The sequence below is a fragment of the Pseudorhizobium flavum genome (genome assembly GCF_044142885.1).
Lineage (GTDB): Bacteria > Pseudomonadota > Alphaproteobacteria > Rhizobiales > Rhizobiaceae > Neorhizobium > Neorhizobium flavum.
Genome location: NZ_JBIOKZ010000002.1, coordinates 54,151 through 164,015, shown reverse-complemented (window position 1 = coordinate 164,015; position 109,865 = coordinate 54,151). Strand labels below are relative to the sequence as shown.

The window sequence follows — 109,865 nt, the reverse complement described above, 5'->3', positions numbered from 1 at the left end:
CAAGTGGATAGGAGCCAGTTTGTCGCGGCCTTTCCGCAAGCTTTTCCGGGGCTGTGACATGAGCGATGCATGCCCTCTTTCCCGGCCTTCCTCTCCCGCTTCGCACGTTAACCTCCGCGCTGGCTTCGCGTTGCGGTGCAGCAACCCGCATGCTAGGCCCGAACGCGCCGGCGCATCAATGGGAACAGGGCGGAATGAGGTATTTTCTGTCGGTCGCAATATGCGTCATCGTGTCGCTCGTGATCCTCATCGCGGCTGCACGCTACGTGGTCGGCATCTGGATCTTCACGGCCATCAGCAGCCTGCAGCTTCACCTTGCCGTCACCTGCACGCTGTCGGCTGTCGCTGCCTTCGTCCTTCACCGTAGCCTGCTTCCCGCGCTGCTGGTTGCAGCCTCGCTGGCGCTTGGGCTGCACGCGCTCTGGATGACCCGGGAGATGGTCCAGCAACCGCTTGCTGGCAACAATGTCGATGCTCCTGCGCTCAGGCTGATGTCCTTCAACATCCTGTCGAAGAACAGGGAGAATGCCGGCGCGATCCGCGACCTGATCCTTGCCTCCGGCGCCGACGTTGTGAACGTCCTTGAGGCGATGCCGCTGCGGGGGGAGCTCGGCGCCCTCTCACAGATCTATCCCTACCGCATCGGTTGTGGCGAGATGACGAAGACCTGCGACCTCATGGTGCTGTCCAAGACACCCTTGACCTCGCCCTCCGTTCACTCGCTCAGCACGATCTTCGAAAACCGGATGATCCTTTCGGATCTGTCATGGCAGGGACGCATGGTTCATCTGGCGGCCATCCATACGACCAAGCCCTATTTCGACGACTTCCAGACCTTGGAGCTCACCAACGCCGCCCGCATGCTGGATCGGCTCGAGGGTCCCCTGCTCGTTGCCGGAGACTTCAACGCCTCCAGCCTGGCGCCGAACATCCGCATGTTCCTGCGCTGGACCGGCCTTCGCACCGCATCCTGGGAGCCTCCCACATGGCCGGACTGGGGAGGATGGTTCGGCGTGCCGATCGATCACGTCTATGTCCGCGAACCGCTGCATATAAGATCGCTGCAGCGGTTGCCGTCATCACTGGGCTCCAACCACTACGGGCTGGTCGCAGACATCGTCCTCGCGCCGTGACCGCCTATTGTGCCGCGTCGGCCGCCAAGAAGCCTCCCGACTGGCGCGCCCACAGATCGGCATAGATGCCGTTCGCGGCAACCAATCGGGCGTGCGTCCCCTGCTCCACGATGCGTCCTTCATCCATCACGATCAGACGGTCGAGTGCCGCGATGGTGGAGAGCCGGTGGGCAATCGCGAGTACGGTCTTGCCCTGCATCAGGCGCTCGAGGTTCGACTGGATGGCAGCCTCCACTTCAGAATCGAGCGCTGACGTCGCCTCGTCGAGCACCAGGATCGGCGCGTTCTTCAACATGACGCGGGCGATGGCGATGCGCTGCCGCTGGCCGCCGGATAGCTTGACGCCCCGCTCACCGACATGGGCATCATAGCCACGGCGGCCGCGCTGGTCCTCCAGCTCGGCGATGAAACCGTCGGCCTCCGCGCGCCGGGCCGCCTCCCGCAACTGCTCCTCGCTCGCATCCGGCCTCCCGAACAGTATGTTGTCGCGGATCGACCGGTGCAGCAGCGATGTGTCCTGCGTCACCATGCCGATCTGCGCCCGCAGCGATTCCTGCGTCACCCGCGAGATATCCTGGCCGTCGATCAGGATGCGGCCCTTCTCGATCTCGTAGAAGCGAAGCAGAAGGTTGACCAGCGTCGACTTCCCAGCGCCTGAGCGCCCGACGATGCCGAGCTTTTCGCCTGGCCGGATGGTGAGGCACAGGTCGTCGAGCACGCTCCTGCCCTTGCCGTAGTGGAAGCTGACGTTCTCGAAGCGGATCTCCGGCGCCCGCACGGTCAGCCTCTCGGCATCCGGCTTATCGAGAAGGCCTATCGGCTGCGAGATGAGTTCGGCCGAGTTCTGGACGGTGCCGAGATTGCGCATCAACCCGTTCAGCTGCGTCATCAACCGGCCGAGCAGGAAGTTCAGCCGCAGCATCAGCGCCATGGTGAAGGCAACCGCACCGGAGCTGATCAGTCCCGCAAGCCACAGGTGGATGCTGAGCGCTCCCATCATCACGATCATCGTGCTGGACAGGAGCGCCATGGAGGCGCGCACACCGGTCAGCAGGCGTGTGAAGCGGATGATGGTGGACTGGAAGCTCTCGAACCCGGAGCGCATGTAGCGGTCGTTCGCTTCGTCGCTGCCGAACAGCCGGAGCGTCTGGATATTGGAGTAGGAATCGACCATTCGCCCGCTGATCATCGACCCGGCCTCCGCCGAAAGCTTGGCGTGCTCGCGGATCCTCGGCACGAAGTACTTCGCCAGGAAGGCGAAGATGGTCAGCCAGACGAGAACCACGGCCGCCATGCGCAGATCCAGCTGCGCTACCAGCACCAGCGTCGACACCGAGTAGATCACCACGAACCACAGGCTCTCCATCAGCGTCGTCAAGACGTCGCCGGTCGCCTGGCCCGCCGACCAGACCTTTGTGACGATCCGGCCGGAAAAGTCGTTCTGGAAGAAGGACAGCGATTGCCGCGACACATGTACATAGGATTGCCAGCGCACCAGGTTGTAGAAGCCGGGCGTGATGATCTGCTGGTCGACGAGTGCCGTCAGCGAGGCGATTGCAAAGCGCCCGAAGCCGATAACCAAGGCCATCAGTAGCAGCTCGTTGCCGTGCGCTTCCATCAAGCCCGCCCATCCGGCACCTCGATCCACGGTGGCCAGGATGTCGACGACGCGACCGACGAACCAGAACATCGCTGCCTCGACACCGGCGGCAGCCCCGCCGAGCACCAGCATCGCCAGGAACGGCAGCTTTGCCTGACGCACATAGAACCAGATGAAGGCCGCGAGACCGGCAGGTGGATTGAGGTCGTCCCGCTGCTCGAAGGGCCTAATCCAGTTCTCGAAATAGCGGACGACGGATCTGATCATTGGCAGGATATAGGCGCTTCCGGTTACGGGGCAAAACCCTCACTGCAAGAATTGAACCACCACAGGTGAGCCGCGCCCATGCGCGGCTCACAGGTATCTGACGGTGTGGAAGACGGACCGGCTCTATTCCGCCGCCGCCTCCTCCAGGTCATGGTTGCCGAGGAAGCCGCCGGACTGGCGGCTCCAGAGATCGGCATAGATGCCGTCCGAGGCAGCGAGCTCCTGGTGCGTCCCGGTCTCCACGATCCGCCCCTTGTCGAGCACAATCAGCCGGTCCATCTCCGTCAGCGTCGATAGCCGGTGGGCGATCGCGATCACCGTCTTTCCCTGCATGAGCGCGAAGAGGTTCTCCTGGATCGCTGCTTCGACTTCAGAGTCCAGGGCCGATGTCGCCTCGTCGAGCACCAGGATCGGCGCATCCTTGAGGAAGACGCGGGCGATTGCGATCCGCTGACGCTGGCCGCCGGAGAGCTTCACGCCGCGCTCGCCCACATGGGCATCGAGGCCAGTCCGGCGCTGCATGTCCGAGAGGCCCTGGATGAACTCCCAAGCATTGGCTCGCCTCGCCGCCTCGATAATCTCCGCATCGCTGGCCTCCGGCTTGCCGTAGGCGATGTTGTCTCGGATGGAGCGGTGCAGCAGCGAAGTGTCCTGCGTCACAACGCCGATCAGCGAGCGCAGGCTCTCCTGCGAGACCTGCGCGATGTCCTGCCCATCTATCGTGATCCGGCCCGCCTCCAGGTCGTAGAAGCGCAGCAGCAGGTTCATCAGCGTCGTCTTGCCGGCACCCGAACGTCCGACCAGTCCGACCTTCTCGCCCGCTGCGATATCGAGCGTCAGGTCCTCAATCACGCCCTTCTTCTTGCCGTAGTGGAAGCGGACGTTCTCGTAGCGGATATGGCCCTTCTTCGCCTGCAGCTGCGGTGCGCCCTTCTTGTCCGTTACCTCGTGCGGCTTCGTCATCATCGACATGCCGTCATAGACCGTGCCGATCGCTTCGAAGAGGGCCGAGACCTCCCACATGATCCACTGCGACATGCCATTGATGCGCATGGCAAGGCCGATGGCCACCGCGACGGAGCCCACGGACACCTCGCCCGTCAGCCAAAAGGCGATGCTCGCAGCGGCCACGGCGAAGATCGTCACCGCATTGTTGACGTCGACACAGATGTTGAGGAGCGAGATCTGACGCATCTGCCGGTGAACGGTGCCGAGGAACTCGTCCATCCCCTCCCGTGCATAGGTCTCCTCGCGGCCCGCATGCGAGAACAGCTTGACCGTACCGATATTGGTATAGCTGTCGACGATACGGCCCGTCATCATCGAGCGCGCATCGGCCTGCTCGCTCGAGAGCTTCCGAAGCTTCGGGATGAAGTGCCAGAGGATCAGGCTGTAGAACACGAACCACAGGACGAGAGGCACCACCAGCCGCCAGTCCACCACGATCACCAGCGCCAGCATGGAGACGAAGAAGCTGATCGCGTAGACGAAGACGTCGATGATCTTCATCACCGTCTCGCGGATGGCGAGCGAGGTCTGCATGACCTTGGTCGAGACGCGGCCCGCGAACTCGTTGGCGAAGAAGGTCATCGAGTGGCGCAGGAGGAAGCGATGCATCTGCCAGCGGGCAATCATTGGGAAGTTGCCCGCCAGAACCTGGTGCATCGTCATCGTGTGGATGGCGCCGGCAAGCGGCAGAACGACAAGCAGCACCACGCCCATCCAGAACAGACGGCCACTCTCCTGCTCAAGGAAGGTCGCGCGGTCGGCGTTCGACAGCCAGTCGATGATGTTGCCGAGGAACTGGTAAAGGAAGACCTCGGCGATGGCGATGACCATCGAGCAGATGCCGAGCAGCAGGAGCCAGGGCGCGGTGGGTTTCGTGTAGTGCCAGCAGAAGGGAAGCAGTCCCTTTGGCGGAAGACCCGGCGGATCCTGGGGATAGGGGTCGACGCGACGCTCGAACCACGAAAACATCGTCATTCTCCAGAAACGATAGGCCCGGACCGAGCTTCGCCCGTTCTGAGACGGGTAGCCGGATGGGCAGAAAATAAAAGACGAGGCCACAACCGGCCGCGAGACAAATCAGGAAAGAAATGGAATGCGGAAGACCGCGATACGCCTATGCCAGAAGGCAGGCCGCCCGTGGCAGAAGGCGGGAATTCACGGCAATATCCATGGGGGCCTCCTGGGGCTGGCGTTGAAGACGAAGGTCTTGTAGCTCCGTTCACCGGAATTTGGAAGGGCCAATCGTCGCATCCCTCGGCGCACACGCTGCCGATGCTTGTCTGTTGAGGCCCGGGCACAACGCCTGAGCCCACCTCACCGGCTTTGACTGCCAAGGCCGGATCGCCTAAGGGCAGATCATGCCGGATCTTCACATCGCCCTCTACCAGCCTGATATTCCGGGCAATACCGGAACCATACTGCGCCTTGCCGCCTGCCTCGGACTGAAGGTCCACATCATCGAGCCGGCCGGCTTTGATATCTCCGACCGCAATCTCAAGCGGGCCGGCATGGACTATCTGGCCAGCGCCTCCTTGACCCGCCACGTCACCTGGCAGGCGTTCCAGGACTGGCGGCAATCCTCCGGTCGCAGGCTGGTCCTGGCTTCCACAAAGGCCGCCCTGCCCTATGTTAGCTTCGAGTTTCGTCCGAGCGACGTGCTGCTCTTCGGCCGTGAGAGCGCTGGGGTCCCGGACAATGTCCATGGGGCCGCGGATGCGCGCATCCTGATCCCGATGGTCGAGGGGCAGAGGTCGATCAATGTCGCCCTGTCGGCGGCCATGATCGCCGGAGAGGCGCTTAGTCAGACCGTCTGGGCCTGAGGACGGAACTGCACGGAAAACTGTCGCAAGGGACATCTTCCTTAACCACTCTTCCGGCATATTTTCTTTAGCCGGCAAGAGAACTACCTTGTCCTGCAGGGGCATTTCGGAATTCGGCATGGAATCGACGATCGTCATCATCAATCTCTTCGGCGCAGTGGCCCTGCTGCTCTTTGGCCTTGCCCAGGTGAAGGATGGCGTCACCCGTGCCTTCGGCACGCGGCTCCGCACAGGTCTCGCCACCGGAACGCAGAGTGGCCTCCGCTCTTTCGTGTCGGGTTTTGTCGCAACCGTGGCTCTGCAAAGTTCGACCGCCACGGCATTGACCGTTGCCTCCTTTGTCGAACGTGACCTGATCCGCGCGCGAATGGCGCAGATCGTCCTGCTCGGCGCCAATGTCGGAACGGCCGTCACGGCCTGGATCGTCGCTACCGGTATCGAGTGGCTGTCGCCGTTGCTGATCCTTGTCGGCCTCGTCGTCCACCGCGGCGGCTCAACCGCCCGCAAGGGCGGCGGCACGGCGCTGATCGGCATCGGCCTCATGCTCCTGTCGCTCCACCTCCTGTCCATGGCGACCGAACCGATGCGGGAATCGCCCGCACTCTCGGCCTTCATCCGGCTCCTCGATGGCGCATGGCCCGTCGCGCTGGCCCTGACGGCGTTGCTCGCCGTCGTCTCCTCCTCCAGCCTCGCGGTCGTCGTCCTCGTCCTGTCGCTCGCTTCCACCGGGACCCTGTCCACGGAACTCATCATCGTATTGATCCTCGGCGCCAATCTCGGCGGCGCCATTCCGCCGGTGCTTGCAACATTTTCGGGACCGGCCTCCGCCCGCCGCATCACCACCGGCAATCTCGTGGTCCGGGCCATCGGCTGCCTGATCACCCTCCCGCTGGTCGCCTTTGCCGCCGAACTGCTTGAAACGCTGCCGCTCAATCCGGCAAAGCTGCCGGTCGACGCCCATCTCGCCTTCAACATCGCACTGGCACTTCTTGCATGGCCCTTCTCAGGCCTTCTCTCTGACTTGATGAAGCGCCTCATTCCGACCGCCGAAGACCCGGATACCGGACCGAAGTTCCTCGACGCGCAGGCACTGTCCACTCCCGTCGTCGCTCTCGCGAACGCCACCCGCGAGGTCCTTCGCGTCGGCGATCTCATCGAACGCATGCTGGTCCGCGTGGAAAATGCGTTCCGGCACAACGACCTCGCGCCGCTTGCCGAGATCGAGGCGATGGAGAAGCGGGTCGACAACCTCCAGCAGGAGGTCAAGATCTACCTCTCGAAGCTCGGCCGCGAGGGCCTCGAAGGCGAGAACCTGCGCCGGTCTCTCGCGGTGATGGACTATGCCATCAATCTGGAACATACGGGCGACATCATCGAGAAGGGCCTGGGCGAGCAGGTCCGCAAGAAGATATCGGGCAGCCTCAAGTTCTCCGAGGACGGCTACCAGGAGCTGAAGAACCTCTTCGACCTCACGATCGAGAACCTGCGCATCGCCCAGACCATCTTCGTGACCGGAGACTTCAACCTCGCCCTGCGCCTGATGGAGATGAAGGTCGACGTGCGAAAGGCTGAGAAGCTGTCGGCGGAGCGGCACCTCGAGAGGCTTCGCGATGGCCGACTGGAAAGCCTGCAGACGAGTTCCCTGCATCTGGACATCCTCCGCGACCTTAAGCGTATCAACGCCCATATCGTATCGGTCGCCCATCCGATCCTCGACGACAGCGGGCTCCTTCGCGAGAGCCGCCTGCGCCAGGCAGAACCCGGCGCCTGATCGTCTTCCGCCTCTCGTCATGACTGGTCTCCCGGTCGCACATGCGCCAGGACCGGCATACCAACCCGCACGGCGAGCGACCCGAAGGCGACGGCGAGAGCCGCAAGTCCCGCCAGTCCCCATGCCGCGGAGAATCCCGCCGCCCCGATCACCGGCTGCGAGATGAGCGGCGACACGAACTGGCCTAGGAAGATGCTGGAGACCAGCAGGCCCGAGATCCGCCCCCTGATCTGTGGCGGCGCAAGCAGCATCACTGCGCCGGCGAAGTTCGGCATCACGGTTCCCATGCCGATGCCCGAGATCGCCAGCGCCATCAGCACCCCAGGATAGCTATCTGCGAACGAAAGCAGCACGAACGCAGATCCGATTGATCCGAAGGCCAGTGCAAACACACCCATCACTCCCAGTCGCTGCCGCACCCTTGCGAACAGAAGGGCGCTGACGACGCCGACCCCCTGCCCGAGACCAATCGCTCCGCCGGCCAGGCTCGGCGATGAGATTCCCATGGACTTCAGGAAGAACGGCAGCTGCGTCGGGATCATGTAGAAGACGACCATGTTGAAGATCGCGCCGACCAGCAGCAATCCGAGAAGGATCGTCGTTCGCCGGTCGAGCGGCCGCGCCTCCAGCGTCCTCTGTGCCGCCGAAGCGCGTGCTGGCTCGGTGAGGAAGAACAGCGCGGCCGGAAGAAGCAGGAAGGCCAGCGCATAGACCAGGAACGGCATGCGCCAGTGGATTTCGGCGAGCAACCCGCCGCCCGTCAGGAATAGAGTCCCGCCCAGGCCCACGAACGCCTGCTGCAGGCCCATGTAGCGATCGCGGGCGGCACCCGTGAAATAATCGCCGACAAGCGCCGTTACCGAGGTCATGATGCCGCCGACGGCAATGCCCAGCACCGCACGCCCGATCAACAGGCCGGGCAATGTCTCCGCAAACAGTCCCGACGACCCCGCAAGCCCGAAGGTTGCCAGCGCGAGGATCAGCAGAGGCTTGCGCCCGAACTGGTCGATCAGGAAGCCGGCGACGGGCGAAAACCCGGCGATGAAGATCGCCGACAGCGTCAGGACGAAACGGCTCAGCAGTTCGACATTCGGCGTGTCCTGGAAATTGGCCTCGATGCTTGGCAGCGACGCGGCAATCGCCGCGCCGGACATGATCGTCAGCGAACTGACGGCCAACATGGTTGCGTTTCGGGCGCGGTGCGTCTCCCGGGCCAGGACAGGTCCGGCAGACGGAAGGGAGCGGAAGGCCATCACGCCACCTCCCTGAAGACGACCGTATCGCGGCCGTGTTTCAAGGTCGTCATCCACCAGTCCAATTGCACGACGAGCGCGCGAAGACGTCGCAGCACATCCTCGGGCGCACGGGGATTTCCCTCGGCATCGAACTGCTCCCAGGCATTGGCGAAGCTGACCGTCTCGCGGGTTGTTGCAGCACCAACCTCGGCGAACACTTGTCTCAACTGCTCGACCGCCCGCAAGCCGCCCGACACACCGCCATAGCTCACGAAGGCCACGGGCTTCGCCGACCAGGGCTTCTGGTAGCAATCGATGAGCTCCTTCAGCGCTGCGGGATAGCCGTGATTGTATTCCGGCGTCACGACGAGGAAACCGTCCGCGCGGGCAAGATCACGACCGATCCGCCGCTCCACCTCGGTCCGCGCCATTGAAGATCCGGCATTCAGATGCGCAGGATCCACAGTCAGGATATCGGCTTCAATCATATCCGGCAGGTGCCGAAGCAGCCAGTCTGCGACGGTCTCGCAGAAGCGGCCGTCGCGCGCGCTGCCATAGATGAGGGCGAGCGTAAGTCTTGGCTTCATGGGGTTGCTCCCTGGTTTGCGTTCAAGAGAGCACCTGCTATAAAACCTCAACCATAGTTGAGGTCAACAGCGGCAATTGAGAAAAATGAGCGAGACGATTCACGAAGGTATCCGGCGGGAGCTGTCGGTCGGAGAAATTGCCCGGCGCAGCGGCGTTGCGGTCTCGACGCTGCACTTCTACGAGACAAAGGGGCTGATCGAGAGCTATCGGAACAGGGGCAACCAGCGTCGCTACCGGCGCTCCGTGTTAAGGCGTGTCGCCGTCATCAAGGTCGCACAGAAGACCGGCATTCCATTGGCGGAGATCCGCGACGCCCTCTCCGTCCTGCCGCACGACCGCCCGGTCACGGCCGAGGACTGGCGCAGACTGTCGGAGACCTGGAAGCAGAAACTGGATGAACGGATTTCCAGCCTGACGGCGCTACGCGACCATCTCACCGGCTGCATCGGCTGCGGCTGCCTTTCGATGACCGACTGTCCCCTGCGCAATCCGTACGACGTGATGGGTGACAAGGGGCCAGGGCCGGTCATTCTAGAAGAAGAAGCCGGAAGGGAGTTTGCCGGATAATCAGTCCGCGCTTGGCAGCCGGCGCATGGTGAACTCGATCCGGTCACCGTCGAGTTGGCGCCAGCTCTCGACCTCGGTCCAGTAGGCCGCCTTCGGAAACTCGTCGAACCACTCCCGCGCCTTCTGTCGGGCTTCGTCGCGAGAAAGGCAGAAGGTTTCCCGCACGAACATCGACGAACGCCCGGCCTTTTCCTGGCGGTGCCGGTCGATCCTTCTCTTCAGGCCGTCGAGCGGCGGTGGCGTGAACTTCGCCATGCGGTCTACCTCTCTGGGCTGAAGATAATGCGGCATTGCGCGCTTTGCGAGTCGGAAAACATCGGCCAGACGCCATCGGATTGGCTGCATTGAGCCGTTGCTGCTAAGGGAATTGCCAGACAAAGAATCGCCGAGCGGGAAGAAGCACATGGAACGTCCAGTTTTGCCGAAAGGTCTGCCGGAGGACATCGAAGAGAAGAAGGCGACGGCGCGCGCATGGTTCGAAAGCCTGCGTGACACGATCTGTGCCTCCTTCGAGGCGCTGGAGGACAAGCTGGAAGGTCCCCTGTCCGACCAGCCGGCGGGACGCTTCGTTGCGAAGGACTGGCAGCGGGAGGAGGGCCTCGGCGGCGGCGGCCGCATGTCGATGATGGAGGGTCGTGTCTTCGAGAAGGTGGGCGTCCATACCTCCACCGTGCACGGCGAATTCTCTCCCGACTTTCGCGCGCAGATGCCCGGTGCGGATGAAGACCCCCGCTTCTGGGCGTCGGGCATCTCCCTGATCGCGCACCCGGTCAATCCCAATGTCCCCGCGGTCCACATGAACACCCGCATGGTGGTGACCACCAGCCAGTGGTTCGGGGGCGGTGCCGATCTCACACCCGTCCTCGACCGGCGGCGGGTGCAGACCGATCCGGACGCGGCCCTCTTTCACCGCGCCATGGAGATCACCTGCCGGCGCCACGAGGCGGTCGCCGACTACGAGCGCTACAAGCAGTGGTGTGACGAGTACTTTTTCCTGAAGCACCGCAACGAGCCGCGCGGGATCGGCGGCATCTTCTTCGACTGGCTGCATTCCGGCAAGGAAAAGGGCGGTTGGGAGGCTGACTTCTCCTTTGTCCAGGATGTCGGCCGGGCCTTCGCCCTCGTTTATCCGAAGATCGTCGAAGCAAATTTCAACCAGGCCTGGACGGAGGCGGACCGGGACGAACAGTTGGTCCGTCGCGGTCGCTATGTCGAGTTCAACCTCCTCTATGACCGCGGCACGATCTTCGGTCTGAAGACCGGCGGCAACGTGGAGTCGATCCTCTCGTCCCTGCCCCCGGTCGTGCGCTGGCCCTGAGGGGACGGATGACCGAAGGCTTCGCATCGTGCGGCCGTCGGTACGCTCACGCAATATGTCGCATTGCTAACATTTGACATGTTCAGGCAATATCTTTGATGCTAGTCTTCTCCTTGGTTGCACCGGAGGAGGAACGCGATGATTGCGTCGAATAGCATGCCTGTGCCGCAGAGGACCCCGACCGAAAGGACTTCGGAAAGGGCACGTCTCCTGGATACCCCCGACATGATCGAGCATCTCGCTGACGAACTTCGTTCGCGCAGCGACCCGTGCCTGCCCAAGGAGTATTATCTCGAGCAGGTAAGGCGGCAGTTGGCCGGCCGTACAGGCCTCACCAACGCGGCGGCCAGGGAGCAGATCTTCGGGCGGCGGCACATGCCGTTGCAGTCGGCTTCCGTTTTCCATGCCTGGGCGCTACGCGATTAGGTGAAAGGGAACGCCTGCCGATCTCTCTAGTTACGCTAGGGCGACGAGGTATCCTCGGATAGTTTTCGTCGCCCATCACAAGGAGGACGCAATGAGACTTTTCGAATGCGGAACCCTCGTTCCCGGATGCTCCTGGCACACCCGCGCCAATGAAGATGCGGAAATCGTCCGACGCGCAGTCGAGCACCTGCGCATCGCCCATGGCGAAGAGATCATCCGCGAGAACATGGTCGAGAACATCAAGGCACGGATCCGCGACGAAGCGGCCGCAGCCTGACGTCGGCCTCAGCCCGTATCCTTGACCATCTGCTCCAGCCGGGCAGTCAGTTCTGCCCGGCCAAGCGTGAAGTTGCGCTCCAGCCAGAGCGTCTCGAGCGCCGCCAGAACCTCGCCGACACGCTTGCCGGCGGGAACGCCGGCGGCAAGCACGTCACTCCCTGACAACGGAAAGCTGGGCCGTTCGTACGCGTCGCAGCGAGCAGAGAGGGCGCTCAGTCTTGCAGTCTTGCGCATGGCCATCGGGTCGCCTCGGCCGGATGCGCGTGAGCTGGCGAGCGCAAGCCTCAGCCGCATGCGCACCCCTTCCCGACCATAGCGGTAGAGCAGACGATCAAAACCCACATCCGTCACCTCGTCAGGAAGAACAGGCGTTGTTGACCATGCCTGCAGTCTTGCAGCCTCCGCATTCGACATGCGCAGCCGCTTCGCCATCGCTTCCATGCGCTCGGGATCGTCGGGCACGATTGCAGCGAGACGCAGCACGGGATCGGGCTCCCACCTCATCGCCTGCTCGGTGGCCACGAGCCCGTGCACCGCATCGATGCCCCATTTCTCGGTTTCCGGCAGGATCTCGGTGAGGACCCCCGTCTGGCGCATCCAGAGGAGGGCGCGCGACGGATCGGGAGCGGCAAGCAGCTTCTTCGTCTCGCTCCAGATGCGCTCGGCCGACAGGGTGCCCAATTTGTCCTTCGCTCTCGCGGAGGCCCTCAGCCCGTCTGCATCGGGGCGCCCATCGCCATAATAGGCAAAGAACCGGAAGAAGCGCAGGACACGCAGATAGTCCTCGGCAATCCGTGCCGCCGCATTGCCTATGAAGCGGACATTGCGCGCTTCGATGTCCGCAAGGCCGCCGACGAGGTCGATCACCTCACCCGTTGCATCCGCGTAGAGAGCATTGATCGTCAGGTCCCGCCGTTCGGCATCCACGGTCCAGTCGGTACCATAGGCCACCTGCGCGCGGCGCCCGTCCGTTTCCACGTCGCGGCGGAGCGTCGTCACCTCGAAGCCCTGCCCGTCCAGCACGAGCGTCACCGTCCCGTGGTCGATCCCGGTCGGAACGGCCTTGATGCCCGCCGTCTTGGCACGCTCGACGACCTCCTCGGGCCGAAGCGTCGTCGCAACGTCGATATCCCCTACCGGCATGCCCATCAGCGCATTTCGGACAGCACCGCCCACCACACGCGCTTCGCCGCCTTCGGCGTTCAGCACGTCCATGATGCGTCGCAATGCGGGGTCACGGAACCAGGCCTCTCCGGCAACCGATGTCATGCGTAAAGCCTTTCGTAGAGCGTGCGGACAATGCTCGCGGTAATGCCCCAGATATTGCGGTCTCCATAGGGCAGTTCGTAGAAATGCCGCTCCCGACCATCCCAGATGCGGCTGCCGCGGCGATAGTTGTCAGGGTCCATCAGGAAGGACAGCGGCACCTCGAAGACCTCGTCCACCTCGTGCGGGTTGAGCTTCAGATGGAAGCCTCGGCGCACCACTGAAAGCACTGGCGTGATCCGGAACCCGCTCGGCGCAAGATAGATCGGCAGTCGCCCGACCGGTTCGACGAACATAGGCGACAGCCCGATCTCCTCTTCCGCCTCCCGTACCGCCGCTGTTTCCGGCGAAGCATCCTCGGGATCGATTGCCCCGCCCGGAAAGGCAATCTGGCCGGAATGCTTGCGAAGGGTGGCGGTCCGCTGCGTGAAAATCACCTTGGCCTCCTCGCCATCGTCGACGACCGGCACGAGAACGGCGGCATCCTTCAGATGCAGGCCTTCGATCACCGGCAGGAGGTCGGGATTGAGCAGATGGTCGCCATGATCGCGCCAGGCATGCTCAATCGGGCCGCCGTTCTGGTTCAAGGCCCGCGCCTTGAAACCAGCCGCCGAATAAAGCGGAGCATCAGTCATGCGACAGGGTTTCCAGTTCGGAGGCGGGCATGACCGGGAAGACTTCTCCCGCCGACCGGATCGCGAACATCGGCACGCCGTCGATGTCGACGGTCTCACCGAGTTCGACTAGATCATACATGACCGGCCGCGACACCAGCGCCTCCAGCCGTCCCCGTACGAGAAGATAGGGCTTCAACTCGCTGTTCTCGCCCTCGATGACGAAGCGGATGGGGTGCTCGGCGCTGGCTTCCACCACATCGCCGACATTCGTCCGGAACGTCAGCACCTGTTTGCCGTCCCGGATCGACCGGCTCATCTCCACGGCGAGGAATGGCGCGTCCTCGACGCGGATTCCCACCTTCTCCACCGGTGTAACCAGATAGGTCTTGCCGTCCTCGTCCTTGCGGAGCACCGTCGAGAACAGCCGGACCAGCGGCTGGCGACCGATCGGTGTGCCCATGTAGAACCAGGTGCCGTCGGCGCGGATCTCCATGTCGAGGTCGCCGCAGAAGGGCGGATTCCACTTGTCGACCGGGGGGAGACTTGGCTTTCCGCCTGCCTTCTGGTCAGCAGCCCGGGAGATCAGGGCGGCCAGTCCGGCGGCGTCAGTCGCTGTCTGAATGGTTTCGCCTGCCATCTTTCAGTCCCGGTTCCACTCTAAGCAAACTCTGTCACGAGATAGTCATTCGAGGCGTTCTTGTCAGCCGCTTATGCGGTAATAAGTTGTTCGATAGGAAGTGGTTGCCCCAGCGCAACGATTCGTCCGCCGCCACGGATTATCCGGTAGGGCCTCAAGGAGAGCGACATGGGTCTGATGAATTCCACCGAGACTGTTGCGGACGAAAAGGCCGTGATCGCGGCCGCCGAACAGGCACTGGCCGACATAGCAGCGGTTCGCAGCGAGGTCGCCAAGGTCATCTTCGGCCAGGAACGCGTGGTGGAGAATACCCTGCTTGCGCTCCTCTCCGGCGGCCATGCCCTGCTTGTCGGCGTCCCCGGCCTCGCCAAGACCAAGCTGGTCACGACGCTCGGCTCCGTTCTCGGGCTCGACTCCAGCCGCATCCAGTTCACGCCCGACCTGATGCCCTCCGACATTCTCGGATCGGAAGTGATGGATCAGGATGATACCGGCCGCCGCTCCTTCCGCTTCGTGAAAGGTCCGGTTTTTGCGCAGTTGCTGATGGCGGACGAGATCAACCGCGCCTCGCCCCGCACCCAGTCCGCCCTGCTGCAATCCATGCAGGAATACCACATCACCGTCGCCGGCCAGCGCTATGACCTTCCCTCGCCCTTCCACGTGCTCGCGACGCAGAATCCGCTGGAGCAGGAAGGCACCTATCCCCTGCCGGAAGCCCAGCTCGACCGCTTTCTCCTGCAGGTCGACGTGCTCTACCCGGAACTCGCCGCCGAACGCCAGATCCTGCTCGAAACCACCAGCTCCGCGGAAGCAAAGGCGCGAGGCGTCATCGACGCTGCACGTCTCCAGGAGATCCAGTCGCTGATCCGCCAGATGCCGGTCAGCGACAAGGTGGTGGACGCCATCCTGCAACTCGTCCGCTCCGCGCGTCCTGGCCATGGCAACGCCACGACCGACAAGAACGTCGCCTGGGGACCCGGCCCTCGCGCCGGTCAGTCGCTGATGCTCACCGCCCGCGCCCGCGCCCTCTACCAGGGGCGGCTCGCCCCATCGCTGGATGACGTCTATGCGCTGGCCGAACCTGTCCTCCAGCACCGGATGGCGCTGACCTTTGCGGCACGCGCCGAAGGCATGTCCGTCCGCGACGTGATCGCCGGCCTCGTCAGGCAGGCGCGCGGCTGAACCTGCGTCCATAGAAGGGATCGCGCGTGGCACCCATCGGCGAGATCGTCCAGCAGACTTCCGGCAGCCAGGTCCTGTCGCGCGCACAGGCGCGTGCGGCCCTCGTTCCCGACTGCATGGTCGAGGCGAAGCGCATCGCCAACACCGTGATCGCCGGCTGGCACGGCCGCCGCAAGCGGGGTGTCGGGGAGAACTTCTGGCAGTTCCGGCCCTATTCGGAAGGCGAAAGCCTGTCACGCATCGACTGGCGCCGTTCCGCCCGGGACGACCATACCTATGTCCGTGACCGCGAGTGGGAAGCCGCCCATACGGTGTGGCTCTGGTGCGACCTGTCGCCGTCGATGATGTACAAGTCGACCTTCGGAACGGTCTCCAAGGAAAGCCGCGCGCTCGTGCTGATGCTGGCGCTTGCCGAAATCCTCGCCCGCTCCGGCGAACGTATCGGCTGCCCCGGCATCATGGAACCCGTTTCGGCCCGCAATGCCGCCGAGCGGCTGGCCTCCGCCATCATGCATTCGCCGCCGGCCAGTGGCCTGCCGGAGACCGCGATGATCCGTGGCCACAGCGACCTCGTGCTGATCGGCGATTTCCTCGATGAGGCGGACCTGATCATGTCCCGCCTCTCGCCGCTCGCACGGCGCGGCCTGCGGGGCCACGTTGTCGAGATCGCCGACCCGGCGGAGGAAAGTTTCCCCTATTCCGGCCGCACCGAATTTACCGATCCGGAAACCGGCGAGAAGCTTGTGTCCGGCCGGGCCGAAACGATCCGCGACGACTACCGCCGCGCCTATCTTCTTCGCCGGGAGATGCTGGGCGATGCGCTGCGACGACTGGGCTGGAGCTTTGTCTTCCACCGTACGGATCACCTGGCGTCAGAGGCGCTTGTCGCGGTGCACGGCTATCTTTCAGGCATGCCGGCCGGCGGCATGGTCGGAGGACGCCTATGAGTGCCTTCGCCTTCGCCAATCCGGCAATTCTCCTCGGCCTTCTGGCGCTGCCGCTCATCTGGTGGCTGCTGAGGCTGACGCCGCCGCGGCCGACGACGGAAGTCTTCCCGCCGCTGCGCATCCTGGCAGGCGTGCTCAAGCGCGAGGAGACGCCGGCGCAAAGCCCGTGGTGGCTGACGCTGCTGCGCATGCTGCTAGCGGCTGCCCTCATCCTGGCGATCGCCAATCCGGTCCTCAATCCGCGCGCCGGCTCGCTGGATTCCGGTGGCCCACTGGTCCTCGTCGTCGACAATGGCTGGGCAACGTCGACGGACTGGGAGCGACGGATCGAGACTGCGGAGGCGCTGATCGCAGATGCCGAGACTGCGGACATTCCCGTCTCCATTGCGTTCACCGCCGATGCCACACATGATGCCGTGCCGGGCAACGCGGTAACGGCACGCGAGAAGCTCGCTGCCGCCCGGCCCCGGCCACTCGTGCCGGACCGGGAGAGAGCGGCCTCCGCCATTGGCGAGGCGCTGAACGGCACCACGCCCGGGACGCTCGCCTACATCTCCGACGGGATCGTCACCGACGCCGACGAGGCGGCACTCGGCGCCTTCGGCGCCCTTTCCCCCGCCGAACTGCGGCTGATCGAGGGCGAGGGTGAAGGTGCCGTCGCGCTCACCTCCGCCAGCAACAGCGCCGAAGCCATGTCGGTGACGGCGACGCGCCTGCCGACACCTGCCCCGCGAAGCATCTCTGTCAATGCGCTGGATATCCAGGGCCGTCCCCTCGCGTCCGGCACCCTGCAGTTCGCGGCCGGCGCGGCAGCGGCCACGGCCGAGATCGAAGCCCCTTTCGAACTGCGAAATGATTTCGCCCGTCTCGGCATCGAAGGCCTTGCGACGGCCGGCGCAGCGCATCTTCTCGATGACGGCTTCAAGCGTCGCCGGGTCGCACTGCTCGCGGGCGAAAGCGGCAGCGATTTCCAGCCGTTGCTTCAACCGCTCTACTACATCAGCCGGGCATTGCAGCCCTATGCCGACCTGATCGAGCCGACCACGGCAGATCTTTCGGTCTCCATCCCCCAGATCCTCGAACGCAACCCCTCGGCCATCATCCTCGCCGATGTCGGACGCCTTCCAGCCGAAACCTACGAACCACTGCAGGAGTGGATCTCACGCGGCGGCATGCTGATCCGCTTTGCCGGTCCGCGTCTCGCCGCGGCTCCGGCCGATGATCCGCTGGTGCCGGTGATCCTGCGCCGGGGGGAACGCGCCCTTGGCGGGGCGCTTTCCTGGTCTGAACCCCAGCCGCTCGCCGACTTTCCCGACTTCGGGCCCTTCACCGGAATGCCGCGGGCCACCGACATCACCATCAACCGGCAGGTGCTTGCGGAACCCACACCGGATCTTGCGGAGCGCACCTGGGCCAGCCTCGGCGACGGAACGCCGCTGGTAACCACCCGGGAACAGGAAGCAGGCCGCATCGTTCTCTTCCATACCAGCGCCGAAGCCACGTGGTCGAACATGCCGCTGTCCGGTAACTTCGTGGAGATGCTGAGACGCCTCGTGCAGATGGCACGCGCGGGCGGTGCGACCAGCACGACCAGCGGAACTGAGGCTGCTGCCGCCCTTCCACCCTACCGCCTGCTGGACGCCGAGGGGATCCTGTCGACCGAGACGGGCACGGCAAAGCCGATCGCGATCACGGCCGGCCAGACGCCGGTCGCGAGCTTCGACCATCCCCCCGGTCTCTATGGCAGCGAGGACGGCTTTACCGCGGTGAACTTGCTGGCCGCCGGCACCGAGCTTTCTCCCTTCAATCCCGAGCTTGCGGGTCAGCAGGTCATTCGCGAGACACTGATCGGGGAAGAGGCGACCTCTCTTCGGCCGCTCCTCTTCGCGATCGCTTTCGGACTGATCCTGCTCGACAGCCTCGTTGTTCTCTTCATGAACGGGGCCTTCTCCCGGATACCGCGACGCCCCGGCAGGGCAACCGCTGCCGTCGTGGCTCTGGCCGCCCTCTGGTTCGCCGCCCCCGACTCCGGACTGGCGCAGGATGCAAGGCCGGGCGACGATCTCCTCATGCAGCGCCTCGACACGACGCATCTCGCCTATGTCGTGACCGGAGAAGCAGAGGTCGACCGCCTGTCCGAGCAGGGGCTTGCGGGACTGACGGAGTTCCTGACCTACCGCACAACACTTGAACCGGGAGAGCCGGTCGGGCTGGACATCGCCACAGATGAGCTCTCCTTCTATCCGATCATCTACTGGCCGATTTCCGCCAATGCCCCCATGCCGTCCGCGGCGGCGATATCGCGAATCGATGCCTATATGCGAAACGGCGGAACCGTCCTCTTCGACACGCGCGACCAGGTTTCCAGCCTCGACAGCTTCGGCGCCACCACCGCCAATGGCGAGCGGCTGCAGGTCATCCTTGCCAATATCGACATCCCGCCGCTGGAACCGACCCCGGAGGATCACGTTCTGGCGCGCGCCTTCTACCTGTTGAAGGACTTTCCCGGCCGCTATGCTGGCAGCCCCCTCTGGGTGGAGGCCAGGCAGGAGGCCGCGGAGACCAACAGTGAACTCTCATCCTCCGGCGACGGCGTGACGCCCTTGCTGATCACCGCCAACGATTTCGCGGGCGCCTGGGCGATCGACCCCCAGGGGAATTCGGTGCTTCCGACGGTACCTCCGGACGGCATGCAGCGCGAATACGCCTACCGAGCCGGCGTGAACATCATGATGTACATGCTCACCGGCAACTACAAGTCCGACCAGGTCCACGTCCCGGATCTTCTCGAACGGCTCGGCCAGTAGGAGCAGCGTCGTGAGCATCGAATTCGCCCCATTCCTGCCCTGGACGATACTGGCGGCCCTCGCCATCGCGGCCGCCCTCCTTTCGGCGCTCAGCCTCTGGCGCGGCATACGGGGTGCCGGCCTCCGCACCGTGGCGCTCGCGGCACTGCTGATGGCCCTCGCAAATCCGCTGCTGATGCAGGAAGACCGCGAGCAACTCTCAACGGTCGTCCCCATCGTCGTCGACCGGTCGCAGAGCCAGGTCATGGCCGGGCGACAGGAGCAGACCGATTCAGCGCTTGCCGGGTTGCAGGACCGCTTCGCCCGCTTTCCGCGGATCGAGACGCGCATAGTCGAAGTCTCGGACGTCCCGGACACGGAGACACCGTCCACGCGGCTGTTTTCCGCCCTCGCCTCGGCCACTTCCGACGTGCCTCCGGGCCGACTCGGCGGCGCCGTATTCCTGACGGACGGGCAGATCCACGACCTGCCCGGCGTCAATCAGGAACTCACGATCGACGCCCCGATGCACGGCCTGATCACCGGTCAGCCGGAGGAATTCGACCGGCGCGTGCAGGTTGTTCGCGCACCCCGTTTCGGCATTGTCGGCGAAGAACAGCAAATGACCCTGCGTGTCTTCGACGACGGCCGCAGCACCGGCGAGGTGGCGGATGTCACCGTCCGCATGAATGGCGAGGAGATTGCGACACTTCAGGCGGCTCCCGGCGCTGACACGCCGTTTTCCTTCACCGTCCCGCGCGGCGGCGGCAATGTCATGGAGTTCTCCGTCGCCGAAGTCCCCGGCGAAGTGACCGCCGTCAACAACCGCGCCGTCCATGTCATCGACGGCATCCGGCAGAACCTGCGCGTGCTCCTGGTCTCGGGTGAGCCCCATGCCGGCGAACGCGCCTGGCGCAACCTCTTGAAATCCGACGCATCGGTCGATCTCGTCCACTTCACCATCCTGCGCCCGCCGGAGAAGCAGGATGGTACGCCGATCAATGAGTTGTCGCTGATTGCTTTCCCGACGCGTGAACTTTTTGTGGAGAAGATCGAGGACTTCGATCTCATCATCTTCGACCGCTACACGCACCGCAACGTGCTGCCGATCCTCTACTATGACTACATCGCCCAATATGTGCAGAACGGTGGGGCCCTGCTGATTGCGGCCGGCCCCGAGCATGCCGGCGACAACTCCATTGCCGCGACGCCGCTTTCGCAGATCCTGCCGGCAGAGCCGACCGGCGACGTCCACAATGCCGGCTTTTATCCGCGCCTGTCGGAGGATGGCCAGAAGCATCCCGTAACGCGCGGGCTTGACGGCGCAGGACAGGAGCCGCCTGCCTGGGGTCGCTGGTTCCGCTCCATCGACGTTGCCGCACCGCAGGGCGAGACTGTCATGCTTGGAGACCAGGGGCGGCCGCTTCTCGTCCTTAACCGCGAGGCCGAGGGCCGCGTCGCCATGCTGCTTTCCGACCATGGCTGGCTCTGGGCCCGCGGCTTTGAAGGCGGAGGCCCGCATGTCTCGCTCTACCGGCGGATCGCGCACTGGCTGATGAAGGAGCCAGACCTCGAAGAGGAGGCGCTTACGGCCCGCGCCATCGGCCGTACGCTCGAGGCGACACGCCAGACAATCGGCGAAGATCCGGGTCCAGCGACGATCACCTATCCATCCGGCCGAAGCGAGACCGTTCCCCTTGTCGAAGCCGGTCCCGGGCTCTACCGCTTCGAGCGGCGCATGGAGGAAACGGGTCTGTTCGAAGTCACCAACGGCGAGTTTTCAACCCTCGTCCATGTCGGGACGGTCGATGCGCCGGAGTTCAAGGCTATGATCTCGACAGAGGAGACACTTGCTCCCTATGCCGAGAAAACCAAAGGCCTGGTGGCGCGGGTCTCGGACGGCGAAAACCTCTCGCTGCCGGATATCCTGCCGGTGCGCGGCGAGGTGCGGGTGCAGGATCGCAACCGCATGGTAATCCGTCTGACCGACGAGACCGTGCTGCGGGGCATCAACACGATCCCGCTGTTTGCGGGGTTTGGCGGGCTCTCCATCCTGCTCCTCGCCGTGGCGGCGATGTGGTGGCGCGAAGGTCGTTAGGGATAAGCTGGTTTTGGGGTTCCGCCACGCCTTCGTGGCTGCTATTGCGCACGCCGCTGAAACCGACCGGCTGTCCCATGTTGCCCGAATTGACCATTACCGACCACTTCACTCCCGAGGAAGAACAGGCGATCCTCGACCGCCTGCAGGCCTACAATATCGAGAACTTTGGTCCGATGGATCGCAAGGATCTCGCCATTATCCTGCGGGACGGCGCTGGCGAACCGGAGGGCGGGCTTCTCGGCCGCACCGGACGCGGCTGGCTTTACGTGCAGATGCTGTTTGTCCCCGAACACCTTCGCGGCCAGGGTATTGCGAAACGCCTGCTCGCCATGGCGGAAGAGGAGGCACGCAGCCGTGGCTGCGTCGGTGCCTATCTCGACACGATGAACGCCTTGGCGCTCCCCTTCTACCTGAAGCAGGGGTATGAACCCATCGGTAGGCTGGAAGGCCTCACCGGAGGCCATTCCGTCACCTGGCTGAAGAAGCGCCTCTGACCTGCCCTAGGCCAGCGAGGCCTCGCGGGTTTCCGCGTCGATCAGGTAGGCCGCCAGCCCAGCGAGGACCAGCAGGCCTGCAAAGACCGCAATCGCCAGCCCGAAGCTCTGCGCCACCACGAAGGCCATCGCCGAAGGTGCGATCAGCCCGCCGAAACGGGCCATGGCGCCTGCCGCGCCCATGCCCGTTGCCCGCGACGCCGTCGGGTAGAGTTCCGGCGTGAAGGCGTAGAGGGCGCCCCATGTGCCGAGCAGGGCAAAGCTCATGATCAGCAGCGAGGCCCCGATCAGGATGCTTCCGCTCGCCACGACGAAGAGGAAGCATCCCGCCGCCGAGAGCAGGCAGAAGCCGACCAGCGTCGGCCGTCGACCCCACTTCTCGACGCCATAGGCCGCCAGCGCATAGCCCGGAAGCTGGGCGAGCGCGATCAGCACGAGGAAGCCATAGCCGCGAACAAATCCGAAGCCCTCACCGGCAAGCTTCGGCGGCATCCAGACGAAGACACCGTAATAGGAAATCGAGACGAGGAACCACACCGCCAGGATCAGGATGCTGCGGCGGCGAAGCGGGCCGGAGAATATCTTCACCTCCGGCACCGGCGCCGGCTGCGCAAGTTGCTGGCTGGCAGCCAGCATGTGCTTGCCATTGGTCACCAGGATCTGGTCGATGATCGACTTCGCCTCGTCGCTCCTTCCGGTCCGCATCAGATAGAGCGGCGATTCAGGCACCAGGAAGCGCAGGCCGAAACCGATGAGTGCCGGAAGCGCGGTCACGGCGAAGATGTAGCGCCAGGCGTCCTCGACCTCCAGGAGGCTCAACACCCAGGCGGCAAGGGCGACGATCAGCGTGCCGATCGCCCAGAAGCCTTCGAGCATGACGAGCCAGCGCCCCCTGTTCCGCGCCGGCAGGAACTCCGCCATCATCGCATAGTCCACGGGAAGCGTACCGCCCACGGCCGCGCCTGTCAGGAAGCGGAGCAGAAGCAGGATGGTAAAGTCCGGCGCGAAGATGGAAAGCGTACCGAAGATCGCATCGGCGAGCACGGTCACGATCAGCACGTTGCGGCGGCCGATCCGGTCGGCCAGCCGGCCGAAGCCGATCGCGCCGACCAGCATGCCGAGAAAGAAGAGCGTCCCGGTCTGGAGCGCCTGCGGCACTGTCAGGCCGAAGGTTGCAGCGATCGAGGCTGCGGTGAAACCGACCGCCAGCACCTGCATGGCATCGGCCGTCCACACGAGCCCGAAGATGCCGATCAGTCGTTTCTGGTATGTCCCTGCCCCGGCGCGATCCAGCGCCTCGTCTATGGTAAGCGTCGTCATTCCACCGTCCCCTGTGCTGACGAAGGCCCCGGAACTCCCGCGGCTCAAGCCCCCATAGAGGATGTGTCCCAGTCGTGCCAGCAAATTGTGCCCTTGAGCCGGTCATGGACATCGGCAGCCATGGGAACGACGAGCACCCGCGACGGGTCGACCGGACCTGGGAAAGCGAGCGCGCCATAGGCGACCTTCTCGAAGCCCAGCGGCATGTAATAGGGCGGATCGCCCACCAGGATGACCGCTTCCGAACCCCTCCGCCGTGCTGCCTCGACGGCGATCCTGACCAGTTCCCGCCCAATTCCCCGGTTCTTGTGCGACGGGCGGACGGCAAGCGGCCCGAGCAGATGCCCCTTCACCGATCCTGCCATCACCGGTGTCATCCGGACCGAGGCGATGGTCTCGCCGTCGTCGGCGCAGACGAAGGATAGCGACCGGTCATGGGGGCCCTGCTCGCGAATGCGGGCAGCCGCACGCGTATGCCGTCCAGGCCCGAAGGCCTCGGCATTGATCAGTTCGATGACGTCGTCATGCGACGCGTCCTCGGTGAGGTAGACAAGATCGTGCTTGGGCGAGAGTTGCGGAGCCATGGTGAACCGAAGCCTTGGAGAATACGGATGGGACAAGTGATCGTGGCGGCGCTCGTGGAGCGTCACGTCGGAGGATCAGCGTCGTCGCAGTGCCCGTACTTCGGTCATCGAGGGTTCCTAAATGATGGCAAGCCCAATAGCAGCAAATATTTTCGCCGCCAAGTTCAAAACGCACCGTTCATCGAACCTGCCCTCGCAATTTCGGTCCCGTGACGCAATTATGCCTGCAGCAAGAGGAGATCATGATGGGCAGGCTGGTCGACGGTGAATGGCAGGACGTCTGGTACGACACGGAGGCGACGAAGGGACGCTTCAAGCGTTCCGAGTCCCGGTTCCGCAACTGGATCACCGCCGATGGCTCTGCCGGACCGAGCTGCACCGGCGGGTTCAAGGCCGAGCCCGGACGCTATCACCTCTACGTCTCCTATGCCTGTCCGTGGGCCCACCGGACGCTGATCTTCCGCACGCTGAAGCAGCTCGAAGATCTGATATCGGTCTCGGTCGTCGACTATGTCATGCTGGAGAACGGCTGGGAATTCAAGCGTGGCAGCGGCTCGAACGGCGATGCGCTGTTCGCGTCCGATTTCCTCTACGAAGTCTACCTCAAGGCGGATCCGAACTATTCAGGTCGGGTCACCGTCCCGGTCCTCTGGGACATGCAACAGCAGACGATCGTCTCGAACGAGAGCGCCGAAATCATCCGTATGTTCAACACCGCCTTCGACGATCTCACGGGCTCGACCGACGATTATTACCCGCCGGACCTGCGCCAGGAGATCGATGAGATGAACGCACTGGTCTACGACACCGTCAACAACGGCGTCTACAAGGCGGGCTTCGCCACGACGCAGGAGGCCTACGAGGAGAACGTGGTCCCGCTGTTCCAGACACTCGACATGCTGGAGAAGCGCCTCGCCACCAGCCGCTATCTCTTCGGCGACCGCATCACGGAGGCCGACTGGCGTCTCTTCACGACGCTCGTCCGCTTCGACGCGGTCTATGTCGGCCATTTCAAGTGCAATATCCGCCGGATCGCCGACTACCCCAACCTGAACGGCTATCTTCGCGATCTCTATCAGGTGCCGGGCGTGGCCGAGACCGTCCACTTCGATCATATCAAGGGCCACTACTACCGCAGCCACAAGACCATCAATCCGACGGGTGTAGTCCCGCTCGGTCCAGCCTTGGATTTGGATGCGCCCCACGAGCGGGGCGGCATCGGCACCTGACCTACCACATATCCGATGGCGGCTCCTGCCCCGTCACTTCGCGGATTCGTCTGAGGGTGGCGGAGGTGACATCCTTGGGCAGGCTTGCGAGGTCAAAGAAGCCGCTTTCGGCAATCTCCCGGTCGGGCTTCCTGGGTTCCGTCTGCTCCACCTCGACCCGATAGAAGAGGACGTGGTCGCGCTTGCTGGCCCCGCGGTTGTAATAGACGTGGAATAATTCCGGCGGCCCCGTCATCACCAGGTTGCCTTCCTCGCGCAGTTCCTTTTCCAGCGCGCCGAGCGCCGTTTCGTGCCGCTCGACCCCGCCGCCCGGAAGATACCATCCCGGCACATAGGTATGTCGCACCATGAAGATGCGCCCATCCCGGTCGAAGCAGGCGGCGCGGACGCCGAGCGTCATGCCTCGCCTGAGGAAGAAGAAGTGGTGGAACAGCCAGACCACCAGGCGGCTTCGCAGCCCGCTCACCTCTGGAATGCCCGGCCCTGACATCTCACGTCCTCGTATCTGGAGAAAAGGGATAACGAATTGCCCGCTCATGCGTTATGTCTGCGACATGTTCAAGTTTGCCCATATCTCCGACATCCATCTGGGGCCGCTGCCAAAACTCACGCTCCGTGAGCTGTTTTCGAAGCGGATCACCGGCTTTGTGAACTGGCACCGGAACCGGCGCAAGCACCTCTTCGTCAATACGCTCGATCTGCTGTTGAGCGATCTGCGCACCCGCGAACCCGATCACCTCGTCATTACCGGCGATCTTGTCAACCTCGCGACCGGCATCGAAACGCGGCTGGCCGCCGAATGGCTCGAGACGATAGGCGATCCGGCCGATACGACCGTCGTGCCAGGGAACCACGACGCCTACGTCCGGGGCGCCCACGACCGGTCCGTGAAGGCCTGGTATCCCTTCATCATCGGCGACGAGGGGACGCGCGACTGGGATGATGAGACAAAGGTCTTTCCCACTATTCGTCGCCGCGGTCCTGTTGCCATCATCGGCTGCTCGACATCCGTCGCCACGCCGCCCTTCTCGGCGTCCGGGTATTTCAGCCCGCGCCAGGCGCGCGAGACGGTCAACCTGCTGAAGAAGGCCGGCGATGAAGGCCTGTTTCGGGTCGTGCTCATCCATCACCCGCCGATCCATGGCGCTGCCTCCTCGCACAAGCGGATGATCGGCATCCGCCGTTTTGCTGCCGCCATTTCCACGGGCGGCGCCGAACTCGTGCTGCATGGCCATACCCATCTGAACACGGTCTATTGGCTGAAGAGCCAGAATGGCCAGGTGCCGGTGGTCGGCATCGCCTCCGCCTCGCAGGGACCGGGCGGCCACAAGCCCCGAGCGGCATACAACCTTTTCACCCTGAGCGGCGAGCCTGGAGCCTGGAACCTCGTTTGCGACCGTTACGGACTGACGGAACCGGGCGACGCGGTGGCCCTTGACCACAGTCACCGCTTCTATGGCGAAGCGGTGCGGCCGATGGCCGTGCCCGAAGCGGCAAGGATGATTTGAGGCACGAAGTTGTCGAATCGCCACATTCGATTCATAAATTCGGGCTAACCCGCCTCGAACATGAACCAAGGCTTTCCTCCTAGCATGGCGCAACCCGCTGCATCCATTGATCCGAGACGCGACCTGGTCTCCCTGCTTCCGCGCCTCCGGCGGTTCGCGCTGACCTTGGCCTCGGACGTTTCCGAGGCCGAGGATCTGGTACTCGGCGCCTGTTCGGCCGTGCTGGCAGATGGGCTGCCGGGCGATGCGCCGAGGCTGGACCTCCACCTCTTCGCCGCCATTCGAACGCTCGCCAACGCCCATGCCGGCACGTCACCCAAACGCGGAGCGTCGGCGCCCTCGAAGTGTCAGTCGCTTGTCCTGGCTGCTCCGAAAAACCTTGCCGCAAGCTTCCTGCTCGTCGAAGTGGAGGGCCTGTCATATGCCGAGGCTGCCGATGTCCTCGACATTTCGAGCGATGCAGTCGCGTCGCAGCTCTGCGAGGCTCGCCTCTATTTCTCCACCCTCCCCTCGGACGTGACGGAGAGACGAGCGTGAAGCAGTCCAGAGACACCCACGCATACAGACTGGCCGCCAGTCGACAGCTCGATGGTGAACTCGCGGACGCAGATCTCGACCTCGCCGAACAGAAGGCCCACCTGCACCAAGCGCAGGAGGCTCTGAAGCTCGGAAACCTCCGTGGCCGTGAGATCTTCGAGGACCTTCTCAAGGAGCCGGTGCCCCTCGATCTTGTTCGCCGGATCAGGACGAGCCCGCACGCCCGGAAGGCGGTCCGGCTCCCCTCGCCGCGTCGGCAGGCGAAGCTGACGCTTCCGCGCGTGGCGGCCGCCTGTCTCCTGACCTTCGTGCTCGGCGGCGGCCTCGGTTACATGCTCGCGTTGAAGCCTGCTTCAGCCGTCTCGCCCCTGATCGCCGATGCCGGAGACGCATGGCTGGACGACGTCGTCGCCCACTATCGGACGTTCTCGCGGATGGACGGCCGACTTGCGGAACTGCCTGCGTCCGAGCCGGCGGCTATCATCGAATGGCTGCTGCGCAATACCGGCGTGAACTTCCGCATCCCAGACCTGTCGGACAACGGGCTGGCCTTCGAAGGCGCCCGCATGCTGGTGGCAGGCGGAATGCCCGTCGGCCAGTTGGTCTATACATCGGACGACGGAGAGGTCATCAGTCTGCTCTTCCGCAAGAATCGACCCGATGAAGACGGAATCTCCGAACTGATCCGCGACAACATCGCGCTGGTCTCGTGGAGAAGTGCGACCGCGACCTATGTCGTGGTCGGCCCCTCCTCCGCGGCGTCCCTCGACGAGATTGCCGCCAAGGCTGCCGGGCTGATCTGACCGTGCGTCAGCCGGCCCGAGCGATCGTCTCGCAGATAGCGCTCAAAACGTCCCGCGGGCGCTCTTCGACCAGCATGTGACCTGTTTCGGAAAGCTTCCGGACCTGAACATTCGCGGGCAGGCCATCGGCCTGCGCGACCGGGAGGATGGGGTCGGCATCGCCCCAAAGAACGGTTATCGGCAGGGCAAGCGCTCCCAGCGCGTCAACCCGCAAGACACCCTGCGTCCGTCCCGCGGCATCGACCAGGATGACATCCAGGATGGCAGCGAGCGCAGCACGTGCTTCGGCAGGCGCCCGGGCTTCCAGCAAGGCGGCAACGCCGCCACGATCCACCGAATGATCCGGTCCGCACATCGCCTGCAGAACAGCGGCCATGGTCTCATGGTCATCTGCCGAAGCATAGCGGCGCAACAGAGCTCCATTGATAGCCGGTGCAAACCCGCCCGGCGCCAGAAGCGTCAGGCTTGCCACGCTCTCTGGCTGCCGCAGGGTGAGCAGTGCGGCCACCGCCCCACCCATGGAATGTCCTACCAGATGAAATCGCGGAATGTCCCGCTCCTGCAGGGCCTGACCTACGGCCTTCGCCATGGAGCCTGCACCACCGGCCCGCACACTCAGCGAGCCGCCATGTCCGGGCAGGTCGAAGGCTAGGACCTGGCGTTCTGTCGCCAATTTCGGTGCCAGCGCGTGCCAGATGGCGGCGCTGCCGCCGAAGCCGTGGAGCAGGACCAGCGGAAGCGCCTCGGCATCCGTCCTGCCCCAGGTCTCGCAATGCAGTACACCGCTCAGCGCTTTGCCGCCCGCTCTTCCAGCACGCGATTGGCCGCAGACACGATCGCCTCGAGCGACGCGGCCACGATGTTCTTGTTGATGCCTGCCCCGAACAGCTTCCCGCCCGGATGCTCGACCTCGACATATGCGATCGCCGACGCGTTCGAGCCGTGCTGCAGCGAGTGCTCGGAGTAGTCGTTCACGGTGAGCTCGATCCCCAGGTAGGAGGAAAGCGCGTTGATGAAACCGTCGATCGGCCCCGTACCCGTCCCCTCGATCCGCTTCGTCTCGCCGCCATCGGTGATCTCCGCCGCCACGATCCGCACACCCTTGTGATCGGTGCCGGCAGGATAGGTGTGATGATCCACGAACTTCAGCCGCCCGCCGGGCTGCTCCACGTAGCGCTCGATGAACCGGTCATAGATGCGCTTGGCAGGAAGCTCCACGCCCTCTTCGTCGGTAATGCGCTGGATATCCTCGCGGAACTCCACCTGCAGGTTGCGCGGCAGGTTCAGCCCGTAGTCCTCCTGGAGGATATAGGCGATGCCGCCCTTGCCCGACTGCGAGTTGATGCGGATGATCGCCTCGTAGGAGCGGCCGACGTCCTGCGGGTCGATCGGCAGGTACGGCACTTCCCAGACCGGCGAATTGGCCTTGCGGATTGCCTTCATGCCCTTGTTGATGGCGTCCTGGTGCGAGCCGGAGAAGGCCGTGTAGACCAGCTCGCCCACATAGGGGTGGCGCTCCGGAATCGTCATCTCGTTGGAATACTCGTAGACGGCCTTGATCCGCTCAATGTCGGTGCAGTCCAGTTCCGGATCGACGCCCTGCGTGTACATGTTGAGCGCCAGTGTCACGATGTCGACATTGCCGGTCCGCTCGCCATTGCCGAACAGGGTGCCCTCGACGCGGTCCGCGCCAGCCATCAGCCCCAGTTCGGTGGCCGCGATGCCGGTGCCCCGGTCATTGTGCGGATGCAGCGAGACGATGATGTTCTCGCGGTTGTCGATGTTGCGGCACATCCACTCGATCTGGTCGGCATAGATGTTCGGCGTTGCCATCTCGACCGTGGACGGCAGGTTGAGGATCAGCTTGTTGTCGGCCGTCGGCTTCACCTCGGCGATGACCGCGTTGCAGATTTCCAGCGCCACTTCCAGTTCGGTCCCGGTGAAGCTTTCCGGAGAATATTCGAAGCGATAGCCGCCGCCGGCCTTGGCCGCCATGTCGGTGATCATCTTCGCCGCATCCACCGCGATCTGCTTGATCCCGGCCACGTCCTTGCCGAACACGACGCGCCGCTGCAGCTCCGAGGTCGAGTTGTAGAAATGGATGATCGGCCTATGCGCGCCTTCCAGCGCCTCGAAGGTACGGGTGATCAGCTCCGGCCGGCACTGGACCAGGACCTGCAGCGATACGTCCTGCGGCACCCCGCCCTCTTCCACGCACCAGCGCGCAAAGTCGAAATCCGTCTGCGAGGCCGAGGGGAAGCCGATCTCGATTTCCTTGAAGCCCATGTCGAGCAGCAGCTTGAACATCCGCGCCTTGCGGTCGTGACCCATCGGGTTGACCAGCGACTGGTTGCCGTCGCGCAGGTCGACGGAGCACCAGATCGGCGCCTTGTCGATTATCTTCGACGGCCAGGTACGGTCAGGAATATTGATCTGCGGATAGGGCCGGTACTTCACTGCCGCGTCCGGCATGCCCTTGGCTGAAATGGGGGTTTTCGCATCCATTGTCGTCGTCTCTTCTCGCTCACGCACCGCCGGTCATATGCCGTTGCAGGTGCGGACCCTCGCGGGTCTTCATTTGGTCCGTCTTGAATGATTGTAAGAGGAGCTCTTGCGCCGGCATTGGCTTTTCGGCCGCCGGGCGCTCCTCAACGGACCCGGCAACCGCGCGTAAGGTCGAGGCTAAGAAGCGAGAGAGGCGCGAGAACCGTCGCCCCGGCTGCGATGCAGCGGGCGGCAAAACGGTCGGACATGATCGCGCCTGTCATGGTCATGGGCGAAGTGATAGCCTCTGAAGCAGCAACGCGCAAGCTGTTACTCGGCAGCAGCGGAGGCTTTCTCCAGCCGCTCACGAATCCACGTTGATATAAGGTGACTGCGCGTCGTTCCTCTACGCGCCACTTCGGCATCCAGCTCCGCAAGCTGCGCCTTTGGCAGCTCAAGCTCGACCAGTTCATGCTCCCAGTCGACGCGGCGCGCTTTGGACCAGTCGAGATACTCGCTGATATCCTCACCGTCGTCGAACTTCTTATCCAATTCAGCTGCGGATATGGTCTTCATAACGCCGTTTCTCTTCATCTCGTGCTCTGCGAACGGAAATGATCCGGATTATTCCACCGCGTAGGGTGAAAAAGCCAACCCACAGCTTCTCACCAAGCACGCCGATCACCGCATATCGTTCTTCATCGGCGGATCTCGCCGGGACCATCAGGCCTGCACCCGGTGCCCACAGAGCCTGGGCTTCCACGAAATCGATCCCGTGCTTCCGCTTGTTGATGGCGCTCTTTGCGGGGTCGAACTCGAACTCCATGTCCGAAGATAGCGCGAAGAAGGCTTCTTTGCGAGTCCATCAGCCGCTGCGCATCACCCGCTGCAGCCCCATCATCAGCCCGCCCGCGACCAGTCCCCAGAACGCGCCGGAAATTCCGGCAAACGAGACGCCGGATGCGGTGATCAGGAAGGTAACCGCCGCCGCCTCGCGCGTCTCCGGCTCCTTGAAGGCAGCCACGGCCGACCCTGAGAATGCAGCGATCAAGGCCAATCCCGCCACAGCCTGGATGAGGATCGGCGGCGCGAGCGATACGAAGGCTGTCACTGCCCCCGCCAGCAGGCCGAGCACGACATAGCCGAGGCCGCCAATGATCGCCGCCCAGTAACGCCTGGCAGGATCCGGATGCGCATCCTCGCCGGCGCACATCGCAGCGGTGATCGCCGCAAGGTTCACGGCGTGCCCGCCGAACGGGGCCGACAGCAGCGAGAAGGCCCCGGTCGTAGCGAACAGCGGACCCGGGTTTGGCTCGTAGTGGTTGACCTTCAGCACAGCGATACCCGGAATGTTCTGCGACGCCATGGTGACGATGAAGAGCGGCAGCGCGATCGAAATCAGCGCCGGCAGTGTGAAGAGAGGCGCTACGAATTCCACCGGCGGCGCCAGCGACTGCGACCACTCGGCCATCGCCCCCTCGGGCAGTTCGACACCGAGCACCATCACGCCGACGAAAGCCGCAAGCGCTGCAGGCACGGCATAGAGCCGCTTCACCATCAGGACCACGGCCCAGGCGACGAGGATCGGCAGGCCGAGTAAGGGATCGAAGGCAATCGCCTTGAACGGGGCAAAGCAGAGGCCGAGGATGACGCCGGAAAGCATCGCATTGGCGAGAGGCGCCGGGATGGCAGCAACGGCCCGGCCCAGCGGCCGAAATAGCCCGGCAAAAACGATAAGCACGCCACAGACGAGGAAGGCTCCGACTGCGGCCGGGAAACCGCCGTCCACCGCACCGGCTGTCGCGAGCAGTGCCGCGCCCGGCGTCGACCAGGCGATAGAGACCGGCAGCCGCGTCCAGACGCTGAGCACGATCGCGCAGACACCCATGGACACCGAGAGCGCCATCAGCCCCGAGGCCGCTTGATAATCGGTCGCCCCGACGCCCTTCAGCCCCTGAAGAACGACGGCAAACGAACTGGCGAAACCGACAAAGGCGGTCAGGCAGCCCATGAAGAAGCTCTGTGGAGAAAGATCTTTGAGCACGGAAGACTCGGCAATGGCAGCTTTGAAAGTCGCTACCGAGACCAGAGAAACGCGCTATTGGCAAGTCGCAGCAGGCATCGAACAGTTCGCCCTGCCCGTTCCGCTGGAGGGTCGCTGCCAAACAAAAACCCCGCCGGCAGGGGCCGACGGGGTTCAATCTCTATCTTTCGGTAGTGGTTCAGCCGATCTCGGACTGGTTCACGACGACCCGGGAAGCGAGCCCGTAGGCCACGCCCTCTTCCGCCGAAAGCCAGTAGTCGCGGTCGATGTCCTTGGCGATCTTCTCTTCGCTCTGGCCGGTGGCCTTGGCGAAGATCTTGATCAACCGCTCGTTCATCTTGATGATCTCGCGCGCCTGGATCTCGATGTCGGAGGCCATGCCGCGCGTGCCGCCGGACGGTTGGTGCAGGAGGAAGCGCGTGTTCGGAAGCGCAATGCGGCGCTCCTTCGGAGCAGCGACGTAGATCAGCGCGCCGGCGGAGGCGACCCAGCCCGTGCCGATCATCCAGACCTTCGGCTTGATGAACTTGATCATGTCGTGGATCGAGTCACCCGATTCCACGTGACCGCCGGGGGAATTGACATAGATGCGGATGTCTTCGTCGCTGGCAGCGGCGAGCGCCACGAGCTGCGTGTTGACCTTCTGCGCCAGTTCCTGGGTGATCGGACCATAGATGAAGATCGAACGCGACTTGAAGAGGTTCGCTTCCGTTTCCTTGCCGAGCGGCAATTCCTTGACCTTGTCGTCGTCGTTTTCGTCGTTCATCAGCATCTCCAGTATGGGATTTGTCTTCACGGACATAATGCCTTCGTGCCGGTAAAACAATGCGCGAAACCGACTAAGGTGAATGACGTAGGTGCAGCGCCTCACCGGGTCTGTACCGGCATGGACACGCGCCCTCGGCCTGTCTTATCGTGTCCGCCGATATTGCTGCCTCGCGCCCGACAGCGTCCGAGGCGTCTTCCAGAGGGGTCAGAGAAATGTTGAAACGCCTTTTCATCGCCGCAACTATGTCCGTTACTTTCGCCGCACCGGCCTTTGCGCATCTCGACCCCACAGAACACGGCTCTTTCATGGCTGGCGTTTCGCACCCGCTCTTCGGCGCCGACCATATTCTTGCGATGGTGGCTGTCGGGCTCTGGGCCAGCCAGATTGCTGTGAACTCCGGGAATCGCCGCCCGCTCTGGATCGTCCCGGCAGCCTTCGTCGGCACCATGGCACTCGGCTTCTTGGCTGCGGTGGCCGGCATCGGTCTTCCCTTCGTCGAGCCTGCCATCCTCGCTTCGGTGGTGGCGCTCGGCCTCCTCGTCGCGATGGCGGCTCGCCTGCCGGTCGCAGCCTCGGCCGCCGTCGTCGCCGTCTTCGCCCTCTTTCATGGCCATGCGCATGGCGGCGAACTCGGCACGGCCGGCGCCCTGCAATTCGGCATTGGGTTCATGGCTGCCACGGCCTTGCTGCATGCCGCCGGTATCGGACTTGGCCTCGGTATCGGCCGCCTCGCCCCCTGGGCAACGCGCCTCGCCGGCGGTCTGACCGCCCTTGCCGGTCTTACCCTCGCCTTCGGCTGAACCTCACATCAAAAAGGGCACCCGACGAGGTGCCCTTCCTATCTTCAGTTCAACCGCCGCAGATCAGCCGCGACCGCGATAGGTCGCCACGCCCTGCTCCGGCAGCCACACGCCCTTCGGCGCCTCGCCCGTCTGCCAGAAGACGTCGATCGGAATGCCGCCGCGCGGATACCAGTAGGCGCCGATCCGCAGCCACTTCGGCTCCAGAAGCTCCACCAGCCGCTTGGCAATGTAGATCGAGCAGTCCTCATGGAAGGCGCCGTGATTGCGGAACGAGTGCAGGAAGAGCTTCAGCGACTTCGATTCCACGAGATGCGCATCGGGAATGTAGTCGATGACGATATGGGCGAAGTCCGGCTGACCTGTCATCGGGCAGAGCGAGGTGAATTCCGGTGTCGTGAAGCGCACGACGTAATCCATCCCCTGATTGCCGTTCGGCACCTTTTCCAGCACCGCCTCCTCCGGGCTTGCAGGCGCATCCACCTGCCGGCCGAGCTGGGAGAGGCTCGAAGTGTCAGTCATGCTCAATTGGGCGTTCCTTCTACCTTGACCTTGATGCCATGCGCACGCTCCCCTTCGGGTTCCACATGGATGGCGAGACTGGCGCCCGGTATGACCTCCTTGATGGCGTCTTCAAGGCGATCGCAGATCTCGTGCGCCTCCGCCACCGGCATGTCGGCTGGAACGACAAGATGGAAATCGATGAAGGCGGCCGCACCCGCCCGCCTGGTTCTCAGATCGTGCACGCCGAGCGAACCCGCGGAATTGGCCTTGATCGCCGCGCGGATGGCAGCTTCTTCCTCGGGCGTCACGGCCCGGTCCATCAGACCACCGAGCGAGTGGCTGATGACCTTGTAGCCCTGGTAGAGGATGTTGACCGCAACGGCCAAGGCAAGCAGCGGGTCGAGGATCGCGTAACCGGTCGAAACGGCGAGCACCAGTCCGATGAAGACGCCCGCCGAGGTGACGACGTCCGACATGATGTGGTGGCCGTCCGCAGCAAGAGCGGGCGACATATGCCGCCGTCCCACCCGGATCAGAACACGCGCCCACACAAGGTTGATCACGCCGGCGGCAGCATTGATTCCGAGCCCCAGAACCGGCGCTTCGAGAAGCTTCGGCGCGAAGAGCTCGCCCCATGCCTCTTGGACGATCAGCAGTGCCGCGACGATGATCAACGCGCCCTCCAGCACCGCCGACATGTACTCGGCCTTGTGGTGACCGAACTGATGGTCGTCGTCGGCCGGGCGCGCCGCGTAGCGGATCAGGAAGTAGGCGATGAAGGCGGCGACCACGTTGACGATGGATTCCAGACCATCGGAAAGCAGCGCCACCGACCCCGTCACCCACCAGGCGACGAGCTTCAGCCCCATCACTCCGAAGGCCAGCGGAATGCCCCAGAAGGCCAGTCTCTCAACGATCGAACCGGTTCTCGCTGTCACGCCAAGTCCCTCTGCGCATGCAAACCACTTGCAGGAGCCCCGCCCCTGAACGGCGAAACCGCCCGGGCGGGACCCGGGCGGTTTCGAATGCTGGGCGTATGGCGCACGACAGCTTGTTTGTCAAAGCGTAAGACGCGTTGGCCGGCGTCCTACGCTAATTTTGCGCCGGTGCCGCCGGATTCTGCTGCTGGTCTCCGACTGCCGGCGGTGGTGCGGTGTTGTCGCCGGATTCCGGCATCATCGTCAGCGCCATCACCACGATCACGAGGACGGCGACTAGTCCGATCAATACGTTTCTGCTCATCTGTCTTTCCCGGTTTGAGGTCGATCGACCTCTTAACCCGGAAGTGACGGCGAAAGTTGCGCTCCCCGCTTCAGGCCGCCTGCACCTTCCGCTTTCTCGACAGATGCGCCACGACGTTCTCGATCATGCGCATGCCGGCATCCTGGCCGAGCGTCATGATCGATTCCGGATGGAACTGTACCGCGGCGATGGGCTCCTTCACGTGCTCGATGCCCATGATCGTGCCGTCCTCGCTCTCCGCCGTGATGGTGAAGTCGCTCGGCAGCGTCTTTGGGTCGGCGAAGATCGAGTGGTAGCGACCAACCGTCACCTCGTTGGAGAGCCCTGAGAAGACGATCCCCGGCTCCAGCACCCGGATGCGCGACGGCTTGCCATGCATTGGCACGGCGAGTTGCCGCAGTTCCCCGCCGTAGGCTTCCGCCAGCGCCTGCAGACCAAGGCACACGCCGAAGATCGGCAGCCCCTTCGCCCGCGCCGTCCTGATCGTCGCCTTGCAGTCGAAATCCTTCGGATTGCCCGGCCCCGGCGACAGGACGACGAGATCCGGGTCGACCCGGTCGAAAATCTCCTCCGGAACAGGGGTGCGGACGGTCGAGACCTCCGCACCGGTCTGACGGAAGTAGTTGGCAAGCGTGTGGACGAACGAGTCCTCGTGGTCGACGAGCAGGATCTTCACCCCCTGCCCGACCCGCGCCACGTCGCGCGCCACCTTGCCCGAATTGCCTGCACGTGCGTCACGGATTGCCGAAATCATTGCCGATGCCTTCAGTTCGGTTTCTGCCTCTTCCTCATGCGGGTCGCTGTCGTTCAGGAGCGTCGCACCGGCGCGCACCTCGGCGATCCCGTCCTTGATGCGGATGGTCCGCAGCGTCAGCCCGGTATTCATGTCGCCGTTGAAACCGACCATGCCGATCGCCCCGCCATACCAGGCGCGTGGGCTCTTCTCGTGGTTCTCGATGAAGCGCATCGCCCAGAGTTTCGGCGCGCCGGTCACGGTCACGGCCCAGGCGTGGCTGAGGAAGCCGTCGAAGGCGTCCATGTCCTCGCGGAGCCGCCCCTCGATATGGTCGACGGTGTGGATGAGCCGCGAATACATCTCGATCTGCCGCCGGCCGATGACCTTCACCGAGCCCGGCTCGCAGACGCGCGACTTGTCGTTGCGGTCGACATCGGAGCACATCGTCAGCTCTGACTCGTCCTTCTTGGAGTTGAGGAGCTTGAGGATCTGCTCCGAGTCGGCGATCGCATCCTCGCCGCGCCGGATCGTGCCGGAGATCGGGCAGGTCTCGATGCGACGGCCCGATACCCGCACGAACATTTCCGGCGAGGCGCCCACCAGATATTCCTGGTGCCCGAGGTTGATGAAGAAGGAATAGGGCGACGGATTGATCGCCTTCAGCCGGTTGGAGATCTCCGAAGGCTTCGAGTCGCAGCGCTCCATGAACTTCTGTCCGGGCACCACTTCGAACAGGTCGCCGCGGCGGAAGCTCTCCTTCGCCTTCACCACCAGCTCCGCATATTCGCCGGGCTTGTGGTCGCCCTTCGGCGGCGTCACGGTCGTGCGCTGGAACGGCTCCGGCGCAATCTCGCCTGACTTGCCGGCAGTGGTCACGCCGTCCTTGGCGAAGTCATAACGGTCAATCCAGGCCTTGGCCGCATGGTGGTCGACGACGAGGATCTCGTCCGGCAGGAATAGCACCATGTCGCGCTGGTCTTCCGGCCGCTGCATGGAAAGCTTGATTGCGTCGAACTGGAAGGCAAGATCGTAGCCGAAGGCGCCGAACAGCCCGATCGCCGAATCCGCGTCGGAGTAGAACAGGTCCACCACCGCGCGCAGCACGGTGAACACTGTCGGCATCTTGGAGCGTTCTTCTTCCGTAAATGCGCGGGACGGCTCGTTGACCGTCAGGTCCAGCCGGCGCGCGGTCCGCGCACCGAGTGTCAGGTCTGCCACCGTTGCGAGCCTCTCCGCCACGAACGAGAGCAGCACCTCGCCGCGTTCGTTATAGGCCTCGATCCAGACTTTGCGGCCGTGCGAGGAAATGGCAAGCGGCGGATCGACGATCGCCGTATCCCAGCGGGTATAGCGGCCGGGATATTCATAGTTGGAGGAGAAGACGGCGCCCCGCCGCTCGTCGAGCTTGTCCACATAGCCGGAGACCGCATCCGCATAGGGCGTAGGCCGGCGCATCCGGCTGACGGCGATGCCGCCCTTGGTCTCGTAGGTTTCCGAACCGTCGTCCCGGATGATCGTCACCATTTCCTGCTCTCCGTTTCCCTCACCCGAAACTGCGGACAACAAAAAAGCCGCCTCGGTTCTCGGGCGGCTTTGGGGTCTTGTCAATGGACATGACTGGTCAAGGCCGCGTCAGCGTGCCCACCACCAGTTACCGATGTTCATCGAATTGATCATGCGCGAAGAAATACAGCGGGTCTCGTTTCTCCGCAAGCGGATTTCTAGCGGGTGAGACCAAATCCGGTTTCGAGCGTTGGCTATGGCCGATCCACGGAGCCTGCCCCATGCTGCGTCCCGCCCTCGTCCTCCTCCTGGCCCTGCCCCTTCTGGCCGCCGCCGCCTTGCCGCGTAACGGCCCCATGCCCGTACCGAAACCTGCGGTCGAGGTGGATAGGCAGGATAAGGCGGCGGAACCGGAAACACCGGCCGAGGCACCTCCGCCGGGTGCCGCGGCTGTTCCGACGCCCGAACCGAAGCCGGAGACGCAAGCGCCTGCCGCACCGTCCCCGGCTCCGGAAGAACCCTCGGAAGCCCGATCCGCTGGGTCGCCACCCGAAGAAGCCCCAGGCGGAAGGAGCCCGCCCGCGACCGCCGACCGGAAGGAGGCCGAGGCCGAACCAGCCACGGAAAAGCCAGAGATCGAAACGGAGCAGAAGGGAGAGGAGTCCAAAGAGCCGGCAAAGGAGCCAAGGGAGCCGCCACCCGCTCCTCCACCGCCGATCGACACGGAAGACCCTAAGGCCCTGAAGGCCTGCCTCGCCGATCTCGCAGCCTTGGGGACGAAGTTTGAAACGCGCACCCGCATCGACGGCGGCGAAGGCTGCGGCATAGACCAGCCGCTCGAGGTGGCGGAGGTCCTGCCCGGTATCGACACTGGCGGCGCGCAGATGCGCTGCGAAACCGCCCGCGCCCTCGCCCACTGGCTGAAGGATACCGTCAATCCGGCGCTGAACGTCGCACTGCCGGGACGGAAAATCGCCGGCCTCACCACCGGTTCCACCTATGCCTGCCGGCTGCGAAACGGCGCCGCGGAGGGCAAGATCTCAGAGCACGCCCGCGGAAACGCCATCGACATCGCCGCCTTCCGGCTGGACGACGGCACGGAGATCACCATGAAGCCACGCGCCGAGGACGGCACGATGGAAGGCGCCTTCCAGCGCACCGCCTCAGCCGGCGCCTGCCTGCATTTCTCGACCGTCCTCTCCCCCGGCAGCGACGCCGCCCACCAGGACCACCTGCATCTCGACGTGCTGGAGCGGGAGAACGGTTACCGGTACTGCAGGTGATGAGACGAGATTGCGAGGTCCGTTCTGCATCAAAGACGGACAGCAGCCGCGAATGGCGCCGCGACGACTTTGAGTAGATATAAATGGCGACCAACCCAGCAGGCGATCTACACAGCGCGGCTAGAGATGAAGATCGCCCGACGATTCCGGCTGGTAGACCACCTTCTCGATCCGGATGCGGCGCGTTCGGTCCGTCACCATCCAGTCGATGGCGTCACCTTCCTGATAGCCCAGGATGGCGGTACCGATATCGGAGAGGATCGACAGTTTTCGGGCGCGGCTGTCGGCATCTTGCGGATAGACGAGAGTGACGTCCTCCTGCTCGTCGTCAAGATGCAGGAGGACTCTCGAATTCATGGTCACGACATCACGGGCAACGCGCTGAGGCTCGACGACGATGGCGCGCTCGATCTCGTGCTCGAGGTCGGCCCTCGGCATCTCTTCCTCAAACGCCATCAGGCTTTGGAGGCGCGCCTTGTCGATCTCAGTCACATAGATCTCGGGAGAACCTGCCATGGCGCCGTCGCGCAGAAGCTGGCGATAGCGGCCAGCGCTCATCGCCAAGGAATTGAGCGTAGGCGTTTCGCGTTGAAGATGAAAGCCGCAGCGCTCGAAGCCCCTCAGCGAGCGCGTGTTGTTCGGGTGGATCTTGGCGACGACATTTTCGGCGCGCATGTCGAGGAAGGCGAGCTTCAGGCCCTCCCGGATGGTGCTCCCGCCCAGCCCTTGCCCCCAGTTGTCGTGCTCGCCGACGACCAGGACGATTTCACAATCGGCGCCGCTCTTGACGAGCCGCACGAAGCCGACCGGGCGATCGCTTCGGTCGTAGGCCATGAAGAAGCGACCACCCTGATTGAACAGATGCGTCAGGATCGGCATCTGAGCCCGATCGACAGCCTGTTCGATGAACCGGGAAACGCTGCTGGAATCGCTCAGGTAGCGCGTGACCCGTTCGTCTTCCATCCAGTTCATCAGGGTGAATGCGTGCGCCCGGGTGATTTCCGGACGCAGCGAAATAAAAGGCTTGTTCATCTTCGCCACCTTTGGTCGCAAGAATGAAAGCCTGTCACAGTGTGTGTACCGTGCTGGTTCTTTCGGGGGAGTGCTGAAAATAGGAAAGCCCGCCGTAGCACAAATCCACCCGCGATGGCCAGCGGAGAAGCGCATCCTCATATGCCGCCGGCGCAAGCTGCCTTGCTGTGCTTCCCTCCTCTGTCCGCAATCCGCCCGCGGCTACCGCCACAGTTGAATCCCTAGGTTAGAAAAGCCCCTCTATGTACCCGTCCTGATTCAGGAAAATCCGTTCCGCCGAGGGTGAACTCGGCAGGCCGGGCATGGTCATGATCTCGCCGGTGATGGCGACAACGAAGCCGGCACCGGCGGCAAGCCGCACCTCGCGCACGGGCACCACATGCCCTTCGGGCGCGCCGCGCAGGTTCGGGTCGGTGGAGAAGGAGTATTGCGTCTTCGCCATACAGACCGGCAGGTGGCCGTAGCCCGCCGCCTCCCAGGCCTTCAACTGGTCGCGTACCGCCTTGTCGGCCGTCACCTCGCCGGCGTGGTAGATCTTCGACGCCACCGTCTCGATCTTCTCCATCAGCGGCATGTCGTCCGAGTAGAGCGGCCGGAAGTCCGCCTGCCCACTGTCAGCGAGTTCTGCTACGCGCTCCGCCAGTTCCGTAATACCCGCTCCGCCTTCGGCCCAGTGGCGGCAGACGATCGCATCGGCGCCGTGGCGCGCGACATAATCCTGCAGCGCCGCCACCTCCGCGTCCGTGTCGCTGGTAAAATGGTTGATCGCCACGACCACCGGCACGCCGAAGCGACGGACATTGGCAATGTGCCGGCCGAGATTGGCGCAGCCACGGGTCAGTGCCGCCACATCCTCCTGCCCCAGGTCTTCCTTCTTCACACCCCCGTTCATCTTCAGCGCCCGGACGGTGGCGACGATCACGGCGGCCGAGGGCGTCAGTCCCGCCTTACGGCACTTGATGTCGAAGAACTTCTCCGCGCCCAGATCGGCGCCAAAACCCGCTTCCGTCACCACATAGTCTGCAAGCTTCAGCGCCGTCTTGGTGGCGATCACCGAATTGCAGCCATGGGCGATGTTGGCGAAGGGCCCGCCATGCACGAAGGCCGGATTGTTCTCCAGCGTCTGCACCAAGTTCGGCTGCATGGCGTCCTTGAGCAGCACCGCCATCGCCCCGTCCGCCTTCAGGTCGCGCGCGAAGACCGGCGTCTTGTCGCGGCGGTAGGCGACGATGATCGATCCCAGCCGCCGCTCCAGGTCGTCGAAATCCTCCGCCAGGCAGAGGATCGCCATCACCTCAGAGGCGACGGTGATGTCGAAGCCGCATTCGCGAGGAAAGCCGTTTGCCACGCCGCCCAGCGCGCCCACCATCTGGCGCAGCGACCGGTCGTTCATGTCCATCGCCCGCCGCCAGGTGATCCGCCGCACGTCGATGTCGAGCGCATTGCCCCAGTAGACATGGTTGTCGATCATCGCCGCGAGCAGGTTGTGCGCGGAGGTGATGGCGTGGAAGTCGCCGGTGAAGTGGAGGTTGATCTCCTCCATCGGGATCACCTGTGCGTGGCCACCGCCGGCGGCACCACCCTTCATGCCGAAGGACGGACCGAGCGAGGGCTCGCGGATGCACACCACCGCCCTGCGGCCGATGCGGTTGAGCCCGTCGACGAGACCGACCGTGGTGGTCGTCTTGCCCTCCCCGGCCGGTGTGGGATTGATGGCCGTGACGAGGATCAGCCTGCCATCCGGCCGCTCGCCCAGCGAGCGGATGAAGCCGGGCCCGACCTTCGCCTTGTCGTGCCCGTAGGGCGCCAGCTCCTCCGGCGGGATTCCAAGTACCGCCCCCACCTCCAGGACCGGCTTCTTCCGCGCCACCCGCGCGATTTCGATGTCAGACTGCATTGCCAATCTCGTTCCCCGTGGCATCTCGCCGCCGAATTGGCCACAGAGCCTGCAGCATGGCAAGCTCCCCTTGTAGTCGTATGCAAGTCCGAGTTCTACTTCCTGGTGTATTTGCCCTTGATTGTTACCTATGGATGCAGTTAGTCTTGTCCAGCGGCCCTGGAGGGATATCGATGAACATCATCGTTTGCTGCGACGGCACCTGGAATACACCCAATGATCTTGAAAACGGCGTTCCGAGCCCCACCAACGTGGTGAAGCTCTACAATGCCCTGGCACCTAAGGATCCGGACGGTGCGCCACAGAAGTCCTACTATCATCCAGGCGTAGGGAGCGAAGGCAACTGGCGCGACCGAATTCTGGGCGGCAGCACCGGAAAGGGCCTAAACCGGAATATCAAGAACGCTTATTGCTGGCTGGCAGGCACCTATCAGCCTGGCGACAAGATCTGGCTGTTTGGCTTCAGCCGGGGCGCCTATACCGCCCGCAGTCTTGGAGGCATGATCTCTCGATGCGGCCTGCTGGACCTCTCGACCTATGACGACGACGCCCGCAGAATTTGGGACGCCGTGGACGAGGTATTCGAGATCTATCGAATGAAGCCGGAACAACCCCCTGTTTCAAGCGACAGGCTCCACTTCCACAATGCGAACCTCGGCGAGCCGGGAGCGAAGAAGACGCCCATCCGGTTCATTGGCGTATGGGATACGGTGGGCTCACTTGGCATCCCTGATGACCTCGGAATACTCAACCTCCTCGATTTCCGCGGCAGACACGAATTTCACGACGCCGGACTAAGCACGATCGTAGCGACAGCGCGCCACGCGTTGGCGATTGATGAAATGCGTCAGAATTTCATTCCCACGCTATGGACCTTGGAGCCTGGGCAGCAGGCCGACTTGAAGCAGGTTTGGTTCGCCGGTGCCCACGGCGACGTCGGTGGCGGCTATGCCCATGCCGGACTGTCTGACATTGCGCTGAAATGGATGATCGATGAAGCGAGAGAGGAAGGCTTGGAGTTTCGCCCGGATCTGGACACGCAGATCAACCCGCACCACCACGGCGTGCTGCACAATTCGGTCTCCGGCTTTTTCCGTCGACTGAAGACCCGTCCAAGATCATTTCCGCTGCTTTCTGCCGACAACAAGGGCACTCTGGTGCATGAGAGTGTCCTTGCGCGGCGGGATGACCCGCCTCTGCTTCAAGGCGAGTATCGCACGCTCAACTGGGACGGGCGGGCACCCGGCTCCTGCAGGGTGCGTGTCTATGCCAAGCCGCACTGGAACTGGACCGGCATCTACCTCCGAGCAGGAACGACGTACAAGCTAAGCGCGGAAGGGGAGTGGCTGGACAAGAGCGTGCGGGCGGGCCCAGACGGTGTTGGCCTCGGGATATACCCTTTGGGAAGGCTCGCTCATCTCCTTGGCACCTTGATCGGCTTGGTCGAGCGAGGCTTCGGTGCCTTGATCGGCAACCACAGAATGGATGCGCCTGGCAGCCGCCGACACGAGGACCTTCCGTGGTTTTCGCTGGTCGGATTGGTTGCGAATGATCAGAAGCCGGCGCGTCACGCTGGGTCACGGATACCGCCATTTCCCCACGAGACCTTCCTGATCGGCAGCGAAAGGCATTTCACCCCGACCGAGGACGGCTATCTCTACTGCTTCGCCAATGACGCCTGGCAATGCTACAACAACAACCATGGCAGCGTCCGGTTGACTGTTTCGGCCGGCGCCCCGGCAGACGGGGCCAGTTCAGGAACGGAATAGGCGGCGCTGTTCCCTGCGCCGCCCGCGTCCCGCGCGAGCCCTCAGAACCGCTGGGTCAGCGAGATCCTGAACGTCCGTCCCGGTTCCGAATAGTACTCCTCGTTGGCCGCCGTGATCGTCGTGTAGTCCTTCGTGTTCAAGGCGTCGTAGTAGGTCCGGTCGAAGAGATTGTAGACGCCTGCCTGGATGCGAAGGCCCTTCACCTGTTCCGGCTCCCACCATCCGGTGAGATCGAAGATGCCGTAGCCCGGCGCCTTGAAGCTGGCGGCGGATTGGTCGTCAACGCCCTCGACGCCCGTCCATAACAGGTCGACGCCCCATGCCTCGGTCTCATAGCCGACGCCGATGATCCCCTTCAAAGGCGGCACGGACGCCAGCAACTGATCGGTCTCGAGGTTCGTGCCCCGCGCATAGGCGAGGCCGGCACGCATGTTGAAGCCGTTGTCGAAACGCTTGTGAGCGGCAAGCTCGATGCCGTAAATCTCGGCGCGCGAGACGTTGACCGGCGTCTGGACGAACATGTAGCCGGCGCTCGGATCGATCCCGCGGGCAATCTGCTCCGCCGCCGTCAGGTTGCGGTTCTCGATGAAGTTCTTGTAGCGGGTATAGAAGAACGTCAGGCTGCCGCCGAAGTCGCTGTCCCCGAAGCGCGCACCGACATCGAAGCCGTTGCTGGTTTCCGGCTCGAGATAAGGATTGCCCGTCCGCAGATAGGTGCCCGGCGCACCGAATGTCATGTAGAGCTCGCTTGCGGTCGGGGAACGGAAGCCCATGGCCCACTGTCCGAAGAGCGTGAACGTGTCGGACAGCTCATACTCCGCCAGGAGCTTCGGAGACCATGCGTCGCCGCTGGAGCCGGGGGGAGTGTCCGGCTTCATCGCGTTGCCGAGATAGGCCGCGGTCGCCTGCGGGTCATGATCGAACCAGTCGTAGCGGAGAGCGGGGGTGAGCGTGAAACCGCTGTCGCCGAAGCTCATGCGGTCCTGCACGTAGAAGCTCATTCGCTTGCTGTCGACATCGGGCATGTCCGCCTGGTTGGTGTGCAGGTTGCCGCAAGCCCCGTAGACGCCGGTATAGGGCGGTGATGCCGGGCAGGAATCGACGCCTGCCGAATACTGCTCCGCCCGCGAGATGAAGATGTCGGTGCCGAAGGTCAGCACATGGCTGACGCCGCCCGTCTCGAAGCCGCTGTCGAAGAAGCCGTTGAAGCCGAATCCGCTCTCCTCGATGTCGTTCCAGCGCTTGTAGACCCCCGGCACACTCGTCCAGCGGATGGAATCCTGGCTGTCCTGGCGCAATTGCCGCTGCCAGTAGAGTGTGGCCTCCGCCGCGTCGATAAGGCCATCGGAACTTGGAGCCTCGTAGAAGTAATCCAGCGAAACGCGGTCGCGTTCGTTGAGCTGCCCGTTGGAATGGTTGCCCGGCCGATAATTTCCCGTCAGCGTCTGGTCGCGGCGAAGATCGGTATCCTTCTCGAACCGGAACCGTTCTGCCGTCAGGCCGAAGACATGGCCCAACTCGGTGTCCTGCCGCAGCTTGAACAGGAGGTTGTGCTGGTCGTAGTCCGCCGGATTGGGCTCCGTGCGCGTTGCGCCATTGCCGCCGACATCCCCCTTGTTGTCCCGCTCATGGCCCGTCTTGTACGAGCCGAGGAACAAGGCCGAGGTGTTTTCCACCCGCTTGGCCACCGCGGCACCGCCGTACCAGCTGTTGTCCATGCTGTCGTAACCGGTCCCGACCTTGCCGCCCCAGTCGCGGCCTTCGCCGATCAGGTCCTCCGGCTCGAGCGTTCGCAGCACAAGGGCTCCGCCAAGTCCGCCATCGCCGATTCGGCTGGAATCGGCTCCGCGCACGACATCGACGGATGTCAGTGCAAAGAAGTCGAAGCTCTCGGCCCCGCCGGCGGTGCTGCGGGCAGTGTCCTGAAGATAGGTCAGCGGCACGCCGTCGATGACGGTGGCGACGCGGTTGCCTTCAAGTCCGCGAATGTTGAGGGAGTTCGTCGTCCCGCGGCTGTAGTTCACGCCAGGCTCCAGGCTCCGCCCGAGATCCTCAATGCTCTGGACCTGCTTCTTCTCGATCTCCTCCTCGGTCGTCTGTGAGGCCAGCGGGGTGTTGACGATATCGCCGGCCTTCACCCGCTTGCCCTTCAGTACGATCGTCTGGAGCGCCGTCGCATCTGGCGGGAGGCCCTGCGCCGCAGCGGACAGCGGCGACAATGCCGCGATGGCGGTGCAGGTAAGAAGGAAGCATCGGGTGGCGCGGATATTCATCTTGTTCCCCTGTGGCGGGCACGCACCATCATCGGCGCGCAAAGGCACGCCGCTGGTGGAAGCGGTCCGGTTTGACGATCACAATGGCGGGCGGCAGGCTCTGCCGTGACTTCGCCATCTAAAAAACATGAATTATGGAGTCAAGATAAAAAGTGGATGAAGTTTGTCATGTTTGATGTTAGGTCGCTGGCGGGATGTCGGGTGTATCCCCTGAACCAAAGTCAGATTGCCAGATGCATACAGACCCGCTAAGTAGCTAAAATCTGACGAACTATCGTAAACGGGTGGAAGGGGCGCCCTGATATGTCAGCGGTATTGGAACCTACCTCACGGACCATGGCAGTGCCCTCAGCAGCAGTCGAGAGACAGGTAGCGCTCAGCAGCGCGATTGCCGCGGCCGCTACGCGCTCCGAAGTCCTGACCGCCATGGAGGATGCGGCTGAAGCCTTCGGTTTCGCCCATGTCACCCTGATGGCGAAGCCGGGTGACGACGACGAATACATGTCACGGCTGATCATCCAGACGACCCTGCCGGAAGACTTCGTGCGCCAGTTCGATCGCAATCGCTTCCTCGTCGCCTGTCCGGTCATGCCGACGCTGTTCGAAACCATGCTGCCCCAGGCCTGGACATTGGAAGGTCTCGAGCGGGATGGAATCGTGCCGGCGCCGATCACCCGGCTGATGCGCCGCTTCAGCCTGTTCACGACAGTCGTCATGCCCCTCCATAGCTTCGACGGCGCCCGCTTCCTGCTCCGCTTTGACGGCAAGCGGCCATCCCTGCGCCAGTCCGAGATCAACGAATTCGCCGTGATCTCCCTGCATGCCTTCGAGGTGTTCGACAGGATCCGGCGCACCGAGGAGATCGCCATCCCCCGCCCTCTTTCCATGCGCGAACTGGAAGTCGTGCGCTGGACGGCACAGGGAAAGACCTCGGTGGAGATCGGTCGCATCCTTTCGCTCTCCGATCATACGATCAACGCGCACCTGACGAACGCCATCAAGAAGCTCGACTGCGTCAACCGCACCCAACTCGTCGCCAAGGCGATCCGCCTCGGCCTTATCCCCTGACCTGCCCGAGAGCATTTCCAGCAAAAGTGTGAAGCGGTTTCGCGTAGGGAAGTGCGAAAAGACAAAGCGTCTTAGCGGTCGAGCACCGATCGCACTTCCACCAGGTTGGAGCGCACCCGCAGGATATAGAAGCCCATGGTCGCCAGATGCGTCGGCATGATCCAGCCGTCCTCGCGGCCGTTGGAGATGATTGCCGGCTGGATGCGCAGCGCCGACCGGAACTGCGAAAGCGTCTCGGCCCATAGCGGCCCGAGATTGCGCTCGCGGATCACCTGCGAGAAGTCGGCGCCCGCTGCGGACAGGACGGCATAGTAGCCGTAGAGCTGGCCATAGGCGAACCAGTACCGATCGTCCGCGCGCGTGTCGAACCAGCCGCCGTTGTAGTTTTCCGAGCGCTCGCGCAGGATTGCTGATGTGCTGCCGAGATCATTGGCAATCCGGTCGACAAACTGCACCAGATTGTCGGCACGGCTGTCGAAGGTGGAGCGGCAGGCGGCAAGGTCGGTGTTGAACTTGCGGAAACTGTCGATCGCCGCCCGGTAGTAGCTCGGCGTCGGCGTCTTCGGTCCGAACGGGCTGAGCCCGAAATACCAGGAATACTCGTCGAACTGCAGGTTGTTGCGGGCGTCCTGCAGGTCGTTGTTGATGCCGGAGGTGCCGCGCACGCGCGCCAGCGTGTCGACGAGCTCGACCGAGGTCCGCCGCACCGCCTGGTTCACGCCGCGCTGGAATGACGCCTTGTTGTCGAGAAATGACGTATGGTCCCAGTCGATCCCGAACAGGCCCAGCCGGTAGAGCAGCATGGAGGAAATCCATGCATTCTGGTTGACGTTGACGTCGGTGAGGTCGGCGACAACGTCCACGATGGCGGACGACTGGCACTGCGCCCCGCCGGCCGACGGTGCATCCGTCGCCGCCGGCGTCGGAGCGGGGATCTCCTGCCCGGCCGGCACTGTACGTTCGGACAGCCGGTATTCCTCGACGAAATCCGGATCGAACCTGCTCCACACCTGGGTCTGCCAGAAGAAATAGCCATAGAGCCCGACGAACAGGACCAGCAGCGCCAGAAGCGGGCCCTTGATGATCCAGCTGCGACCGGAATACCAGCCGTGAGCGGCCATGAAGGGCCAGACCAGCCAGGCGACCAGCAGGCCGATACCACGGCCGAGCGCCGCAAAGGCACGCTGGAAAAAACGCACGATCGGGTCAAGCATGGTGTACCTCCGGCTCCAGGGGCCTGCCGTGCCCGGCTCGCTCCGCCGGGCTCCTGTTCATCGCAAATCGCTCGCTAAAACGAGCATCGATCTTCTGCTTTCGTCGGTCGATCTCGACGCTGGAAAGCATGTCCTTCTCGCGAAGGCCCATCAGCGGCGCCAGGTGTGGCAAGACCGGCCATTCCTGCCGGACCAGCAGTTCCGGATTGTCCGGCGAAAGCACGTCCTTCAGGAGGATCGCGCGTTCCGCTTCGATCGCCAGCTTGTTGAGCAGGATATTGGCGTCATTGACCTGGCGGTTGAGTTCGATGGTCAGGTCCTGGATGGACTGCAACCGGGTTTCCACCTCGACCGCCGTCCCGGTGATAGGCTCACCCTGCGCCGCCCCATGCTCCGCCAGCCTGTCCGCCAGCATCGCCCGGTGTCCGCTGAGGTCGATCAGATCCGCCTCCACCGAATGCCTCACCGCAACGAGCCGCTCCCGGTAGGTGATGAGCAGCGACTGCAGGACATCGAGATCGGCAAGTACCGTGCTCAATTCGTCCGCCGGCACTTTCGCAGGTCTGGTCCAGCGGAGAGAAAACAGGGAAACGAGCGCGATCCACACACGCTCCTTGAGTGTACGCTGCGGCTCGTCTTCCAGCGGCGCCATGGCGGCGTCTATGCGGGTAGAGAGTGCGCTGAGCTTCGCAGCGATGCGAGGGCCGGTCGAAGACCATCCGTCTGCCAGCGTTCCCGCAGAACCAGGCAGCGGGTCGTCCAATGCCGGAATCGCTCTGGCGCGCGCGATCGTTGAGACGGCCTGAGCCGCCTGCGCGATCACCCCCTCCAGTTCAGCCAGCTCTGACTGGAGTGCCTCCAGCTCGCTTCGGCTGCGATCCGCCCTTCCCATTCCGTCCACCGCAAATCCATAAAAAAAGGCCACCATGGACTTATACCATGGTGGCCCGATGTAAAGCGGCAGGCTCTTGTCAGAGGCCGAGTTCCGCAATAGCGGCGTCGACGCGCTCGCGGGCCTTCTTAGGCAGCTTACCGGTCTTCACGGCGTCGAGGTTGGCCGGAGCGCCGTCACCGACGACAACCACCGCAACCATGCCCATGCCGAGGTGCGGCGTGCACTTCACGACATAGGCGCCTTCCTTGTCGAGCGTGACGGAGAACTCCTGGTTCATCTTGCCCTTGAACTCTTCGGCGCCGTCCGGGATCATCCCCTTCATCGCGGCGGCATCATGCCCCTTGTCGGTAGGAACGAACTTGATCGTGTCTCCGGGCGCTGCCTTGATGGCGGCGGGCTCGAATACCATTGCCTGACCGTCGCTGCCCTTGTTGAGCATCTTCACTTCGATCTCCGCACCGAGCGCCGGGAACGACAAGATGGCGAGGCTGGTGGCGAGGACGAAGGCGGTCTTTGCAGTCTTGAACATTTTCAATCTCCTGAGGTGAGCCTTGGGAGGCGTCGAGGACCTTAATAGGGTGATCCGCCCCCTCCCTCTTTGACGAAGATCAAGTATCTTCACCGTAGCGGATTTTCTCTTCCCAGTGCCGCCGGCAGAAGGAGACGTATTTCTCGTTGCCGCCTACGTCGACTTGGGCCCCCTCGCGAACGACCTGACCTTCTTCGTCCAGCCGCGCCACCATCGTCGCCTTGCGGCCGCAGAAACAGATCGTGCGGACCTCCCGCAATTCGTCAGCGATCGCCAGCAGTTCCTGCGATCCGGGGAAGAGCTTGCCCTGGAAGTCCGTCCGCAGCCCATAGGCCATGACCGGAATGCCGAGCCGGTCCGAGACCCGCGCCAACTGCCACACCTGCTCCGGCGCCAGGAACTGCGCTTCGTCGATGAACACACAGGCGACGGTCTCCTCGCCGTGCATGCGCTCGACCAGTGCGAACAGGTCGTCGGCCGCCTCGAAGGGAATGGCATCGGCACCAAGCCCGATGCGCGAGGCGACGCGCCCGACGCCGGCTCGGCTGTCGAGCGCAGCGGTGAGGATCAGCGTCCGCATCCCCCGCTCCTGGTAGTTATAGGAAGCCTGCAGGAGCAGCGTGGACTTGCCGGCGTTCATCGACGCATAGTGAAAATAGAGTTTTGCCATGCCTGCTCTTCTCCTCCGCATCGGCGTGCGGGAAAAGTCCACAGAAAGCTGAAACCACAGAAAACCGTAGGGAGGGAGGGCGCGACGAGCAGTATCTGCTTGCTCCGGAGAGGACGATCCCGGCGGGCCAGCTTGCCTCGACTTCCCATATACTTATAAATGGCCGGGAACAAAGACAGGGAGCGCCAACCATGAACCATCCGATGAAGATCCTGCTTGCCGGAGCCGTATCGCTGCTGGTCCTGACCCAGGTAGGCCATGCAGCGGAGCCCGAATCCTGCGGGACGGTCCGTTTCTCCGACGTCGGATGGACCGACATCACGGCCACCACGGCCACGGCCTCGGTCATCCTTGAAGCACTCGGCTATGAGACCGACATCAAGGTTCTCTCGGTTCCGGTCACCTACAGCTCGCTCAAGAACAAGGACATCGACGTCTTCCTCGGCAACTGGATGCCGACCATGGAGGCCGATATCGCTCCCTATCGCGCAGACAAGTCCGTTGAATCCTACGGCCCCAACCTGACGGGTGCAAAATACACCCTGGCGACCAACGCTAAGGGCGCCGAACTCGGCATTAAGGATTTCAAGGACATCGCGGCACACAGCGATGAGCTGGGCGGCAAGATCTATGCCATCGAACCCGGCAATGACGGCAATCGCCTGATCCTCGGCATGGTCGAGAACGACACTTTCGGGCTCAAGGATTTCGAAGTCGTCGAATCCTCCGAGCAGGGAATGCTGGCGCAGGTGGCGCGGGCAGACAAGGCGGGAGAGCCCGTCGTCTTTCTCGGATGGGAACCGCATCCGATGAACGCCAACTTCGATCTCACCTATCTCACGGGCGGCGACGACATCTTCGGCCCGAACCTGGGTGGTGCGGAGATCTTCACCAACCTGCGCGCCGGTTATGCCGAGGAGTGCCCCAATGTCGGCGCCTTCGTGAAGAACCTGAAGTTCACGCTGGCGATGGAAAACGAGATCATGAGCGCCATCCTTGATGACGGGGAGGACGCCGAAGATGCCGCCAAGGATTGGCTTAAGGCCAATCCCGACGCAATCACTCCCTGGCTCGCAGGCGTGACCACAAAGGACGGCGGCGACGCTGCGGCTGCGGTGAAGGCTGAACTCGGCCTCTGACGATCTTCCGCGGGTCGTCGCGGCGGCCCGCTCTCCATTTCTCGCGCAACACTTACGGAAGGGGCAAGCATCGCGTGACCTGGCTTCCCGAATGGCTCGTGGACGACGACGGTCAGTTACGTCTCGGCACGTGGGCGAAACAGTTCGTCGACTGGCTGACCAACAACGGCGCCTGGTTCTTCGACTGGCTGTCGAGCGTGCTTGCTACCGTCATCGATGCGCTGCTCTACGTGCTCCAGACCCCCCATCCACTGGTGATTGTCGCCGCCATGACAGCGCTGTCCTGGTGGTTTCGCCGTTCGATCGGCATCGCGCTCTTCACGGTTCTCGGCCTGCTTCTCATCATCAACCAAGGCTATTGGGAGGAAACCACCGAGACGCTTGCTCTCGTCGTGGCCGCAACCACGGTGAGCATGCTTGTCGGCGTGCCGCTCGGCATCATCGCCGCCCGCCGCGAATGGATCTACCAGGTCATGCGCCCGGTCCTCGACCTGATGCAGACCATCCCGACCTTCGTCTACCTGATTCCCGCACTCATCCTCTTCGGGCTCGGCATGGTGCCCGGCCTCATCGCAACGGTAATCTTCGCCATCCCAGCCCCAATCCGCCTCACCCGGCTCGGCATCGTCTCGACCCCTGAAGCACTTACCGAGGCCGCCATCGCCTTCGGTGCAACCCCGGGCCAGGTGCTCCGCAAGGTGGAATTGCCCTACGCCATGCCGCAGATCATGGCCGGCCTGACGCAGACCATCATGCTGTCGCTATCCATGGTGGTGATCGCCGCCCTCGTCGGCGCCAACGGTTTGGGCGTCCCCGTCGTGCGCGCTCTCAACACTGTGAATATCGCCCGCGGCTTCGAGGCCGGTCTGTGCATCGTTATCCTGGCGATCATCCTCGACCGGATGTTCCGCCCCGCCTCCGGAGACGCCACGTGACCGACGCAGTCGTCTTCAGGAACATCGACATCGTCTTCGGCGAAAAGCCGCAACGCATCCTCGAACTGATCGACCAGGGCATGAGCCGGGACGAGATCAGCGAAAAGACGGGGATCGTCGTTGGCGTGGCCGATGCCTCGCTGTCGGTGAAGGAGGGGGAGATCCTCGTCCTCATGGGCCTCTCCGGCTCAGGCAAGTCCACCCTCCTCCGCGCCGTCAACGGGCTCGCCCCCGTGGCGCGCGGCGAAGTGGAGGTGGCGACGCCCGAAGGGCCGATCGACCCGTACCGTGCCAACGCCAAGACGCTTCGCCGACTCCGCACCCATACGGTGTCGATGGTCTTCCAGCAATTCGGCCTCCTGCCATGGCGCACGGTCGAGGAGAATGTCGGCTTCGGCCTGGAACTCGCAGGCGTCCGGGAAGCGGAGCGCCGCAAGCGCGTCGCCGAGCAGCTCGAACTGGTCAACCTCGACCAATGGGCGGACCGCAGGGTCGGTGAGCTTTCCGGGGGCATGCAGCAGCGTGTCGGTCTCGCCCGCGCCTTTGCCACCGGCGCACCGATCCTTTTGATGGACGAGCCATTCTCGGCCCTTGACCCCTTGATCCGCACCCGCCTGCAGGACGAACTCCTCGGGTTCCAGCGGCGGCTGAAGAAGACGATCCTCTTCGTCAGCCACGACCTCGACGAGGCCTTCCGCATCGGCAACCGCATCGCCATCATGGATGGAGGCCGCATCATCCAGTGCGGGACACCACAGGAGATCGTCCGCGCCCCCGCCAACCAGTATGTCGCGGACTTTGTCCAGAACATGAACCCGATCGCCATGCTGACCGCCGGGGATGTCATGCGACCGGGCGTTGCCGAAACCCGATCGGGCAACGGCGTGACCGCCACCGCCCCCCGGGAGACCCCCCTCGTCGATATTCTCGACGCGCTGGCACGCCAGCCGGGCGTGGTCGGCGTGGTCGAGAAGGGTATGGTGATCGGCACGATCTCAGCCGACGACGTCATCCATGGGCTGACCCGGCACCGGCACAGGGATGACGCGACATGACCGACAAGACCGACAAGCCGGCAGTCCTGCGTGAGACCGACGAGGAGGCGCGGCGCCTCGCCCGCACCCTGGTTCGCGGCGCCCGGCACATGGCTCTGGCAGTCATCGATCCCGAAACCGGCTTCCCGTCCGCCAGCCGCGCGCTGACGGCAACCGATCTCGACGGCACCCCGGTCATCCTCGCCTCCTCGCTCTCGACCCACACGAAGGCCCTGCTGGCGGATCCCCGCTGCTCGCTCCTTGCAGGAGAACTCGGCAAGGGCGATCCCCTGGCGCATCCGCGCATCACGCTGCAATGCCGCGCCGCCTCCGTTCCTCGCGGCGATGAGGTTCATGACCGCCTCCGGCAACGCTTTCTCGACCGCCACCCCAAGGCGTCCCTCTACATCGACTTCCCCGACTTCCGGTTCTTCCGCGTCGAACCGCAATCTGCCTCGCTGAACGGCGGCTTCGGTCGCGCCTACGCTCTGCCCGGTAGCGACCTCGTGATGCCCGTTCCGATCGATGTCGCCGAATGGCAGGTGCTGCAGGCAAAATTGCGGGGGATGCAGGAACTTGCCGCGACAGTGGCCGAGGCGATCTCGGCGCCGAAATCCGCGAAATCGCGTTTCGCCGGAGCCGATCCGGCCGGTTTCGACCTCGTTTCGGGGGATTTACAGGTCCGATATGAGTTCGATAGGCCGGTTTCGTCGCCGGAAGCCGCGTTTACAACGATTTCAAAAATTGCGGAAACGGGCCCACGAAGTGGTTCCCGACCCGAAATTTAGGGATATACAAGGCTCGTTTACAATTGTTAATCTTTGGCTTTCCAGTTCAAGGGCATTATTGAAGCGTTCCCGCTTCGAGGGGAAATGAAGACTTATGGATACGCTGCCACTTTCCGAGCATTCGCTCGCCGCCGCCGGTTTGCTTTCTGCCATGGCAAACCCGAAGCGCCTGATGATCCTTTGCTGCCTCGTCAAGGGAGAAGTCGCGGTCGGTGCGCTGGCGGTTCGCGTCGGATTGAGCCAGTCGGCTCTCTCTCAACATCTGTCGAAGCTGCGGGCACAGAAGCTCGTCAAGACGCGTCGTGACGCGCAGACGATCTATTATTCCTGCTCGTCGCCGGCCGTGCTGAAGATCCTCGAATCGCTCGAAGACATCTACTGCAAGCCGCTTCAGGCGAAGTTCGCAGCCGCCTGATGATAGCGCTGACATGACGACACACAGGGGCGTTTTGAAGCGCCGCCTGTGCCTCGCTTTCGCTTGACGCCACTCGCTGATGCGCACGTCGCCACGCTTGACGGCGCAACGCCCCCTGATAATTTGACCACGTAGTCAAAAAAGCCGGCCTCTGCCGGACGGGGAGCATGTCATGTCCAATCGCCTCAACACCACGCCGAACGATCTTCGCGCGTTCTGGATGCCGTTCACGGCAAACCGCCAGTTCAAGAAGGAGCCGCGCCTCTTCGTCGGTGCAAAGGATATGCACTATACGACGCATGACGGGCGCGAGGTTCTCGATGCGACGGCCGGCCTCTGGTGCGTCAATGCCGGCCACTGCCGGCCTAAGATCACCGAGGCGATTCGCGAACAGGCAGGCGAACTGGATTATGCTCCCGCCTTCCAGCTCGGTCATCCGAAGGCTTTCGAGCTTGCCAACCGGCTGGTGGACATCGCACCGGATGGCCTGAACCACGTCCTCTACACCAATTCCGGCTCCGAGTCGGTTGACACCGCCCTCAAGGTCGCCCTCGCCTATCATCGCGTGAAGGGCAACGGCTCGCGCTTCCGCCTGATCGGCCGCGAGCGCGGCTATCACGGTGTCAACTTCGGCGGCATCTCCGTCGGCGGCATCGTCGCCAACCGCAAGATGTTCGGCACGCTGCTGACCGGCGTCGACCACATGCCGCACACCCACCAGCCGGGGAAGAATGCCTTCACCCGCGGCGAGCCCGAGCACGGTGGCGACCTCGCCTCCGAGCTGGAGCGCATCGTCATCCTGCATGATGCTTCGACCATCGCCGCTGTCATCGTCGAACCGGTGGCCGGCTCCACCGGCGTCCTCATCCCGCCGAAGGGCTACCTGCAGAAGCTCCGCGATATCTGCACGAAGCACGGCATCCTGCTGATCTTCGACGAAGTCATCACCGGTTTCGGCCGCATGGGAACGCCGTTTGCCGCGCAATACTACGGCGTCACGCCCGACATCATGACGACCGCCAAGGGCCTCACCAACGGGGTCATCCCGATGGGTGCCGTTCTCGTCAGCTCCGAGATCCACGACGCCTTCATGAGTGGCCCGGAGCACATGATCGAGTTCTTCCACGGCTACACCTATTCGGGCAATCCGATTGCCGCCGCCGCCGGCCTCGCAACGCTGGAAACCTATAAGGAGGAAGGCCTCTTCGACCGGGCGCGCGACATGGCGCCTTACTGGGAGGATGGACTGCATTCGCTGAAGGACCTGCCGAACGTCATCGACATTCGCAATATCGGCATGATCGGCGCGATTGAACTCGATCCGATCGCCGGCGAGCCCACCAAGCGCGCCTTCTCCGCCTTCCTCAAGGCCTACGAGAACGGCCTCTTGATCCGCACCACCGGCGACATCATCGCCATGTCTCCGCCGCTGATCGCCGAGAAGCACCATATCGACGAGATCTTCGGCAAGCTGCGCGAGATCCTGAAGTCAAACATCTGACCCGTCTCTCCCGGCATCCGTTCGGATGCCGGCCCAAGGTCTGCGCCATCGAGAAGCCCTCCGGGGCCTCTTTTCATTTTTGGTCCCCACCTGAGGAATCTCTTCCTCCCTCTGCGCACGCCTTCGTCGAGATGGCCTTGCTCCCCGGCGGTTCTGGATTACTCTCAGGCGGCGCAAAGCCTAAGAAGAGGGGAATTCCAATGTGCAATCACTGCGTCATCGAAAACGTGAAGCGAAACATGCTGTCGCGCCGATCGCTGTTCAAGGGAGCAGCCTTCGCCGGGGCTGCCGCCATGGTCGCGACGACCACGCCACGCGAGGCCCTCGCCCAGCCCGCCAGCAAGGTCGTCGACCTCACCCATGCCTATGATTCGACATTCCCGACCTTCGATGGCAACCCGGGGATCGAGTATGAATGGGCCGTCGAATTCGCCCAAAACGGCTACCAGCTACACAAGCTGACCATCTTCGAACACACCGGCACGCATATCGACGCTCCCTTCCATTTCAGCGCCGACGGCACCAGCGTCGACCAGATCGAGCCGGAAAAACTCGTGGCGCCGCTCGTGATCGTGGACATCACGGATCGGGCAAAGGAAGAGGCCAACACCGCGGTGGAGGCCGCCGATATCGAAGCCTGGATCAGTGCCAATGGCGACATCCCGGCAGGGGCTATCGTCGCCCTGCGCTCGGGTTGGGCGACGAAGGTCAAGGAGGCCTCCTTCCGCAACGATGCCGAGGGCAATTTTGCCTTCCCCGGCTTTGGCAAATCGGCGACTGACCTCTTGCTGACGCTCGACGTCGTGGCCATCGGCGTCGATACCCTGTCGATCGACCCCGGCAATTCGGCAGACTTCGCCGTCCACAACTCATGGCTGCCCGCCGGCCGCTACGGCATCGAGGCGCTGGCCAATCTCGAAGAGCTTCCGGTCAAGGGCGCGACGATCGTCGTTGGCGCGCCGAAGCATAGGGGCGGCACCGGCGGCCCGGCTCGCGTCCTGGCGCTGATCTAGAGGATGATACGATGGCCGTCGTTTCCCTGCTGAATGACGAAGAGGCGAGCGCTGAAGCGCTCGCCGTCTTCAACGATATCCGCGAGGCGCGCGGCACCGACTATGTCAACAATTTCTGGCGAGCGCTTGCCCATGACCCCGCCCAGCTCAAGTCGGTCTGGGACAGGATCCAGTCCGTCATGGCTCCCGGTGCGCTCGATCCGCTGGTGAAGGAACTCATCTATGTCGCCGTCTCCACCGCCAATGGCTGCGGCTACTGTGTTCACTCGCACACCGCATCCGCAAGGGCCAAGGGCATGACGCCGGACATGCATGCAGAGCTGCTGGCGGTCGTCGCCATGGCGAGCCAGACAAATGCCCTGGCGACGGCGCTCGGCGTACCGGTCGATGCGCGTTTCGACCCTGAGCAGACGAAGGGCTGACGAGACACCGGCATCCGGAAGAGCAACATCTGAACAAAGCATCCTGAATCCTGAAAGAGCGGCCGCTGGGCCGCCCGCTCCGCTTCGTTCTCAGGCGCCGAGGCTTGCCAGCTGGACGTAGATCGGCAGGCCAGCAACGAGGTTGAACGGGAATGTCAGCCCCAGCGACAGGCTGAGATAGATCTCCGGCCGTGCATCAGGTGCCGCGATCCGCATCGCGGCGGGTACGGCGATATAGGACGCGCTGGCTGCGAGCGTGACGAGAAGCGCCGTGTTTCCTACCGATAGTCCGGCAGCCAATGCCGGCACCAGCGCAAGCGAAGCACCGATGAGCGGCATGGCCAGCGCAAACCCGAGAAGGCCCGGGGACAGGAGCCGCCACTCCTTGCGGATGCCGCTTCCCGCCACGGCACCGAGGTCCAGGAGGAAGAGGCAGAGCACGCCGCGGAACGGGTCGATGACGAAGCCGGAAAGCTCGCCCAGCCCCTTCTCCCCGGTCACTGCGCCGATGGCGAAGGCGCCGATCAGGATGACGATGGTGACGTTGAGCATGACATCCCGTAGCGCCGCCTTCTGCCGGCTCTGCGCCATCTCCGGATCGGCTCCCGGCATCGGATGGCGCAGGATCAGCCACAGCGCCGTCAGGATCGCCGGGGCTTCCATGGCCGCGGCCACCGCCACCATTCCGCCGTCGAAGCCTATCCCGAGCCGCGTCAGCGCGTCGCTGCCGGCCACGAAGGTGACGATCGAGATCGAGCCATAATGGGCAGCGATCGCGGCACGGTCCCGCGGCCCGAGCCTGGTCATGGCGCCGAGCATGACGTGGCCCAGCAGCGGCATGCTAGCCGATAGGAGGATACCTATACCAAGTGCTGCAAGGATTTGCGGGCTGAGGCCGTGGGCGCTGACGGAGACTCCGCCCTTGAAGCCGATCGCCAGCATCAGGTAGAGCGCCATCATCTTGCCCACCCCTCCAGGCAACGCGAGATGTCCCCCGGCGAGTGTGGCAAAGAAGCCGAGTGCGAAGAAGAGGACGGGCGCCGAGAGAAGGTTCTGGGCGGCCAGATCGAGGTAGAGATCCATGGGTGAGCTCGCGCGAAAGGCCGCGCTGCATCGCCCGCCGGAATCATCCGTCAGGCGCAGCCGGCTGGATATTGTTCGAAGTGAGTGCGGAAAACCGGCAGCTGTCGCCGGATCCGTCGAGAGGAAGTCTGCAGTCGCTTACCGCGCAGAAAGACCGCCAGCCGGGGCGGATACCGGCTGGCGGTCGGTCACGGCGGGACGCGGTCAGGACGTGAGGGTGCGGCGCTTCGGTCGCAGACGGTTCGTCACCGGTGCCGTGGTTTCTCCGATCAGTCGTTCGAGCGAGGCGATCTGGTCGCGCAGCTGAAGCTTGATCGTCTTCAGCGACTTCAACCGGATGGGATCAGGCTTCGGCCTACGCTGTTCCTCCATCACGCGCGTCTCCATGATCGCGTGCCTGGCTTTGAGCGCTCTCAACAGTCGGTTCATGTCGATCTCCTTTCTTACGCGGTCAGGATGCTCGATAGGCCATCATTAATCAAATTGATTGATGGTATCGAATCGATAGTCTATAACTATCGACATGCCTTATCGTCCGACGATCCGTCAGCTGGAATACCTCGTGACCCTCGGCGAGACCGGCCACTTCGGCGAGGCCGCAAAGCGCTGCCATGTCTCGCAGCCGACGCTGTCGGTACAGATCGCGCTCCTTGAACAGCGGCTGGGCTGCGCCCTCATTGATCGGACGCCGGGGCTGATCGCCCCGACGCCCGCAGGCGCCGACATCATCGCCTCCGCCCGTACGGTGCTCAACACGCTGGACGGCATGGTGGCCATGGCTTCCGCCAATCGGGATTCGCTGGGCGGGCTGATCCGGCTCGGCGCCGTTCCAACCTTTGGACCCTATTTCCTGCCCCACCTGTTGCCGCGGCTTCGCCAGGAATACCCCCAGCTCAAGCTCCACATCCGGGAGGAGCGCCCGCTCATGCTGGAGGAACAGGTCCTGAACGGCAGCATCGATTGCGGGCTGGGGCCTGTGCCCGACGAAGACATGTTCGAGTTCGCGGAGATCTTTGAAGAGCGTATATTTCTCGGCGTTCCACGCGGACACTGGCTGGGCGGCCGGGAAACGGTAGACCTTGCCTCGCTGGCGCACGAGCCACTCCTCACTCTCGGCCGCGGCCATCGCCTCCTGGATACCGTCCGCGATCTCGCCCGCGCCTCGGGCGCTCATCTGGTCGAGGACTACGAAGGCACCAGCCTCGACGCGCTCCGGCAGATGGTGTCGATCGACATGGGCCTCTCGCTCTTTCCGGAACTCTATGTCCGGTCCGAGTTCCAGGGCGAGCAGAACGTGCATCTGCTTCGTGTCGATGGCTGGCCCGGCTCCCGCACCATCGGCTTCTTCTGGCGCCGGGGCAGCGTGCGGAACGAGCACTACCGCCGGCTGGCCGTTCTTGGCAAAGCCGCAGCCGCCAATCTTTTGGCGCAAACCTGAAACAAGAAGGCGGCCGAAGCCGCCTTCTTGCGCATCAACCTGTCATTCAGCCCTGGAAGAAGGCCAGCAGGTCCGCATTGATGATGTCGGCATGGGTTGTCGCCATGCCATGCGGCAGACCTTCGTACACTTTGAGCGTCCCGTTCTTCAGGAGCTTGACTGCCAGGTGCGCCGAGTTCTCGATCGGCACGATCTGGTCGTCATCGCCATGCATGACGAGGACCGGCACCTCGATTGCCTTCAGATCCTCGGTGAAGTCGGTTTCCGAGAAGGCCTTGATGCAATCATAATGGGCCTTCGCACCACCCATCATGCCTTGGCGCCACCAGTTGCGGATCGCACCTTCCGACACCTCTGCCCCCTCCCGATTAAAGCCGAAGAAGGGCCCGGTCGGGATGTCGAGGAAGAATTGCGCCCGGTTGGCGAGCAGTGCCTCACGGAACCCATCGAAGACTTCCATGGGCAGGCCGCCCGGATAGGCTTCCGTCTTCACCATGATCGGCGGAACCGCACCCACCAGCACGGCCTTGGCAACCCGGCCGTTGCCGCCGTAGCGAGCAACATAGCGCGCCACCTCGCCGCCTCCGGTCGAATGCCCGACGTGTAGCGCGTTCCTGAGGTCGAGATGAGAGACCAGCGCCGCAACGTCTGCAGCATAGGTGTCCATCTCGTTGCCGGTGTCGGTCTGGCTGGAACGGCCGTGTCCACGGCGGTCGTGAGCAATGACGCGGTAGCCCTTGCCGAGGAAGAACAGCATCTGCGCATCCCAGTCATCCGAGCTCAGCGGCCAGCCATGATGGAAGACGACCGGCTGGGCGTCCTTCGAACCCCAGTCCTTGTAGAAGATCTGCGTACCGTCTTCGGTGGTGATAAAATTGCTGCTCATGTCGCTATCCTTTTAAATTTGTTTGGGCTGTTGGAAGACCCGGTGTGATCGCCCCGAAACCCTGATTTCAATGCATTCGGCTGGCCAGAACCGTCAGCCGATAAACCATCGCAACATTCTTTATCGCGATAACTAATCTCTAGAGCAGCCATCTCCCCCTGTCCAGCATTTTCTTTATCGCGATATGCATTTCTGTGTTACAAGGCGAGCGCTCCCCGGAAAACAAGGGGAAGAGAAGGATGAAATGGAAGATACAGCCAACTACCCGCTGAGCGAACAGCTCTGCTTTTCACTCTATTCGGCCCACATCGCCGTCAACCGGCTCTACAAGCCGATGCTGGATTCGATGGGGATCACCTATCCGCAATACCTCGTCTTGAGCACACTCATCGAGGAGGATGGACTGACGATCGGGGCAATCGCCGAGCGCTTGTCGCTGGAGTCGAGCACGATCACGCCACCCGTAAAGCGTCTCGAGGCGACAGGCCTCGTCTTGCGAAGGCGAGGCAAGACCGATGAACGCCAGGTGCATGTCGTGTTGACGCAGGCCGGACGAAAGCTGATCGCCGAAGCTCGATGCCTGGGAGAGACCCTGCTGAGCCGGTCAGGAATGACCGCAGAAGAGTTCTCCGCCTTCAATGGCCAGATCCGGACCCTCCTCAAGGCACTTTCTGCCGACAGATAGAACGCGCGAAGCCAGTACGGCGTAGCGGCGACAGAATTCGCGCCCTCGCTCAAATCTTCGGCATCCTCTTGAGGTCTGCGACTACATTTTCGGCAATATCCTTGCGAAGCCTCCGGGGACGCTCTACGACTTTGTGAGGTCCGCGCCGCAGCCAAACATGGCGCGCCGGATTGAAGCCTGCACCGGCCGCGCGTCTTGGCACGACCTCTCCCGGTCGACGCGCTGCGGACGAGGTGCGGATTGACGGGTCTTCGACCCTAGAAGGAGAACCAAGATGAACCGGAAACTATTCGCCGGCGCGACCATGCTCGCCTCGCTGGCTTTCGCCCCCCTCGCCCATGCCGAAATCGTCATCGGGCTCATCGCACCGCTGACCGGCCCGGTCGCCGCCTATGGCGAGCAGGTCAAGAACGGCGCCGAAGTAGCCGTAGAAGAGATCAACAAGGCCGGCGGCATCAACGGCGAGCAGGTCACGCTGAAGATCGCCGACGACGCCGGCGAGCCGAAGCAGGGCGTCTCCGCCGCCAATCAGCTTGTCGGCGAAGGCGTGCGCTTCGTGGTCGGCCCCGTCACCTCGGGTGTCGCCATCCCGGCATCCGACGTCCTCGCCGAAAACGGCATCCTCATGGTCACGCCCACCGCGACCGCACCGGACCTGACCGCCCGCGGCCTCACCAACGTGCTGCGCACCTGCGGTCGCGACGACCAGCAGGCTGAGGTGGCGGCAAACTATGTTCTGGAAAACCACAAGGACAAGAAGATCGCCATCATCAACGACAAGGGTCAGTACGGCAAGGGCCTCGCCGACTCCTTCAAGGCGACCCTCAATGCAGGCGGCGTGACGGAAGTCTTCAACGATGCCCTCACCCCAGGCGACAAGGATTTCAGCGCACTGACCACCCGCATGAAGTCGGATGGCGTTGAGCTCATCTATTTCGGCGGCTACCACCCGGAAGCCGGTCTGCTCGCGCGCCAGCTCGCCGATGCCGGCGTTGATGCGGTGATCATCGGCGGCGACGGCCTGTCGAACAGCGAATACTGGAACATTGCGACCGAGGAGGCCGCGGGCACCGTTTTCACCAACGCTACAGACGCCACCAAGAACCCCGATTCCAAGGCCGCTGCCGATGCTCTCGCCGCCAAGAACATCCCGGCCGAGGCCTTCACGCTGAATGCCTATGCGGCCGTCGAGGTCATCAAGGCCGGCATCGAGAAGGCGGGCAGCGCCGAGGACACCGAGGCGGTTGCGGCAGCACTCAAGGACGGACAGCCGATCAAGACGGCCATCGGCGAAGTCACCTATGGCGAAACCGGCGACCTCACCTCGCAGAGCTTCTCGCTCTTCAAGTGGGAAGACGGCAAGATCGTCGCCGTCGAGTAACGACAAGCCATCTGCACAACGAAAAGCGGCCGGAGACGGCCGCTTTTTTGTTGGCGGGCGGGCTGGTCGCTGCCATCTTGCTACCGTCACAGCGGGGGAGAGTTTCGATGGCGCGAAGAGATTTTGATCCTGAGACCGTGAAGCCGGACGGACGCGTCGCGGCAAAGGGCGCCGTCTTCGACGCCGGGGCGGATGGTCCCTGGCGCGGCTTTCTCGCCGGAGAGGTGATCGGTGGAGAGATAACCGTGCTCGCCTATGGAAACGACACACCGGGGGAAGGTCCGCGGCTGCATGTCCATCCCTACGACGAAACCTTTGTCGTCGTCGAAGGCAGGGCAAGGTTCTTCGTCGGTGACGAGGTCATCGAGGCCGGCGCGGGAGAAGCCGTCCTCGGGCCCGCCGGCGTTCCGCACCGCTTCGAGAATATCGGGCAGGGTCGGCTGCAGACAATCGACATCCACCATTCGCCGCGCTGGATTCAGACGGACCTTGATTGACCTCTCAGGCTTTACTCCGCGTAGATCATCTTCCGCGTCATGCCGCCGTCGAGAACCAGCACCTGGCCAGTCATGAAACCAGCGGAAGCGAGATAGAGCACCGCATCCGCCACATCCTGCGGCCGTCCGACACGCCCGGCGGGATGCTGCTCGTGGTCAACCGGCCGCAGTTCGTCGTCATCTGAAATCCAGCCCGGCGCGATCGCGTTGACGCGGATCTTCGGCCCGAGGCTGACGGCGAGTGCATGGGTCAGCGCCACCAGTCCGCCCTTCGACGCCGCGTAGGCTTCCGTCTGCGGTTCCGACATGAAGGCGCGGGTGGATGCCATGTTTACGATCGATGCACCCTCGCCCATCAGTGGCACGGCCGAGCGCGTCATCAGGAAGGCGCCGGTCAGGTGGCTGTCGATCACCTTTCGCCAGTCCTCCAGCGACAAGTCCGAGATTGGCCCGTTGCCCGGCCCGGAGATCCCCGAATTGTTGACCAGCAGGTCGAGACTGTCCCAGCCGAGTTCCTCGAAGGCACCGGCGACTGACGTCTCGTCACCGACATCGCAGTGGATCTGGCGCGTTCCCTCCGGCCCCTGCTCCAGGTCGAAGGATGCCACCTCAAAGCCGGCTTTCCGGAGTGTTGCGCATAAACCTGTGCCGATCAGCCCGGCACCACCTGTCACGATCGCTCTTTTCATCTGGCGTGACATAGGAACCGCCGACCTGATGTCGAGCGTCGCGTGTGCCGCCGCCGTCTACGCCCGGATCAGGATTCCCGCCTCTTCCGCCGCGGCCACGAAGGCCGCCCGTGCATCCTCCGCCTTGCGCTTGCCTTCGATCACGCAGGTGCAGGCATGAAGGGCCCTGTCGAGTGCCGGCCCTTCGTCCAGCGGCCAATCCTCGATCATGGCCCAGGAGGCCGCCTGCACGCTATCGATGGCTGTCTCCACCCGCGGCTCGCCGATCGAGATCAGCACGGGATTTTTCCAGGACTTGCTCATCCGCAGATCCTTAGTCGATCCGCCATGCCGCATCCAGTGGTTTTGGCTCGCAAGCGCCGCCGCGGCACTTCCCCCGACGCCCTGCAGCCCCTAGAACCCTCAAGAAGAACAATGCGGAGAACCGAAATGAGCCAGCGCCTCGAAAAGCTGATCGACCAGGGCACCGGCCGCCAGCCGGCCGACATCGTCCTGAAGAACGGCCGCTTCTTCGACCTCGTCACCGGCGAACTCGTGGAATCCGATATCGCCATCTGCGGCGAGCGCCTCGTCGGCACCTGCGGCGACTATGCCGGCAAAACCGAGATCGACATCTCCGGCCGCATCGTCGTCCCCGGCTTCATCGATACGCACCTTCACATCGAAAGCTCGCTGGTCACGCCGCACGAGTTCGACCGCTGCGTCCTTCCTTACGGCGTCACGACCGCCATCTGCGATCCGCACGAGATCGCCAATGTGCTCGGCGAGGAAGGCATCCGCTTCTTCCTGGATTCCGCTGAACAAACGATCATGGACATCCGCGTCCAGCTCTCCTCCTGCGTCCCGGCCACACATCTGGAAACCGCCGGCGCAGACCTGCCGATCGAGAAGCTTCTGCCCTTCCGCAACCATCCAAAGGTGATTGGGCTTGCCGAGTTCATGAACTTCCCCGGCGTCATCCACAAGGACCCCGGGTGCCTCGCCAAGCTCGACGCCTTCTGGGACGACCATATCGACGGCCATGCGCCGCTCCTGCGCGGCAATGACCTGAACGGCTATCTCGCCGCCGGCATCCGAACCGATCACGAGTGTACGACAGCCGAAGAGGCGCTCGAAAAGATTCGCAAGGGCATGCATATCCTCGTCCGCGAGGGCTCCGTCTCCAAGGATCTGCACGCGCTGATGCCGATCCTGACCGAGCGCCTGTCGCCGTTCCTTGCGCTCTGCACCGACGACCGCAATCCGCTCGACATCGCCGAGCAGGGCCATCTCGACTACATGATCCGCACAGCCGTCGCGAACGGCGTTGACCCCATCGCCGTCTACCGCGCCGCCTCCATCTCCGCCGCCCGCGCCTTTGGCCTGCGCGATCGCGGCCTCGTCGCCCCCGGCTGGCGGGCCGACCTCGTCGTGCTCGACAGCCTCGAGAACTGCAAGGCGGAGATGGTCTTCGCCGCCGGCCGCCGCGTAACCGACGATCTCTTCGCCACCCGCAGGCCCGTCGCCCCGGTCGGTCTCGACAGCGTCAAGGCGCGTCCCGTCCAGGCCATGCACTTCGGCGTGCCCGTGAGCGAGGGCGAGGTGCCCGTGATCGGCGTCATGCCGGGCAAGATCATTACCGAGCACCGCCGCTACCGCCTGCCCGCCTCCGGCAACCAGACCAGCGTCGATCTCGACCGCGACATCATCAAGGTTGCCGTCATTGAGCGCCACGGCAGGAACGGCAACCACGCCAACGGCTTCGTCCAGGGGTTCGGGCTGAAGAAGGGTGCCATCGCCTCCACCGTCGGCCACGACAGCCACAACATCTGCATCGTCGGCGTCTCGGAGGACGACATGGCGCTCGCCGCCAATCGCCTCGGCGAGATTAAGGGCGGCTTCGTCGTGGTCGAAGACGGAAAGGTCACGGGCGAAATCGCTCTTCCCGTCGCAGGCCTGATGAGCCTCGAACCGTATGAAGTGGTCCGCGATACGCTGCATGATTTGCGCAAGGCCGCCTATGCGCTCGGCACCACGCTGGAAGAACCCTTCCTCCAGGTCGCCTTCCTGCCATTGCCCGTCATCCCGCACCTGAAAATCTCGGACAAGGGCATGGTCGATGTGGACCGGTTCGAACTGATCTGACGAAAAAGGCCGGCGCATCGGCCGGCCTTCCCTTCGTCCTGATTGGTGCGTGATTACGCCCGCATCAGTCGCACGCCGGCGTGATACAGCACGTCGTTGCGGAACTCGCCGTCGGCGATGAAGCCGCTGTCATCCTTGTAGTCGATGTGATCGCCGGTCACGCGGTACTCGCCGTGATAGACCCTTTCGCGGAAGCCGCGGGATTCGAAATAGCGGCCGTTCGGCAGCAGTTCGTAGCGGATGTAGTCGTCCTGGCTGACCCACAGGCCGACATAGGGGTGCTTGCTCATGGTGATCTCCTGGTTCCTGTCGGCGGCGAATGCCGTCACGCCGGCAATGAAGACGAAGGCCGCGGCAAAGGCGGCCATGGCGAGGTGGTGGCGAAGACCACACTCAGCCATTCATGTATTTCCGTCTGACAGAGTGCTGCTGGCGCCGCGAAAGCGCCTGGCCGATCAGCCGCAAAAGGCGGCCGCCGAGGCCGGCAAGCCAGCGGAATGGGGTTTCGAGTAGACGCTGGAAATTGTCCATCACCATCTCCATTTCTGTCCGGGTTGGCTCGTTCGGACGAGGCGGAATATGGAGCATCTACGGCAACAGGCGGTAGACAAAAGCTCCGAAGTGATTGCACGATTCTCCGAAACGGTAATTTTCCGCTTCCTTCGCGCCTGGACCGAACGTATTGATTATCGCAGAAAAGCGCCCCAAATCCGGAGATTTCCATGCTCCCTACGCCGACCCATATGCCGCAGCTGGACGAGCTTTCCGCTATCATTGCACAAAACACCAGCGACGATGGCGTGCTCGAGACGAGCATCCCGCGCCTCTCCCTCATTCGCTTCTCCCGGCAGACGGAGCCGTGCCAGACACTGCAGCATCCGGCGCTCTGCATCGTCGTGCAGGGTTCCAAGCAGGTGATGCTGGCGGACGAAATCTATGTCTACGGCCCCGCAAAGCATCTCGTCGTCTCCGTTGACCTGCCCGTGACCGGCCAGATCATCGAGGCGACCCCGGAAAAGCCATATCTCTGCATGCGTCTCGATCTCGATCTGCCGGCGCTCGGCGAGATGTTCATGGAGATTACCCCCGCGACGGGGGAGCCGGCGGGCGGCTGCAGCAAGGGCGTCTGCCTTGCCGATAGCTCGCCGCAATTCCTCGACTCCGCGCTGCGGCTCCTGCGTCTTCTGGCGAGCCCCGAGGATATCGCCTACCTCGCTCCGCTGGCCGAACGGGAACTGATGTACCGCCTCCTGCGCGGGCCGCAGGCCCACAAGGTGCGCCGCATGCTGATGCCGGACAGCCGCCTGCAGCAGGTGACCCGGGCGATCACCTGGATCCGCCAGAACTACGCCGCCCCCTTCTCCATCGAGCAGGTCGCGGCGGAAGCCCGCATGAGCCCTTCCTCGCTGCACCAGCATTTCCGCGACGTCACGGCCATGAGCCCGCTGCAGTACCAGAAGCAGCTTCGCCTGCAGGAGGCCCGCCGCCTGATCCTGACGAGCGCGGTCGATGCCGCCACGGCGGCCCAGCGCGTCGGCTATGACAGCCCCTCGCAGTTCAGCCGCGAATACCGCCGCCTCTTCGGCGCCCCTCCCATCCAGGACGTCGCGCGGTTGAGGCAGGAGCCGGAGCGGTTCGCCGAGGCCTGACCTCCAGGCTATCTGTAGAGACAAAATTCAACCAGACGGTTGACAGTCACTCTTGCAACGCGCATATTCAACCACATGGTTGAATTATTAGATACGCGGATCGATTCCGTATTCCACGCCCTGAGCGACGCCACGCGCCGCAGGATGCTTCGCGAACTTTCATCGGGAGCGCGAACCGTTGGCCAGTTGGCGGAACCACACGAGATGTCGCTTGCAGCGGCCTCCAAGCACATCAAGGTGCTGGAAGGTGCCGGCCTGATCCGCCGGGAGATCAACGGCCGGACGCATATCTGCAGGCTTGAGCCCGGGCCGCTCGCCACTGCCCATGAATGGCTTGCCTTCTACGAACGGTTCTGGACCGACAGGCTCGACATCCTTGAGGGTCTCCTGCGCACGCAGGATGCCGATGCGTCGAAGGCCCCGGCCCCGCCGACATCAGCGGCCCCCTCCACGGAAGAGACAGAAACGGGAGAACATCAATGAACGACATGAGCCCCATGAACGGTTATGGCAAGGTTACCGGCCCCATGACCCTGACAATCCAGCGAAAGCTCCCCGGTCCCGCCGAACGGATCTGGGCCTATCTGACGGACAGCGACCTGCGCAGACAGTGGCTCGCCTCGGGGATCATGCCCCAGGAGGTGGGCCGACCCTTCGACCTCACTTGGCGGAACGACGAGCTGAGCGACAGCTCTGATGAGAGGCCGGATGGCTTCGGCGCCGAACACACGATGCGGAGCGAGATCATTGCCTTCGATCCGCCCCATCGTCTGGCCTTTTCCTGGCCACCGGGTGGAGAAGTCTCTTTCGAGCTTCAGCCGGCAGGCAAGGAGATCCTTCTGACCATCACACACCGCCGCATTTCCGATCGCTCGAACATGGTCATGGTCGGCGCTGGCTGGCACCTGCATCTCGATGTCCTGACCGCCCGCCTCAGCGATACGACGCCGGAATCCTTCTGGGCGGGCTGGAACCGCCTCAGGCAGGAATACGAGCAACGCATCCCAGCCTGAGATCCGCTCCGGCTTCCGCGCGGGGGTAGCCCCGCCGGAAGCCGGAACACGTGAGGAGAAAATGCCATGAACATCCCCTACACCGGCGGCTGCGCCTGCGGTGCTGTCCGTTACAATGTATCGGGCGAACCGGTTGCCATGGTCGATTGTCAGTGCCGGCAGTGCCAGCGCGAGAGCGGAACCGGCCACCAGTCGCACATGGTCTTCGTGGCGGCGGAGGTGGAAATCCATGGCGCCACCTCTGCCTGGGAGATGACCGGTGACGGAGGCACCCTCAAGCGCCCGGCCTTCTGCCCGACCTGTGGCTCTCCCGTCTTCATGACCTTCCCGTCCACGCCCGATATCTTCATCCTCCGCCCCGCAAGCCTGGATCAGCCGGAGCACTACAAGCCGACACTGGTCACCTGGACCGAAGCGGCCCAGGCATGGGACCATGTCGACCCCACCGCCGCCAGCTTCCCGCGCATGCCGCCGGCAGGGTAAGGTGCCATGACATAAGTTTGGTAGGAATGAAGGGGCCGGTCAGCAACTCCCGAAGGAACTTCCCTAGCGATCCCGCCTTTACGCATGATCCATCCTTGGCCAATACGGCCACACAGGGAGCTTGCGTGCATTCATGAGCGAACAAGAGCGGGACATCTGGCTGTGCCTGTCCGGCGGCAATGCGCTAGGGGCCTATCATGCCGGCGCCTATCAGGCGCTTGAGGCGGCAGGTATCGGCCCTTCCCGCGTCGCGGGCGCGTCCGTCGGCGCTGTCGTCGCCGCCCTGATTGCCGGCAATGCTCCGGAAGATCGTCTGGACCGCCTGCGCCGGTTTTGGGAAAGGGCGTCCGCGCAGGATGGCCTTCTCCCTTTCATGGCCTCCGCGCTTCCGCACTCGCAGGAGAAATGGCTGTCGCTGTCGCGAACCCTCGCGGGCGGCCGCCCCGGGCTGTTCCACCCCACGCTCGCGGGGTTGTCGGCGCTCCTTCCCGGCGTCCCGTCGCCACCATTCCTCTTCGACACCTCGCCGCTGCGCCGGACACTCACGGAACTTATCGATTTCGGCCGACTGAATGCGGGACCCGTCCGGCTGTTGGTCACGGCAGTGGACATCGAGACCGGAGAGGACGTGACCTTCGACAGTCATGCCGGCGGCATTACGGTGGAGCACATCATGGCAAGCACGGCCTTCCCGATCGCCTTTCCGCCGGTGAGGATCGAGGGGAGGGTCTATGTCGATCCCGGCGTCTCGGCAAACCTGCCGATCGCGCCGCTGTTTAGGGAGGAAGTTAAAGACGACGTGCTGTGCCTGGCGATCGATCTGGTCCCCGCCACGGGCAAGGTCCCGCAGTTCATGGACGAGGCCATCGGCCGTACTCAGGACCTCGTCTTTGCGAGCCAGAGCCGGCACGCGCTGCGCCGGCTTCAGGACAGCGCCCCGTCTCCTGCCAGCGGCAAGACGGCGATCCTCCATGTCTCCTATTCGAGCGACGGACAGGAGATCGGCGGAAAGTTCTTCGAGTTCTCGAGGGGCTCGATCGACCACCGCTGGTCTGCCGGGCAGCGGGACATCGGCGCCGCCCTCTTGGCTGCAAGCATACTCCCATTGACACAAGGCCGTACAATCTACCGCATGACCGGCGACGAGCTAATCGCAATCGACCCGTAACGCGGGTTCCTTGCCACCGTTCGCAGGAACGGACCGGAAGATTGTGACGCCGCGCGAGACCAACACGGCCACCGACCGAGATAAGAAGCCATCAGGCTACAAAGGGTCGCACTTCGTTGATCTTGTATCTCGGGTGTCGATGATTAAGTCGATGATATGCTTGATCTACTAAACCAGCAGCTGCTGAAGGCAGATGCCTCCGCCCGGAGGCCGCAGGGCTTGTCCTAGAGAGCAAGGGTTGGTGCTCGACTGAAATTTGACAGTGCGACGGCGCGACGACTTGCCATACTGGAAAACGAGGGCGGCTGAGGCTGGAACTGGAGCGGTTGGCCGAGGCAAATGCCGCCCAATGATGGGATCACGTTGATCCGGCATTGACCGAATTCCCCGCATGCCGCCGGCGGGATGAGTTAGACCGGGTCAAAAGCCGGCCGCCAGCGGCGCCTTTTCAACCGAAGCCCGCCAGCCTCTGCTCCACGAAGTGAACCGCAACGGCGACGCCTTCTTCCTCCCGGATCGCGGTGCCGAGATCGGCGGCGCGGCGTCGCATCTCCGGGTCATCCATCGCCCGAAAAGCCGTGGCAAGGTCTTCCGCCGTCATCTTCCGCTTGTCGAGCGCCTCCGGGCCCACCCCCAGCTCGGCAACCCGACGCGCCCAGAACGGCTGGTCACCAATGAAGGGGCAGAGTGCAGTCGGCTTGCCGGCACGAAGCGCGGCACCCGTCGTCCCAGCCCCGCCATGGTGGAACGTCGCTTGGACGTGTGGAAGCAGCCTGTCATGGGGTGCGCTGGCAATGACATGCACGTCATTGCGAGCGTGAGCATTGCCCAGCGCGCCGCCCGCTGTCGCGAGCAGCCCGCGCTTGCCGGCGCGGCGTAGGCCATCGACCACCAGCTCGGTCAATCGTGTGGGATCCGTGCCAGGCATGCTCCCGAAGCCGACATAGATGGGCGGCTCGCCTACCGCGAGGAACGCTGCTAGATCCGGGTCAGGCCGCCAATCCGGGCTGTCGAGAAACCAGTAGCCGGTCACCGCCACCTCCGCCCCCCAGTCCCGCGGCTTCGGCACAACATGAGGGCTGTAGGCGTAGAGCGTTCCCAACAGCTCGGGAGGCTTGCTCCTTGAATCCAGCCCCAGCACCTCGCGACGCCACGCACGAACAGTGCCTGGGAAAAGCATCTTGCTGCCATGGATCATCAGGGCATGGCTTGCCCGGTTGAGCGGCCCAAGCGAGGCAAACGGCAGCATCGGTGTCGGGAACTGCGAGGTCGGCGTGAACCCCGGCAGCGGCGAGGCCAGGAAAAGCGGGACGCCGAGCTTACCCGCAATGTGAGGTGCTCCCAGAGCCTTGGGATGATGAATGATGGCATCCGGGGCAAACTCCCGGGCCGCCGCCCATTCCGCATCGAGCAGGCTCCGCGCCAGGTGACGGTAATGCTTGAGCAGCTTGAAGCCGGCGCCGAAGCCAGCCCCGGAGCGGCCGATCATCGCCTTTGCCTCGGGCGACTCGAGGATCGCCAGGAACTCCGCCGGCAGCGGCGCGAATGCGAGACCTCGTGCACTCGCCATGTGCTCGAATTGCGCCGGCGCCACAATCAGCGCCTCGTCGCCACGCGCCTGGAGCCCAAGTGCCAGGGCGAGATACGGCTGGACATCACCGCGCGTTCCAAGCGTGTGAATTGAGATACGCATGCGTGGCGCTTAAACTCTCGTCAATACGCAGTCTCCGGTCGCTCTGCCCGCTACCACTTAAGGCCCTTCGCGAAATCTATTCTAGCCTCGCATGATCGATCGTGCAGGAAGACGCCTTCCATGAAACGCTGTTTGCGGATCGACCAATGGGCACGCTTGATGGAGCTTCCATTCTGGATCAACAGACCGAGATGAGGAAGAACCCCGCCCTTGCGGAGGGAGAAGAAGCCCAACTTTGCAATCGTGATTTCCTGGTCTCGCGGATTTGGGCCATAGATGCACCACGGGGAACCGTCGGCAAGGACTTCGGCGCCAGCAAGAATTCGAGAGGTTTGACCGGCGCCAGCAAGCGAAATCATAGCCAAGACGAAGAAGGCTACCGCAAGTGGGATGAAGCGAGGCTTCCGTGCGCGAAACGCCATCCACATGCCAGCAGCCAAGGCCGCGATCGCTATCCCGAGGTCCAAGAAGACTCCGCCCCCTGTCAAACCAAGGAAATAGGCAAGCTGGATGGTCAGCAGGAGCCCCCCGACGGCACCGGCTAAAACTAGCAGAAGCCGGTCTATCCCCCGCATGCCCCTCCCGATCAGAAACTCTTTCCTGAGCTTATCGCGGTAGGCAGCCACAACAAGCCGAATCGTCAGGAGAATCGTGGCGACCCCTACGACGAGAACGGCAAGAACCAGACCCAGAGCATCCGCAAACCGCCCGTCCGACCAATGGAGCGGCTGCTTCACCAACTGGTAGGCGAGGAACATCAGAGCTGAAAACGCAACCGTCCTCCACAGAAGAACCAACGGGAGGAATGGGGCGATGATCGCCGATCCGAAGAAGGCGAAAAACGAGATGGAAGCGAGGGCATTGATCATCGATCAAGCCTTCCCGCCTGGATCGGAAGCGCTGCTCATCGAATCGGCCGGCACTTGCGGCGGTATCTTTTCAACACTTCAGCCCTCTTAGATCCTCCCGCAGAAGGCATCCAGCGCGGAAAGCTTGACCACTCCGCCGTCCACCTCCGGCGCAAATCCCGGCATGGGGATCGGCAGGCAGTTGCGCATCGGCGCCGGCAGGGGGAAATCCTGCGCTTCGCGGGTCAGGTTGAAGACGAAAAGCAGCCGCTCGCCGTCCTTTTCACGGATGAAGGCGAGAAGGTCGAGGTTGTGCGTGTCGACGAAGGTCATCTCGCCATCGAGGAGCGGTGGATGCGCCTTTCGGAACGCCAGCGTCTGCCGGTAATGCTGAAGCACGGAATCCTGATCCAACTCCTGCACGTCCACGGACGCAGCCGCGTGCTCCGGCGGTACCGGCAGCCAGGAACGGCCGGCCTCGGTGAAGCCCGCATGGTGCTTCTGCACCTCCCAGGGCATGGGTGTGCGGCAGCCGTCGCGCCCCTTGAAGGCCGGCCAGAAGCGGATGCCATAGGGGTCGGTCAGGTCCTCGAAAGCAAGCTCCGCCTCCGTCAGCCCCAGTTCCTCGCCCTGGTAGAGGCAGATCGAGCCGCGCAGTGCGGCCAGCACGCTGATCGAGAGCTTCGCCACCTGCTCGCGCTCCGCCGGCGTCTGGGCAAACCGCGTCACGTGACGCACCACGTCATGGTTGGAGAAGGCCCAGCACACCCAGCCGTTCACCACCGTATCCTGGAAGGTCGAGACGACGCGGCGGATGAAGCGGGCGGAGAACGCCGGCCCCAGCAGGTCGAAGGTATAGCACATGTGCAGCTTGTCGTTGCCGCTCGTGTAGATCGCCAGCGTCGTCAGCGAGCGCGGTCCGTCACCCACCTCCCCCACCGTCGTACGGTTGGGATAGCTGTCCATCAGCGCCCTCAGCCGCTTCAGGAAGTCGATGTTCTCCGGCTGGCTCTTGTCGTGCAGGTGGTTCTGCATCGAATAGGGATTGGTGTCCGATTCCAGCCCCGCCGTTTCCGCATCGTAGATGATCGGCGGGTTGTCGCGCAGATGCTTGTCGTGAAAGTAATAGTTCACCGTGTCGAGACGGAAGCCGTCGACGCCGCGGTCGAGCCAGAAGCGGACGGCATCCAGCACCGCCTGCTGCACCTGCGGATTGTGGAAGTTGAGGTCCGGCTGCGAGGTCAGGAAGTTGTGCATGTAATATTGCTTGCGCACGCCGTCCCATTCCCAGCCCGGACCGCCGAAGATCGACAGCCAGTTGTTGGGCGCCGTACCATCCGGCTTGGGATCGGCCCAGACATACCAGTCGGCCTTGCCGTTGGTGCGGCTGGCGCGGCTCTCCACGAACCACGGATGCTTGTCGGAGGTGTGGCTGATCACCTGGTCGATGATCACCTTGAGCCCGAGGCGATGCGCCTCCGCCATCATCTCGTCGAAGTCGGCCAGCGTGCCGAACATCGGGTCGACGTCGCAATAGTTCGAGACGTCATAGCCCATGTCCGCCATTGGGGAGGTGAAGAAGGGCGACAGCCAGATCGCATCGACGCCGAGCGAGGCGATATGGGGCAGCCTCTGGGTGATGCCCTTCAGGTCGCCGATCCCGTCGCCGTTGGTGTCCTGGAAGGAGCGCGGATAGACTTGGTAGATCACGGCGCCGCGCCACCAGTCTGCGTCTTCCACCCTGCTTCTGTCCATTGCCATTCCGACCTCCTGTCTCGTGTCGCGATGGCAACCTAGAGCCATGGCACGAAAAGACAAACCCATTCCGAGCGTACCCTGATGCCGCGCCGCCAGCTTGCCTTGGCCAGAAGTTCAGAATATTGCCAGACCCCACACTGTTGAGGGGGGAGCGCGCGTGGCGGGACGTCTGTTATCCATTGGGGAATGCATGGTCGAGCTGTCGCAGGCGGGCGAAGGCCTGCTGCGCCGAGGATTTGCCGGCGACACGTTCAACACTGCCTGGTATGCCCGCGCCTGCCTGCCGGCGGAGTGGACGGTCGACTACTTCACCGCCCTCGGCGACGACCCGATGTCCTCGGAAATGCTGACCTTCATGAAGGAAGCGGGCATCGGCACCCACGCGATCCGCCGCATCCCCGGCAAGACGCCGGGCCTCTACCTCATCACCCTGAAGAACGGGGAGCGCACCTTCAGTTACTGGCGCGACACCGCCGCCGCCCGCCGGCTTGCCGATGATGCCGATCACCTGCGCAAGTGCATCGAGGCTGCCGATATCGTCTATTTCTCCGGCATCACGATCGGCATCCTGACGCCGGAAGCGAACGACACCCTTCTGGCGGAACTGCGCCGCGCCAAGGCGGCCGGCAAGCGCGTCGCCTTCGACCCCAATATCCGCCCGCGGCTCTGGTCCGACAAGGACACGATGCTGAAGACGATCAGCGACGGCGCCCGCGCCGCGACGCTCGTCCTGCCGAGCTTCGACGACGAAACCACCCATTTCGGCGATTCCTCGGTGGAGGAAACCATCGCCCGCTACCACGGCCTGGGCGTGGAAGGCGTCGTCGTCAAGAACGGCGAACACGGCGCGACGCTGAGCTTCGGCAGCGACCGGGCATACGTGCCTGCCGTCGCAGCTCCTCAGGTGGTCGACACGACGAGCGCCGGCGACAGCTTCAACGGCGGCTTTCTCTCCCGCCTCATATGCGGTGCTTCCCCGCAAGATGCCGCCGCCTATGGTGCTGCCGTCGCCTCCGTGGTCATTGGCCACCACGGCGCGCTGATCAATCCGGCGCTGCTGCCGAGTTGAACCCCGGCTGACATCCGCCTGTAACAATCCCGCCTTTAGCATGCCCGCATCGGCGTCGCTGACTTATTGAGTCGACGCCCGCAGAGCGAGGCTGCCGTCGTGAAGAAGATCACCATCGTCTCCGATGCCTGGTATCCGCAGGTAAACGGTGTCGTCCGCTCTCTCCAGAACACCTGCTGCCACCTCGAGCGGATGGGTCTGGAGGTCACCATGGTTACGCCGGAGACCTTCCACAGCATCCCCTGCCCCACCTATCCGGAGATCCGCCTGTCGGTGGCCACCTATTGGCAGGTCGCGCGCGCCATCGAGGCCTCCACGCCCGATGCGGTCCATATCGCGACGGAGGGCCCGCTCGGCCTGCTCGCACGACGCTGGTGCCTGAAGAACAGGGTCCCGTTCTCGACGAGCTACCACACGCGGTTTCCGGAATATGTGGCGGCCCGCTTCCCCGTGCCGATCCGCTGCGTGCAGGCCTTCGTGCGCTGGTTCCACAATGCCGGCAACGGCTGCATGGTGGCGACAGCCAGCCTGGAGCGCGAGCTTTCGAAACTGGGGCTTCGCAATCTCAGGCGGTGGAGCCGCGGCATAGACCAGGGTGTGTTCTATCCGCGCCCGATGGCTCACCTGCCCTTCGGTCTGCCACGGCCGATCTTCCTGACCGTCGGACGCATCGCTCCGGAGAAGAACCTGCCGGCCTTCCTCGACCTCGACCTGCCGGGCTCCAAGGTCGTCGTGGGTGATGGGCCTGCGCGGGCAGACTTGCAGCAGCGCTATCCGGACGTCCTCTTCACCGGCATCAAGACGGGAACGGAGCTCGCAGAAGCCTATGCGCAGGCGGATGTCTTCGTCTTTCCCTCGCGCACCGACACGTTCGGCAACACCATCCTCGAGGCGCTGGCCTCCGGGGTTCCCGTCGCCGCCTATCCGGTCACCGGTCCGATCGACATCATCGAACCAGAAAGCCGGGCCGGCGTGCTGCGGGAGGATCTGCGCGAAGCCTGCATTGCTGCGCTGGAGTGCTCGAGGGAAGACGCTCGGGCGCTGGCACGGAGGTTCACATGGGAAGCCGCGACGCGCCAGTTCCTGGACAACGTACGACGCGCGGCGATGGCAGGTTCCCCCCGCCGCATTGGCGCCTCCGGTGCCTGAACCTGCCTCTGCGCTAGCGTCGCTTCTTCCTTGATTCGAAAGGATTTTCAGAAGCCTTGAGATGGATGCGGATCGGCACGCCCGGCATCTGGAAATCGGCGCGCAAGCCGTTGGTCAGGTAGCGCAGATAGTGTTCCGGCACCGCATCCGGGCGCGTGCAGGAAATCATGAAGGCCGGCGGTCGCGCCTTCACCTGGGTCATGTATTTGAGCTTCAGCCGGCGCCCGGAAACCGCCGGTGGCGGATGCTGCACCTGCACCCCTTCCAGCCAGCGGTTGAGCTTGGACGTCGATATGCGCTTGTTCCACACCTTGTCGGTGTCGATGATGTTCTGCATCAGCTTGTCGAGCCCGTAGCCGGTCTGCCCGGAGATCGGCACGGCGCGGATGCCGCGCGCCTGCGGCAGGAGCCGCTCAGTCTTCTCGCGCAGGTCCGCCAGCACTTCCTGCGGATGCTCGACGAGATCCCATTTGTTGAAGGCGAGCACGGCGGCGCGGCCTTCGCGCAGCACGAGGTCGACGATCTGCAGGTCCTGCTTCTCGAAGGGGATGGTCGCGTCGAACACAATCACCACCGTTTCGGCAAAGCGGATCGCCCGCAGCGCATCGGCGACTGAGAGCTTTTCCAGCTTCTCCTGCACGCGTGCCTTGCGCCGCATGCCGGCGGTATCGAACATCTTGATCGTGCGGCCGCGCCAGTCCCATTCCACCGAGATGGAATCGCGGGTAATGCCCGCCTCGGGCCCCGTCAGCAGCCGTTCCTCGCCGAGGAATCGGTTGATCAGCGTCGACTTGCCGGCGTTCGGCCGCCCGACGATCGCCACGCGCAGCGGCTTCGTCTCGTCATAGGCCGGCTCGATCTCCTCGTCCTCGTCGCCTTCCACCTCGGAAGCCCGAACGGCGACGTCCGTGACGGCCTCGTCCTCTTCGTCATCGCCGAAGGCGCGCTCCTCGCCGATTGCCTCGACGATCGCGTCACGCAAGTCGATCATGCCTTGCCCGTGTTCGGCCGAGATCGGCACGGGCTCGCCGAGCCCCAGCGTGAAGGCGTCGTAGAAGCCGCCGTCGGAGCCGCGCGCCTCGGACTTGTTGGCGACCAGCACCACCGGCTTGCCGCTGCGGCGCAAGAGTTCGCCGAAGGTCTTGTCGAGCGGCGTCAGGCCCATCTTGGCGTCGACGACGAAGAGCGTCAGGTCGGCTTCCTGGATCGCCATCTCGGTCTGTGCCCGCATACGGCCTTCCAGCGTGTCCGGCCCTGTCTCTTCAAGCCCTGCCGTATCGATGATGGTGAAGCGCAGGTCGACGAGCTTGGCGTCGCCCGGACGGCGGTCGCGCGTCACACCCGGCGTGTCGTCGACCAGCGCGAGCTTCTTGCCGACCAGCCGGTTGAACAGCGTGGACTTGCCGACATTCGGACGTCCGACGATCGCGACGGTGAAGCTCATGCGTCTATTCCTTCAGCCCTTCCCTTTGCGGGACTTAGGGCGCCTTGCCGGATGCGGCGATGTTGTCGAGCATGATCTGCGCGCGGCTTGCGACATTGCGTGGCGCGGTCGCGTCGTCGGCGATCGCCTGGAACCACTCCTTCGCACGCGCCATGTCCTCGGCCTTGTAGGCGGAAAGCCCCAACGCCTCGCGCGCGGAATTGCGGAGCGCGTGATTGCCCCCGGTCAGCACCTCCGCCTCGGCCGAGACTTCTTCATAGGTGCCGGTGTCGATCAGCAGCCAGGCAGCCCTGAGCTTCGCCACGTCGCGCATGGCGTCCGGTGCCGAACTGCGGGCGGAAACGGCCCGGAACGCCGTGACTGCGCCTGCCGTGTCGCCCTTTTCCGCCAGAACGGCCGCCGCCCGCATCTGCGCCAGCACGGGATAATCGCCGGTGCCATCCTGCTCGAGCGCCTGGAAGGCCGCCAGCGCCTCGTCATGCTTGCCTTCGGAAGCAAGGTTTAACGCCGCCAGGAAGCGGTCGCCCGACTGAGATGCATTGTGTTCCTGCCAGTATTCGTAGCCGCGATGGCCCGCCGTGGCGACCACGATGACGACGGCGACGCCGATGGCGATCTTGCCGTAGCGGCTCCAGGCGTTCTTGAACTGGTCGGAACGCAGTTCCTCGTTCACCTCGCGGATAAAGCTGTCGTTGTCTTGCGCCATCAAAGTCTCCGGCCCCGCAGGGCCCATCATCATCGATCATGCGGAAAGGCGCCTTCTAGCGCATTTTCCGCATGATGTAAGGGGTGAAGCAGCGATTCTCAGATCGGCAGCGGCTGGACGCCGATCAGCCAGACATGCAGCCGCCAGATGAACAGCAGGTAGACCACGGTGCCGATCACCACGGCAGCGGCGTCATAGCGCGCCGACACGAAGGGCTTACGCACCAGTTCGCCGTTCCGTTCGCGCCGCTTCAGGGCAATCCTCAGCACCACACCCCAGGCCAGGAAGGCTGCAAACAGGATGACGGAGAAGGTTTCGCCATTGGCGAGCAGATGCGCCAAGGCCCAGATCTTCACCGACAACACCATCGGGTGCTTCGTCTTGGTCGCTATGTGGCCGGGCGGCATCAGGCTCGCGACCAGACAGATCATCGCGACGAGCATCAGCAGCGATGACAGATGCGCGATCCACACCGGTGGCGTGTAGAGGATCCCCGTCACCTGCCGCGCCTGCCCAAAGGCATAGACGACCAGGACGAGCGTCGCGATGCTGGCGAGCGTATAGCCGAGCTTCCATGCCCGCTCACCCTTGGCGGCAATGACCGAGGCCCGCCAGCCGGGCGCGATCACGCGCGTGAGGTGGATGCCGAGGAACAGGATGAGGCTGATGACGAGCAGGAGCATGCGGACGTCCCCGTTGATGTGAATCCCTGCTCTCGAATTACCCGGAAACGCCGCGACCTGCCAGCCTCTCCAAAGCTTCGCCGCATTCGCGCCACACAAGGCAGCCTGCCTTTGTATCCGTGGTGCCCATGCTTTATCGATTTTCCCTCTCCCTCGCCCTCTTCCTCGGCCTTTCCACCCTTTCGATCGCGGAAGAGGCGAATCGGCCGCGCCAGCTCCTGCTTGTCTCCTTCGACGGCGGAGGCGACAATGGGCTCTGGCAGCGCAGCCGCGACTTCGCCCGCAAGACAGATATCCGCTTCACCTATTTCCTCTCCTGCTCGCTGGTCATCGCCCGCGAGGACGCTACCGCCTATAAGGGCCCTCATCACAAGGCAGGACGCTCGAATATCGGCTTTGCGCAAACGCGCGAGGAAGCCCGCACCCGGCTTTCCCATGTCTGGCAGGCTCACCGGGAAGGCCATGAGATCGCCAGCCACACCTGCGGCCATTTCGATGGCGCGGACTGGTCGGTATCCGACTGGAAGAACGAGATGCAGAGCTTTCGCGCCATCCTCTCGGGCGCCTGGGCGGCGAATGACGCGGCGGCGGAGGAACCGGAGGGCTGGAACGGCTTCGTGGCCGGCATCGACGGTTTTCGCGCGCCCTATCTCTCCGCCCCCGACAGCCTGTTCGAGGCCGCGCGCGCCGAAGGCTTCGTCTATGACGCCAGCACGGTGACCAAGGGGCCGCTGATGCCGAAGGAGCGGAAGGGCGTGCTTGCGTTTGGTCTTCCCCTTATTCCGGAAGGACCGAAGAGCCGCCCGATCATCGCCATGGATTATAATCTCTTCATCCGCCACTCGGCCGGCGTCGAGAACCCGAGCCGCTCGGCCGAATTCGAGGAGCGTGCCTATGCCGCCTTCCGCGCTGCCTTCGACCGGCAATATGAAGGCGACCGCATCCCTCTGCAGATCGGCCTCCATTTCGTCGAAATGAACGGCGGCGCCTACTGGCGGGCCATGGAGCGCCTCGTCACCGAGGTCTGCGGCCAACCGGACGTCGGCTGCGTCACCTATCGCGAGGCGATAAAGGAGATGGAGGGTCGCGAGGGCCAAGATGTCTCAGGCCTGTAGCAGCTGACTGGATATGGGCTCCAAATGTGCTACATATGTAGCATACCCGGAGCGACACAATGACCATCACCACGAAGATCAGGCGACAGGGCGGGGCCGCAGTCGTCACCATCCCGCCGGCGCTCCTGCAGTTGATGCAGACGCAAGTCGGCGATCGGTTGTCCCTGGTCGTGACCGACGGAGCCCTCGTCGCCCGCCCGGTCCAGGCGGCAAGGAAACGGTACACGCTCGGCGAACTGCTGAAAGGATCCGACGAGATGGCCAAACTTGCGGAAACGACACCGCTGGACGGCGATCCCGTCGGTCGTGAGATCGGTTGATGATCCGCAGCAACGTGCCGAAGCGCGGCGACGTTTACTGGATCGATCCCAATCCCGTCGCCGGGCGCGAGATGAAGAACAGGCATCGCTATGTTGTCATCACCCCGCGCGAGATCAATGCGCTGGGCGTCTCGATGATGGTCCCGATAACGACAGGCGGAGCCTTCTCGCGCGACGTCGGTCTCGCTGTTCCGGTGACGGGCCACGACACCACCGGTGTCGCCGTCTGTAACCAGGTGCGAAGCTTCGACATCCAGGCTCGGATACAGCAGCGGACGGCGCAATACATCGAAACACTGGACGAGGCGACGATGGCGGAAATCGTTGCCCGGGTCGTCAGTGCTATCGACCCGGAGCCGGCTTAGACAGGTTCGGTGCGGGGACGTTTTCCGTCCGTCGCGGAGCCTCAGTCCTGCATCTTCAACGACATAGCGACCGCCATCCTCCCTGTTCATCCCCCCGCCCGCCGATGCTGCGACAATGGCGGCGTCATCGGAAGGGGATGCCGGGTCGCGAACCGGCTGCCCACGTGGGTTCAAGGCTCGGCGCCGGTGACGGCTGTGAGGACTGCCGGAAGTGCAGGTACGATTTCCGACAGAATATGCAGCCGGGGCAGGCGGAACGCCTGAAACACCAACCCCTTATGCCACCGCCTGCCCTCTCCCCACCCGACCGCCCGGATCGCTCCGGCGCGGCCAAGCATGCTGCCGTCAGGTCGGGCGGTCGGCTTCCAATTCGCCGCCTCTTGCTTCCCGCTCCAGGTAATGCTGGTCGATCTCCGGCAGAGGCTGGTTGTCGATCGCGGCTTCGAAGGCGCGCAGGCGCTTGTAGATGGATAGCAGCTCGACGATCGTCGGCCAGGAGGAAACCAGGTACTGGAAGGACGACGTCACCTGGCCGAAGGCGCCAGAGATCTGGTTCAGCGCACCGAGCGAGATCTTCCCCGCGATGATCGACGGCGCCAGGATCAGCAGCGAGAAGATATTGTTGATCTGCAGGTAGAAGATCCGTGCGATGTTGAAATAGAGATAGTGGAAGTAGAGCGTGAAGTAGTTGCGGCGCACGTTGTCGAACAGCTCCGCCACCGTCATCGGCTCGGCGCGATCCGCATGGTCCTCGCCATAGACGAGCTCCTTGCGGTAGGCGGCCTCGACACGCTGGTTGCGGAATTCGAGCCCCGGCAGCTTGATGCCCACCAGCGCCAGGAACACTGTGCCGAACAGCGACCAGAGGATGGCGGCCGTCACCAGCGGGTAAGGAATCTCGCCGACCAGCGGCAGTTCGGTGATGTTCTGCGACAGGCGCATCAGCACCGGCGTGAACGCAATCAGCGTCATGATGGAATCGATGAAGCTGACGCCGAGCCCTTCCACGGTCGAGGAGAAGCGCATCGTATCTTCCTGGACACGCTGGGAGGCACCCTCGATATGGCGCAGCTTCGGCCACTGCGACATGTAGTATTCGTTCATCGCCGTGCGCCAGCGGAAGATGTAATGGCTGACGAAGAAGCGCGTCATGACCGCCACCGCCACCGCCACCATGGCGATCCCGAGGAAGATGGCGATCTGCCCGTAGAACTGCTCGGCCGTCACCGGCGCCGACTGCGATACCGCCTGCTGCACGAGATCCCAGAACGGCCCGTACCAGTTGTTGATCGCAACGCTCACCTGCACCTGGAAATAGGTCGTGAAGAGGATGAGCGCAGAGCCGAGCACCGACCACATCTGCCAGCGATGCGGCTGGTACCAGAACCAGAACGCCGCAAAGACCAGCGTGACCAGGGCGAAGTAGATGTAGAACCACAGGAACGCCGGCGACCAGAAGGTAGATATGCCGACCTCCGGCGCGTCGTTGACGGGAACCGGCGGCATGCCGAAGGCGGCGCCGAGGTCTTCGCCCATCGTGTACCAGAACACGATGGCGAGAATGGACCAAATGGCGGTGGACGTGAAGAACAGCTTCGGCTGCGGGAAGAATGACTTGAACACGTGGGGCAGGCTCGCTTGGCTGGATTTCGCCCGTCAGGGCCTCTGCTAGGTGGCCGCAAACTAGGGCAGAACTGTGTGACCAGCAATGCCGTCGCCGCTCCCTTACCCAATTGTAATCAGCGGCACCGTCCAGACGACGGCAATACCCTCAGCGGATTGTAGGACCGGGCGCGAGAAGCGGAGCAACCAGCGCCGCGGAAACCGCCAGCACGGATGCCGCCAGCACCGTCGGCCAGGTGAAGGAGCCGCTCGCCTCGGCCAGCCAACCCGCCACCAGCGGCCCGATGATCTGACCTGTCCCGAAGGCCGCCGTCATCGATGCAAGCGCCCGCCGTGGGCTGTCCGCCGCCAACCGACGTCCTAGTTGCAGGCCGTAAGCCGTCACCGCCATGAAGGTAAGGCCCAGGAATATGCCACCGACAAGCGCGCCGGCCGCCGGTGGCAGCAGCACCGAAGCGAGAACCCCGACCGCCTCGACGCCAATGCAGGCGGCATAGGTGGCGACCAGGCCGAACCGCCGCACGAGCCCGCGCCAGACAACGAGCGACAGGGCGGCCGCAAGACCTGTCCCCAGCCACGCCAGGAACTCGATAGAGGTGCCGGCATCAGCCGCGCGCGCCATGGTCACCAGGAAGGTGGCGGTGATCACGTAGCCGAAGCCGAACAGTCCGTAGGACGCGGTGACCAGCAGAAGCGGCCGGTCCCAGAGAAGTTGCGGCTCGCGCACCGTCGCCTGCCCGCCGGTCGGGCGCGGCAGGAACCGCATGGCAAGCATCACGAGGATACCAGCGGCAACCGCACTGCCGATCCACTCGCTCCGCCAGCCATGGGCGCCGTCTCCGGCAATCAGGTTGAAGACGAAGACCAGCGCCGACGAAAGCGCGATGCCAAGGCCGACGCCGCCGAAATGCAGGATCTGCACCGACTCGCCGCGTGCCGACTGTGCCAGCACGATGGACGACGTGAAGACCATGGCGAGTGCACTCGCCAGTCCGGCGAGAAAGCGGATGACCGTGAAGGCGGCAAGGCCGTCGACCACGGCCATGGCCGCGAGCAGGACGACCGTCGCCACGAGGCCGAGCACTGCCACCGCCCTCTCCCGCCCCGCTGCCCATCCGAACCCGGCAAGAACGGCACCCAGGAGATAGCCGGCGAAGTTTGCACCCGCGATCAGCCCGGCATCGGCGGCGGAGAGCGAGGCCCCTTCCATCATGCCTGGCAGGATCGGCGTATAGACGAAGCGACCGAAACCCATCGCCGCGGCCATGGCGGCACCGCCGGCAAGGCCGATCAGGAAGGGAGAAGCGTGTTCGCCAGGAAAGCGTGCTGCCATGAACGGCTTATCGCACCCTCGCGCCGGTACGACAAACCACAAATCCTCATGCATCTCGCCGTGGGAGATGATCGATCACCCCTACTCGCCAGGTTGACTCACGCGACGGGCCGGGCCTCGGCAACCTCACCACTCAAGGGATGCAGGTCCTCCCACCAGTCGCCGATTGCGTCGACCAGCGGCACAAGCTGCCGCCCGGCAGGCGTCAGATCATATTCCACCCGGAGCGGATAGCCCGCGTAACTGGTCCGCCGCACGATACCGGCATTCTCCAGTTTGCGGAGTTCGAGCGCCAGCATGCGATGCGAGACAGTCGGATTATCCCGGCGAAGGTCGCTGAACCGCTTGGTCTCGTCCTTCAGGTAGTAGATCAGCAGCGTCGGCCAACGGCCACTCAGGACCTGCATGACCTCCTCGATGGGGCAGCGGGAGACGAGGTCCTTCATGATGATCCTCCGCGGTTACAGAAATGTGCGTAATTTACTTAAGTCGCGATTCGGCTAGCTTCCAGTTCGCTGCGCAGCGTGATCATCAGAAATCACGGAGAACGAAAGAATGGAACCGATCCTCCTCTATGGCTCCCCTGCCGGAAGCTCGCTCGGCCTTGTCGCGGCCTTCGAATGGCTTGGCAGGCCCTACCGCCTGTGCCGGGTCGACATGCTGGGCGAGATGCGGCACCCCTCCTACGCTCGCATCAACGCACGCCACGAGACACCCGTACTGGTCACCGATATCGGGCACCCGCTGTCCGAGACAATGGCCATCGCAGCCTGGCTGGAGGCGCGGGATACGCAGCGGCGCATCAGCTTCGATCCGCTCTCGCAAGAGGCGGATCGCATGCACCAGTTGATGGCCTATGTGAACACCGGCTTCACCGGCGCCTTCTCCCCGCTCTGGACTGCGATGGAGTTGGCCGATCCCGATCCGGTCTATCAGGCCGCCTTGCGCCGGGCGGGGCGCGAGGCGGTCATCGAGCGCCACGACAAGCTGGAGGCGATGATCGAGCAGATGCCCTACCTTGTCGGTGACCGGCCGACGCTGGCAGATGCGCTGTTCGTCGGAGTAGCAAGATGGCTGGATATCCACGAGGTGACCGACCGGGAGCGCTGGCCAAGACTCTCGGCACTGCGGCGGAGGCTGGAAGCCGATCCAGCAGTCGCCTACGCCACCGCACTTGAAGAGGGCCGAGATGCGCCACCGAGCAATGCCTGCCTCGGCCACGTCTCTCTGGCGGATGTAATCGAGCGCTTCGGGCCCTGAAACGCATCCGTAGCCCATCTCTCATGAGCAAAGGAGGTGGCCTACATGTCGGGCCACCCGCGATCGCGGTCGCAGCCAGCATCACAAAAATGCGCGCCCGCAAAAAATCGATCAGGAACCTTGCCGGATTCGTCTTGTTCGGCGCCCGTCCCCAACATGAAGGAGAGAGTCATGTTCTATACCGACGGCAAGCTGCAATATCCCGTGCGTGTCGAAAATCCCGATCCGCTGTTCGCGCGTGCGCTGCAGCAGGCGATCGGCGGCGTCGAGGGCGAGATCCGCGTGGCGATGCAGTATTTCTTCCAGGCCTGCGGGGCCCGCGGCAACCCGAAGTTCCGCGACCTGCTCATGAACACCGCAGCTGAGGAACTCGGCCATATCGAGATGCTGGCAACGGCCGTGGCCCTCAATCTTGAAGGCGCTCCGCTGAGCCTTCGCGAAGAGGTCGCCAATGACCCGGTCGGCGGCGCCGTGCTCGGCGGCATCAACCTGAAGAACCTGCTGTCCGCCGGTCTTTCTGCCATGCCGGTCGATTCCGACGGCGTGCCCTTCGACATGTCGCATATCTACGCCAGCGGCAATATCGCCGCCGACATGACGGCCAATGTGACGGCGGAGTCAACGGGTCGCATCCTGGCGGTTCGCCTCTACAACATGACCAATGATCCAGGCATGAAGGACATGCTGTCCTTCCTGATCGCGCGCGATACCATGCACCAGAACCAGTGGATGGCAGCTCTCGAGGAACTCGGCGGCGCGCAGGATGTCTTCCCGATCCCCAACAGCTTCCCGCAGGAGCAGGAGAACCAGGAATTCAGCTACGCCTTCCTGGGCTTCCAGAACGACGGCAGCGAGCCGGTGCAGGGCCGCTGGACCGAAGGCCAGTCGATCGACGGCAACGGCTCCTTCTCCAGCCGTCCGATGCAGCCGCTGGGCGAAAAGCCGAACCTCGGCCGGGCCAAGCCCAACAGCGGCGCCCAGGCAGAACAGCTCTAGGAGGTCGTCATGGAAAGGCGTTCCTTCCTTGCGGGAGCAGGCGGGGCCCTGGCTGCGCTTCCCTTCGCAACGGGTGCCGCCGCGGCGGCATCCGGACCGACGGGCGGGGTCGGATTGCTGCGTTCCTATGTCGCCAACCGGGACCAGTTCCCTCAGGCGCAAGCGCCTGAGCCGAACGAAATCCTGCAGCTGGAGCGGCGCCCGGAGCGGGCCTATGACCCAGCCAGCATCGCGGTTCTGCGTGGCGACGGCAGCCAGCTTGGCTATCTTCCGTCCGCCTCGGCCGGACTTCTGGCGGCACTGCTGGACCAGGGCTTTGGTGCCTACGCAACCACGCTGCCCGAAACGGGCGGTTCGGAGATCGCGCTCCAGGTCTATCTCGACAAGGACCTGAGCCAGGTCCACTGGATGGCGTCCTCCTGATCCGGCTCAAGTACACGAGCACAATAAGGCCGCGGAACTCCGCTTCCGTGGCCTTTTGCTGGTCTGCCGTTCCCGCGTGGACGGTTTTCCACAACCCCCCGAACGCCAAAGGCTCAGAAGCGCGCCACGTCTGCCTCACTTCGGCACGGCATGCACGAGATGGCAGAGGAAGTGGGGCCCGCCTTAGGGGCCCGTTAACCGCGACCGCGGACCGCCACTGCGGCGTCTGAACCTCAGCGGCGGTTGTGACTTAAAGTCAGGAAGTCGAATCGATTCGGATCAGCGACATGATGTCGCCAGCGACGGGACGGCATGAAGCCGCCCCGGACCACCCGCCCCGCAGCAGTGCGGGACACCCCTGGCGAAGTCGGTTCAATGACTGAACCCTTCGCCGGGACCCGCATTCTTCGCTCAATCCGGCAGCGTCAGGATGATCGGCCCGTTCTTCGTGGCGACAATGGTGTGCTCGTACTGTACCGTTGGAGCCCGCGGTTCGCTGTAGAGCGTCCAGGGATCGCCGTTGTCGCCATCCTCGGCCCAGTCGGCACCGAGCGACAGGAAGGGCTCGACCGTGAAGACTAGCCCCTCCTCGATGACCCGCGTCTCCGTCGGGTCAGGCCAGGTCGGTACCTCCTTGGGCTCGTCGTGCAGCGTCAGGCCGATGCCGTGGCTGGAAAGGTTCTGGATCAGCGTATAGCGGTTCTTCTTGGCGAAGGCGCCGATGGCATTGCCGATCCCGGCAAGCGGCCGGCCGGTCTTCACCTGCTGCAGCCCGGTCCAGAGCGCCCGGCGCCCGTCACGGCAGAGCTTTTCGACCTGCCGCGTCACCGGAGGCACTGCGTAGGACGCGCCGGCATCGCCGAAGAAGCCGTCCTTGACGGCAGACACGTCGATATTCACGAGGTCGCCCGCCTGGATCACCCGCGCACCGGGAATACCATGGGCGACTTCCTCGTTGACGCTGATGCAGGTGGCGCCGGGAAACTTGTAGCAGAATTCCGGCGCGGACTGGGCGCCGTTATCTTCCAGCACCTTGCGCCCGATCGCATCGAGCTCGGCGGTGGTGATGCCCGGCTCAAGCGCCTTCGCCATCGTCTCGATCGAGATGGCGCAGAGGCGCCCGACATCCTTGAGCTTGGCGAGCTCGTCTTCCGTTCTAACGATCATTCCATCATCCGGTTTTGGCGGCGGGTTTGCCGCCATCCGCCGAGCCGGTCAATGCCTTTCTGACCAGCGGCGCGACTTTCGTGCCGTAGAGCTCGATCCCGCGCATGATCTGGTCGTGCGGCATCAGCCCGATCGCCATCTGGATCAGAAACCGGTCGTTTCCGAACACCTTGTGGGCCGCGACGATCTTCTCCGCCACCAGTTCCGGATCACCGACGAAGAGGTTGCCGATGGGTCCGCGCGCAGCATCGTAATGCGCACGATTGGTCGGCCCCCAGCCGCGCTCGCGGCCGATGCGGTCCATCACCGCCGCCTGCGGTCCGTAGAACTGGTCGGCCGCAAGCTCGGTCGTGTCGGCGATGAAGCCGTGCACGTTGATGCTGGTCTTCAGCGTCGCGGGGTCGTTACCGGCCCGCCGCGCCGCCTCGCGATAGAGGTGGAAGAGCGGCGCAAAGCGCGGATACTCGCCACCGATGATGGCGAGCGCCACGGGCAGGCCGAGCGCGCCCGCTCGCGCCACCGATTGCGGCGTACCGCCAACGGCAATCCACAACGGCAGCTTCTCCTGCAGCGGCCGCGGGTAAACGCCACGGCCATTGATCGGCGGCCGCAACTGCCCTTCGGTCCAGGTGACCACTTCCTGGTCGCGGATCGCCATCAACAGGTCGAGCTTTTCGGCGAACAGCTGGTCGTAATCGCCGAGATCGTAGCCGAACAGCGGGAAGGATTCGATGAAGGAGCCGCGCCCCGCCATGATCTCCGCCCGGCCGTTGGAGAGAAGGTCGAGGGTGGAAAACTGCTGGAATATCCGCACCGGCTCGTCGGAGGAAAGAACCGAAACCGCACTCGTCAGCCGGATATTCTTCGTCTTCACCGCCGCTGCCGCCAGCACCGTCGCCGGCGAGGAAACCACGTAGTCAGGCCGGTGATGCTCGCCGAGCCCGAAGACATCGAGCCCCACCTGGTCGGCCAGTTCGATCTCCTCGAGCAGGTTCTTCAGCCGCTGCGCTCCCGCCGCACCCTTGTCGGCGGCGTTGGGGTCGACGTCGGCAAAGGTATAGAGTCCGAGTTCCATGGCGCATCATCCAATCCGAAGGTTTTCCCGGAGATAGAGAGCTGTGGCGCGATCGGCAAATGCTATTCCGTTGAACGATCCGTTCGATGGACTGAATGGCTCGCGGCTCAGCGTGGCCCCGCTCCCCGCTTGGCAAAATCCGGCACCTGGAACCGGCGCCGGTAGACGCCGGGCGAAAGCCCCGTCACCCGCTTGAACAGCCGGCGGAAGAAGGCCGGCTCCTCGTAGCCGACCTGCCAGCTGATCTCGTCGACCGACGCCTCGGTCCGTTCCAGCCGGCGCTTGGCCTCCTCGATCCGCAGGCGCTGGACATAGGCGATCGGGCTCATGCCGGTCGCCTGGCTGAAGCGTCGCTTGAAGGTCCGCTCCGTCAGCCCCGCCTTCCTCACCATCTCCTCCAGCGGATTGGCGACGGAGAAATGGCCCGCCAGCCAGTCCTGCGCCGTCTGGATCGCCTGGTCGCCGTGGTCGCGCCTGCCCTCGAACACCATGTAGGGAGAAAGCCCGTCCTGATGCCATTGCAGCGCGAAGTAGCGCGCCACCGTCTGCGCCGCCGTCGCCCCCGCATGGCGGGCGATCAGGTAGAGCACGAGATCGTGCCACGTCATCGACGCGCCAGAGGTGATGAGCTCGTCTCTCTGGCCGGCGACCACCAGCACCTGTTCCGGATGGATCGGCACCTGCGGATAGGCGCGGCGGAAGGTGTCGGCATAGCCGAAATGGACGGTCGCGTCGGCGCCATCGAAGATTCCGGTTTCGGCAAGCAGGAAAATCCCCGAACAGGCAGAGCAGATCAGCGCGCCTTTAGCGTGCATCCTGCGGCACCAGTCGACCAGCTCGGGATAGCGACCCTTGGCCCAGCCATCTGCCGAGAGCACCACCGACGGTACGATAAGGATATCGGTGCGCTCGATGTCTGAGATTGGCCGTTGCACCATCATCGGCACGTGACTCGCAAGCGTCAGCGGACCGGCCCGCTCGCCGACGATCTCGACGTGGAACGGTGGCGTCTTCGGGATGCCCACGCCGGCAGGCACGATGGAGAAGGCGTTCATGACGTCGAAGATGCCGCTCAGCGTCGAGACCGCCGCCTCAGGCAACGCCAGGAGGCTGACATGAAGCGGCTGCGGCCCGCCGTTCTTTTCTCCGACTGACTTGTCCATCATCCGTCCCCGACGACCATCTTATGCCCGAAGCGCATCGGGCACCATGGCGTAGATGAAGCGCTTCATCATCCGATGGCGCAAATGGCCCGGTTCTGGCCGGCACCGCTCTGCCGGACGACCTCTCGGCCTGCGATGGTCCCCTCACCTCGAACGGAGGTCTTTAACCAGGAGAAACATAATGGATACCTTGCAAACCAGGGCAATCGACAGCGCCAAGCTCGACACGTTGGTCGGCCGCGTCGTCAGCGACCTTTCCGCCGGCTATGGCGGTGTCATGGTCAGCCTCGGCCACCGGCTCGGCCTCTACAAGGCGATGGCCGACCGCGGGCCGCTCACCTCGCGCGAGATTGCCAGCCGCGCCGGCTGCGCCGAACGCTATGTCCGCGAGTGGCTGAACTCGCAGGTCGCGGGCGGCTATGTGACCTACCACGCCGTCAGCGGCACTTATGAACTGACGCCGGAACAGGCCTTCGTGCTGGCGAACGAGGACAGCCCGGTGTTCATCCCGAATGCCTGGGCGACTCCGGCCTCGATGTGGGCCGACGAGGAAAAGGCGGTGGAGGCCTTCCGCACCGGCGCCGGCATTCCCTGGGGTGACCATGACGGCCGGCTCTTCTGCGGGGTCGCGTCCTTCTACCGCAACGCCTACCGCGCCAGCCTCGTGCCGGAATGGCTGCCGGCGCTCGACGGGGTGGTGGCGAAGCTGAAGGCAGGGGCACGGGTCGCCGATGTCGGCTGTGGCCACGGCCATTCGACCGTGCTGATGGCGGAAGCCTTCCCCAAGTCCAGGTTCCACGGCTTCGATACGCACGACAAGTCAGTGCTTGAGGCCCACAAGGTTGCGAAGGAGGCTGGCGTCTCCGACCGCGCAACCTTCTCCACGGCACGGGCAGAGAACTACCCGGGAACCGGCTATGACCTCATCTGCTTCTTCGATTGCCTGCACGACATGGGCAATCCGGTGGCAGCCGCCACGCATGCGGCCAAGGCCCTGGCCAAGGATGGGACGGTGATGCTGGTCGAGCCCTTCGCCAACGACCGGGTCGAGGACAATATCTCGCCTGTCGGGCGGCTCTACTATGCGGCCTCGACGACCATCTGCTGCGCCCATGCGATCTCGGATGGAGGCCACACCGTCCTTGGCGCCCAGGCCGGCGAGGCAAGGTTGAAGGACATCTTCCGCAAGGCGGGTTTCACCCGCTTCCGCCGGGCGATGCAGACGCCGTTCAACCTGATCCTCGAAGCCCGCCTCTGACCACGGCGGCGGACCGGATGATGGCCGCGGGAAGGACCTCCCCCGCGGCCGTCGCCTGGCCTCAGAGCCAGCCCGCAGCGCGCAGCAAGGGCGCGCCGCTGCGGCTGATCGGAACCAGTGACCCGTCCTCCAGCTCCAGCTCTCCGCTTCCCCGCCGCCAGCGGGCCGAACGGATGGCATCGGCCGCCACCCACCAGGACCGGTGGACGCGATAGCCATGCGCGCTACAGAGCTCCTCCACCGCATCGGAGAAACGCAGGGTGAGGAGCTCGATGCCAGCATCGGTATGGACCCGCACGTAATGATCGTCGGCTTCCAGCGCGATCAGCCGCGCCGTCCGCCGCCGGGCGGAAAGCCGGCCGCGCAGCCTCGCCTCCGCCTCCGGCAACGGCGGCGCAATCACGGTGCGCGTTTGGACCACCGGCTCCGGCTTTCGCTGCACGAGCGTCCGCAATCCCATGACGACGAGGCAGACGATGAGGACCTGCCAGAGCAGCTGCCGCGTGAAGGGCGACATGACGTCATGGTCATGGCCGAGCAGCAGGTTCATCGCCTGCAGCACGATCAGCGTCACCACCGGCGTCATTACCACCGAGACGACCGCCATGCGCAGCCAGGGCTCCTTCAGCCTTCGCTGCACGACCATGTCGAACAGGATCCCGACCACACCGCCGGCCGTAATCGTTCCCAGCCAGAAGAGCGCTCGCGGAAGGACTGGATCCTCCACCGTGCCATAGGGCCCAAGGACCGCGAGAACCGCGCCGATCAGGATGAAGAGGCCAAGCTCCGAGACGTGCCGCATTGCCGTTTCTTGCCCCAGGGAAGGACGGAAGTCGAGATGCGAGCCTACCCGATCCCGCACCGCTCGCGAAGCCATGGCACCATTGGCGAAATCCGGCTGGCGCCGGCTTCGGTAGGGAGCGAGTTTTCTGGCAGCAACATGTGGAGATCGACCCATGAATGCAGTCATGCAACGCGTACCGGCGCTTGGGAATGTCACTTGGCTTATCGCTACCTTCGCCAGCGTAGCGGTCGCAGCCGCCTCCTACCGCTACGTCATCGGCGTCGGCCCCATGCCGCCGAAGATTGTCGCCAACGCCTTTGCCATGCCCTGGCTCCCCCTCCACGCGGCTGCCGCCGCCACGGCCCTGTTGATCGGGTCTTTCCAGTTCGTCGGGCGGCTGCTGCGAACGCGGCCCGCGGTACACCGGTGGACCGGCCGCGTCTACGCCGTCGCCTGCCTGATCGGCGCCGTCACCGGGCTGGTCCTCGCGCTTGGCACCACGATGGGTCCGGTCGCCACCGCCGGCTTCGGCAGCCTGTCGGTGATCTGGGCGCTCACGATCGGCTATGGCTGGCAGCGGGCTCGCGAGCGCCGCTTCCCCGACCACCGCCGCTGGATGATCCGCTCCTGGGCCCTCACCTTTGCGGCCGTCAACCTGCGCGTCTATCTCGCAATTGCCGGGGCGCTCACCATCCCCTTCGATGTCAGCTACCCGATCATCTCCTTCCTGGCCTGGGTGCCGAACCTGATCCTCGCCGAGCTCTACCTCGCCCGCAGCGACCGCGCAAGGCGAGAGACGCGACAGGTCCAGCTGGATCAAATGGGCTGAATAGACAAGCGTCGTCAATCGCTTGCGCATGACAGCGGAATCGAAGCGAGAAGCAGTTCATGTGCTTCCGGAACTGGCTTACTCCCGTCCCGGAGGCGAGTTCAGGCAGGGGTCGAGCACGATGAAGTCCGGCTCCAGCCGCCGAAAGGAGCCGGTAACGGTGACGCGATCGCCGACGTCGAACCCGTTCAGCTTGTAGGTGACGCACATGACCTTCGGCGCCTGGTTTCCGCAGACGCCCATATAGGCGAGGCCGTCACCGGTCTCGGCCACTTCCAGCGGGCCGGTCACCTCGATAACAATGAGATCGCCCTCGGGTGGATGGAAATCCTTCAAATCCTCCACCAGCTTCTCGCAGGTCGTGTAGAGCGATGGCGCAGGCTGGGCGGAGGCCGCAGCGGCAAACACAAGAAACGATGCGATAGCGAGAGGCAGAGCTTTCATGGTCGGGCCGAAGTTGTCGAAACGAGTGCCGCCCATGTCTGCATGAGTTTCGCTTCGGCTCAACAGACCGTTTCTTGCGTCTCTCATGAACCAGATTAGGCCTTGGCGCGGTGGGCATGGCCTAGCGGACACTTGGAGACCAACCGCTTCAACCGGAAGATGGGAAGGGATCACCCCTTCCCTCTCGTCTTCGACTGGCGCCCGTTCACATCCGCGCCAGCAACGCGGCCAGCTGGTCGGCTGCCTTGCCCCAGCCTTCGTGGAAGCCCATCTCTTCGTGGGCCTTCTTGTCCTCCTCCGTCCAGTGCAGTGCCCTGGCGGTATAGCGGGTGCGCCCGCCCGGCAGTTCCTCCAGGAGCACGGTCGCCACCATGAAGGGCTTGTCCGTCGGGACCCAGCCTTCGGTAAAGGCGTCGGTCACCACGAGCTTCTCGTTTTCAATCAGTTCGAGGTAGACGCCTTGGTTTGGGATGACCTCGCCGTTCGGCCCTTCCATGACGATGTTGCAGCGACCGCCGGCGCGAAGATCGAGATCGGCCTCGGTCACTTTCCAGGGCTCCGGGCAGAACCACACCTTCATCAGCTCCGGCGTGGTCCAGGCCTTGTAGACATTCTCGCGCGGCGCATCGAATTCGCGCACCAGAACGAGTTCGTGGCCCGGTGTCTTGTTCGTCATGTCCATCTTAAATCCCTCCGATGATCTGGTGATGTTCCAAGGACGGATGACCGTGGCGTTTGCCGACATGGCGAGGTTAAGATTTCAGGAGGGGATGGCTTCTTCCTTCAGCTTGTCCAGTTCCAGCCGCACATGGGCGGCCTCCGCTGGCGAGCGGGCAAGGGAGATCGCCCGGCCGAATGCCTCCCTCGCCTCCCTAGTCTCGCCCGTCTGGGCAAGCAGCGCGCCGCGCACGCCATGGAAATAGAAGTAGCCGTCCAGCGCATCCGCCAGGGGTTCCAGCATGGCGAGCGCCTCGACAGGCCCGCGCAGCTTCGAAAAGGCGACGACCCGGTTCAGCGAGACGACCGGCGACGGGTTGAGCTTTTCCAGGAGCTGGTAGAGGAGTTCGATCTCCTTCCAGTCCGTCTCCCCTGCCGTCACGGCACGTGCATGCAGCGCGGCGATCGCCGCCTGCACCTGGTAGGGCCCTGGCTTGCGGTGGCGGATCGCCTTGTCGAGCAGCGCCAGCGCCTCGTCGATCTGCCGTCGGTCCCAGAGCGAGCGGTCCTGATCCTCGAGCAGGATGATCTGCCCCTCTCCGTCATAGCGTGCCTCGCGGCGGGAATGCTGCAGCAGCATCAGCGCGGCAAGCCCCATGATCTCGGGCTCAGCCGGGAATATCCGCTGAAGCAGGCGGGCGAGCCGGATGGCCTCGCCGCACAGGGCAGCGACGTCGGGATTGCTCATGCCCGCGGCATAGCCCTCGTTGAAGACGAGGTAGATCATCGCCATGACCGGCGGCAGCCGCTCGGCCCGCTCGGCGGCGCTTGGCGCCTCGAACGGCAGTCCCGCCTTGGCCACACGTGCCTTGGCCCGGGTGATCCTCTGCTCCATCGCGCTTTCCGACACGATGAAGGCGCGCGCGATCTGGCCGACACTGATGCCGGACACGATCCGGAGCGCCAGCGCGATCTGCTGCGTCGCCGGCAGGTCCGGATGGCAGCAGATGAACATCAGCCGCAGGATGTCGTCGCGGTAATGCGAGCTATCGAGCCGCTCGGCCATGTCGGCCTCGGCATCGGAGAGGTCGGAGAGCACCTTCTCGTCCGGCAGCGCGGTGTTGCGCGCCGTCTTGCGGATCTGGTCGACGCCGCTGTTCCGCCCGACGAAGATCAGCCATGCGGTCGGATCGCGCGGCGGCCCCTTGTCAGGCCAGGTTCGGATCGCCCTCAGGCACGCCTCCTGGAACGCCTCTTCCGCCGTGTCGAGGTCACGGAAATAGCGCAAGAGAGCGCCCATGGCCTGCGGCCGGGCCGCCGTGAGCGCAAGATCGATCCAGGCGAGGTCCTTCATGTGGGGGAACTCCCGGGATGGAAGACGTAGAATGGCCGGATCTCATAGGAGGTGGAGCCAGGGTTGACGGCAGAGAGCTCCTTGGAAAAGGCGATCGCCTCATCGAGGTTCTCGACGTCGACGGTATAGAAGCCGAGCAGCACTTCCTTCGTCTCGGCAAAGGGGCCATCGACGACCAGCGGCTCGTCCCTGCCCTTGCGCACTGTGGTGGCCGCCGTCGTCGGCATCAGCCGTCCGGTGGGCCCGAGCTTGCCAGCCCTTGCGAGCGGCTCCTGCACGGCCTGGAGGCGCCCCATCACGGCCGCCTCTTCCTCCTTCGACCAGGCAAACACCTTTTCCTCGTCGGCATAGCAGAGGATTGCGTAAAGCATCGTCAACTCCTTCTCCATTGGAAGACGAAGGAGTAGCGCCACCGCCGACCGGCCGCAGCAAAAAAATCTGCGGCCGGCAGCCTGCCTCAGGCGGCTTTGGGCGTCCCGGAGAGCGGCCGCGGTTCCGCCATCAGGCCCTTGAACAGGCACCAGGTCGCCGCGAGCAGCACGATGGCAAACGGAAAGCCGGTGGAGACCGCCATGGCCTGCAGCGCCGCAAGCCCGCCACCCAGCATCAGGGCGATCGCAACCAGTCCCTCGAACGTCGCCCAGAAGACACGTTGCGGAACCGGCGCATTCACCTTGCCGCCGGCCGCGATCGTGTCGATCACCAGCGACCCGGAATCGGACGAGGTAACGAAGAAGACGATCACCAGTATGATGCCGATCAGCGAGGTCAGCTGCGTCAGCGGCAGGTGCGCCAGCATCTCGAAGAGCTGGATCTCGAGCGCCGCGTCCTGCACCGAGGTGAGCCCCTGCGAAGCGACCTGGCTGATCGCCGTTCCACCGAGCGCCGTCATCCAGATCGTCGAGACGAGTGACGGGATGAGCAGCACCGCGATCAGGAACTCGCGCACCGTGCGGCCGCGGCTGACGCGGGCGATGAACATGCCGACGAAGGGCGACCAGCTGATCCACCAGGCCCAGTAGAAGGCCGTCCAGCCCTGCCGGAAATTGTCGTCGTCGCGGCCGAATGGGTTCGACAGCGCCGGCAGGTATTCCACATAGGCGAGCAGGTTCAGGAAGAAGTTCCGCAGGATCTGCAGCGTCGGGCCGACGAGGATGACGAACATCAGGAGCAGGAAGGCCAGCGCCATGTTGATTTCGGACAGGCGCTTCACGCCCTTGTCCATGCCGGCGATGACCGAAGCAGTGGCGACGCCGGTGATGATGATCACCAGGAACGCGGTCATGCCGACGCCGGAGGGTAGCCCGAAGAGGAAATTAAGCCCTGCCCCCGCCTGTTCGGCACCGATGCCAAGCGATGTGGACAGGCCGAAGATGGTGGCGAAGACGGCCAGGATATCGATCACATGGCCCGGCCAGCCCCAGACGCGCTCGCCGAAGATCGGGTAGAAGACGGAGCGGAGCGTCAGGGGCAGACCCTTGTTGTAGGCAAACAGCGCCAGCGACAGCGCGACGACCGCATAGATCGCCCAGGGATGCAGCGACCAGTGGAAGATCGTGGCGGCCATGGCGAGACGGCGTGCGCCCTCCTCGTCACCTGGAACGCCACCGAGCGGCGCCCAGTCCGTCCGCACGCCATCCTCCACCACCGGCCCTTCGAAGGCGGCGGTGTAATTGCCGAGGGGCTCGGACACGCCGTAGAACATCAACCCGATCCCCATGCCGGCGGCAAAGAGCATCGAGAACCAAGACATGCGGCTATAGTCCGGCGTTGCATCGGGTCCGCCGAGCCTGACACGCCCGACCGGCAGGAAGATCAGGGCAACGCAGGCAATCACGAAGATATTGCCGGCCAGAAGGAAGAACCAGGCGAGGTTCGAGGTCAGCGTGTCGCGAATGGCGGTGAAGACCGGCCCGAGCGTCGTCTGGAACATCAGCGTCAGGAAGGTGAAGGCGACGATCGTCAGCGCCGAGACGCTGAACACGATGTTGTGGATGTCGAGCTCGAAGACGAAGCGTCGCCGGTAGTTGATGTTGTCCTGGCCGATCTCGTATTCGGTATCGATGATCTGCGTTCTCCCCTCCGGCGCGGGAATGGCTTCGTCTGCGCTCGAAGCGCTCAGGTCCGTCATCATCTGCTCCATTTTCTTCGGCCGGTGCCACGACCTTCGGGTCGTCCGGATAGGGTCGGCGAAAGCCGGGGCACCTCGCACACGCGCGATCGCTGCAGCCTCGCCTTGCCCACGCGGAGCGGGAGGCGGCCGGCATCAGGAGGGCGTAGATGGCGCAGCCGCCTCGCAAGGACAACCCCTTCCGCCACATTTCGGCCGCAAAACGTCAGGCGCTCGACTGGCATCCATTACCCGGCGCTCTATAGTTCTGCACGACTGCAACGCCTGCGAGGATCCTATGGCCGACCTCTCCATGTTCCCGATCACCAGCCGCTGGCCGGCGAAGAACCCGGACATCCTCCAGCTCTATTCGGCACCGACACCGAACGGCGTGAAGGTGTCGATCATGCTGGAGGAGACGGCCCTGCCCTACGAAGCGCACTACATCGACATCGGTCAGGACGAGACCTGGGGTCCGGAATACCTGTCGCTGAACCCGAACGGCAAGATCCCGGCGATCCTCGATCCTGGCGGCCCCAACGGGCAGCCTCTGGCGCTGTTCGAGAGCGGCGCGATCCTGGTCTACCTGGCGGAAAAGACCGGCAAGCTCCTTCCTGCCGATCCAGCCGCACGCTACGAGGCGATCCAGTGGGTGATGTGGCAGATGGGCGGCATGGGACCGATGTTCGGCCAGCTCGGCTTCTTCCACAAGTTCGCCGGCAAGGACTACGAGGACAAGCGCCCGCGCGACCGCTACGCCAAGGAGAGCGCCCGTCTGATCCGGGTACTGGAGACCCGGCTCGGCGGCCGCGACTGGATCATGGGCGACGAGTACACGATCGCCGACATCGCCATGCTGGGCTGGGTTCGCAACCTGATCGGCTTCTATGGCGCTGGCGAACTCGTACAGTACGACGAGTTGAAGCACGTGCCCCGATGGCTGGAGCGAGGTCTCGCGAGACCCGCGGTGGACCGTGGGCTGACCATTCCGGCCAGATCGTAGGGAGGAGACCTCATGCCCATGCCAGTCCTGCCGATGGAGGGTTCCTGCCGCTGCGGTCAGGTACGCATCCGCATCAGCGCGCCGCCGCTTCTGACCATGGCCTGCCACTGCCGTGGCTGCCAGAAGATGAGCGCCAGCGCCTTTTCCTGCAGCGCCGCCATTCCTTCTGAGGGTTTCGAGGTACTCGAGGGCGAACCGGTGATCGGCGGCGTTCATGGCGATGACCTACATCACTATCACTGCCCGCACTGCAAGAGCTGGATGTTCACGAAGGCGACCTTCCTCGATGCCTTCGTCAACATCCGCCCGACTATGCTCGACGACGCCTCATGGTTTTCCCCCTTTGTCGAAACCTACACCAGCGCCAAGCTTCCCTGGGCCACGACCGGCGCCACCCACAGCTTCCCGGAGTTCCCGCCCATGGAAGCCTATGAGGCGCTGACCAAGGAGTTCCTGGCGCGCGCCTGAAAATTTCGCTCCGACGTGTCGGCGCGGCCGCCCCTGAGCCGTCCTTGAAGCACCCGCCCACGCGGGCGAGCAACAGGAGGGTAATGAGATGGACACGACTGTCGAAGCCAATACGCCACAGCAGGAAGCCGAACCGGTAAAGGGCGGTATTGTCGCCTACCTGCAGGTGGACGGAGCAATGAAGGCGGCCGATTTTTACAAGCGCGCTCTAGGTGCCACATTCGCGGGCGCCCATCCGCCGGACGATCAGGGCCGGACCATGCACGTGCATCTCTACATCAACGGTGGTTCGCTGATGCTGTGCGACCCCTACCCCGACTACGGCTATCCGCTCGAAAAACCGCAGGCCTTCACGGTCATGCTGCCGGTCGAGGGCATCGACACCTGGTGGAAGCGTGCCGTGGACGCCGGTATGGAGGTGGTGACGGAGCTCCAGGTGATGTTCTGGGGCGACCGCTACGGCCAGCTGCGCGACCCTTTCGGGGTCCTCTGGGCGATGAACGAGCCCGTGACGTCATAAGTTCGCGCATGTCCGGAAGAGAGGATGGGCGGCGCGTGCCGCCCGCCCTCGTTCACGCTCCTCCTCACCCCTTTGTGAGCGGGAGATGCACTATTCCGGGTCGGCTTTTAACTTCCCGGTAACCCTCACCATCTGTATTAGAGCCTTATCAGAGACGGCTCCGCAGCGACATGCGGGCCATCATCCACGCACGCAAACAGATGGAGGCAAGATGTTCACCCGGACGTGCTGCTTTGCTCTTTCGCTCATGCTCGGATCGGCCGCGGTCGCCAGCGCACAGCCCACCAGGATCAAGCAATTCGATGCCTGGGGCGTCTATTCCTATACCCAGAACGGCCAGAAGAATTGCTACGCGCTGTCGGTTCCCGTGACCAAGCAGCCGGGCAACGTAAATCATGGGGACAACTTCGTGCTGGTTGCGCCGCAGGGCTCGAGCTACGCGCCGCAGGCGATCATGGGCTACACCCTCAATCCGGCGGCCGAGGTCAGGGTACGCGTCGACGACAAGAGCTTTACCATGGCGCCGAAGGACAACGCTGCCTGGGTGAAGAACCAGGCGAATGAGCCGGAAATGGTCAACGCCATGCGGGCCGGTCGCGAACTCGTCATCGAGGCGACCTCGCAGCGTGGCACCAATACCAGCTATGCCTATTCCCTGAAGGGCGTGACCGCGGCGCTGAACGAAGTGCGCAAGTGCAACTGATCGCGGCGAAGCTCGCCTGCACGACATTCGCACCCGCATGATCAGCAGAAGATTCACACGCCATTGCGCGGCCGGTCTCGTTGCAGTCGCCGCCCTGGTGGCCGGCCTGCCGCCGGCAATCGCTGCGGATGCCGGCTCCGGCTTCCGCAGCGGCCGGGAAACCGGCTACGCCGTTCCCCGGTTCGTCTCGCTGAAGGCTGCCAAGGCGCGCATGCGCATCGGTCCGTCCACCGACTATGCGACCAGCTGGCTCTATACGCAGCGAGGTCTGCCGCTGGAAATCACGGAGGAATACGGCAACTGGCGCCGCGTACGCGACTTCGAGGGCGTCAGCGGCTGGATGTCGGGCGCGCTTCTGTCCGGAGACCGGACCGCCATCGTCGGGCCATGGCTCGACGAACCGATCCCGCTCAGGCGATCCGCTTCGTCCGGCGCATCGGTCCGGGCACAGCTCTCCCCCCGGGTGTTGATGCAGGTGAAGACCTGCGACGGCCGCTGGTGCGAGGTCAGCCTGCCCCGCAACAGCGTCGAAGGCTATGTCGACCAGTCGTCGCTCTGGGGCGTTTATCCCGGCGAGCGCATCGAATAGGTGCCGACTGGCGCCGTCATCCTCCGGTCAGCGTCCGCCTGACCGCATCCTTCCAGCCGCGGATCTTCGCCTCCCTTACATCATCGTCCATCTGCGGCTCGAAGCAGCGTTGGCGGGCCCAGCGGCGCGCAAACTCCTTCCTCCCCGGCCAGACGCCTGCCCTTGAACCGGCAAGCCAGGCGGCGCCGAGCGCCGTGGTCTCGAGGATGGTCGGACGATCGACGGGCGCATCGAGCAGATCGGCGAGCCGCTGCATCGTCCAGTCGGAGGCGACCATGCCGCCGTCCACCCGCAGCACCGTCTGCCGGCCATCGCTCTGCCAGTCCTTGTGCATTGCATCGAGGAGGTCGCGGGTCTGGTAGCAGACAGCCTCCAGCGCAGCCCGCGACAGTTCCGCCGGCCCCGTATTGCGGGTCAGCCCGAAGATCGCGCCGCGCGCCTCGGCGTCCCAATGGGGGGCGCCGAGGCCGGTAAAGGCCGGCACAAGATAGACGGCCTGCTCCGGATCGGCACTGTCGGCCAGTTGCCCGGTCTGTTCCGCCTTGCGGATGATCCCGAGCCCGTCGCGCAGCCATTGCACGGCGGCGCCGGCGATGAAGATCGAGCCTTCCAGCGCATAGGTGGTCTCGCCATCCAGGCGATAGGCGATGGTCGTCAGCAGGCGGTTCTTCGACGGCACGATCTCGGAGCCTGTGTTCAGCACCGCAAAGCAGCCGGTCCCATAGGTGGACTTGATCATGCCGGGCTCGAAGCAGGCCTGGCCCATCGTCGCCGCCTGCTGGTCGCCGGCAACCCCGAGGATCGGGATTGCTGCGCCGAACAGCCGCTCGTCGGTCACCCCGAAATCATCGGCGCAATCCTTTACTTCCGGCAGCATGGCGGCGGGAATGTCCAGGATGTCGAGAAGGTCATCGTCCCAGCGGTTCTGTGCGATGTTGTAGATCAGCGTGCGGGAGGCATTGGTGGCGTCGGTGACAAAACTCCGGCCACCGGTGAGCCGCCAGATGAGGTAGGTGTCGATGGTTCCGAAGCAGAGGTCGCCATTCGCCGCCCGCGGCCTGGCGCCCTCGACGTTCTTGAGCAGCCAGGAGAGCTTCGTACCGGAAAAATAGGGATCGAGCAGCAGGCCGGTCTTTTCGGTGAAGAGGGTCTCCAGCCCCTCCCCCTTCATCCGCTCGCAGTCGCCCGCGGTGCGTCGGTCCTGCCAGACGATGGCATTGTGGATCGCCTGGCCCGTCTCGCGCTCCCAGACCACGACCGTCTCGCGCTGGTTGGTGATACCGATCGCGGCAATGTCGGAGGCCCGGATGCCGGCCTTGCGGATCGCCTGGCGGATCGTCAGCACCACGCTCCCCCAGATTTCCTCGGGGTCATGTTCGACCCAGCCGGATTTCGGGAAGATCTGCGTGAACTCCTTCTGGCCGACCCCGGCGATCTTCATGTTCTCGTCGAAAACGATCGCGCGACTGGACGTCGTTCCCTGGTCGATCGCCAGCACATAACCAGCCATAGGGCCCTCCTCATGCTCCTCATTCCTGGCCAAGGTTTGAGCAGATGCGCAGAAGGGCTGTCAACGGGTTGCAGGTTGCCGCCTCAATCGCGCCAGAAGACAGGCACCAGGAGCACCAGCACGGTCAACACCTCCAGGCGTCCCAGCAGCATGAGAGCCGACATGACGTTGAGGGCGGGATCGCTGATGGTGGAAAAATTGCCGGCGGGGCCGATGATCGTGCCTATCCCCGGCCCGACGTTGGAGAGCGAGGTGATCGAACCGGAGAGCGCGGTTGCCACATCGTAACCAAGCGCCCCGAGGGCGATCGCACCCAGAGCCCAGAGAAGCATGTATAGGGCGAGGAACAGGAAGATGCTCCGCTGAACCTCCGGCTCCACGGTTTGGCGGCCGTAGCGGACGATGGCGATCGAGCTGGGATAGATCAGCCGCTGAAGGCCTGCCCGCACCACGCCGTACAGGACGACAAAGCGATAGGCCTTGATGCCGCCCGCCGTCGACCCTGTGCAGCCGCCGATGAAGGTCGCGAAGAAAGCGACAGTCACTGCAAACGGTCCCCACAGCGTATAGTCCTGGCTGGCAAATCCGGTGGTCGACAGAAGCGAACTGATGTTGAAGAAGGCGTGCGTCAGCGCCTGCCCGATTTCCACGTCGCTGGTGAGGTGGTGATGGATGCCGACGAGCGTGGACAGCACCGTCAGATAGCCAAGGAAGGCGAGGATCTGCGGATCGCGCAGCACGGAGATCCGCTTGCGCAGCGCAAGCAGGATCATCACCGAGAAAGGCAGGCTGCTGATCGTCATGAAGAAGGTTGCCACCCAAAGAAGCGGGAGGCTCTGGAAATAGCCGAACGAAGCGTCGTGGGTCGAGTAACCGCCGGTCGCGACGGTGGTGAAGGCGTGATTGACGGCGTCGAAAACGCTCATGCCGGCCCAGGCATAGCCAATCGCGCAGGCGAGCGTGATGCCGAAATAGATTGCCATGAAGGCGCGCGTGAAGCTGGCAAGACGCGAGAACGTCTTCTCGCTGGTGTCTGAGGATTCGAGCTTGAAGAAGGACAATCCGCCGACGCGCAGGTCCGGCAGGATGAAAAGCCCAAGCCCGACAATGCCGATGCCCCCAAGCCAGACGATCAGAGAACGCCAGAGCAGCAGGCCGGGCGGAAGATTGTCCAGCCCCACGAGCACCGTTCCTCCGGTCGTGGTGATGCCGGAGACCGATTCGAAGACAGCCTGCGCCAGCGTCAGGTCGTAGCTCGACAGGTAGAAGGGAATGGCGCCGACGATGGTGAAGGTCGTCCACATTACATTGACGAGCAGGAAGCCGAAACGTCGGGTGAAGACGGGCGGCGGGCCGCTCGTGGCAACGGCCGCAAGCGTGAAGATGCCGCCGCAGAGAATTCCCGACATCGCGAACACCTGCCAGTCCGGATGGCCGACATAGAGATCGGCCATGGCGGGCACGAACATGGCAGCGGACAGATAGAGGCCGCACAATGCTGAAATGTGAAGGACGGAGCGAAAGAGGGTCGCGTTCAAGGTATGGCCGTTCGATCCGCCGCCGGACGAGCCGGACGGCCTGCCGGGCGCAGGTGCAATTGGCGCCTCTCTAGCATGAGTCCGGGCCGCTCCAATAGCCCGGCATCAAAGCGGATGGGAGCAAGCGGTCCCAGCACTTGGAACAAAAGTCGTCGTCAGCCGTAACTGTCGTGTCCGACCCACTCGCATCGAGGCGCCGAGATGACCACCACCTATACCACCACCACGACCGGAAGGGCCGGATTTCCGCTACGGACCTTCTTCGTGCCCTTTCCCTTCGTCTGCTTCACGCTCGCACTGGTAACCGACATCGCCTACTGGCGAACCTCGTTCCTGATGTGGAGCAACTTCTCGTCCTGGCTTCTCTTCTTCGGCCTGGTCGTCGGCGCCGTTGGTCTGCTGGCCGGGCTCGTCGACATGCTGCGCCGCTCGACGCGCGTCCTGGGGCCCGGTTGGGCAGCCGCCATCGGCTATGCCCTGATGCTCGCCGTGGCCGTCGTCAACAGCTTCGTCCATGCAGGCGACGGCTGGACCGCAGTCGTGCCGAACGGCCTCATCCTTTCCGTCGTCACCGTCGTACTGGCGGTCCTGACCGTGATCCTTGCCGCCCGCCGACGGTCCCGCGTGATCTGGAGTGTCGAACGATGACTTTTATGACCAGAACCTCCACCCTCGCCACAGTCTCGCTCCTGGCGCTCGCCCTTGCCGGCTGCAGCGACCAGAACGGCGATTTCGACGTCACCCAGCAGATCGGACCCGACCCGGTGCTGCCGGAGCCGTCGACCGAGCTCCTCCCGGACCTGAAGGTGGCCGAAGTGGTCGGCTGGCAGGACGGCGAGACCCCCACGGTGCCCGAAGGGCTGACGATCTCCGCCTACGCCACCGATCTTGCCAATCCGCGCACCGTGCACACGCTGCCGAACGGCGATGTCCTCGTGGTGCAGGGCAAGGCACCGGAAGGCAAGCCGACGGAGCGACCCAAGGACCTCGTGCGCGACTGGATCATGTCGATGGCCCGCGGCGGAGGCGGAGGCGCGCAGAAGGAGAGCAACCTCATCACCCTGCTGCGCGATACCAACCGAGACGGCGAGGTGGATGAGCGACACGACCTGTTGACCAAGCTGAACTCGCCCTTCGGCGTCGCCTGGGCCGACGACACGTTGTATGTGGCCGCCGCGGACGCCATCCTCGCCTATCCCTACCGGCTCGGCGAGACGACGGTTGGCGGCGAGCCCGACGTTCTCGCCCCGCTTCCCGGCGGGCCGATCAACCACCATTGGACGAAGGACCTGGCACTCAGCCCGGATGGTCGCTTCCTCTACGCCTCGGCTGGCTCCAATTCGAATGCCGGCGAGCGCGGGCTGGAGGCGGAAAAGGGCCGCGCCGCAATCTGGCAGGTCGATCGGGAAACCGGTGCCTCGCGCATCTTTGCCTCGGGGCTGCGCAACCCCAACGGCCTCACCTTCCATCCCGAGACCGGGGAACTCTGGGCCGTCATCAACGAGCGCGACGAACTCGGCCCGAACCTTGTTCCCGACTACATGACCTCCGTGCAGGAAGACGGCTTCTACGGCTGGCCCTGGAGCTATTTCGGCGACCACGTGGACGAACGCGTGCATCCGCCGCGGCCGGACCTGGTCGAAAAGGCGATCAAGCCCGACTATGCCCTGTCGAGCCATGTGGCCGCCCTCGGCATGACCTTCACCAACGGATCGGCCATGCCGGAGCCCTATGCCAACGGCGCCTTCGTGGGCGAGCACGGCAGCTGGAACCGCAGCGCCTTCAACGGCTACAAGGTCATCTACATCCCCTTCGAGAACGGCAAGCCGTCCGGCATGGCGCAGGACGTGGTGACCGGCTTCCTCGACGGCGACAATGCCCGCGGCCGCCCGGTCGGTGTCGGGATCGACGGTACGGGAGCACTGCTCGTCGCCGATGATTCCGGCAACACGGTCTGGCGCGTTGCACCGGCCGACGGCACGACTATTCCGGAGCCGATCGCGACGGACCAGCCCCTGCAGGGTGCAGCGGGCGGCGCTGCCCCGGCCGGAGCCGGCACGGCCGCGCCCTCTCCGGCGACAGAACCGGGCACCGCTGAGGGCACGGCACCCGCAGCCGCTCCGCCTGCATCAGTTCCGGACACGCCGCCTGCGGAAACCCCGGGCGTCGTTCCGGCGGAGCCTGCGAACCCCGAAACCCCGCCGGCCGGTGAAGCTCCTGAAGCCGCACCAGGTGGCGAGCGCCCGGCGCCGCCGCAGACGGACGTGCCGGCGACCGAACCCGAAGCTGCCGTCCAGCCGGGCGGCTGACCGAGCCCCTTCCTTTCGGCTGCCTTCTCCCCGGCGGCCGGCATGTCGCTCGCCGCCGCCGATGGACTGGCGGCGAGCGACATGGCATCGTCCCGGCGAAGCGAACGAGGGGAAACATGAAAGTCACCGTTTTCAGCACCAAGCCCTACGACCGCCTGTTCCTCGATCGCGCCGCCGCACGCGGGATCGAGCTTCGCTATTCGGAATCGCGCCTCTCGCTGGACACGGCAGCGCTGGCCGAGGGCTCGGAAGCCGTCTGCGCCTTCGTCAACGACGAACTCTCCCGCCCGGTGATAGAGCGGCTGGCGCAGCTTGGCGTGCGGCTGGTCGCCCTGCGCAGCGCCGGCTTCAACAATGTCGATCTCGAAGCGGCCGCCGAGATCGGCATCGCCGTCGCCCGCGTTCCCGCCTATTCGCCGCATGCGGTGGCTGAACACACGATGGCGATCATCCTGTCGCTCAACCGCAAGATCCATCGCGCCTATAACCGCGTCCGTGAAGGCAACTTCGCGCTGGATGGCCTGCTCGGTTTCGACCTCAACGGCAAGACGATGGGCATTGTCGGAACCGGCAAGATCGGCGCGGTCCTGGCGAAGATCGCCGCAGGCTTCGGCTGCAGGCTGCTCGGCCATGATGTCCGGCCGAACCCGGAATGCGAGGCGCTCGGCATGCATTACGTGGAGCGGGAGGAACTCTTCCGGCAGTCCGACATCCTCAGCCTGAACTGCCCGCTGACGCCTGAAACCCGTCACATGATCAGCGCTGAAACCCTGCCGCTCCTGAAGCCGGGGGTTATGCTCATCAACACCAGCCGCGGCGCGGTGATCGATGCCCATGCGGCAATCGCGGGCCTCAAGGACGGCACCATCGGCAGCCTCGGCCTCGACGTCTACGAGGAAGAGGCAGACCTCTTCTTCGAGGACCTGTCGAACGAGGTTCTGCGCGATGACGTCTTCGCCCGTCTCCTGACTTTTCCCAACGTGCTGATCACCGGCCACCAGGCCTTCTTCACCCGCGAGGCACTCGACGCAATTGCCGAGACGACCATCGGCAACATCGTGAGCTTCCGCGACAGCGGCACGCCCCTGCATGCCGTGACAGTGGACTATCTCGCCGCGAAGACCTGAGACGGCGGTTGTGGCACCCGCGCGAACGACGCCGGTGAGGACGAGCCAATGGCTTGGCGCCGGAATATTTCCACCGAGCCCTGTTGACCTGCTGGGCGGGCGCTCCACCTGACGCGCACCAACCGAAGAACGGCGCGCCAAGCTGATAAGTCCCTGTTAACCCTGCTTGATCGAGGCCTGATCCGGTCGCAACCAATCGCCGTAAATGGCATTGAACACGGTCGCCGATGCAGGCGATGTCTCGAAAAAATGTTCCTTCGCAGGCACAAGAACTTCGTTAATCACCCGTCAATGACTCACTATTAGATCTTGCAGTGCGGGCCGAGGACCCGGAGGCGGATGATTGTCCGCAACCTGCCGCCCGCAGCGGGAGACTACCAGCGTATATCCGCGTGCCGCCACCTGATGAGCCGTCGGGACGCCTTCAAAGCAACCATGACGCCTGTCGCCGACGCGACAGCGGCGATCAAGCACGGCCGCAACAACGGCCAGAGGAGAGGTTTATGGGAATACCGTTCATGAACAACCGCGACGCCGAAGCGGTGCTGGAGGCTGTCGCCCGCTCGCAGGCAATCATCGAATTCGACCTGACAGGACGCATCCTGACTGCCAACGAGAACTTCTGCAAGGCGCTCGGCTACGAGCTTTCCGAGATCATCGGCCAGCACCATCGGCTGTTCGTCGACCCCGCCGAAGCATCAAGCTCTGATTACAAGGCGTTCTGGGATCGTCTCGCCCAAGGCCATTTCGACCGGCGCCAGTACCGCCGCATCGCCAAGGGCGGACGCGAGATCTGGATCGAGGCCTCCTACAATCCGGTCTTCCGGCGAGGCAAGCCGGTCAAGGTCGTCAAGTTCGCGACCGACATCACCGAGAGCAAGCTGAGGAGCACCGAAGATGCGGGAAAGCTGGCCGCACTCTCGCGCGCCCAGGCAGTAATCGAGTTCACGCCGAGCGGAGACATCCTCACCGCCAACGAGAACTTCCTGAAGACGCTAGGCTACCAGCTCTCCGAAATCGTCGGCAAGCATCACGCCATGTTCTGCGAACCGGACTACGTCCGCACCGACGACTACCAGCGCTTCTGGGAGCGGCTGCGCGACGGCGAGTTTTTTCCGAGGAATTCACCCGCATTGGCCGCGCCGGCAACAAGATCTACATCCAGGCCTCCTACAATCCGATCGTCGGCCCCGACGGCAAGGTCATCAAGGTGGTGAAGTTTGCAACCGACGTCACCGGCCGGGTGGAAAACGTAGTGACGCTCGGCAAGGGCCTGCAATCGCTGGCGTCGGGCGATCTCTGTTGCGACATCCCCCGCGCCTTCATCCCGAGCCTGGAGCAGCTTCGCGTCGACTTCAACCAGACAGCGGCCCGCCTGCGGGAGGCGATGCGCG

112 protein-coding genes and 1 pseudogene (1 of these 113 running past the window's edge) are annotated in these 109,865 nt (G+C 63.9%); 59 read left to right on the top strand and 54 right to left on the bottom strand.

The genetic code is table 11. The annotated features are described in order from the left end of the window. Window positions 1-194: 194 nt before the first annotated feature. Window positions 195-1,133, top strand: coding sequence for an endonuclease/exonuclease/phosphatase family protein (locus tag ACEPP2_RS04300; RefSeq protein ID WP_395515890.1), 939 nt, complete (start codon window positions 195-197; stop codon window positions 1,131-1,133). Window positions 1,134-1,137: 4 nt separating this feature from the next. On the opposite strand, the gene ACEPP2_RS04295 is transcribed toward ACEPP2_RS04300, so the two are convergent. Together ACEPP2_RS04295 and ACEPP2_RS04290 are read right to left on the bottom strand one after the other, a co-directional pair. Beyond that, window positions 1,138-3,000, bottom strand: a complete 1,863-nt coding sequence (locus ACEPP2_RS04295) for an ABC transporter ATP-binding protein (RefSeq protein WP_395515889.1) — start codon at window positions 2,998-3,000, stop codon at window positions 1,138-1,140. A 123-nt stretch (window positions 3,001-3,123) separates the two neighbouring features. Continuing rightward, a complete protein-coding gene (locus tag ACEPP2_RS04290) occupies window positions 3,124-4,977 on the bottom strand; it encodes an ABC transporter ATP-binding protein (RefSeq protein WP_395515888.1) in 1,854 nt (617 codons plus the stop codon). Window positions 4,978-5,366: 389 nt separating this feature from the next. Between ACEPP2_RS04290 and ACEPP2_RS04285 the strand changes: the two genes are divergently transcribed. Both ACEPP2_RS04285 and ACEPP2_RS04280 read left to right on the top strand, forming a co-directional pair. Next, window positions 5,367-5,828 (top strand): tRNA (cytidine(34)-2'-O)-methyltransferase, encoded by a 462-nt coding sequence (locus ACEPP2_RS04285; protein WP_395515887.1) that lies wholly within the window; start codon window positions 5,367-5,369, stop codon window positions 5,826-5,828. 118 nt (window positions 5,829-5,946) lie between these two features. Next, window positions 5,947-7,599, top strand: a complete 1,653-nt coding sequence (locus tag ACEPP2_RS04280; RefSeq protein ID WP_052638903.1) for a Na/Pi cotransporter family protein — start codon at window positions 5,947-5,949, stop codon at window positions 7,597-7,599. Between the two features lie 17 nt (window positions 7,600-7,616). Here ACEPP2_RS04280 and ACEPP2_RS04275 read toward each other — a convergent pair whose 3' ends face one another. After that, complete coding sequence (locus ACEPP2_RS04275) at window positions 7,617-8,852, bottom strand: MFS transporter (RefSeq protein ID WP_077546746.1); 1,236 nt, start codon at window positions 8,850-8,852, stop codon at window positions 7,617-7,619. Continuing rightward, window positions 8,852-9,421 carry an NADPH-dependent FMN reductase gene (locus ACEPP2_RS04270; protein WP_077546747.1) on the bottom strand — a complete coding sequence of 190 codons (570 nt, stop codon included), beginning with the start codon at window positions 9,419-9,421 and terminating at the stop codon, window positions 8,852-8,854. The genes ACEPP2_RS04275 and ACEPP2_RS04270 overlap by 1 nt, the downstream gene beginning before the upstream one ends. An 85-nt stretch (window positions 9,422-9,506) precedes the next feature. On the opposite strand from ACEPP2_RS04270, the gene soxR reads away from it, so the two are divergent. Then, the gene (soxR, locus tag ACEPP2_RS04265) at window positions 9,507-9,989 is read left to right on the top strand and encodes a redox-sensitive transcriptional activator SoxR (protein ID WP_077546748.1); all 483 of its coding nucleotides are present in this window, start codon (window positions 9,507-9,509) and stop codon (window positions 9,987-9,989) included. Here soxR and ACEPP2_RS04260 read toward each other — a convergent pair whose 3' ends face one another. After that, complete coding sequence (locus ACEPP2_RS04260; protein WP_077546908.1) at window positions 9,990-10,244, bottom strand: hypothetical protein; 255 nt, start codon at window positions 10,242-10,244, stop codon at window positions 9,990-9,992. A 148-nt stretch (window positions 10,245-10,392) separates the two neighbouring features. On the opposite strand from ACEPP2_RS04260, the gene hemF reads away from it, so the two are divergent. From hemF to ACEPP2_RS04245, 3 genes are all read left to right on the top strand, one after another. Then, window positions 10,393-11,307 carry an oxygen-dependent coproporphyrinogen oxidase gene (hemF, locus tag ACEPP2_RS04255; protein ID WP_152339771.1) on the top strand — a complete coding sequence of 305 codons (915 nt, stop codon included), beginning with the start codon at window positions 10,393-10,395 and terminating at the stop codon, window positions 11,305-11,307. Between the two features lie 138 nt (window positions 11,308-11,445). After that, window positions 11,446-11,733, top strand: a complete 288-nt coding sequence (locus tag ACEPP2_RS04250) for a hypothetical protein (protein WP_077546750.1) — start codon at window positions 11,446-11,448, stop codon at window positions 11,731-11,733. Between the two features lie 91 nt (window positions 11,734-11,824). Beyond that, the gene (locus tag ACEPP2_RS04245; RefSeq protein ID WP_052638909.1) at window positions 11,825-12,010 is read left to right on the top strand and encodes a DUF1059 domain-containing protein; all 186 of its coding nucleotides are present in this window, start codon (window positions 11,825-11,827) and stop codon (window positions 12,008-12,010) included. A gap of 8 nt (window positions 12,011-12,018) precedes the next feature. Here the strand turns inward: ACEPP2_RS04245 and ACEPP2_RS04240 are convergent, their stop codons facing one another. Genes ACEPP2_RS04240 through ACEPP2_RS04230 form a run of 3 tightly spaced genes read right to left on the bottom strand, consistent with a single transcriptional unit; the run spans window position 12,019 to window position 14,532 of the window. Next, on the bottom strand, window positions 12,019-13,281 hold the full coding sequence (locus tag ACEPP2_RS04240) for a CCA tRNA nucleotidyltransferase (RefSeq protein ID WP_395515886.1): 1,263 nt from the start codon (window positions 13,279-13,281) through the stop codon (window positions 12,019-12,021). Next, the gene (locus ACEPP2_RS04235) at window positions 13,278-13,913 is read right to left on the bottom strand and encodes a CoA pyrophosphatase (protein ID WP_281976768.1); all 636 of its coding nucleotides are present in this window, start codon (window positions 13,911-13,913) and stop codon (window positions 13,278-13,280) included. Before ACEPP2_RS04235 ends, ACEPP2_RS04240 begins: the two co-directional genes overlap by 4 nt. Beyond that, complete coding sequence (locus tag ACEPP2_RS04230; RefSeq protein WP_152339768.1) at window positions 13,906-14,532, bottom strand: DUF1285 domain-containing protein; 627 nt, start codon at window positions 14,530-14,532, stop codon at window positions 13,906-13,908. Before ACEPP2_RS04230 ends, ACEPP2_RS04235 begins: the two co-directional genes overlap by 8 nt. 168 nt (window positions 14,533-14,700) lie before the next feature. On the opposite strand from ACEPP2_RS04230, the gene ACEPP2_RS04225 reads away from it, so the two are divergent. The 5 genes from ACEPP2_RS04225 (at window position 14,701) to ACEPP2_RS04205 (ending at window position 22,042) form a co-directional block, all read left to right on the top strand. Then, a complete protein-coding gene (locus ACEPP2_RS04225) occupies window positions 14,701-15,714 on the top strand; it encodes an AAA family ATPase (RefSeq protein WP_281976767.1) in 1,014 nt (337 codons plus the stop codon). Window positions 15,715-15,740: 26 nt separating this feature from the next. Then, a complete protein-coding gene (locus ACEPP2_RS04220) occupies window positions 15,741-16,661 on the top strand; it encodes a DUF58 domain-containing protein (protein ID WP_281976766.1) in 921 nt (306 codons plus the stop codon). Then, window positions 16,658-19,468, top strand: coding sequence for a DUF4159 domain-containing protein (locus ACEPP2_RS04215; RefSeq protein WP_395515885.1), 2,811 nt, complete (start codon window positions 16,658-16,660; stop codon window positions 19,466-19,468). The genes ACEPP2_RS04220 and ACEPP2_RS04215 overlap by 4 nt, the downstream gene beginning before the upstream one ends. Before the next feature lie 10 nt (window positions 19,469-19,478). Next, window positions 19,479-21,545, top strand: coding sequence for a hypothetical protein (locus ACEPP2_RS04210; protein ID WP_395515884.1), 2,067 nt, complete (start codon window positions 19,479-19,481; stop codon window positions 21,543-21,545). Window positions 21,546-21,622: 77 nt separating this feature from the next. Continuing rightward, complete coding sequence (locus tag ACEPP2_RS04205; RefSeq protein WP_142588070.1) at window positions 21,623-22,042, top strand: GNAT family N-acetyltransferase; 420 nt, start codon at window positions 21,623-21,625, stop codon at window positions 22,040-22,042. 6 nt (window positions 22,043-22,048) lie between these two features. Here ACEPP2_RS04205 and ACEPP2_RS04200 read toward each other — a convergent pair whose 3' ends face one another. Both ACEPP2_RS04200 and ACEPP2_RS04195 read right to left on the bottom strand, forming a co-directional pair. Further along, window positions 22,049-23,362, bottom strand: coding sequence for an MFS transporter (locus ACEPP2_RS04200; protein ID WP_077546759.1), 1,314 nt, complete (start codon window positions 23,360-23,362; stop codon window positions 22,049-22,051). Window positions 23,363-23,406: 44 nt separating this feature from the next. Then, window positions 23,407-23,946: a GNAT family N-acetyltransferase gene (locus tag ACEPP2_RS04195; RefSeq protein WP_395515883.1), complete on the bottom strand. Its 540-nt coding sequence runs from the start codon at window positions 23,944-23,946 to the stop codon at window positions 23,407-23,409. Window positions 23,947-24,191: 245 nt separating this feature from the next. Between ACEPP2_RS04195 and ACEPP2_RS04190 the strand changes: the two genes are divergently transcribed. Then, entirely contained in the window at window positions 24,192-25,175 is a 984-nt protein-coding gene (locus tag ACEPP2_RS04190; RefSeq protein WP_395515882.1) for a glutathione S-transferase family protein, read from the top strand. A 1-nt stretch (window position 25,176) separates the two neighbouring features. Here ACEPP2_RS04190 and ACEPP2_RS04185 read toward each other — a convergent pair whose 3' ends face one another. Beyond that, window positions 25,177-25,665 (bottom strand): NUDIX domain-containing protein, encoded by a 489-nt coding sequence (locus tag ACEPP2_RS04185; RefSeq protein WP_395515881.1) that lies wholly within the window; start codon window positions 25,663-25,665, stop codon window positions 25,177-25,179. A gap of 64 nt (window positions 25,666-25,729) precedes the next feature. Here ACEPP2_RS04185 and ACEPP2_RS04180 point away from each other — a divergent pair, with 64 nt between their 5' ends. The 3 genes from ACEPP2_RS04180 to ACEPP2_RS04170 all read left to right on the top strand — a co-directional run bounded on the left by ACEPP2_RS04180 (window position 25,730) and on the right by ACEPP2_RS04170 (window position 28,023). Beyond that, complete coding sequence (locus tag ACEPP2_RS04180; RefSeq protein ID WP_152339759.1) at window positions 25,730-26,683, top strand: metallophosphoesterase family protein; 954 nt, start codon at window positions 25,730-25,732, stop codon at window positions 26,681-26,683. A gap of 84 nt (window positions 26,684-26,767) precedes the next feature. Continuing rightward, entirely contained in the window at window positions 26,768-27,220 is a 453-nt protein-coding gene (locus tag ACEPP2_RS04175) for a sigma factor-like helix-turn-helix DNA-binding protein (protein WP_172973576.1), read from the top strand. Further along, a complete protein-coding gene (locus tag ACEPP2_RS04170; RefSeq protein ID WP_395515880.1) occupies window positions 27,217-28,023 on the top strand; it encodes an anti-sigma factor in 807 nt (268 codons plus the stop codon). Before ACEPP2_RS04175 ends, ACEPP2_RS04170 begins: the two co-directional genes overlap by 4 nt. Before the next feature lie 7 nt (window positions 28,024-28,030). On the opposite strand, the gene ACEPP2_RS04165 is transcribed toward ACEPP2_RS04170, so the two are convergent. From ACEPP2_RS04165 to ACEPP2_RS04140, 6 genes are all read right to left on the bottom strand, one after another. Next, window positions 28,031-28,750, bottom strand: coding sequence for an alpha/beta fold hydrolase (locus tag ACEPP2_RS04165; protein WP_395516163.1), 720 nt, complete (start codon window positions 28,748-28,750; stop codon window positions 28,031-28,033). Window positions 28,751-28,809: 59 nt separating this feature from the next. Further along, the gene (leuA, locus tag ACEPP2_RS04160; protein ID WP_395515879.1) at window positions 28,810-30,528 is read right to left on the bottom strand and encodes a 2-isopropylmalate synthase; all 1,719 of its coding nucleotides are present in this window, start codon (window positions 30,526-30,528) and stop codon (window positions 28,810-28,812) included. A 309-nt stretch (window positions 30,529-30,837) separates the two neighbouring features. Beyond that, complete coding sequence (gene brnA / locus ACEPP2_RS04155) at window positions 30,838-31,083, bottom strand: type II toxin-antitoxin system BrnA family antitoxin (protein WP_395515878.1); 246 nt, start codon at window positions 31,081-31,083, stop codon at window positions 30,838-30,840. After that, the gene (locus tag ACEPP2_RS04150) at window positions 31,061-31,333 is read right to left on the bottom strand and encodes a BrnT family toxin (RefSeq protein WP_395515877.1); all 273 of its coding nucleotides are present in this window, start codon (window positions 31,331-31,333) and stop codon (window positions 31,061-31,063) included. Before ACEPP2_RS04150 ends, brnA begins: the two co-directional genes overlap by 23 nt. Before the next feature lie 39 nt (window positions 31,334-31,372). After that, window positions 31,373-32,551 carry a benzoate/H(+) symporter BenE family transporter gene (locus ACEPP2_RS04145; RefSeq protein WP_395515876.1) on the bottom strand — a complete coding sequence of 393 codons (1,179 nt, stop codon included), beginning with the start codon at window positions 32,549-32,551 and terminating at the stop codon, window positions 31,373-31,375. Between the two features lie 178 nt (window positions 32,552-32,729). Next, window positions 32,730-33,317: an ATP-dependent Clp protease proteolytic subunit gene (locus tag ACEPP2_RS04140; RefSeq protein WP_052642076.1), complete on the bottom strand. Its 588-nt coding sequence runs from the start codon at window positions 33,315-33,317 to the stop codon at window positions 32,730-32,732. A 215-nt stretch (window positions 33,318-33,532) separates the two neighbouring features. On the opposite strand from ACEPP2_RS04140, the gene ACEPP2_RS04135 reads away from it, so the two are divergent. Further along, window positions 33,533-34,120 (top strand): HupE/UreJ family protein, encoded by a 588-nt coding sequence (locus tag ACEPP2_RS04135; protein WP_281976754.1) that lies wholly within the window; start codon window positions 33,533-33,535, stop codon window positions 34,118-34,120. A 63-nt stretch (window positions 34,121-34,183) separates the two neighbouring features. On the opposite strand, the gene queF is transcribed toward ACEPP2_RS04135, so the two are convergent. From queF to ACEPP2_RS04115, 4 genes are all read right to left on the bottom strand, one after another. Beyond that, a complete protein-coding gene (queF, locus tag ACEPP2_RS04130; protein ID WP_142588082.1) occupies window positions 34,184-34,648 on the bottom strand; it encodes a preQ(1) synthase in 465 nt (154 codons plus the stop codon). After that, window positions 34,645-35,562: a cation diffusion facilitator family transporter gene (locus ACEPP2_RS04125; RefSeq protein WP_395515875.1), complete on the bottom strand. Its 918-nt coding sequence runs from the start codon at window positions 35,560-35,562 to the stop codon at window positions 34,645-34,647. The genes queF and ACEPP2_RS04125 overlap by 4 nt, the downstream gene beginning before the upstream one ends. A 154-nt stretch (window positions 35,563-35,716) precedes the next feature. Beyond that, window positions 35,717-35,866 (bottom strand): hypothetical protein, encoded by a 150-nt coding sequence (locus ACEPP2_RS04120; RefSeq protein ID WP_281976751.1) that lies wholly within the window; start codon window positions 35,864-35,866, stop codon window positions 35,717-35,719. 70 nt (window positions 35,867-35,936) lie between these two features. After that, complete coding sequence (locus ACEPP2_RS04115; protein ID WP_395515874.1) at window positions 35,937-38,126, bottom strand: anthranilate synthase; 2,190 nt, start codon at window positions 38,124-38,126, stop codon at window positions 35,937-35,939. A 260-nt stretch (window positions 38,127-38,386) separates the two neighbouring features. Between ACEPP2_RS04115 and ACEPP2_RS04110 the strand changes: the two genes are divergently transcribed. After that, window positions 38,387-39,388, top strand: a complete 1,002-nt coding sequence (locus tag ACEPP2_RS04110) for an extensin-like domain-containing protein (RefSeq protein ID WP_395515873.1) — start codon at window positions 38,387-38,389, stop codon at window positions 39,386-39,388. Between the two features lie 120 nt (window positions 39,389-39,508). Here the strand turns inward: ACEPP2_RS04110 and ACEPP2_RS04105 are convergent, their stop codons facing one another. Next, window positions 39,509-40,420, bottom strand: a complete 912-nt coding sequence (locus tag ACEPP2_RS04105; RefSeq protein WP_395515872.1) for a bifunctional GNAT family N-acetyltransferase/nucleoside diphosphate kinase regulator — start codon at window positions 40,418-40,420, stop codon at window positions 39,509-39,511. Window positions 40,421-40,646: 226 nt separating this feature from the next. Further along, on the bottom strand, window positions 40,647-42,341 hold the full coding sequence (locus ACEPP2_RS04100; RefSeq protein ID WP_395515871.1) for a formate--tetrahydrofolate ligase: 1,695 nt from the start codon (window positions 42,339-42,341) through the stop codon (window positions 40,647-40,649). Window positions 42,342-42,490: 149 nt separating this feature from the next. Between ACEPP2_RS04100 and ACEPP2_RS04095 the strand changes: the two genes are divergently transcribed. After that, on the top strand, window positions 42,491-44,086 hold the full coding sequence (locus ACEPP2_RS04095) for a DUF2235 domain-containing protein (RefSeq protein ID WP_395515870.1): 1,596 nt from the start codon (window positions 42,491-42,493) through the stop codon (window positions 44,084-44,086). A gap of 41 nt (window positions 44,087-44,127) precedes the next feature. Here the strand turns inward: ACEPP2_RS04095 and ACEPP2_RS04090 are convergent, their stop codons facing one another. Continuing rightward, the gene (locus tag ACEPP2_RS04090; RefSeq protein WP_395515869.1) at window positions 44,128-46,359 is read right to left on the bottom strand and encodes a TonB-dependent hemoglobin/transferrin/lactoferrin family receptor; all 2,232 of its coding nucleotides are present in this window, start codon (window positions 46,357-46,359) and stop codon (window positions 44,128-44,130) included. Window positions 46,360-46,701: 342 nt separating this feature from the next. On the opposite strand from ACEPP2_RS04090, the gene ACEPP2_RS04085 reads away from it, so the two are divergent. Next, on the top strand, window positions 46,702-47,427 hold the full coding sequence (locus ACEPP2_RS04085; RefSeq protein ID WP_395515868.1) for a helix-turn-helix transcriptional regulator: 726 nt from the start codon (window positions 46,702-46,704) through the stop codon (window positions 47,425-47,427). A 71-nt stretch (window positions 47,428-47,498) separates the two neighbouring features. Here the strand turns inward: ACEPP2_RS04085 and ACEPP2_RS04080 are convergent, their stop codons facing one another. From ACEPP2_RS04080 to ACEPP2_RS04065, 4 genes are all read right to left on the bottom strand, one after another. Next, window positions 47,499-48,641: a DUF2333 family protein gene (locus tag ACEPP2_RS04080; RefSeq protein WP_395515867.1), complete on the bottom strand. Its 1,143-nt coding sequence runs from the start codon at window positions 48,639-48,641 to the stop codon at window positions 47,499-47,501. Continuing rightward, a complete protein-coding gene (locus ACEPP2_RS04075; RefSeq protein WP_077546780.1) occupies window positions 48,634-49,569 on the bottom strand; it encodes a hypothetical protein in 936 nt (311 codons plus the stop codon). The genes ACEPP2_RS04080 and ACEPP2_RS04075 overlap by 8 nt, the downstream gene beginning before the upstream one ends. A gap of 43 nt (window positions 49,570-49,612) precedes the next feature. Further along, window positions 49,613-50,065 (bottom strand): pseudoazurin, encoded by a 453-nt coding sequence (locus ACEPP2_RS04070; RefSeq protein WP_052638940.1) that lies wholly within the window; start codon window positions 50,063-50,065, stop codon window positions 49,613-49,615. A 79-nt stretch (window positions 50,066-50,144) separates the two neighbouring features. Continuing rightward, on the bottom strand, window positions 50,145-50,735 hold the full coding sequence (locus ACEPP2_RS04065; protein ID WP_052638941.1) for a thymidine kinase: 591 nt from the start codon (window positions 50,733-50,735) through the stop codon (window positions 50,145-50,147). Window positions 50,736-50,938: 203 nt separating this feature from the next. Here ACEPP2_RS04065 and ACEPP2_RS04060 point away from each other — a divergent pair, with 203 nt between their 5' ends. From ACEPP2_RS04060 to ACEPP2_RS04025, 8 genes are all read left to right on the top strand, one after another. Next, the gene (locus tag ACEPP2_RS04060; RefSeq protein WP_235864201.1) at window positions 50,939-51,874 is read left to right on the top strand and encodes a choline ABC transporter substrate-binding protein; all 936 of its coding nucleotides are present in this window, start codon (window positions 50,939-50,941) and stop codon (window positions 51,872-51,874) included. 74 nt (window positions 51,875-51,948) lie between these two features. Further along, the gene (choW, locus tag ACEPP2_RS04055; protein ID WP_395515866.1) at window positions 51,949-52,809 is read left to right on the top strand and encodes a choline ABC transporter permease subunit; all 861 of its coding nucleotides are present in this window, start codon (window positions 51,949-51,951) and stop codon (window positions 52,807-52,809) included. After that, window positions 52,806-53,864, top strand: a complete 1,059-nt coding sequence (gene choV / locus ACEPP2_RS04050; RefSeq protein ID WP_395515865.1) for a choline ABC transporter ATP-binding protein — start codon at window positions 52,806-52,808, stop codon at window positions 53,862-53,864. The genes choW and choV overlap by 4 nt, the downstream gene beginning before the upstream one ends. Beyond that, window positions 53,861-54,631: a HugZ family pyridoxamine 5'-phosphate oxidase gene (locus ACEPP2_RS04045; RefSeq protein WP_395515864.1), complete on the top strand. Its 771-nt coding sequence runs from the start codon at window positions 53,861-53,863 to the stop codon at window positions 54,629-54,631. The genes choV and ACEPP2_RS04045 overlap by 4 nt, the downstream gene beginning before the upstream one ends. Window positions 54,632-54,725: 94 nt before the next feature. Beyond that, window positions 54,726-55,046, top strand: a complete 321-nt coding sequence (locus tag ACEPP2_RS04040) for an ArsR/SmtB family transcription factor (protein WP_077546785.1) — start codon at window positions 54,726-54,728, stop codon at window positions 55,044-55,046. A 172-nt stretch (window positions 55,047-55,218) separates the two neighbouring features. After that, a complete protein-coding gene (locus ACEPP2_RS04035) occupies window positions 55,219-56,547 on the top strand; it encodes an aspartate aminotransferase family protein (RefSeq protein ID WP_395515863.1) in 1,329 nt (442 codons plus the stop codon). A gap of 200 nt (window positions 56,548-56,747) precedes the next feature. Beyond that, window positions 56,748-57,560: a cyclase family protein gene (locus tag ACEPP2_RS04030; RefSeq protein ID WP_395515862.1), complete on the top strand. Its 813-nt coding sequence runs from the start codon at window positions 56,748-56,750 to the stop codon at window positions 57,558-57,560. An 11-nt stretch (window positions 57,561-57,571) separates the two neighbouring features. Then, a complete protein-coding gene (locus ACEPP2_RS04025; RefSeq protein ID WP_077546788.1) occupies window positions 57,572-57,982 on the top strand; it encodes a carboxymuconolactone decarboxylase family protein in 411 nt (136 codons plus the stop codon). Window positions 57,983-58,072: 90 nt separating this feature from the next. Here the strand turns inward: ACEPP2_RS04025 and ACEPP2_RS04020 are convergent, their stop codons facing one another. Both ACEPP2_RS04020 and ACEPP2_RS04015 read right to left on the bottom strand, forming a co-directional pair. Further along, window positions 58,073-59,065: a sodium-dependent bicarbonate transport family permease gene (locus ACEPP2_RS04020; protein ID WP_077546789.1), complete on the bottom strand. Its 993-nt coding sequence runs from the start codon at window positions 59,063-59,065 to the stop codon at window positions 58,073-58,075. 204 nt (window positions 59,066-59,269) lie between these two features. Next, the gene (locus ACEPP2_RS04015) at window positions 59,270-59,494 is read right to left on the bottom strand and encodes a YdcH family protein (RefSeq protein WP_077546790.1); all 225 of its coding nucleotides are present in this window, start codon (window positions 59,492-59,494) and stop codon (window positions 59,270-59,272) included. A 94-nt stretch (window positions 59,495-59,588) separates the two neighbouring features. Between ACEPP2_RS04015 and ACEPP2_RS04010 the strand changes: the two genes are divergently transcribed. Continuing rightward, the gene (locus ACEPP2_RS04010) at window positions 59,589-60,503 is read left to right on the top strand and encodes a LysR substrate-binding domain-containing protein (protein WP_395515861.1); all 915 of its coding nucleotides are present in this window, start codon (window positions 59,589-59,591) and stop codon (window positions 60,501-60,503) included. 46 nt (window positions 60,504-60,549) lie between these two features. On the opposite strand, the gene ACEPP2_RS04005 is transcribed toward ACEPP2_RS04010, so the two are convergent. Next, window positions 60,550-61,389 (bottom strand): alpha/beta fold hydrolase, encoded by an 840-nt coding sequence (locus ACEPP2_RS04005; RefSeq protein WP_395515860.1) that lies wholly within the window; start codon window positions 61,387-61,389, stop codon window positions 60,550-60,552. Window positions 61,390-61,633: 244 nt separating this feature from the next. Between ACEPP2_RS04005 and ACEPP2_RS04000 the strand changes: the two genes are divergently transcribed. The 3 genes from ACEPP2_RS04000 (at window position 61,634) to ACEPP2_RS03990 (ending at window position 63,952) form a co-directional block, all read left to right on the top strand. Beyond that, on the top strand, window positions 61,634-62,074 hold the full coding sequence (locus ACEPP2_RS04000) for a MarR family winged helix-turn-helix transcriptional regulator (protein WP_395515859.1): 441 nt from the start codon (window positions 61,634-61,636) through the stop codon (window positions 62,072-62,074). 274 nt (window positions 62,075-62,348) lie between these two features. Next, window positions 62,349-63,455 carry a branched-chain amino acid ABC transporter substrate-binding protein gene (locus ACEPP2_RS03995; protein ID WP_395515858.1) on the top strand — a complete coding sequence of 369 codons (1,107 nt, stop codon included), beginning with the start codon at window positions 62,349-62,351 and terminating at the stop codon, window positions 63,453-63,455. A 107-nt stretch (window positions 63,456-63,562) separates the two neighbouring features. Next, window positions 63,563-63,952, top strand: coding sequence for a cupin domain-containing protein (locus ACEPP2_RS03990; RefSeq protein ID WP_152339733.1), 390 nt, complete (start codon window positions 63,563-63,565; stop codon window positions 63,950-63,952). Between the two features lie 11 nt (window positions 63,953-63,963). Here ACEPP2_RS03990 and ACEPP2_RS03985 read toward each other — a convergent pair whose 3' ends face one another. Further along, complete coding sequence (locus ACEPP2_RS03985) at window positions 63,964-64,641, bottom strand: SDR family oxidoreductase (RefSeq protein WP_395515857.1); 678 nt, start codon at window positions 64,639-64,641, stop codon at window positions 63,964-63,966. A 57-nt stretch (window positions 64,642-64,698) separates the two neighbouring features. Beyond that, complete coding sequence (locus tag ACEPP2_RS03980; RefSeq protein WP_142588107.1) at window positions 64,699-64,944, bottom strand: DUF982 domain-containing protein; 246 nt, start codon at window positions 64,942-64,944, stop codon at window positions 64,699-64,701. 126 nt (window positions 64,945-65,070) lie between these two features. Between ACEPP2_RS03980 and ade the strand changes: the two genes are divergently transcribed. Continuing rightward, window positions 65,071-66,765 carry an adenine deaminase gene (gene ade, locus ACEPP2_RS03975; protein WP_395515856.1) on the top strand — a complete coding sequence of 565 codons (1,695 nt, stop codon included), beginning with the start codon at window positions 65,071-65,073 and terminating at the stop codon, window positions 66,763-66,765. A gap of 53 nt (window positions 66,766-66,818) precedes the next feature. On the opposite strand, the gene ACEPP2_RS03970 is transcribed toward ade, so the two are convergent. Together ACEPP2_RS03970 and ACEPP2_RS03965 are read right to left on the bottom strand one after the other, a co-directional pair. Beyond that, window positions 66,819-67,166, bottom strand: a complete 348-nt coding sequence (locus ACEPP2_RS03970) for an Atu4866 domain-containing protein (protein ID WP_077546796.1) — start codon at window positions 67,164-67,166, stop codon at window positions 66,819-66,821. Then, window positions 67,159-67,296, bottom strand: coding sequence for a hypothetical protein (locus ACEPP2_RS03965; RefSeq protein ID WP_156157141.1), 138 nt, complete (start codon window positions 67,294-67,296; stop codon window positions 67,159-67,161). The genes ACEPP2_RS03970 and ACEPP2_RS03965 overlap by 8 nt, the downstream gene beginning before the upstream one ends. A 191-nt stretch (window positions 67,297-67,487) precedes the next feature. Between ACEPP2_RS03965 and ACEPP2_RS03960 the strand changes: the two genes are divergently transcribed. The 5 genes from ACEPP2_RS03960 (at window position 67,488) to ACEPP2_RS03940 (ending at window position 71,078) form a co-directional block, all read left to right on the top strand. Then, window positions 67,488-68,414, top strand: a complete 927-nt coding sequence (locus ACEPP2_RS03960; RefSeq protein WP_395515855.1) for an AraC family transcriptional regulator — start codon at window positions 67,488-67,490, stop codon at window positions 68,412-68,414. A gap of 75 nt (window positions 68,415-68,489) precedes the next feature. Next, complete coding sequence (locus ACEPP2_RS03955; protein ID WP_077546797.1) at window positions 68,490-68,897, top strand: ArsR/SmtB family transcription factor; 408 nt, start codon at window positions 68,490-68,492, stop codon at window positions 68,895-68,897. Next, window positions 68,894-69,427, top strand: a complete 534-nt coding sequence (locus ACEPP2_RS03950; protein ID WP_077546798.1) for an SRPBCC family protein — start codon at window positions 68,894-68,896, stop codon at window positions 69,425-69,427. The genes ACEPP2_RS03955 and ACEPP2_RS03950 overlap by 4 nt, the downstream gene beginning before the upstream one ends. A gap of 66 nt (window positions 69,428-69,493) precedes the next feature. Further along, the gene (locus ACEPP2_RS03945) at window positions 69,494-69,910 is read left to right on the top strand and encodes a GFA family protein (RefSeq protein WP_395515854.1); all 417 of its coding nucleotides are present in this window, start codon (window positions 69,494-69,496) and stop codon (window positions 69,908-69,910) included. A 133-nt stretch (window positions 69,911-70,043) separates the two neighbouring features. Next, entirely contained in the window at window positions 70,044-71,078 is a 1,035-nt protein-coding gene (locus ACEPP2_RS03940) for a patatin-like phospholipase family protein (RefSeq protein ID WP_395515853.1), read from the top strand. 448 nt (window positions 71,079-71,526) lie between these two features. Here the strand turns inward: ACEPP2_RS03940 and ACEPP2_RS03935 are convergent, their stop codons facing one another. Continuing rightward, the gene (locus ACEPP2_RS03935) at window positions 71,527-72,771 is read right to left on the bottom strand and encodes a glycosyltransferase (protein ID WP_395515852.1); all 1,245 of its coding nucleotides are present in this window, start codon (window positions 72,769-72,771) and stop codon (window positions 71,527-71,529) included. 101 nt (window positions 72,772-72,872) lie between these two features. On the opposite strand from ACEPP2_RS03935, the gene ACEPP2_RS03930 reads away from it, so the two are divergent. Further along, window positions 72,873-73,316, top strand: a complete 444-nt coding sequence (locus tag ACEPP2_RS03930) for a hypothetical protein (RefSeq protein WP_395515851.1) — start codon at window positions 72,873-72,875, stop codon at window positions 73,314-73,316. Window positions 73,317-73,584: 268 nt separating this feature from the next. Next, on the top strand, window positions 73,585-73,731 hold the full coding sequence (locus ACEPP2_RS03925; protein WP_395515850.1) for a hypothetical protein: 147 nt from the start codon (window positions 73,585-73,587) through the stop codon (window positions 73,729-73,731). Here ACEPP2_RS03925 and bglA read toward each other — a convergent pair. Beyond that, entirely contained in the window at window positions 73,728-75,374 is a 1,647-nt protein-coding gene (bglA, locus tag ACEPP2_RS03920; RefSeq protein ID WP_395516162.1) for a beta-galactosidase BglA, read from the bottom strand. The genes ACEPP2_RS03925 and bglA overlap by 4 nt on opposite strands. Window positions 75,375-75,534: 160 nt before the next feature. Between bglA and ACEPP2_RS03915 the strand changes: the two genes are divergently transcribed. Both ACEPP2_RS03915 and ACEPP2_RS03910 read left to right on the top strand, forming a co-directional pair. Further along, on the top strand, window positions 75,535-76,446 hold the full coding sequence (locus ACEPP2_RS03915; protein ID WP_395515849.1) for a sugar kinase: 912 nt from the start codon (window positions 75,535-75,537) through the stop codon (window positions 76,444-76,446). Between the two features lie 99 nt (window positions 76,447-76,545). Next, a complete protein-coding gene (locus ACEPP2_RS03910) occupies window positions 76,546-77,595 on the top strand; it encodes a glycosyltransferase family 4 protein (RefSeq protein ID WP_142588114.1) in 1,050 nt (349 codons plus the stop codon). A 13-nt stretch (window positions 77,596-77,608) separates the two neighbouring features. Here ACEPP2_RS03910 and der read toward each other — a convergent pair whose 3' ends face one another. From der to ACEPP2_RS03895, 3 genes are all read right to left on the bottom strand, one after another. Next, entirely contained in the window at window positions 77,609-79,039 is a 1,431-nt protein-coding gene (der, locus tag ACEPP2_RS03905) for a ribosome biogenesis GTPase Der (RefSeq protein WP_395515848.1), read from the bottom strand. Between the two features lie 34 nt (window positions 79,040-79,073). Beyond that, entirely contained in the window at window positions 79,074-79,745 is a 672-nt protein-coding gene (locus ACEPP2_RS03900; protein WP_395515847.1) for a tetratricopeptide repeat protein, read from the bottom strand. Between the two features lie 98 nt (window positions 79,746-79,843). Then, window positions 79,844-80,428 carry an NnrU family protein gene (locus ACEPP2_RS03895; protein WP_395515846.1) on the bottom strand — a complete coding sequence of 195 codons (585 nt, stop codon included), beginning with the start codon at window positions 80,426-80,428 and terminating at the stop codon, window positions 79,844-79,846. A 128-nt stretch (window positions 80,429-80,556) separates the two neighbouring features. Between ACEPP2_RS03895 and ACEPP2_RS03890 the strand changes: the two genes are divergently transcribed. The 3 genes from ACEPP2_RS03890 to ACEPP2_RS03880 are packed head-to-tail and all read left to right on the top strand — an operon-like array spanning window position 80,557 to window position 82,228. Further along, complete coding sequence (locus ACEPP2_RS03890; protein ID WP_395515845.1) at window positions 80,557-81,543, top strand: polysaccharide deacetylase family protein; 987 nt, start codon at window positions 80,557-80,559, stop codon at window positions 81,541-81,543. A gap of 59 nt (window positions 81,544-81,602) precedes the next feature. Further along, on the top strand, window positions 81,603-81,863 hold the full coding sequence (locus tag ACEPP2_RS03885; protein ID WP_395515844.1) for a type II toxin-antitoxin system antitoxin MazE: 261 nt from the start codon (window positions 81,603-81,605) through the stop codon (window positions 81,861-81,863). Next, on the top strand, window positions 81,863-82,228 hold the full coding sequence (locus ACEPP2_RS03880) for a type II toxin-antitoxin system toxin MazF (RefSeq protein ID WP_395515843.1): 366 nt from the start codon (window positions 81,863-81,865) through the stop codon (window positions 82,226-82,228). Before ACEPP2_RS03885 ends, ACEPP2_RS03880 begins: the two co-directional genes overlap by 1 nt. A gap of 345 nt (window positions 82,229-82,573) precedes the next feature. Here ACEPP2_RS03880 and sbmA read toward each other — a convergent pair whose 3' ends face one another. The 3 genes from sbmA to ACEPP2_RS03865 all read right to left on the bottom strand — a co-directional run bounded on the left by sbmA (window position 82,574) and on the right by ACEPP2_RS03865 (window position 85,630). Continuing rightward, complete coding sequence (gene sbmA / locus ACEPP2_RS03875) at window positions 82,574-83,851, bottom strand: peptide antibiotic transporter SbmA (RefSeq protein WP_142588120.1); 1,278 nt, start codon at window positions 83,849-83,851, stop codon at window positions 82,574-82,576. A gap of 148 nt (window positions 83,852-83,999) precedes the next feature. Next, window positions 84,000-85,184: a YbfB/YjiJ family MFS transporter gene (locus ACEPP2_RS03870; protein ID WP_395515842.1), complete on the bottom strand. Its 1,185-nt coding sequence runs from the start codon at window positions 85,182-85,184 to the stop codon at window positions 84,000-84,002. A gap of 98 nt (window positions 85,185-85,282) precedes the next feature. Beyond that, on the bottom strand, window positions 85,283-85,630 hold the full coding sequence (locus ACEPP2_RS03865; protein ID WP_142588121.1) for a winged helix-turn-helix transcriptional regulator: 348 nt from the start codon (window positions 85,628-85,630) through the stop codon (window positions 85,283-85,285). A 109-nt stretch (window positions 85,631-85,739) separates the two neighbouring features. On the opposite strand from ACEPP2_RS03865, the gene ACEPP2_RS03860 reads away from it, so the two are divergent. The 3 genes from ACEPP2_RS03860 (at window position 85,740) to ACEPP2_RS03850 (ending at window position 87,863) form a co-directional block, all read left to right on the top strand. Continuing rightward, a complete protein-coding gene (locus ACEPP2_RS03860; RefSeq protein WP_395515841.1) occupies window positions 85,740-86,444 on the top strand; it encodes a glutathione S-transferase family protein in 705 nt (234 codons plus the stop codon). A 171-nt stretch (window positions 86,445-86,615) separates the two neighbouring features. Beyond that, a complete protein-coding gene (locus tag ACEPP2_RS03855; RefSeq protein WP_142588123.1) occupies window positions 86,616-87,440 on the top strand; it encodes a manganese catalase family protein in 825 nt (274 codons plus the stop codon). A gap of 9 nt (window positions 87,441-87,449) precedes the next feature. After that, on the top strand, window positions 87,450-87,863 hold the full coding sequence (locus tag ACEPP2_RS03850) for an HIRAN domain-containing protein (RefSeq protein ID WP_142588124.1): 414 nt from the start codon (window positions 87,450-87,452) through the stop codon (window positions 87,861-87,863). 411 nt (window positions 87,864-88,274) lie between these two features. Here ACEPP2_RS03850 and map read toward each other — a convergent pair whose 3' ends face one another. From map to ACEPP2_RS03835, 3 genes are all read right to left on the bottom strand, one after another. Next, entirely contained in the window at window positions 88,275-89,030 is a 756-nt protein-coding gene (gene map / locus ACEPP2_RS03845) for a type I methionyl aminopeptidase (RefSeq protein ID WP_077546812.1), read from the bottom strand. Window positions 89,031-89,034: 4 nt separating this feature from the next. After that, window positions 89,035-90,105, bottom strand: a complete 1,071-nt coding sequence (locus ACEPP2_RS03840) for an LLM class flavin-dependent oxidoreductase (protein ID WP_281976712.1) — start codon at window positions 90,103-90,105, stop codon at window positions 89,035-89,037. 107 nt (window positions 90,106-90,212) lie between these two features. Further along, complete coding sequence (locus ACEPP2_RS03835; RefSeq protein ID WP_395515840.1) at window positions 90,213-91,268, bottom strand: GlxA family transcriptional regulator; 1,056 nt, start codon at window positions 91,266-91,268, stop codon at window positions 90,213-90,215. 181 nt (window positions 91,269-91,449) lie between these two features. Between ACEPP2_RS03835 and ACEPP2_RS03830 the strand changes: the two genes are divergently transcribed. Next, window positions 91,450-92,526, top strand: a complete 1,077-nt coding sequence (locus ACEPP2_RS03830; protein WP_395515839.1) for a class I SAM-dependent methyltransferase — start codon at window positions 91,450-91,452, stop codon at window positions 92,524-92,526. Between the two features lie 61 nt (window positions 92,527-92,587). Here ACEPP2_RS03830 and ACEPP2_RS03825 read toward each other — a convergent pair whose 3' ends face one another. Further along, the gene (locus ACEPP2_RS03825) at window positions 92,588-93,484 is read right to left on the bottom strand and encodes a LytTR family DNA-binding domain-containing protein (RefSeq protein WP_395515838.1); all 897 of its coding nucleotides are present in this window, start codon (window positions 93,482-93,484) and stop codon (window positions 92,588-92,590) included. Between ACEPP2_RS03825 and ACEPP2_RS03820 the strand changes: the two genes are divergently transcribed. Then, window positions 93,483-94,139: a DUF2306 domain-containing protein gene (locus ACEPP2_RS03820; RefSeq protein ID WP_395515837.1), complete on the top strand. Its 657-nt coding sequence runs from the start codon at window positions 93,483-93,485 to the stop codon at window positions 94,137-94,139. The genes ACEPP2_RS03825 and ACEPP2_RS03820 overlap by 2 nt on opposite strands. Before the next feature lie 78 nt (window positions 94,140-94,217). Here ACEPP2_RS03820 and ACEPP2_RS03815 read toward each other — a convergent pair whose 3' ends face one another. From ACEPP2_RS03815 to ACEPP2_RS03795, 5 genes are all read right to left on the bottom strand, one after another. Continuing rightward, window positions 94,218-94,646: a hypothetical protein gene (locus tag ACEPP2_RS03815; RefSeq protein WP_395515836.1), complete on the bottom strand. Its 429-nt coding sequence runs from the start codon at window positions 94,644-94,646 to the stop codon at window positions 94,218-94,220. Window positions 94,647-94,788: 142 nt separating this feature from the next. Further along, window positions 94,789-95,259: an SRPBCC family protein gene (locus ACEPP2_RS03810; protein WP_281976932.1), complete on the bottom strand. Its 471-nt coding sequence runs from the start codon at window positions 95,257-95,259 to the stop codon at window positions 94,789-94,791. An 84-nt stretch (window positions 95,260-95,343) separates the two neighbouring features. Next, on the bottom strand, window positions 95,344-96,594 hold the full coding sequence (locus ACEPP2_RS03805) for an RNA polymerase sigma factor (RefSeq protein ID WP_395515835.1): 1,251 nt from the start codon (window positions 96,592-96,594) through the stop codon (window positions 95,344-95,346). Beyond that, a complete protein-coding gene (locus tag ACEPP2_RS03800; RefSeq protein WP_152339711.1) occupies window positions 96,591-96,965 on the bottom strand; it encodes a YciI family protein in 375 nt (124 codons plus the stop codon). The genes ACEPP2_RS03805 and ACEPP2_RS03800 overlap by 4 nt, the downstream gene beginning before the upstream one ends. Before the next feature lie 86 nt (window positions 96,966-97,051). Further along, a complete protein-coding gene (locus ACEPP2_RS03795; protein ID WP_183949620.1) occupies window positions 97,052-98,725 on the bottom strand; it encodes a BCCT family transporter in 1,674 nt (557 codons plus the stop codon). 277 nt (window positions 98,726-99,002) lie between these two features. Between ACEPP2_RS03795 and ACEPP2_RS03790 the strand changes: the two genes are divergently transcribed. From ACEPP2_RS03790 to ACEPP2_RS03770, 5 genes are all read left to right on the top strand, one after another. Next, window positions 99,003-99,707 carry a glutathione S-transferase N-terminal domain-containing protein gene (locus ACEPP2_RS03790; RefSeq protein WP_077546820.1) on the top strand — a complete coding sequence of 235 codons (705 nt, stop codon included), beginning with the start codon at window positions 99,003-99,005 and terminating at the stop codon, window positions 99,705-99,707. A 12-nt stretch (window positions 99,708-99,719) separates the two neighbouring features. Next, window positions 99,720-100,175 (top strand): GFA family protein, encoded by a 456-nt coding sequence (locus tag ACEPP2_RS03785; protein WP_152339709.1) that lies wholly within the window; start codon window positions 99,720-99,722, stop codon window positions 100,173-100,175. An 88-nt stretch (window positions 100,176-100,263) separates the two neighbouring features. Beyond that, complete coding sequence (locus tag ACEPP2_RS03780) at window positions 100,264-100,695, top strand: VOC family protein (RefSeq protein ID WP_395515834.1); 432 nt, start codon at window positions 100,264-100,266, stop codon at window positions 100,693-100,695. A gap of 211 nt (window positions 100,696-100,906) precedes the next feature. Beyond that, entirely contained in the window at window positions 100,907-101,398 is a 492-nt protein-coding gene (locus ACEPP2_RS03775) for an invasion associated locus B family protein (RefSeq protein WP_077546823.1), read from the top strand. Between the two features lie 37 nt (window positions 101,399-101,435). Then, window positions 101,436-101,987, top strand: a complete 552-nt coding sequence (locus ACEPP2_RS03770; RefSeq protein ID WP_152339708.1) for an SH3 domain-containing protein — start codon at window positions 101,436-101,438, stop codon at window positions 101,985-101,987. A gap of 16 nt (window positions 101,988-102,003) precedes the next feature. Here ACEPP2_RS03770 and glpK read toward each other — a convergent pair whose 3' ends face one another. Both glpK and ACEPP2_RS03760 read right to left on the bottom strand, forming a co-directional pair. Next, window positions 102,004-103,497 carry a glycerol kinase GlpK gene (gene glpK, locus ACEPP2_RS03765; protein ID WP_395515833.1) on the bottom strand — a complete coding sequence of 498 codons (1,494 nt, stop codon included), beginning with the start codon at window positions 103,495-103,497 and terminating at the stop codon, window positions 102,004-102,006. Window positions 103,498-103,580: 83 nt separating this feature from the next. Further along, window positions 103,581-105,035 carry a TrkH family potassium uptake protein gene (locus ACEPP2_RS03760; RefSeq protein WP_395515832.1) on the bottom strand — a complete coding sequence of 485 codons (1,455 nt, stop codon included), beginning with the start codon at window positions 105,033-105,035 and terminating at the stop codon, window positions 103,581-103,583. Between the two features lie 201 nt (window positions 105,036-105,236). Here ACEPP2_RS03760 and ACEPP2_RS03755 point away from each other — a divergent pair, with 201 nt between their 5' ends. The 4 genes and pseudogenes from ACEPP2_RS03755 to ACEPP2_RS03740 form a co-directional block, all read left to right on the top strand. Continuing rightward, window positions 105,237-105,683 (top strand): DUF2231 domain-containing protein, encoded by a 447-nt coding sequence (locus tag ACEPP2_RS03755; RefSeq protein WP_395515831.1) that lies wholly within the window; start codon window positions 105,237-105,239, stop codon window positions 105,681-105,683. Between the two features lie 5 nt (window positions 105,684-105,688). Beyond that, complete coding sequence (locus tag ACEPP2_RS03750; protein WP_172973570.1) at window positions 105,689-107,344, top strand: PQQ-dependent sugar dehydrogenase; 1,656 nt, start codon at window positions 105,689-105,691, stop codon at window positions 107,342-107,344. Between the two features lie 116 nt (window positions 107,345-107,460). Continuing rightward, a complete protein-coding gene (locus ACEPP2_RS03745; RefSeq protein ID WP_395515830.1) occupies window positions 107,461-108,471 on the top strand; it encodes a 2-hydroxyacid dehydrogenase in 1,011 nt (336 codons plus the stop codon). Between the two features lie 503 nt (window positions 108,472-108,974). After that, window positions 108,975-109,865: pseudogene (locus ACEPP2_RS03740) on the top strand (methyl-accepting chemotaxis protein) (it continues 893 nt past the right edge of the window).

Excerpts from the sequence above, each read along its gene's own strand:
- ACEPP2_RS04285 (WP_395515887.1), top strand. The coding sequence starts at position 5,367 with ATGCCGGATCTTCACATCGCCCTCTACCAGCCTGATATTCCGGGCAAT.
- ACEPP2_RS04180 (WP_152339759.1), top strand. The coding sequence starts at position 25,730 with ATGTTCAAGTTTGCCCATATCTCCGACATCCATCTGGGGCCGCTGCCA.
- brnA (WP_395515878.1), bottom strand. The coding sequence starts at position 31,083 with ATGAAGACCATATCCGCAGCTGAATTGGATAAGAAGTTCGACGACGGT.
- ACEPP2_RS04175 (WP_172973576.1), top strand. The coding sequence starts at position 26,768 with ATGGCGCAACCCGCTGCATCCATTGATCCGAGACGCGACCTGGTCTCC.
- ACEPP2_RS04140 (WP_052642076.1), bottom strand. The coding sequence starts at position 33,317 with ATGAACGACGAAAACGACGACGACAAGGTCAAGGAATTGCCGCTCGGC.
- ACEPP2_RS03995 (WP_395515858.1), top strand. The coding sequence starts at position 62,349 with ATGAACCGGAAACTATTCGCCGGCGCGACCATGCTCGCCTCGCTGGCT.
- ACEPP2_RS04250 (WP_077546750.1), top strand. The coding sequence starts at position 11,446 with ATGATTGCGTCGAATAGCATGCCTGTGCCGCAGAGGACCCCGACCGAA.
- ACEPP2_RS04040 (WP_077546785.1), top strand. The coding sequence starts at position 54,726 with ATGGATACGCTGCCACTTTCCGAGCATTCGCTCGCCGCCGCCGGTTTG.
- ACEPP2_RS04065 (WP_052638941.1), bottom strand. The coding sequence starts at position 50,735 with ATGGCAAAACTCTATTTTCACTATGCGTCGATGAACGCCGGCAAGTCC.
- der (WP_395515848.1), bottom strand. The coding sequence starts at position 79,039 with ATGAGCTTCACCGTCGCGATCGTCGGACGTCCGAATGTCGGCAAGTCC.
- ACEPP2_RS03770 (WP_152339708.1), top strand. The coding sequence starts at position 101,436 with ATGATCAGCAGAAGATTCACACGCCATTGCGCGGCCGGTCTCGTTGCA.
- ACEPP2_RS04195 (WP_395515883.1), bottom strand. The coding sequence starts at position 23,946 with ATGGCTCCGCAACTCTCGCCCAAGCACGATCTTGTCTACCTCACCGAG.
- ACEPP2_RS04060 (WP_235864201.1), top strand. The coding sequence starts at position 50,939 with ATGAAGATCCTGCTTGCCGGAGCCGTATCGCTGCTGGTCCTGACCCAG.
- ACEPP2_RS03775 (WP_077546823.1), top strand. The coding sequence starts at position 100,907 with ATGTTCACCCGGACGTGCTGCTTTGCTCTTTCGCTCATGCTCGGATCG.
- ACEPP2_RS04185 (WP_395515881.1), bottom strand. The coding sequence starts at position 25,665 with ATGTCAGGGCCGGGCATTCCAGAGGTGAGCGGGCTGCGAAGCCGCCTG.
- ACEPP2_RS03795 (WP_183949620.1), bottom strand. The coding sequence starts at position 98,725 with ATGACGGACCTGAGCGCTTCGAGCGCAGACGAAGCCATTCCCGCGCCG.
- ACEPP2_RS03880 (WP_395515843.1), top strand. The coding sequence starts at position 81,863 with ATGATCCGCAGCAACGTGCCGAAGCGCGGCGACGTTTACTGGATCGAT.
- ACEPP2_RS04020 (WP_077546789.1), bottom strand. The coding sequence starts at position 59,065 with ATGGATCTCTACCTCGATCTGGCCGCCCAGAACCTTCTCTCGGCGCCC.
- ACEPP2_RS03955 (WP_077546797.1), top strand. The coding sequence starts at position 68,490 with ATGGTTGAATTATTAGATACGCGGATCGATTCCGTATTCCACGCCCTG.
- ACEPP2_RS04080 (WP_395515867.1), bottom strand. The coding sequence starts at position 48,641 with ATGCTTGACCCGATCGTGCGTTTTTTCCAGCGTGCCTTTGCGGCGCTC.
- ACEPP2_RS04035 (WP_395515863.1), top strand. The coding sequence starts at position 55,219 with ATGTCCAATCGCCTCAACACCACGCCGAACGATCTTCGCGCGTTCTGG.
- ACEPP2_RS03870 (WP_395515842.1), bottom strand. The coding sequence starts at position 85,184 with ATGGCAGCACGCTTTCCTGGCGAACACGCTTCTCCCTTCCTGATCGGC.
- ACEPP2_RS03990 (WP_152339733.1), top strand. The coding sequence starts at position 63,563 with ATGGCGCGAAGAGATTTTGATCCTGAGACCGTGAAGCCGGACGGACGC.
- ACEPP2_RS03960 (WP_395515855.1), top strand. The coding sequence starts at position 67,488 with ATGCTCCCTACGCCGACCCATATGCCGCAGCTGGACGAGCTTTCCGCT.
- ACEPP2_RS04190 (WP_395515882.1), top strand. The coding sequence starts at position 24,192 with ATGGGCAGGCTGGTCGACGGTGAATGGCAGGACGTCTGGTACGACACG.
- ACEPP2_RS03865 (WP_142588121.1), bottom strand. The coding sequence starts at position 85,630 with ATGAAGGACCTCGTCTCCCGCTGCCCCATCGAGGAGGTCATGCAGGTC.
- ACEPP2_RS03750 (WP_172973570.1), top strand. The coding sequence starts at position 105,689 with ATGACCAGAACCTCCACCCTCGCCACAGTCTCGCTCCTGGCGCTCGCC.
- ACEPP2_RS03785 (WP_152339709.1), top strand. The coding sequence starts at position 99,720 with ATGCCCATGCCAGTCCTGCCGATGGAGGGTTCCTGCCGCTGCGGTCAG.
- ACEPP2_RS04230 (WP_152339768.1), bottom strand. The coding sequence starts at position 14,532 with ATGGCAGGCGAAACCATTCAGACAGCGACTGACGCCGCCGGACTGGCC.
- ACEPP2_RS04295 (WP_395515889.1), bottom strand. The coding sequence starts at position 3,000 with ATGATCAGATCCGTCGTCCGCTATTTCGAGAACTGGATTAGGCCCTTC.
- ACEPP2_RS04215 (WP_395515885.1), top strand. The coding sequence starts at position 16,658 with ATGAGTGCCTTCGCCTTCGCCAATCCGGCAATTCTCCTCGGCCTTCTG.
- ade (WP_395515856.1), top strand. The coding sequence starts at position 65,071 with ATGAGCCAGCGCCTCGAAAAGCTGATCGACCAGGGCACCGGCCGCCAG.
- ACEPP2_RS03925 (WP_395515850.1), top strand. The coding sequence starts at position 73,585 with ATGATCGCCGATCCGAAGAAGGCGAAAAACGAGATGGAAGCGAGGGCA.
- ACEPP2_RS03850 (WP_142588124.1), top strand. The coding sequence starts at position 87,450 with ATGGAAAGGCGTTCCTTCCTTGCGGGAGCAGGCGGGGCCCTGGCTGCG.
- ACEPP2_RS04000 (WP_395515859.1), top strand. The coding sequence starts at position 61,634 with ATGGAAGATACAGCCAACTACCCGCTGAGCGAACAGCTCTGCTTTTCA.
- ACEPP2_RS04005 (WP_395515860.1), bottom strand. The coding sequence starts at position 61,389 with ATGAGCAGCAATTTTATCACCACCGAAGACGGTACGCAGATCTTCTAC.
- ACEPP2_RS04280 (WP_052638903.1), top strand. The coding sequence starts at position 5,947 with ATGGAATCGACGATCGTCATCATCAATCTCTTCGGCGCAGTGGCCCTG.
- ACEPP2_RS03855 (WP_142588123.1), top strand. The coding sequence starts at position 86,616 with ATGTTCTATACCGACGGCAAGCTGCAATATCCCGTGCGTGTCGAAAAT.
- glpK (WP_395515833.1), bottom strand. The coding sequence starts at position 103,497 with ATGGCTGGTTATGTGCTGGCGATCGACCAGGGAACGACGTCCAGTCGC.
- map (WP_077546812.1), bottom strand. The coding sequence starts at position 89,030 with ATGATCGTTAGAACGGAAGACGAGCTCGCCAAGCTCAAGGATGTCGGG.
- ACEPP2_RS04070 (WP_052638940.1), bottom strand. The coding sequence starts at position 50,065 with ATGTTCAAGACTGCAAAGACCGCCTTCGTCCTCGCCACCAGCCTCGCC.
- ACEPP2_RS03805 (WP_395515835.1), bottom strand. The coding sequence starts at position 96,594 with ATGAAGGACCTCGCCTGGATCGATCTTGCGCTCACGGCGGCCCGGCCG.
- ACEPP2_RS04135 (WP_281976754.1), top strand. The coding sequence starts at position 33,533 with ATGTTGAAACGCCTTTTCATCGCCGCAACTATGTCCGTTACTTTCGCC.
- ACEPP2_RS03790 (WP_077546820.1), top strand. The coding sequence starts at position 99,003 with ATGGCCGACCTCTCCATGTTCCCGATCACCAGCCGCTGGCCGGCGAAG.
- ACEPP2_RS04110 (WP_395515873.1), top strand. The coding sequence starts at position 38,387 with ATGCTGCGTCCCGCCCTCGTCCTCCTCCTGGCCCTGCCCCTTCTGGCC.
- ACEPP2_RS04095 (WP_395515870.1), top strand. The coding sequence starts at position 42,491 with ATGAACATCATCGTTTGCTGCGACGGCACCTGGAATACACCCAATGAT.
- ACEPP2_RS04290 (WP_395515888.1), bottom strand. The coding sequence starts at position 4,977 with ATGTTTTCGTGGTTCGAGCGTCGCGTCGACCCCTATCCCCAGGATCCG.
- ACEPP2_RS04120 (WP_281976751.1), bottom strand. The coding sequence starts at position 35,866 with ATGAGCAGAAACGTATTGATCGGACTAGTCGCCGTCCTCGTGATCGTG.
- ACEPP2_RS03900 (WP_395515847.1), bottom strand. The coding sequence starts at position 79,745 with ATGGCGCAAGACAACGACAGCTTTATCCGCGAGGTGAACGAGGAACTG.
- ACEPP2_RS03895 (WP_395515846.1), bottom strand. The coding sequence starts at position 80,428 with ATGCTCCTGCTCGTCATCAGCCTCATCCTGTTCCTCGGCATCCACCTC.
- ACEPP2_RS04025 (WP_077546788.1), top strand. The coding sequence starts at position 57,572 with ATGGCCGTCGTTTCCCTGCTGAATGACGAAGAGGCGAGCGCTGAAGCG.
- hemF (WP_152339771.1), top strand. The coding sequence starts at position 10,393 with ATGGAACGTCCAGTTTTGCCGAAAGGTCTGCCGGAGGACATCGAAGAG.
- ACEPP2_RS04115 (WP_395515874.1), bottom strand. The coding sequence starts at position 38,126 with ATGGTGACGATCATCCGGGACGACGGTTCGGAAACCTACGAGACCAAG.
- ACEPP2_RS04200 (WP_077546759.1), bottom strand. The coding sequence starts at position 23,362 with ATGACGACGCTTACCATAGACGAGGCGCTGGATCGCGCCGGGGCAGGG.
- ACEPP2_RS03830 (WP_395515839.1), top strand. The coding sequence starts at position 91,450 with ATGGATACCTTGCAAACCAGGGCAATCGACAGCGCCAAGCTCGACACG.
- ACEPP2_RS03840 (WP_281976712.1), bottom strand. The coding sequence starts at position 90,105 with ATGGAACTCGGACTCTATACCTTTGCCGACGTCGACCCCAACGCCGCC.
- ACEPP2_RS04075 (WP_077546780.1), bottom strand. The coding sequence starts at position 49,569 with ATGGTGGCCTTTTTTTATGGATTTGCGGTGGACGGAATGGGAAGGGCG.
- soxR (WP_077546748.1), top strand. The coding sequence starts at position 9,507 with ATGAGCGAGACGATTCACGAAGGTATCCGGCGGGAGCTGTCGGTCGGA.
- ACEPP2_RS04045 (WP_395515864.1), top strand. The coding sequence starts at position 53,861 with ATGACCGACAAGACCGACAAGCCGGCAGTCCTGCGTGAGACCGACGAG.
- ACEPP2_RS03935 (WP_395515852.1), bottom strand. The coding sequence starts at position 72,771 with ATGCGTATCTCAATTCACACGCTTGGAACGCGCGGTGATGTCCAGCCG.
- ACEPP2_RS04205 (WP_142588070.1), top strand. The coding sequence starts at position 21,623 with ATGTTGCCCGAATTGACCATTACCGACCACTTCACTCCCGAGGAAGAA.
- ACEPP2_RS03820 (WP_395515837.1), top strand. The coding sequence starts at position 93,483 with ATGAATGCAGTCATGCAACGCGTACCGGCGCTTGGGAATGTCACTTGG.
- ACEPP2_RS03825 (WP_395515838.1), bottom strand. The coding sequence starts at position 93,484 with ATGGGTCGATCTCCACATGTTGCTGCCAGAAAACTCGCTCCCTACCGA.
- ACEPP2_RS03940 (WP_395515853.1), top strand. The coding sequence starts at position 70,044 with ATGAGCGAACAAGAGCGGGACATCTGGCTGTGCCTGTCCGGCGGCAAT.
- ACEPP2_RS03885 (WP_395515844.1), top strand. The coding sequence starts at position 81,603 with ATGACCATCACCACGAAGATCAGGCGACAGGGCGGGGCCGCAGTCGTC.
- ACEPP2_RS04105 (WP_395515872.1), bottom strand. The coding sequence starts at position 40,420 with ATGAACAAGCCTTTTATTTCGCTGCGTCCGGAAATCACCCGGGCGCAC.
- ACEPP2_RS03950 (WP_077546798.1), top strand. The coding sequence starts at position 68,894 with ATGAACGACATGAGCCCCATGAACGGTTATGGCAAGGTTACCGGCCCC.
- ACEPP2_RS03755 (WP_395515831.1), top strand. The coding sequence starts at position 105,237 with ATGACCACCACCTATACCACCACCACGACCGGAAGGGCCGGATTTCCG.
- ACEPP2_RS03800 (WP_152339711.1), bottom strand. The coding sequence starts at position 96,965 with ATGCTTTACGCAATCCTCTGCTATGCCGACGAGGAAAAGGTGTTTGCC.
- ACEPP2_RS03985 (WP_395515857.1), bottom strand. The coding sequence starts at position 64,641 with ATGAAAAGAGCGATCGTGACAGGTGGTGCCGGGCTGATCGGCACAGGT.
- ACEPP2_RS03860 (WP_395515841.1), top strand. The coding sequence starts at position 85,740 with ATGGAACCGATCCTCCTCTATGGCTCCCCTGCCGGAAGCTCGCTCGGC.
- ACEPP2_RS04240 (WP_395515886.1), bottom strand. The coding sequence starts at position 13,281 with ATGACATCGGTTGCCGGAGAGGCCTGGTTCCGTGACCCCGCATTGCGA.
- ACEPP2_RS03745 (WP_395515830.1), top strand. The coding sequence starts at position 107,461 with ATGAAAGTCACCGTTTTCAGCACCAAGCCCTACGACCGCCTGTTCCTC.
- ACEPP2_RS03810 (WP_281976932.1), bottom strand. The coding sequence starts at position 95,259 with ATGACGAACAAGACACCGGGCCACGAACTCGTTCTGGTGCGCGAATTC.
- ACEPP2_RS04225 (WP_281976767.1), top strand. The coding sequence starts at position 14,701 with ATGGGTCTGATGAATTCCACCGAGACTGTTGCGGACGAAAAGGCCGTG.
- ACEPP2_RS03965 (WP_156157141.1), bottom strand. The coding sequence starts at position 67,296 with ATGGACAATTTCCAGCGTCTACTCGAAACCCCATTCCGCTGGCTTGCC.
- ACEPP2_RS04300 (WP_395515890.1), top strand. The coding sequence starts at position 195 with ATGAGGTATTTTCTGTCGGTCGCAATATGCGTCATCGTGTCGCTCGTG.
- ACEPP2_RS04010 (WP_395515861.1), top strand. The coding sequence starts at position 59,589 with ATGCCTTATCGTCCGACGATCCGTCAGCTGGAATACCTCGTGACCCTC.
- ACEPP2_RS03980 (WP_142588107.1), bottom strand. The coding sequence starts at position 64,944 with ATGAGCAAGTCCTGGAAAAATCCCGTGCTGATCTCGATCGGCGAGCCG.
- ACEPP2_RS03835 (WP_395515840.1), bottom strand. The coding sequence starts at position 91,268 with ATGGACAAGTCAGTCGGAGAAAAGAACGGCGGGCCGCAGCCGCTTCAT.
- ACEPP2_RS03890 (WP_395515845.1), top strand. The coding sequence starts at position 80,557 with ATGCTTTATCGATTTTCCCTCTCCCTCGCCCTCTTCCTCGGCCTTTCC.
- ACEPP2_RS03780 (WP_395515834.1), top strand. The coding sequence starts at position 100,264 with ATGGACACGACTGTCGAAGCCAATACGCCACAGCAGGAAGCCGAACCG.
- ACEPP2_RS04260 (WP_077546908.1), bottom strand. The coding sequence starts at position 10,244 with ATGGCGAAGTTCACGCCACCGCCGCTCGACGGCCTGAAGAGAAGGATC.
- ACEPP2_RS04270 (WP_077546747.1), bottom strand. The coding sequence starts at position 9,421 with ATGAAGCCAAGACTTACGCTCGCCCTCATCTATGGCAGCGCGCGCGAC.
- leuA (WP_395515879.1), bottom strand. The coding sequence starts at position 30,528 with ATGGATGCGAAAACCCCCATTTCAGCCAAGGGCATGCCGGACGCGGCA.
- ACEPP2_RS04015 (WP_077546790.1), bottom strand. The coding sequence starts at position 59,494 with ATGAACCGACTGTTGAGAGCGCTCAAAGCCAGGCACGCGATCATGGAG.
- ACEPP2_RS03970 (WP_077546796.1), bottom strand. The coding sequence starts at position 67,166 with ATGGCTGAGTGTGGTCTTCGCCACCACCTCGCCATGGCCGCCTTTGCC.
- ACEPP2_RS04090 (WP_395515869.1), bottom strand. The coding sequence starts at position 46,359 with ATGAATATCCGCGCCACCCGATGCTTCCTTCTTACCTGCACCGCCATC.
- bglA (WP_395516162.1), bottom strand. The coding sequence starts at position 75,374 with ATGGACAGAAGCAGGGTGGAAGACGCAGACTGGTGGCGCGGCGCCGTG.
- ACEPP2_RS04030 (WP_395515862.1), top strand. The coding sequence starts at position 56,748 with ATGTGCAATCACTGCGTCATCGAAAACGTGAAGCGAAACATGCTGTCG.
- ACEPP2_RS04150 (WP_395515877.1), bottom strand. The coding sequence starts at position 31,333 with ATGGAGTTCGAGTTCGACCCCGCAAAGAGCGCCATCAACAAGCGGAAG.
- ACEPP2_RS04275 (WP_077546746.1), bottom strand. The coding sequence starts at position 8,852 with ATGGCCTTCCGCTCCCTTCCGTCTGCCGGACCTGTCCTGGCCCGGGAG.
- ACEPP2_RS04100 (WP_395515871.1), bottom strand. The coding sequence starts at position 42,341 with ATGCCACGGGGAACGAGATTGGCAATGCAGTCTGACATCGAAATCGCG.
- ACEPP2_RS04235 (WP_281976768.1), bottom strand. The coding sequence starts at position 13,913 with ATGACTGATGCTCCGCTTTATTCGGCGGCTGGTTTCAAGGCGCGGGCC.
- ACEPP2_RS03945 (WP_395515854.1), top strand. The coding sequence starts at position 69,494 with ATGAACATCCCCTACACCGGCGGCTGCGCCTGCGGTGCTGTCCGTTAC.
- ACEPP2_RS04245 (WP_052638909.1), top strand. The coding sequence starts at position 11,825 with ATGAGACTTTTCGAATGCGGAACCCTCGTTCCCGGATGCTCCTGGCAC.